Annotated in this window: 126 protein-coding genes and 2 tRNA genes (1 of these 128 running past the window's edge); 43 read left to right on the forward strand and 85 right to left on the reverse strand. The window is 59.7% G+C overall.

Going from position 1 to position 111460, the window contains the following annotated elements:
- The first annotated feature begins 108 nt into the window (after positions 1 to 108).
- Positions 109 to 738, forward strand: coding sequence for a DUF47 domain-containing protein (locus RJ40_RS03770; RefSeq protein WP_265582021.1), 630 nt, complete (start codon positions 109 to 111; stop codon positions 736 to 738).
- Between the two features lie 5 nt (positions 739 to 743).
- Positions 744 to 1919, forward strand: a complete 1176-nt coding sequence (locus RJ40_RS03775) for an inorganic phosphate transporter (protein WP_265582022.1) — start codon at positions 744 to 746, stop codon at positions 1917 to 1919.
- Here the strand turns inward: RJ40_RS03775 and nth are convergent.
- The 3 genes from nth to pyrH all read right to left on the reverse strand — a co-directional run bounded on the left by nth (position 1889) and on the right by pyrH (position 3414).
- Positions 1889 to 2560 carry an endonuclease III gene (gene nth / locus RJ40_RS03780; protein ID WP_265582024.1) on the reverse strand — a complete coding sequence of 224 codons (672 nt, stop codon included), beginning with the start codon at positions 2558 to 2560 and terminating at the stop codon, positions 1889 to 1891. The two genes, RJ40_RS03775 and nth, sit on opposite strands and share 31 nt — an antisense overlap.
- A gap of 19 nt (positions 2561 to 2579) precedes the next feature.
- Positions 2580 to 2654 (reverse strand) — tRNA-Pro (locus RJ40_RS03785).
- Between the two features lie 55 nt (positions 2655 to 2709).
- Positions 2710 to 3414 carry a UMP kinase gene (pyrH, locus tag RJ40_RS03790; protein ID WP_265582025.1) on the reverse strand — a complete coding sequence of 235 codons (705 nt, stop codon included), beginning with the start codon at positions 3412 to 3414 and terminating at the stop codon, positions 2710 to 2712.
- A gap of 102 nt (positions 3415 to 3516) precedes the next feature.
- Here pyrH and amrS point away from each other — a divergent pair, with 102 nt between their 5' ends.
- Complete coding sequence (amrS, locus tag RJ40_RS03795) at positions 3517 to 4527, forward strand: AmmeMemoRadiSam system radical SAM enzyme (protein WP_265582026.1); 1011 nt, start codon at positions 3517 to 3519, stop codon at positions 4525 to 4527.
- Entirely contained in the window at positions 4511 to 5002 is a 492-nt protein-coding gene (locus tag RJ40_RS03800) for a Mut7-C RNAse domain-containing protein (protein WP_265582027.1), read from the forward strand. The genes amrS and RJ40_RS03800 overlap by 17 nt, the downstream gene beginning before the upstream one ends.
- A gap of 8 nt (positions 5003 to 5010) precedes the next feature.
- On the opposite strand, the gene RJ40_RS03805 is transcribed toward RJ40_RS03800, so the two are convergent.
- Positions 5011 to 5685: a flavodoxin family protein gene (locus RJ40_RS03805; RefSeq protein ID WP_322743895.1), complete on the reverse strand. Its 675-nt coding sequence runs from the start codon at positions 5683 to 5685 to the stop codon at positions 5011 to 5013.
- A 586-nt stretch (positions 5686 to 6271) separates the two neighbouring features.
- Between RJ40_RS03805 and mcrB the strand changes: the two genes are divergently transcribed.
- From mcrB to RJ40_RS03835, 6 genes are all read left to right on the forward strand, one after another.
- Positions 6272 to 7588 (forward strand): coenzyme-B sulfoethylthiotransferase subunit beta, encoded by a 1317-nt coding sequence (mcrB, locus tag RJ40_RS03810; RefSeq protein WP_265582028.1) that lies wholly within the window; start codon positions 6272 to 6274, stop codon positions 7586 to 7588.
- Positions 7581 to 8120 (forward strand): methyl-coenzyme M reductase operon protein D, encoded by a 540-nt coding sequence (gene mcrD, locus RJ40_RS03815; RefSeq protein WP_265582029.1) that lies wholly within the window; start codon positions 7581 to 7583, stop codon positions 8118 to 8120. Before mcrB ends, mcrD begins: the two co-directional genes overlap by 8 nt.
- A gap of 9 nt (positions 8121 to 8129) precedes the next feature.
- Positions 8130 to 8894 carry a coenzyme-B sulfoethylthiotransferase subunit gamma gene (gene mcrG, locus RJ40_RS03820; protein WP_265582030.1) on the forward strand — a complete coding sequence of 255 codons (765 nt, stop codon included), beginning with the start codon at positions 8130 to 8132 and terminating at the stop codon, positions 8892 to 8894.
- Between the two features lie 5 nt (positions 8895 to 8899).
- Complete coding sequence (mcrA, locus tag RJ40_RS03825) at positions 8900 to 10606, forward strand: coenzyme-B sulfoethylthiotransferase subunit alpha (protein ID WP_265582032.1); 1707 nt, start codon at positions 8900 to 8902, stop codon at positions 10604 to 10606.
- Positions 10607 to 10906: 300 nt separating this feature from the next.
- Positions 10907 to 11155 carry a ferredoxin gene (locus RJ40_RS03830; protein WP_265582033.1) on the forward strand — a complete coding sequence of 83 codons (249 nt, stop codon included), beginning with the start codon at positions 10907 to 10909 and terminating at the stop codon, positions 11153 to 11155.
- Positions 11156 to 11296: 141 nt separating this feature from the next.
- Positions 11297 to 12793 carry an MFS transporter gene (locus tag RJ40_RS03835; RefSeq protein WP_265582034.1) on the forward strand — a complete coding sequence of 499 codons (1497 nt, stop codon included), beginning with the start codon at positions 11297 to 11299 and terminating at the stop codon, positions 12791 to 12793.
- A gap of 50 nt (positions 12794 to 12843) precedes the next feature.
- On the opposite strand, the gene RJ40_RS03840 is transcribed toward RJ40_RS03835, so the two are convergent.
- Together RJ40_RS03840 and RJ40_RS03845 are read right to left on the reverse strand one after the other, a co-directional pair.
- Positions 12844 to 14652 carry a ligand-gated ion channel gene (locus RJ40_RS03840; RefSeq protein ID WP_265582035.1) on the reverse strand — a complete coding sequence of 603 codons (1809 nt, stop codon included), beginning with the start codon at positions 14650 to 14652 and terminating at the stop codon, positions 12844 to 12846.
- A gap of 20 nt (positions 14653 to 14672) precedes the next feature.
- Entirely contained in the window at positions 14673 to 14948 is a 276-nt protein-coding gene (locus tag RJ40_RS03845) for a hypothetical protein (RefSeq protein ID WP_265582036.1), read from the reverse strand.
- On the opposite strand from RJ40_RS03845, the gene RJ40_RS13070 reads away from it, so the two are divergent.
- The 3 genes from RJ40_RS13070 (at position 14844) to RJ40_RS03855 (ending at position 16456) form a co-directional block, all read left to right on the forward strand.
- Positions 14844 to 15605 (forward strand): hypothetical protein, encoded by a 762-nt coding sequence (locus tag RJ40_RS13070; protein ID WP_449405521.1) that lies wholly within the window; start codon positions 14844 to 14846, stop codon positions 15603 to 15605. The genes RJ40_RS03845 and RJ40_RS13070 overlap by 105 nt on opposite strands.
- A gap of 166 nt (positions 15606 to 15771) precedes the next feature.
- Positions 15772 to 16071 (forward strand): hypothetical protein, encoded by a 300-nt coding sequence (locus RJ40_RS03850; protein ID WP_265582037.1) that lies wholly within the window; start codon positions 15772 to 15774, stop codon positions 16069 to 16071.
- A gap of 193 nt (positions 16072 to 16264) precedes the next feature.
- Positions 16265 to 16456 carry a hypothetical protein gene (locus RJ40_RS03855; protein ID WP_265582038.1) on the forward strand — a complete coding sequence of 64 codons (192 nt, stop codon included), beginning with the start codon at positions 16265 to 16267 and terminating at the stop codon, positions 16454 to 16456.
- Positions 16457 to 16513: 57 nt separating this feature from the next.
- Here the strand turns inward: RJ40_RS03855 and RJ40_RS03860 are convergent, their stop codons facing one another.
- From RJ40_RS03860 to scmD, 4 genes are all read right to left on the reverse strand, one after another.
- A complete protein-coding gene (locus RJ40_RS03860; protein ID WP_265582039.1) occupies positions 16514 to 18352 on the reverse strand; it encodes an ABC transporter ATP-binding protein in 1839 nt (612 codons plus the stop codon).
- A gap of 64 nt (positions 18353 to 18416) precedes the next feature.
- On the reverse strand, positions 18417 to 19568 hold the full coding sequence (gene scmF, locus RJ40_RS03865) for a SynChlorMet cassette radical SAM/SPASM protein ScmF (protein WP_265582040.1): 1152 nt from the start codon (positions 19566 to 19568) through the stop codon (positions 18417 to 18419).
- The gene (gene scmE / locus RJ40_RS03870) at positions 19565 to 20689 is read right to left on the reverse strand and encodes a SynChlorMet cassette radical SAM/SPASM protein ScmE (RefSeq protein WP_265582041.1); all 1125 of its coding nucleotides are present in this window, start codon (positions 20687 to 20689) and stop codon (positions 19565 to 19567) included. Before scmE ends, scmF begins: the two co-directional genes overlap by 4 nt.
- Positions 20676 to 20975 carry a SynChlorMet cassette protein ScmD gene (gene scmD / locus RJ40_RS03875; RefSeq protein WP_265582042.1) on the reverse strand — a complete coding sequence of 100 codons (300 nt, stop codon included), beginning with the start codon at positions 20973 to 20975 and terminating at the stop codon, positions 20676 to 20678. Before scmD ends, scmE begins: the two co-directional genes overlap by 14 nt.
- Positions 20976 to 22515: 1540 nt before the next feature.
- On the opposite strand from scmD, the gene RJ40_RS03880 reads away from it, so the two are divergent.
- The 5 genes from RJ40_RS03880 to RJ40_RS03900 all read left to right on the forward strand — a co-directional run bounded on the left by RJ40_RS03880 (position 22516) and on the right by RJ40_RS03900 (position 26217).
- Positions 22516 to 22641 carry a hypothetical protein gene (locus tag RJ40_RS03880; protein WP_265582043.1) on the forward strand — a complete coding sequence of 42 codons (126 nt, stop codon included), beginning with the start codon at positions 22516 to 22518 and terminating at the stop codon, positions 22639 to 22641.
- Between the two features lie 164 nt (positions 22642 to 22805).
- Positions 22806 to 23687, forward strand: coding sequence for a SynChlorMet cassette protein ScmC (gene scmC, locus RJ40_RS03885; RefSeq protein WP_265582044.1), 882 nt, complete (start codon positions 22806 to 22808; stop codon positions 23685 to 23687).
- A 22-nt stretch (positions 23688 to 23709) separates the two neighbouring features.
- On the forward strand, positions 23710 to 24333 hold the full coding sequence (locus RJ40_RS03890; protein ID WP_265582045.1) for a S24/S26 family peptidase: 624 nt from the start codon (positions 23710 to 23712) through the stop codon (positions 24331 to 24333).
- Entirely contained in the window at positions 24330 to 25478 is a 1149-nt protein-coding gene (locus tag RJ40_RS03895) for a nucleotidyltransferase domain-containing protein (protein WP_265582046.1), read from the forward strand. Before RJ40_RS03890 ends, RJ40_RS03895 begins: the two co-directional genes overlap by 4 nt.
- Before the next feature lie 109 nt (positions 25479 to 25587).
- Positions 25588 to 26217, forward strand: a complete 630-nt coding sequence (locus RJ40_RS03900) for a hypothetical protein (protein WP_265582047.1) — start codon at positions 25588 to 25590, stop codon at positions 26215 to 26217.
- Positions 26218 to 26380: 163 nt separating this feature from the next.
- On the opposite strand, the gene RJ40_RS03905 is transcribed toward RJ40_RS03900, so the two are convergent.
- Positions 26381 to 28063: an MBL fold metallo-hydrolase gene (locus tag RJ40_RS03905; RefSeq protein ID WP_265582048.1), complete on the reverse strand. Its 1683-nt coding sequence runs from the start codon at positions 28061 to 28063 to the stop codon at positions 26381 to 26383.
- 829 nt (positions 28064 to 28892) lie between these two features.
- On the opposite strand from RJ40_RS03905, the gene scmC (RJ40_RS03910) reads away from it, so the two are divergent.
- Genes scmC (RJ40_RS03910) through RJ40_RS03920 form a run of 3 tightly spaced genes read left to right on the forward strand, consistent with a single transcriptional unit; the run spans position 28893 to position 31549 of the window.
- On the forward strand, positions 28893 to 29771 hold the full coding sequence (gene scmC, locus RJ40_RS03910; RefSeq protein ID WP_265582049.1) for a SynChlorMet cassette protein ScmC: 879 nt from the start codon (positions 28893 to 28895) through the stop codon (positions 29769 to 29771).
- Positions 29716 to 30408 carry a signal peptidase I gene (locus tag RJ40_RS03915; RefSeq protein ID WP_265582050.1) on the forward strand — a complete coding sequence of 231 codons (693 nt, stop codon included), beginning with the start codon at positions 29716 to 29718 and terminating at the stop codon, positions 30406 to 30408. Before scmC (RJ40_RS03910) ends, RJ40_RS03915 begins: the two co-directional genes overlap by 56 nt.
- Positions 30401 to 31549 (forward strand): nucleotidyltransferase domain-containing protein, encoded by a 1149-nt coding sequence (locus RJ40_RS03920; protein ID WP_265582051.1) that lies wholly within the window; start codon positions 30401 to 30403, stop codon positions 31547 to 31549. The genes RJ40_RS03915 and RJ40_RS03920 overlap by 8 nt, the downstream gene beginning before the upstream one ends.
- A gap of 1325 nt (positions 31550 to 32874) precedes the next feature.
- Here the strand turns inward: RJ40_RS03920 and RJ40_RS03925 are convergent.
- Positions 32875 to 32947, reverse strand: a tRNA-Glu gene (locus RJ40_RS03925).
- Positions 32948 to 33085: 138 nt separating this feature from the next.
- Between RJ40_RS03925 and RJ40_RS03930 the strand changes: the two genes are divergently transcribed.
- Complete coding sequence (locus tag RJ40_RS03930) at positions 33086 to 33469, forward strand: PRC-barrel domain-containing protein (protein ID WP_265582052.1); 384 nt, start codon at positions 33086 to 33088, stop codon at positions 33467 to 33469.
- Positions 33470 to 33488: 19 nt separating this feature from the next.
- On the opposite strand, the gene ilvE is transcribed toward RJ40_RS03930, so the two are convergent.
- The 5 genes from ilvE to cfbA are packed head-to-tail and all read right to left on the reverse strand — an operon-like array spanning position 33489 to position 38444.
- Entirely contained in the window at positions 33489 to 34355 is an 867-nt protein-coding gene (ilvE, locus tag RJ40_RS03935; protein ID WP_265582053.1) for a branched-chain-amino-acid transaminase, read from the reverse strand.
- A 34-nt stretch (positions 34356 to 34389) separates the two neighbouring features.
- A complete protein-coding gene (gene cfbB / locus RJ40_RS03940) occupies positions 34390 to 35778 on the reverse strand; it encodes a Ni-sirohydrochlorin a,c-diamide synthase (RefSeq protein WP_265582054.1) in 1389 nt (462 codons plus the stop codon).
- Positions 35779 to 35782: 4 nt separating this feature from the next.
- Positions 35783 to 36856 carry a Ni-sirohydrochlorin a,c-diamide reductive cyclase catalytic subunit gene (gene cfbD, locus RJ40_RS03945; protein ID WP_265582055.1) on the reverse strand — a complete coding sequence of 358 codons (1074 nt, stop codon included), beginning with the start codon at positions 36854 to 36856 and terminating at the stop codon, positions 35783 to 35785.
- Between the two features lies 1 nt (position 36857).
- Positions 36858 to 38039, reverse strand: a complete 1182-nt coding sequence (gene cfbE / locus RJ40_RS03950; protein WP_265582056.1) for a coenzyme F430 synthase — start codon at positions 38037 to 38039, stop codon at positions 36858 to 36860.
- On the reverse strand, positions 38040 to 38444 hold the full coding sequence (gene cfbA / locus RJ40_RS03955) for a sirohydrochlorin nickelochelatase (RefSeq protein WP_265582057.1): 405 nt from the start codon (positions 38442 to 38444) through the stop codon (positions 38040 to 38042).
- A 77-nt stretch (positions 38445 to 38521) separates the two neighbouring features.
- On the opposite strand from cfbA, the gene RJ40_RS03960 reads away from it, so the two are divergent.
- From RJ40_RS03960 to RJ40_RS03975, 4 genes are read left to right on the forward strand one after another with little or no spacing between them, the layout of a single operon-like run.
- Positions 38522 to 38911, forward strand: coding sequence for a hypothetical protein (locus RJ40_RS03960; protein WP_265582058.1), 390 nt, complete (start codon positions 38522 to 38524; stop codon positions 38909 to 38911).
- A gap of 41 nt (positions 38912 to 38952) precedes the next feature.
- Positions 38953 to 40089: a methanogenesis marker 9 domain-containing protein gene (locus RJ40_RS03965; RefSeq protein ID WP_265582059.1), complete on the forward strand. Its 1137-nt coding sequence runs from the start codon at positions 38953 to 38955 to the stop codon at positions 40087 to 40089.
- A complete protein-coding gene (locus RJ40_RS03970; RefSeq protein ID WP_265582060.1) occupies positions 40061 to 40882 on the forward strand; it encodes a triphosphoribosyl-dephospho-CoA synthase in 822 nt (273 codons plus the stop codon). Before RJ40_RS03965 ends, RJ40_RS03970 begins: the two co-directional genes overlap by 29 nt.
- Complete coding sequence (locus RJ40_RS03975; RefSeq protein WP_265582061.1) at positions 40870 to 41439, forward strand: DUF447 domain-containing protein; 570 nt, start codon at positions 40870 to 40872, stop codon at positions 41437 to 41439. Before RJ40_RS03970 ends, RJ40_RS03975 begins: the two co-directional genes overlap by 13 nt.
- A 3-nt stretch (positions 41440 to 41442) precedes the next feature.
- On the opposite strand, the gene RJ40_RS03980 is transcribed toward RJ40_RS03975, so the two are convergent.
- From RJ40_RS03980 to RJ40_RS04025, 10 genes are all read right to left on the reverse strand, one after another.
- Positions 41443 to 41715, reverse strand: coding sequence for a type II toxin-antitoxin system RelE family toxin (locus RJ40_RS03980; protein ID WP_265582062.1), 273 nt, complete (start codon positions 41713 to 41715; stop codon positions 41443 to 41445).
- 1 nt (position 41716) lies between these two features.
- On the reverse strand, positions 41717 to 41920 hold the full coding sequence (locus tag RJ40_RS03985) for a hypothetical protein (RefSeq protein ID WP_265582063.1): 204 nt from the start codon (positions 41918 to 41920) through the stop codon (positions 41717 to 41719).
- Between the two features lie 56 nt (positions 41921 to 41976).
- On the reverse strand, positions 41977 to 42147 hold the full coding sequence (locus tag RJ40_RS03990; RefSeq protein WP_265582064.1) for a hypothetical protein: 171 nt from the start codon (positions 42145 to 42147) through the stop codon (positions 41977 to 41979).
- Positions 42148 to 42253: 106 nt separating this feature from the next.
- Entirely contained in the window at positions 42254 to 44101 is a 1848-nt protein-coding gene (locus RJ40_RS03995; RefSeq protein ID WP_265582066.1) for a glycosyltransferase family 39 protein, read from the reverse strand.
- A 499-nt stretch (positions 44102 to 44600) separates the two neighbouring features.
- Positions 44601 to 45200 carry a hypothetical protein gene (locus RJ40_RS04000; protein WP_265582067.1) on the reverse strand — a complete coding sequence of 200 codons (600 nt, stop codon included), beginning with the start codon at positions 45198 to 45200 and terminating at the stop codon, positions 44601 to 44603.
- A 104-nt stretch (positions 45201 to 45304) separates the two neighbouring features.
- On the reverse strand, positions 45305 to 45697 hold the full coding sequence (locus RJ40_RS04005; protein ID WP_265582068.1) for a type IV pilin N-terminal domain-containing protein: 393 nt from the start codon (positions 45695 to 45697) through the stop codon (positions 45305 to 45307).
- 38 nt (positions 45698 to 45735) lie between these two features.
- Positions 45736 to 46143 carry a type IV pilin N-terminal domain-containing protein gene (locus RJ40_RS04010; RefSeq protein WP_265582069.1) on the reverse strand — a complete coding sequence of 136 codons (408 nt, stop codon included), beginning with the start codon at positions 46141 to 46143 and terminating at the stop codon, positions 45736 to 45738.
- A gap of 432 nt (positions 46144 to 46575) precedes the next feature.
- Positions 46576 to 47379 (reverse strand): bifunctional hydroxymethylpyrimidine kinase/phosphomethylpyrimidine kinase, encoded by an 804-nt coding sequence (gene thiD / locus RJ40_RS04015; RefSeq protein ID WP_265582070.1) that lies wholly within the window; start codon positions 47377 to 47379, stop codon positions 46576 to 46578.
- 42 nt (positions 47380 to 47421) lie between these two features.
- The gene (locus RJ40_RS04020; RefSeq protein ID WP_265582071.1) at positions 47422 to 47682 is read right to left on the reverse strand and encodes a type II toxin-antitoxin system HicA family toxin; all 261 of its coding nucleotides are present in this window, start codon (positions 47680 to 47682) and stop codon (positions 47422 to 47424) included.
- Entirely contained in the window at positions 47679 to 47915 is a 237-nt protein-coding gene (locus RJ40_RS04025; protein ID WP_265582072.1) for a type II toxin-antitoxin system HicB family antitoxin, read from the reverse strand. Before RJ40_RS04025 ends, RJ40_RS04020 begins: the two co-directional genes overlap by 4 nt.
- 128 nt (positions 47916 to 48043) lie before the next feature.
- Between RJ40_RS04025 and RJ40_RS04030 the strand changes: the two genes are divergently transcribed.
- Positions 48044 to 49372, forward strand: coding sequence for an AIR synthase-related protein (locus RJ40_RS04030; protein ID WP_265582073.1), 1329 nt, complete (start codon positions 48044 to 48046; stop codon positions 49370 to 49372).
- Positions 49373 to 49760: 388 nt separating this feature from the next.
- Here RJ40_RS04030 and RJ40_RS04035 read toward each other — a convergent pair whose 3' ends face one another.
- The 12 genes from RJ40_RS04035 to groES form a co-directional block, all read right to left on the reverse strand.
- Positions 49761 to 50489, reverse strand: coding sequence for a class I SAM-dependent methyltransferase (locus RJ40_RS04035; RefSeq protein ID WP_265582074.1), 729 nt, complete (start codon positions 50487 to 50489; stop codon positions 49761 to 49763).
- Positions 50486 to 51484 carry a replication factor C small subunit gene (locus RJ40_RS04040; RefSeq protein WP_265582076.1) on the reverse strand — a complete coding sequence of 333 codons (999 nt, stop codon included), beginning with the start codon at positions 51482 to 51484 and terminating at the stop codon, positions 50486 to 50488. The genes RJ40_RS04035 and RJ40_RS04040 overlap by 4 nt, the downstream gene beginning before the upstream one ends.
- Positions 51471 to 52217 carry a 4-phosphopantoate--beta-alanine ligase gene (locus RJ40_RS04045; protein WP_265582077.1) on the reverse strand — a complete coding sequence of 249 codons (747 nt, stop codon included), beginning with the start codon at positions 52215 to 52217 and terminating at the stop codon, positions 51471 to 51473. The genes RJ40_RS04040 and RJ40_RS04045 overlap by 14 nt, the downstream gene beginning before the upstream one ends.
- On the reverse strand, positions 52214 to 53077 hold the full coding sequence (locus RJ40_RS04050; protein ID WP_265582078.1) for a pantoate kinase: 864 nt from the start codon (positions 53075 to 53077) through the stop codon (positions 52214 to 52216). Before RJ40_RS04050 ends, RJ40_RS04045 begins: the two co-directional genes overlap by 4 nt.
- Positions 53059 to 54201: a bifunctional phosphopantothenoylcysteine decarboxylase/phosphopantothenate--cysteine ligase CoaBC gene (coaBC, locus tag RJ40_RS04055; RefSeq protein ID WP_265582079.1), complete on the reverse strand. Its 1143-nt coding sequence runs from the start codon at positions 54199 to 54201 to the stop codon at positions 53059 to 53061. Before coaBC ends, RJ40_RS04050 begins: the two co-directional genes overlap by 19 nt.
- Positions 54198 to 55067: a class I SAM-dependent methyltransferase gene (locus RJ40_RS04060; protein ID WP_265582080.1), complete on the reverse strand. Its 870-nt coding sequence runs from the start codon at positions 55065 to 55067 to the stop codon at positions 54198 to 54200. Before RJ40_RS04060 ends, coaBC begins: the two co-directional genes overlap by 4 nt.
- A gap of 7 nt (positions 55068 to 55074) precedes the next feature.
- Entirely contained in the window at positions 55075 to 56115 is a 1041-nt protein-coding gene (locus RJ40_RS04065; RefSeq protein WP_265582081.1) for a 60S ribosomal export protein NMD3, read from the reverse strand.
- Between the two features lie 2 nt (positions 56116 to 56117).
- Positions 56118 to 56408 (reverse strand): DUF424 domain-containing protein, encoded by a 291-nt coding sequence (locus tag RJ40_RS04070; RefSeq protein WP_265582082.1) that lies wholly within the window; start codon positions 56406 to 56408, stop codon positions 56118 to 56120.
- 44 nt (positions 56409 to 56452) lie between these two features.
- A complete protein-coding gene (locus tag RJ40_RS04075) occupies positions 56453 to 57280 on the reverse strand; it encodes a TatD family hydrolase (protein ID WP_265582083.1) in 828 nt (275 codons plus the stop codon).
- Positions 57267 to 57605, reverse strand: a complete 339-nt coding sequence (locus tag RJ40_RS04080; RefSeq protein WP_265582084.1) for a dihydroneopterin aldolase family protein — start codon at positions 57603 to 57605, stop codon at positions 57267 to 57269. The genes RJ40_RS04075 and RJ40_RS04080 overlap by 14 nt, the downstream gene beginning before the upstream one ends.
- A 464-nt stretch (positions 57606 to 58069) precedes the next feature.
- A complete protein-coding gene (groL, locus tag RJ40_RS04085; protein ID WP_265582085.1) occupies positions 58070 to 59680 on the reverse strand; it encodes a chaperonin GroEL in 1611 nt (536 codons plus the stop codon).
- Between the two features lie 5 nt (positions 59681 to 59685).
- Entirely contained in the window at positions 59686 to 59967 is a 282-nt protein-coding gene (groES, locus tag RJ40_RS04090; RefSeq protein ID WP_265582086.1) for a co-chaperone GroES, read from the reverse strand.
- Positions 59968 to 60105: 138 nt separating this feature from the next.
- On the opposite strand from groES, the gene RJ40_RS04095 reads away from it, so the two are divergent.
- Complete coding sequence (locus RJ40_RS04095) at positions 60106 to 60516, forward strand: ArsR family transcriptional regulator (RefSeq protein ID WP_265582087.1); 411 nt, start codon at positions 60106 to 60108, stop codon at positions 60514 to 60516.
- 402 nt (positions 60517 to 60918) lie between these two features.
- Here the strand turns inward: RJ40_RS04095 and RJ40_RS04100 are convergent, their stop codons facing one another.
- From RJ40_RS04100 to RJ40_RS04115, 4 genes are all read right to left on the reverse strand, one after another.
- Entirely contained in the window at positions 60919 to 61305 is a 387-nt protein-coding gene (locus RJ40_RS04100) for a hypothetical protein (protein ID WP_265582088.1), read from the reverse strand.
- A gap of 24 nt (positions 61306 to 61329) precedes the next feature.
- On the reverse strand, positions 61330 to 62280 hold the full coding sequence (locus tag RJ40_RS04105) for a calcium-dependent protein kinase (protein WP_265582089.1): 951 nt from the start codon (positions 62278 to 62280) through the stop codon (positions 61330 to 61332).
- A gap of 3 nt (positions 62281 to 62283) precedes the next feature.
- Complete coding sequence (locus tag RJ40_RS04110) at positions 62284 to 62808, reverse strand: hypothetical protein (RefSeq protein ID WP_265582090.1); 525 nt, start codon at positions 62806 to 62808, stop codon at positions 62284 to 62286.
- A 208-nt stretch (positions 62809 to 63016) separates the two neighbouring features.
- Positions 63017 to 63535 carry a hypothetical protein gene (locus RJ40_RS04115; protein WP_265582091.1) on the reverse strand — a complete coding sequence of 173 codons (519 nt, stop codon included), beginning with the start codon at positions 63533 to 63535 and terminating at the stop codon, positions 63017 to 63019.
- A gap of 187 nt (positions 63536 to 63722) precedes the next feature.
- Here RJ40_RS04115 and RJ40_RS04120 point away from each other — a divergent pair, with 187 nt between their 5' ends.
- Together RJ40_RS04120 and RJ40_RS04125 are read left to right on the forward strand one after the other, a co-directional pair.
- On the forward strand, positions 63723 to 64208 hold the full coding sequence (locus RJ40_RS04120; RefSeq protein WP_265582092.1) for a hypothetical protein: 486 nt from the start codon (positions 63723 to 63725) through the stop codon (positions 64206 to 64208).
- Between the two features lie 22 nt (positions 64209 to 64230).
- Complete coding sequence (locus RJ40_RS04125) at positions 64231 to 65016, forward strand: winged helix-turn-helix transcriptional regulator (RefSeq protein WP_265582093.1); 786 nt, start codon at positions 64231 to 64233, stop codon at positions 65014 to 65016.
- Positions 65017 to 65641: 625 nt separating this feature from the next.
- On the opposite strand, the gene RJ40_RS04130 is transcribed toward RJ40_RS04125, so the two are convergent.
- From RJ40_RS04130 to RJ40_RS04235, 22 genes are all read right to left on the reverse strand, one after another.
- Complete coding sequence (locus RJ40_RS04130) at positions 65642 to 66604, reverse strand: TolB family protein (RefSeq protein WP_265582094.1); 963 nt, start codon at positions 66602 to 66604, stop codon at positions 65642 to 65644.
- Positions 66605 to 67489: 885 nt separating this feature from the next.
- The gene (gene rsmA, locus RJ40_RS04135) at positions 67490 to 68272 is read right to left on the reverse strand and encodes a 16S rRNA (adenine(1518)-N(6)/adenine(1519)-N(6))-dimethyltransferase RsmA (protein ID WP_265582095.1); all 783 of its coding nucleotides are present in this window, start codon (positions 68270 to 68272) and stop codon (positions 67490 to 67492) included.
- Positions 68269 to 68832, reverse strand: a complete 564-nt coding sequence (locus tag RJ40_RS04140) for a DUF655 domain-containing protein (RefSeq protein WP_265582096.1) — start codon at positions 68830 to 68832, stop codon at positions 68269 to 68271. The genes rsmA and RJ40_RS04140 overlap by 4 nt, the downstream gene beginning before the upstream one ends.
- A 9-nt stretch (positions 68833 to 68841) precedes the next feature.
- Entirely contained in the window at positions 68842 to 69192 is a 351-nt protein-coding gene (locus RJ40_RS04145; RefSeq protein WP_265582097.1) for an RNA polymerase Rpb4 family protein, read from the reverse strand.
- Positions 69193 to 69211: 19 nt separating this feature from the next.
- Positions 69212 to 69505: a 50S ribosomal protein L21e gene (locus RJ40_RS04150; protein ID WP_265582098.1), complete on the reverse strand. Its 294-nt coding sequence runs from the start codon at positions 69503 to 69505 to the stop codon at positions 69212 to 69214.
- 1 nt (position 69506) lies between these two features.
- Entirely contained in the window at positions 69507 to 70739 is a 1233-nt protein-coding gene (locus RJ40_RS04155; protein ID WP_265582099.1) for a tRNA pseudouridine(54/55) synthase Pus10, read from the reverse strand.
- Positions 70740 to 71306 (reverse strand): tRNA (pseudouridine(54)-N(1))-methyltransferase TrmY, encoded by a 567-nt coding sequence (gene trmY, locus RJ40_RS04160; protein WP_265582100.1) that lies wholly within the window; start codon positions 71304 to 71306, stop codon positions 70740 to 70742.
- Position 71307: 1 nt separating this feature from the next.
- Positions 71308 to 72624: a signal recognition particle protein Srp54 gene (locus tag RJ40_RS04165; protein WP_322743910.1), complete on the reverse strand. Its 1317-nt coding sequence runs from the start codon at positions 72622 to 72624 to the stop codon at positions 71308 to 71310.
- Between the two features lie 9 nt (positions 72625 to 72633).
- Entirely contained in the window at positions 72634 to 73794 is a 1161-nt protein-coding gene (ftsY, locus tag RJ40_RS04170) for a signal recognition particle-docking protein FtsY (RefSeq protein ID WP_265582102.1), read from the reverse strand.
- Positions 73795 to 73799: 5 nt separating this feature from the next.
- On the reverse strand, positions 73800 to 74249 hold the full coding sequence (gene pfdA / locus RJ40_RS04175; RefSeq protein ID WP_322743896.1) for a prefoldin subunit alpha: 450 nt from the start codon (positions 74247 to 74249) through the stop codon (positions 73800 to 73802).
- Positions 74242 to 74430 carry a 50S ribosomal protein L18Ae gene (gene rpl18a / locus RJ40_RS04180; protein ID WP_265582103.1) on the reverse strand — a complete coding sequence of 63 codons (189 nt, stop codon included), beginning with the start codon at positions 74428 to 74430 and terminating at the stop codon, positions 74242 to 74244. Before rpl18a ends, pfdA begins: the two co-directional genes overlap by 8 nt.
- 5 nt (positions 74431 to 74435) lie before the next feature.
- Entirely contained in the window at positions 74436 to 75101 is a 666-nt protein-coding gene (locus RJ40_RS04185; RefSeq protein WP_265582104.1) for a translation initiation factor IF-6, read from the reverse strand.
- A 1-nt stretch (position 75102) separates the two neighbouring features.
- Positions 75103 to 75366, reverse strand: coding sequence for a 50S ribosomal protein L31e (locus tag RJ40_RS04190; protein ID WP_265582105.1), 264 nt, complete (start codon positions 75364 to 75366; stop codon positions 75103 to 75105).
- Positions 75367 to 75370: 4 nt separating this feature from the next.
- Entirely contained in the window at positions 75371 to 75523 is a 153-nt protein-coding gene (locus RJ40_RS04195) for a 50S ribosomal protein L39e (protein ID WP_265582604.1), read from the reverse strand.
- A gap of 14 nt (positions 75524 to 75537) precedes the next feature.
- Entirely contained in the window at positions 75538 to 76128 is a 591-nt protein-coding gene (locus RJ40_RS04200) for a DUF7411 family protein (protein ID WP_265582106.1), read from the reverse strand.
- Positions 76129 to 76458 (reverse strand): DNA-binding protein, encoded by a 330-nt coding sequence (locus tag RJ40_RS04205; protein ID WP_265582107.1) that lies wholly within the window; start codon positions 76456 to 76458, stop codon positions 76129 to 76131.
- 15 nt (positions 76459 to 76473) lie between these two features.
- A complete protein-coding gene (locus RJ40_RS04210) occupies positions 76474 to 76923 on the reverse strand; it encodes a 30S ribosomal protein S19e (RefSeq protein WP_265582108.1) in 450 nt (149 codons plus the stop codon).
- A gap of 137 nt (positions 76924 to 77060) precedes the next feature.
- The gene (locus RJ40_RS04215) at positions 77061 to 77294 is read right to left on the reverse strand and encodes a YhbY family RNA-binding protein (protein WP_265582109.1); all 234 of its coding nucleotides are present in this window, start codon (positions 77292 to 77294) and stop codon (positions 77061 to 77063) included.
- A gap of 1 nt (position 77295) precedes the next feature.
- Positions 77296 to 77619, reverse strand: coding sequence for a ribonuclease P protein component 4 (locus tag RJ40_RS04220; RefSeq protein WP_265582110.1), 324 nt, complete (start codon positions 77617 to 77619; stop codon positions 77296 to 77298).
- Between the two features lie 319 nt (positions 77620 to 77938).
- Positions 77939 to 78550, reverse strand: coding sequence for a phosphoribosylglycinamide formyltransferase (purN, locus tag RJ40_RS04225; protein WP_265582111.1), 612 nt, complete (start codon positions 78548 to 78550; stop codon positions 77939 to 77941).
- 25 nt (positions 78551 to 78575) lie between these two features.
- Entirely contained in the window at positions 78576 to 79844 is a 1269-nt protein-coding gene (locus tag RJ40_RS04230; protein WP_265582112.1) for a hemolysin family protein, read from the reverse strand.
- Between the two features lie 98 nt (positions 79845 to 79942).
- A complete protein-coding gene (locus RJ40_RS04235; protein WP_265582113.1) occupies positions 79943 to 80764 on the reverse strand; it encodes a sugar phosphate isomerase/epimerase family protein in 822 nt (273 codons plus the stop codon).
- A 35-nt stretch (positions 80765 to 80799) separates the two neighbouring features.
- Here RJ40_RS04235 and xseA point away from each other — a divergent pair, with 35 nt between their 5' ends.
- Together xseA and xseB are read left to right on the forward strand one after the other, a co-directional pair.
- The gene (gene xseA, locus RJ40_RS04240) at positions 80800 to 82047 is read left to right on the forward strand and encodes an exodeoxyribonuclease VII large subunit (protein ID WP_265582114.1); all 1248 of its coding nucleotides are present in this window, start codon (positions 80800 to 80802) and stop codon (positions 82045 to 82047) included.
- Positions 82016 to 82198, forward strand: coding sequence for an exodeoxyribonuclease VII small subunit (gene xseB / locus RJ40_RS04245; RefSeq protein WP_265582115.1), 183 nt, complete (start codon positions 82016 to 82018; stop codon positions 82196 to 82198). The genes xseA and xseB overlap by 32 nt, the downstream gene beginning before the upstream one ends.
- On the opposite strand, the gene RJ40_RS04250 is transcribed toward xseB, so the two are convergent.
- On the reverse strand, positions 82185 to 82613 hold the full coding sequence (locus RJ40_RS04250; RefSeq protein WP_265582116.1) for a DUF371 domain-containing protein: 429 nt from the start codon (positions 82611 to 82613) through the stop codon (positions 82185 to 82187). The genes xseB and RJ40_RS04250 overlap by 14 nt on opposite strands.
- A gap of 32 nt (positions 82614 to 82645) precedes the next feature.
- Here RJ40_RS04250 and RJ40_RS04255 point away from each other — a divergent pair, with 32 nt between their 5' ends.
- Positions 82646 to 83221, forward strand: a complete 576-nt coding sequence (locus RJ40_RS04255; protein ID WP_265582117.1) for an HVO_0476 family zinc finger protein — start codon at positions 82646 to 82648, stop codon at positions 83219 to 83221.
- A 91-nt stretch (positions 83222 to 83312) separates the two neighbouring features.
- Here the strand turns inward: RJ40_RS04255 and RJ40_RS04260 are convergent, their stop codons facing one another.
- Entirely contained in the window at positions 83313 to 83585 is a 273-nt protein-coding gene (locus RJ40_RS04260; RefSeq protein WP_265582118.1) for a YbbN family protein, read from the reverse strand.
- Between the two features lie 41 nt (positions 83586 to 83626).
- Positions 83627 to 84328, reverse strand: coding sequence for a hypothetical protein (locus tag RJ40_RS04265; RefSeq protein ID WP_265582119.1), 702 nt, complete (start codon positions 84326 to 84328; stop codon positions 83627 to 83629).
- Between the two features lie 124 nt (positions 84329 to 84452).
- Between RJ40_RS04265 and RJ40_RS04270 the strand changes: the two genes are divergently transcribed.
- Positions 84453 to 84917, forward strand: coding sequence for an Hsp20/alpha crystallin family protein (locus RJ40_RS04270; protein ID WP_265582120.1), 465 nt, complete (start codon positions 84453 to 84455; stop codon positions 84915 to 84917).
- A 91-nt stretch (positions 84918 to 85008) separates the two neighbouring features.
- Positions 85009 to 85797, forward strand: coding sequence for a CBS domain-containing ParB/RepB/Spo0J family partition protein (locus RJ40_RS04275; RefSeq protein ID WP_265582121.1), 789 nt, complete (start codon positions 85009 to 85011; stop codon positions 85795 to 85797).
- A gap of 953 nt (positions 85798 to 86750) precedes the next feature.
- Here the strand turns inward: RJ40_RS04275 and RJ40_RS04280 are convergent.
- Complete coding sequence (locus tag RJ40_RS04280; RefSeq protein WP_265582122.1) at positions 86751 to 87914, reverse strand: nucleotidyltransferase family protein; 1164 nt, start codon at positions 87912 to 87914, stop codon at positions 86751 to 86753.
- 96 nt (positions 87915 to 88010) lie between these two features.
- Between RJ40_RS04280 and RJ40_RS04285 the strand changes: the two genes are divergently transcribed.
- Positions 88011 to 88508: a YkgJ family cysteine cluster protein gene (locus RJ40_RS04285; protein ID WP_265582123.1), complete on the forward strand. Its 498-nt coding sequence runs from the start codon at positions 88011 to 88013 to the stop codon at positions 88506 to 88508.
- A 125-nt stretch (positions 88509 to 88633) separates the two neighbouring features.
- Positions 88634 to 88768: a hypothetical protein gene (locus RJ40_RS04290; protein ID WP_265582124.1), complete on the forward strand. Its 135-nt coding sequence runs from the start codon at positions 88634 to 88636 to the stop codon at positions 88766 to 88768.
- Here the strand turns inward: RJ40_RS04290 and RJ40_RS04295 are convergent.
- Positions 88765 to 89109: a type II secretion system protein E gene (locus RJ40_RS04295; RefSeq protein WP_265582125.1), complete on the reverse strand. Its 345-nt coding sequence runs from the start codon at positions 89107 to 89109 to the stop codon at positions 88765 to 88767. The two genes, RJ40_RS04290 and RJ40_RS04295, sit on opposite strands and share 4 nt — an antisense overlap.
- A 37-nt stretch (positions 89110 to 89146) precedes the next feature.
- Positions 89147 to 90631: a cobyric acid synthase gene (locus RJ40_RS04300; RefSeq protein WP_265582605.1), complete on the reverse strand. Its 1485-nt coding sequence runs from the start codon at positions 90629 to 90631 to the stop codon at positions 89147 to 89149.
- Between the two features lie 169 nt (positions 90632 to 90800).
- Between RJ40_RS04300 and yciH the strand changes: the two genes are divergently transcribed.
- On the forward strand, positions 90801 to 91106 hold the full coding sequence (gene yciH / locus RJ40_RS04305; protein ID WP_265582126.1) for a stress response translation initiation inhibitor YciH: 306 nt from the start codon (positions 90801 to 90803) through the stop codon (positions 91104 to 91106).
- A 659-nt stretch (positions 91107 to 91765) separates the two neighbouring features.
- On the opposite strand, the gene RJ40_RS04310 is transcribed toward yciH, so the two are convergent.
- From RJ40_RS04310 to RJ40_RS04365, 12 genes are all read right to left on the reverse strand, one after another.
- Entirely contained in the window at positions 91766 to 92803 is a 1038-nt protein-coding gene (locus tag RJ40_RS04310) for a type II secretion system F family protein (RefSeq protein WP_265582127.1), read from the reverse strand.
- Between the two features lies 1 nt (position 92804).
- Entirely contained in the window at positions 92805 to 93728 is a 924-nt protein-coding gene (locus RJ40_RS04315) for a type II secretion system F family protein (protein WP_265582128.1), read from the reverse strand.
- Entirely contained in the window at positions 93725 to 96076 is a 2352-nt protein-coding gene (locus RJ40_RS04320) for a type II/IV secretion system ATPase subunit (RefSeq protein WP_265582129.1), read from the reverse strand. Before RJ40_RS04320 ends, RJ40_RS04315 begins: the two co-directional genes overlap by 4 nt.
- Positions 96069 to 96695: a hypothetical protein gene (locus RJ40_RS04325; protein WP_265582130.1), complete on the reverse strand. Its 627-nt coding sequence runs from the start codon at positions 96693 to 96695 to the stop codon at positions 96069 to 96071. The genes RJ40_RS04320 and RJ40_RS04325 overlap by 8 nt, the downstream gene beginning before the upstream one ends.
- Before the next feature lie 107 nt (positions 96696 to 96802).
- A complete protein-coding gene (minD, locus tag RJ40_RS04330) occupies positions 96803 to 97588 on the reverse strand; it encodes a cell division ATPase MinD (protein ID WP_265582131.1) in 786 nt (261 codons plus the stop codon).
- 125 nt (positions 97589 to 97713) lie between these two features.
- Entirely contained in the window at positions 97714 to 97962 is a 249-nt protein-coding gene (locus RJ40_RS04335) for a hypothetical protein (RefSeq protein WP_265582132.1), read from the reverse strand.
- A 350-nt stretch (positions 97963 to 98312) separates the two neighbouring features.
- Positions 98313 to 99062, reverse strand: coding sequence for a roadblock/LC7 domain-containing protein (locus RJ40_RS04340; RefSeq protein ID WP_265582133.1), 750 nt, complete (start codon positions 99060 to 99062; stop codon positions 98313 to 98315).
- Positions 99063 to 99064: 2 nt separating this feature from the next.
- Positions 99065 to 99412, reverse strand: coding sequence for a roadblock/LC7 domain-containing protein (locus RJ40_RS04345; RefSeq protein ID WP_322743911.1), 348 nt, complete (start codon positions 99410 to 99412; stop codon positions 99065 to 99067).
- A gap of 8 nt (positions 99413 to 99420) precedes the next feature.
- A complete protein-coding gene (locus tag RJ40_RS04350) occupies positions 99421 to 100824 on the reverse strand; it encodes a Ni/Fe hydrogenase subunit alpha (protein ID WP_265582135.1) in 1404 nt (467 codons plus the stop codon).
- A complete protein-coding gene (locus tag RJ40_RS04355; protein ID WP_265582136.1) occupies positions 100821 to 101744 on the reverse strand; it encodes an NADH-quinone oxidoreductase subunit B family protein in 924 nt (307 codons plus the stop codon). The genes RJ40_RS04350 and RJ40_RS04355 overlap by 4 nt, the downstream gene beginning before the upstream one ends.
- 4 nt (positions 101745 to 101748) lie before the next feature.
- Entirely contained in the window at positions 101749 to 102309 is a 561-nt protein-coding gene (locus tag RJ40_RS04360; protein WP_265582137.1) for a hydrocarbon binding protein (contains V4R domain), read from the reverse strand.
- Complete coding sequence (locus RJ40_RS04365; RefSeq protein ID WP_322743897.1) at positions 102309 to 102563, reverse strand: 4Fe-4S dicluster domain-containing protein; 255 nt, start codon at positions 102561 to 102563, stop codon at positions 102309 to 102311. The genes RJ40_RS04360 and RJ40_RS04365 overlap by 1 nt, the downstream gene beginning before the upstream one ends.
- A 103-nt stretch (positions 102564 to 102666) precedes the next feature.
- Between RJ40_RS04365 and RJ40_RS04370 the strand changes: the two genes are divergently transcribed.
- The 4 genes from RJ40_RS04370 to leuS are packed head-to-tail and all read left to right on the forward strand — an operon-like array spanning position 102667 to position 108604.
- Positions 102667 to 103461, forward strand: coding sequence for an A24 family peptidase C-terminal domain-containing protein (locus RJ40_RS04370; RefSeq protein ID WP_265582139.1), 795 nt, complete (start codon positions 102667 to 102669; stop codon positions 103459 to 103461).
- 5 nt (positions 103462 to 103466) lie between these two features.
- Positions 103467 to 103829: a phosphoribosyl-AMP cyclohydrolase gene (gene hisI, locus RJ40_RS04375; protein ID WP_265582140.1), complete on the forward strand. Its 363-nt coding sequence runs from the start codon at positions 103467 to 103469 to the stop codon at positions 103827 to 103829.
- A gap of 27 nt (positions 103830 to 103856) precedes the next feature.
- On the forward strand, positions 103857 to 105788 hold the full coding sequence (locus tag RJ40_RS04380; protein ID WP_265582141.1) for a PINc/VapC family ATPase: 1932 nt from the start codon (positions 103857 to 103859) through the stop codon (positions 105786 to 105788).
- Between the two features lie 23 nt (positions 105789 to 105811).
- Positions 105812 to 108604 (forward strand): leucine--tRNA ligase, encoded by a 2793-nt coding sequence (gene leuS / locus RJ40_RS04385; protein ID WP_265582142.1) that lies wholly within the window; start codon positions 105812 to 105814, stop codon positions 108602 to 108604.
- A 363-nt stretch (positions 108605 to 108967) separates the two neighbouring features.
- Here leuS and RJ40_RS04390 read toward each other — a convergent pair whose 3' ends face one another.
- On the reverse strand, positions 108968 to 109681 hold the full coding sequence (locus RJ40_RS04390; RefSeq protein WP_265582144.1) for a DNA alkylation repair protein: 714 nt from the start codon (positions 109679 to 109681) through the stop codon (positions 108968 to 108970).
- 1284 nt (positions 109682 to 110965) lie between these two features.
- Positions 110966 to 111274 (reverse strand): DUF5611 family protein, encoded by a 309-nt coding sequence (locus RJ40_RS04395; RefSeq protein ID WP_265582145.1) that lies wholly within the window; start codon positions 111272 to 111274, stop codon positions 110966 to 110968.
- A 160-nt stretch (positions 111275 to 111434) separates the two neighbouring features.
- Between RJ40_RS04395 and RJ40_RS04400 the strand changes: the two genes are divergently transcribed.
- Positions 111435 to 111460: the beginning of a proteasome assembly chaperone family protein gene (locus RJ40_RS04400; RefSeq protein ID WP_265582146.1), read on the forward strand. The gene runs 697 nt beyond the window's last position; the window shows 26 of its 723 coding nt (coding positions 1-26); the start codon lies at positions 111435 to 111437; its stop codon lies beyond the right edge, outside the window.

The raw sequence follows: 111460 nt of genomic DNA on the forward strand, positions 1-111460 counted from the left end.
CGGGATCGCCCCCCGGTACGCAGTACTCCCGACAACCCCCCTCATCCCGACACCCCCCGGGAGATGGAATGGTTTTTGTCCAGTGAGAACTGATAACACTTGGGTGCAATGGGTCTTAAAGAGTGGATCGTGCCGCAGGACAAGGTTTTTTTTGACTTGTTCGAAAAGCAGGCAGATACGGTTAACGAGGGTGCTATGCTCCTCCACGCCCTCGTCAATGACTATGTGGACGTCAAGAATCAGTGCCACAAGATCAAAGAGATCGAACACAAGGGCGACGAGATCGCTCACGAGGTCTACGAACAACTCAACCTCACCTTCATCACTCCTCTCGAACCAGAGGAGATCTCCAGGCTCGCCACCGCGCTTGACGACGTCCTCGATTTCATCGACGGCACGACACAGCAGATGTACGGGTACGGGGTCACCGAGACCGATGAACTGATGAAAGAACTTGCTCGGCTCATCTACCTCTCCACGCAAGAGATCCAGACGGCCGTCAGGCTGATCAGGACAATGGACGATCCCAGGGCCGTCGAGAGACACTGCATCGAGATCAACAGACTTGAAAACCTTGCCGATGCGGTGCTTGCGGACGCCATCAAGAACCTCTTCTCGACCAACGACGCAATCACGATCATCAAACTCAAGGACATCTATGAGAACCTTGAGGAGGCCACCGACAAGTGTGAAGACGTGGCAAATGTCCTCTCGGACATCGCGATCAGGCACTCGTGAGGAGCATGGAAGTCGTCATCATCCTCGGCATCGTCCTGGCGCTCCTCTTCAACTTTGTCAACGGCCTCAATGATGCCGCAAACTCGATCGCAACAGTCGTGGCCACCAAGGTGCTCTCGCCCTTCAAGGCCGTCCTCCTTGCATCACTTTTCAACCTGATCGGCCCCCTCCTCTTCACAACGGCGATCGCCCAGACGATCGGGCGCGGGATCGTCGACCCGATCCTGCTCAGTCCTCAGATCATCCTGATGGCCCTGGTCGGCGCCGTGATCTGGGTCTTTTTCTGTTCGTACTTCGGCATCCCGGTCTCAAGCAGCCACGCTCTGATCGGAGGACTCCTTGGGGCTGCGACCGCCTGCTGCGGGATCAGCGCCATTCTCTGGCCTTCAGATATGCTTGTCCTCAAACTGCTTGTGATGCTCGTCATCGGGGCCGCCGGCGGGATGGCGGTTGCGGTCTATCTTGCAACGCACTTCGACGAGACATGGGATCGGTACCTGGGATTCGGCGCCCTCTCGGGCGTTGCCGTGCTCATCCCGATCATGGTGGGCGCCGGTCTTCTCCCTCTCACAGGGATCCTTGCAGTGGTCGTCTTCATGGTCGTCTCCCCGATGCTCGGGTTCATGGTCGCTTATCTCTTTGGGATAATCATCATCAGACGCTTCGCAAGATCAGATTCACCTATTCTCGGCCACGCCTTCAAAAAACTTCAGATCGTGGCCGCGGCCTTTCAGGCGATCGGGCACGGGAGCAATGACGCGCAGAACGCCATGGGGATCATCACGGCGATGCTGGTGGCCGCCGGGTTCCTGACCGAGTTCGAGGTACCGATCTGGGTCATCCTCCTCTCATGCACCGCGATCTCGCTCGGCACCCTCCTCGGCGGGTGGCGGGTCGTGGACATGATGGCCAACAAGATCACCAAGATGCAGCCGTACCAGGGTTTCTGCGCCTCGGCTGCGGGGGGCACCGTCCTCTCGGTCGTAACCGCCTTTGGTGTCCCGGTCTCGACCACCCACGCGATGAGCGGGTCGATCATGGGTGTCGGTGCGACAAAGGGTTATTCCGCGGTAAAATGGGGGATCGTCCGGGACATCGTCGCTGCCTGGGTCATGACCGTCCCGGCCTCTGCAGCGGTGGCCTGGGGATGCTATCTGGTCTTCGCACCCCTGCTCCCCTGAACCTCTCCCTCTTCTCTGAAGTAGCGACACCAGGTTGCGAGTATGCATGCCTCGCACCTGGGCCGGCGGGCGATGCAGATTGCCCGCCCGTGCTGGACCAGGAGGGCGTTGATATCGCCCCAGACCTCCCGCGGGAAGGTCGTCATCAGGTCTCGCTCCACTTTTTCCGGATCGGTCTCGTCGGTGAGCCCGAGCAGTCTGCTGATCCGTCGCACATGGGTGTCGACGGCGATCCCCTCGTCGGTCCCGTAGGCATTGGAGAGGACGATGTTCGCGGTCTTGCGCCCGACACCGGGGAGGCGGGTCAGGCCATCGAGAGTGCGGGGCACCTCCCCGCCGCACTCGTCCACGATCATCCTGGCGGCCCCTATGATATGTCTCGCCTTGACCCGGTAGAACCCGGTCGGACGGATGATCTCGCCCACCTCTCCGGGGTCGGCGGCGGCCAGGGCTTCGGGCGTGGGATACCTGGAGAAGAGGACCGGGCCGACTGCGGCGACGGCGCGGTCGGTGGTCTGGGCCGAGAGGATGGTGAGCACCAACACTCCGAAGGGATCGCCATAACTGATCCCTCCTTCAATGGTGCGTGGATATCTAGCATTGAGTGTCTGATAGATAGTGCAGGCGGTTTTTCTGTCCATGATAATACGATAAGAAAAGTGGGGTAGGGCAGATTCGAACTGCCGTCAAAGCGTCCCAAACGCTCTAGGATGGACCAGGCTACCCTACTACCCCGCGCTTGAACATCTATGTTTGTGTTCCAGCCTAAAATAATTATGGGGTTGCCCTTTTACAGGGGGAACGGACTGCAGGCACCCTCGCTAACGATAGTGCCCTCGAATTTGCCCTCGCAGACCGCTGCAACAAGGTTCCGAGGGTTTCTGCCGTCGATGACCGCAAGCGGGATGCCGCTGCGCTCGATGATCTTGGCAGCCACGATGTCGATGACCGTGTTGGAACCGGCGTCGAGACGGGCGGCCGAGATGATCCCGAGAAGTTCGGCCGGGTTGAGATGGTCGTAACGGCGGGCGTCCTTCTCGACCTTCGGGTCGGCACTGTAGATGGCGTCGACCGAGGTGCCGTTGATGATGACATCGGCACCGACGGTCTCGGCGAGCACCGCCGATACGGCGTCGGTCGTCTGTCCGGGAGTGACACCTCCCATCACGATGATCTTGCCCGACTCTCCGAACTCCCGCGCCTGCCGGTACGAGGTGGCGACCGCCGGATAGGCGGCATCGCCGAGGGCGAGCATCAGCAGGGTGGCGTTGATCCTGGTGACCATGATCCCGATCTCGTCGGAGGAAGCCTCACTGATCCCGAGAGAGCGGGCGGCCCGAATATATCGGCGCGCCTCGCCACCGCCGCCGACCACGACGAAGACCTGTGCCCGGGTTGCCATCTCGGTAAGCGCTGCCACATACTCGGATACGGTATGGGATTCAAGGGAAGGCACCAGTATCGAACCTCCCAGGGAGAGTACTATCTTCGCCATAATCGATCTAAGCTTATTCGTTTCTTCGGGCCTCTGATATATCTTGTTGACGCACCCCATTCCCCACAATCTTCAATTATATCACCGTGCATTATCGGGCATATGTACGAGGCGCACCAGTATGCCAGGACTGAAGGGGACACGGTCAGGTGCTCGCTCTGCGCCCACCGCTGTATGATCGCCGAAGGGAAGCACGGGATCTGCGGAGTGCGCATCAACCGGGGCGGCACCCTCTATGCGGCGAACTTTGCCAGAGTGGCCGCAGAGGCGGTGGACCCGATCGAGAAAAAGCCGCTCTTTCACTTTCTTCCCGGTACGCTTTCCTACTCGCTCGGCGGCGTGGGGTGCAACTTCAGGTGCCAGCACTGCCAGAACTGGGAGATCTCACAGGCGTCGCTGGATGCGATGCCCCTGATGGAGATCAGCCCGGAACGGGGCGTCGAGCGGGCGCGGGCCTCGGCGGCGGCGAGCATCTCCTGGACCTACAACGAACCGACGATCTGGCACGAGTACGCCCTGGAGATGGGGGGGCTGGCGCGCGAGCAGGGGATCGGGACCGTCTATGTCACCAACGGCTACGCCACCGAGGAGGCGCTCGACGAACTCGCCCCCATGCTCAATGCATTCAGGGTGGACATCAAGGCCTTCTCCGACGATTTCTACCGGAAGATCTGCCGGGCCAGGCTCCAGCCGGTGCTCGACGCCACCCTTGCCGCGCATGAGCGCGGGATGCATATCGAGACGGTGACCCTGGTCATCCCCGGCCTGAACGATTCTGAGGATGAGATGAGAGCACTGATCACCTGGGTGCTCGACAATCTCGGGCCCGACACCCCGATGCACTTCACCCGCTTCCACCCTGATTACAAGATGACCGACCGGGACCCGACTCCCCTGCCGCTGCTGGAAAAGATCTATACCATGGCACGGGACCTCGGGGTGCACTATCCTTATCTCGGGAACGTGCCGCCCGGCCCGTACGAGAACACCTACTGCCCGTCGTGCGGCGCCCTGCTCATCGAGCGGTTCGGATTCATGAGTCGGGTGGTCGGGCTCTCCGAAGACCGGTGCGCCAGATGCGGGGAGCGGATCGCAGTTGTCAGGTCGGTCTGAAGAGCATAGGGCGCGGTTCCTCGCGGACCGGATGCTCGGCACCCTCACCAGAAGGCTGCGGCTGATGGGTTATGACACGCTCAGCGCCAACACGCTTTTTCCGGGAAGCAGACGGGAGGACACGGTGCTCCTGGAGATTGCGAGGACACAGGAGCGGGTGCTCCTTACCAGAGACGCCGAACTCGCAAGAAGGGCTGGGGAGCAGGGCGTGCTGGTCAGGTCCGAGCAGGTCGACGAGCAGGTGGCACAGTTGACGGCCCTCGGTCTGATCAGCCCTGGTCTCTCCTTTGACCGGTGCTCACTCTGCAACACCCCGCTCAGGCCCGCACGCCGCCGGGAGATCGAGAGGGCCGCGTACGCACCTGAAGACCGGGAAGGGATCTCATTCTTCTGGTGCCCGGTCTGTCACCGTCTCTACTGGATGGGCTCGCATACCAGGAGGATGCGAGAAGAGATGGAGAAGAGCAAGGGGTGAACCGCCCTTCACGCTTCTGGCCGGCCGGCCCAGCAGTCATATTCGTGCTTCCACTCATCTTTGTTTGCTTCGACAAGGAAACGCATCCTCTCCTCCATCCCCTTGTGGAAGGCCTCCTGTTCAGGGTATCGCCGCCCTTCGCTTACGGCGGCCGCAAGGTTGGTGCCGAGCCGATAGGCCCGCTCTTCGGCGGGGAAGAGGGCGTCCGGGTCAGGACCGAGGACGACCCCGACCGCACCGATGGTGGTGGCCCCGAGGACGCGGAGGGTCTGATTCAGGTAGGCGGCCACCTCGTCGGCTCCCGAGCCGCCGGCGGTCGAGACCGCACACCCATACTTCCCGGCAAACTGCTGGCAGTGGATCGCATCGGCCATCCGGTCGAGGAGGAGTTTGAGCTGGGCCGAGACATTGTCGATGTAGTTGGGTGAGCCAAGGACGATCGCGTCGGCGGCGAGCATCTTCTCATAGACCGCGGCGAAGTCGTCCACCTTCGGGCACTCCCCGGTCCGGTAGCAGAGGGTGCACCCGGTGCACGGCCTGATCTTGCGGTCTGCGATATCGAGGTACTCGGTCTCTGCCCCTGCAGCGGCGGCCCCCTGCAGGACGGCCTCGACAAGACGGCGGGTCCTGCTCGCCGCACCCCTTGGGCTCCCGTTGATGCCAAGAATTCTCATGGAGATCATTCTGATCTCTGCAGGGGATGTCTTGATACTTTTCTTCGGCCATGCCCTGCGTGAATAGGCCTTTTGTCTCCTACAATCCACCATAAAACCTCTCATCAGGCAATCTCTCTGCGAAAAGTCATTATATCTCCATCTCAAATCATTATGGAGAATTCCACACAGTGCCGGTGCAGATCCATGCTCCGGAGAAAACCTGAACCGATTTTTCTTCCTCTCTCTCCCTCCAAGGAGGGGAAATATATTATTACAAATTATTATTATTTTACACCATATTCTTATATTTTATTCCTGAAAACTGTAAGAAATAGACATATTAACCGATAAATCCAACATATTGGGGGGCCGGTATACTCGGTACAAAATTCGTATAGAAATAATACAACGAAGTTATAATATTCCATTTTAATGTAAAAAATCATGTTAAACTATTAAAAAAGATTAGGAAATTTTATATGAGCCTCGCCGGATAGATATATAGTCCCAGATTGGGGCTTGCAGTAGTGACTCTCAGAATTTCATACCATTTACCGGATGGAATTCCTAGTGAAGATACCTTCCTACACAAAGGGCAAAAGGATGAACTGATATGGCAGCATATTCAGAAACCATCGATCTCTATTCAGATGATGGGAAACTGCTGAAAAGCGGTGTAACCCTCGACAAGGTCAGCCCGTTGGTGAACCCTGCAACCAGCAAGATCATCGACCTGACCAAGCGTACGATCAATGTCAACCTCGCTGGCATTGAGAACACCCTCAAGGCCGGAAAGCTCGGCGGAGGGAAGATCAGGGGGCGTGAGCTCAACCTCCCGATCATGGAGAACAAGGAAGCTATCGTTGCCAGGATCAAGGAAATGGTCCAGGTCGAGGAGGGTGATGACACCGAGATCCTCGAGTTCAACAACGGCCAGCTCCTTCTCGTCCAGGTGCCGAGAAAGCGTCTCGACAACGCCGCCACCTACGACGCTGCGATCACCGCCGTCTCTGCAGCGACCACCTACGCGGTCGTCGAGCAGTTCGACGTCGACATGTTCAACGCGTCCACCGTCAAGGCGGCCTGCTGGGGCGGGTACCCGCACACCATGGACACGAAGGGCAGCAACGTCACCTCCATCCTGAACATCCCACAGAACAACGAAGGCCTCGGTTTCGCCCTGAGGAACATCCCGGTCAACCACTTCGTCATGATGACCGGCAGGAACTCCCTCCAGGGCGCCGCTCTTGCAGCGACCCTCGAGACCGCCGGTGAGTTCGAGATGGGCCAGGCTATCGGCGCCTTCGAACGCAACCAGCTCCTCTGCTACGCCTACCAGGGCCTCAACGCCAACAACATGGTCTACGACCTGGTCAAGGCCAACGGCGAGAACGGCACCGTCGGTACGGTCGTCCAGTCGCTCGTCGAGCGTGCGATCGAGGACAAGGTTCTCACTCAGGGCAAGAAGGGCGGGTACTTCCAGTTCTACAACACCAACGACCCGATGCTCTGGAACGCCTATGTCGCAGCCGGTTCCCTCGCCGCCACGATTGTTAACTGTGGTGCCGGCCGGTTCGCTCAGGCTGTCTCCTCGACCCTCCTGTATTTCAACGACCTCATCGAGCACGAGACCGGCCTGCCGTCCTGCGACTTCGGCCGCATGATGGGTACCGCCGTCGGTTTCTCCTTCTTCAGCCACTCCATCTACGGTGGCGGCGGTCCGGGTATCTTCAACGGGAACCACGTCGTGACCAGGCACGCAAACGGCGTCGCTATTCCGTGTGTCGTTGCCGCCTGTGCACTTGATGCGGGCACCCAGATGTTCTCGCCAGAAGGCTCCTCCAAGGTCATGGGCGAGACCTACGGCCAGATCGATGTCTTCAAGAAGCCGATCGACCAGATTGCCGAGGGCGTTGATCTTATTGCCTGATTCAGCCTTCCCCCAGTGCAGGATTGTCCCTCTGCGGCTCCTCTCCCCTGAGACGACGGAGCTTCTCCTCAACCAGGTCGCGGGGGTACCGGGCGTGCGTCGGGCCGTTATCAACGGCCCCGCCCTTCCGGCCACCGTCCCGTACGGCCCGGCACGGGGTGCAGAGAACCCCAACACCAACAGACGGGCGATCCAGATCCGCGGCATTGAGTTTGAAATGCGTGTCCAGACCGGCATGGTCACCCTCGAAGTCGAAGACGACTCCGTAGTCGAGAACATACGATCAGTCTGTGACAAGGTCTTCACGGCATTCCCGTACACCCTCCAGACCGGCCGTCAGTTCATGAAAAGCCAGGCATCCCTGGTAGACTACGCGAAGTACGGCCCCAACGCCGACGAGTTCATCATCGGACTCACCGACCCGAGGAGAAAGGACAGCCCTGTTATCATACCAACCGCAGCGTGCAACAACGATGGGGGAAGACTGTCTGATCAGATGCAGATAGAATATACTTCAAATCATTCCAATTGAGGTGACAAAATGGCATACACACCACAGTATGGTCCAGGGACTTCGATTGTGGCCCAGAACCGGCGCAACCAGATGAACCCCGAATACGACCTCCAGAAACTCCGTTCAGTTACTGATGAGGACGTCGTCCTTGTCCTTGGCCACCGCGCCCCTGGTGCGGCCTACCCGACGGCCCACCCGCCCCTGGCCGAGCAGCAGGAACCCGCAGACCCGATGCGCAAACTTGTCAAGCCGACCGATGGTGCCAAGGCTGGCGACCGCGTCAGGTACGTCCAGTTTGCAGACTCGATGTTCAACGCGCCCTCGCAGCCGTACCAGAGGACCTACGCCGAGATGTACCGCTTCCGTGCCATCGACCCCGGTACGCTCTCCGGCCGTCAGATCGTCGAGTGCCGCGAGCGCGACCTCGACCAGTACGCCAAGTTCCTCATCGAGACCGAGATGTTCGACCCGGCCACTGTGGGCATCCGCGGTGCGACCGTGCACGGCCACTCCCTCCGTCTCGCAGAGGACGGCATGATGTTCGACGCTCTCCAGCGCTGTGTTCTCGGCGAAGACGGCATCGTCCGCTACGTCAAGGACCAGGTCGGCGTCCTCCTCGACCGCCCGGTCGAAGTCGGCAAGCCGATGGACGAAGCCTGGCTCAAGGCGCACACCACCATGTTCCACTCACTCGTCGGGACCGGGTTCCGCGAGGACGAGGAATACATCGAATACATCCAGCGCATCCACACGCTGAGGACCAAGTACGGCTTCATGCCCAAAGAGGAGTGATTGCAATGGCAAAGATCGAGAGAGCACAGAAGCTTTTCCTCAAATCACTGAAAGAGAAGTTCCAGGGACAGGACGTCCAGTCCGAGAAGACCGAGTTCTACAAGTTTGACGGTGTTCGCCAGTCCCCGAGAAAGCGCGAGTTCATGGAAGCCACCAAGGCAATCGAAGCCAAGCGTGGCATCTCCATGTACGACCCCGAGCGCTGCCACCTTGGCGGTATCCCGATGGGTCAGCGCCAGTTGATGACCTACGAGGTCTCAGGCACCGGCACCTTCGTCGAGGGCGACGACCTGCACTTCGTCAACAACTCTGCGATGCAGCAGATGTGGGACGACATCCGCAGGACCGTTATCGTCGGCATGGACATGGCCCACGCCACCCTCCAGAAGAGGCTCGGCAAGGAAGTCACTCCTGAGACGATCAACGAGTACCTCCACACCCTCAACCACGCCATGCCGGGCGCAGCCGTGGTTCAGGAACACATGGTCGAGACCCACCCGGGCCTTGTCGACGACTGCTACGTCAAGGTCTTCACCGGTGACGACGACCTTGCCGACGACATCGAGCCCCAGTTCCTCATCAACATCGAGAAGCTCTTCCCGGCCGATCAGGCCGAGGAGTTGAAGGCCGAGGTCGGCAAGTCGATGTACCAGGCAATCCACATCCCGTCAATCGTCTCAAGGACGTGCGACGGTGGTACCACCTCCAGGTGGTCTGCGATGCAGATCGGTATGTCCTTCATCGCCGCGTACCGCATGTGCGCCGGTGAGGCAGCCGTCGCCGACCTTTCCTTCGCCGCAAAGCACGCCGGTGTCGTTCAGATGGGATCCATCCTTCCGGCCCGCCGTGCACGCGGTCCGAACGAGCCGGGCGGTATCAAGTTCGGTCTCTTCTCCGATATCGTTCAGGCGAACCGGAAGTACCCCAACGACCCCGCCAGGGCATCCCTCGAAGTCGTCGGCGCCGGTACCATGCTCTTCGACCAGATCTGGCTTGGTTCCTACATGTCCGGCGGTGTCGGGTTCACCCAGTACGCCACCGCGGCGTACACCGACAACATCCTCGACGAGTTCACCTACTACGGTATGGACTACCTCAAGGACAAGTACGGCTTCGACTACACCCAGCCTGGCCAGAACATGCTCACCCCGACCCAGGACATTGTCAACGACCTCGCCACCGAGGTTTCGCTCAATGCCATGGAGCAGTATGAGCAGTTCCCGACCATGATGGAGGACCACTTCGGCGGTTCCCAGCGTGCCGGTGTCATGGCCGCAGCCTGTGGTCTGACCTGTTCGATCAGTACCGGGAACTCCAACGCCGGTCTCAACGGCTGGTACCTCTCCATGCTCCTGCACAAGGACGCCTGGTCGAGGCTCGGGTTCTTCGGCTACGATCTTCAGGACCAGTGTGGTTCAGCCAACTCGCTCTCCATCGAGCCCGACCGTGGTCTGATGGGCGAACTCCGTGGCCCGAACTACCCGAACTACGCAATGAATGTCGGTCACCAGGGCGAGTACGCCGCTATCGTCGGCGGTGCCCACTACGGCCGCGGCGACGCCTTCTGCTACGCCCCGCTGGTCAAGATCACCTTCGCCGATCCCTCCCTCAAGTTCGACTTCGCCGAGCCGAGGAAGGAGTTCGCAAAGGGTGCAATCCGTGAGTTCGAGCCTGCAGGCGAGCGCTCACTCATCATCTCAGCCAGGAACTGAGACCCCACGACTTCTTTTTTTTCTGCACGTCCTTCAAATATTTGAAAGAGATGTCGTGATCTTCGAGCCACTCTTCCAGATTCTCTGCGTGTATGCGCCACATCACGCGGTTGTGTCCGGGGTGTGACATATCCATAGACAATAAACACCTTGGGGGCGCATTGGTGCGCCCCCTCTTCTGTCATGGGAGATGCAGGTGTGTTCGATCTCTTCTTCAAGTTCTTTCATCATAATCGGGGTCATATCCGTACTTCTCACCCCCCTGACGACCCGGCCCACAGTCCGGTGCGATAGGTCTATATGAGAGAGCGACAACTCGCCCTCGCTATGGTACGGGTCACGATTGAGAGGGAGGAGTGCACGAGTTGTGCACTCTGCTGGGAGACCTGCCCCGAGGTGTTTGAGGAGGGCCCTGACGGATTCGCGCAGATCATGGAGGAGTATCAGACCGACGGCCCGGAGGCCGGCAAGGTTCCAGGTGAGATGAAGGAGTGTGCGGTGGACGCCGCCGATGGGTGTCCGGTGGAGATCATCAAGGTCGGGGAGTGAGGAGGAGCCAAGTAGGGCCAAATATTCTGAGATATGGCATTTTATAACCTACAAATTTCCATTTTTTCAGAAAAGATCTCTGGATTCAGAACCCAAAAGTAGATATAAACAAATTTATTTTCCAAAATAACATGGTACTCTGTGAAATCGAGTCAGCCTTCGACACACGGACAGCGTACGCTTCTCATCATCTCTGCCATTGCCATCGCGGCCTTCATGTCCGCACTCGACGGCAGCATCGTGAACATCGCCCTCCCGACGATCTCGGAGGCCTTCGATATCTCGACCGGACTCGTCTCCTGGGTCTCGACGGCCTATCTGCTGGTGGTGACGAGCAGTCTCCTGATCTGCGGGAAGATCGCCGACATCCGGGGCCTCAAGAAGATCTTTCTCGTCGGGTTCATCGTCTTCACCCTGGGGTCGTTTCTCTGCGGCTTTCTGCCGGTCGCCCTCAACTCCTTCGGGGCGCTCATCGGCGCGAGGGTACTCCAGGCGATCGGCGGAGCGATGCTCGCCGCCATCGCTCCGGCAATGGTCAGCACCTTCATCCCCATCGAAGAGCGAGGACGGAGCATGGGCCTGGTGGTCACCTTCGCCTCCCTCGGTGCCGCGGCCGGGCCGTTCCTCGGCGGGCTCCTGACCGAGTTTCTCAGTTGGCACTGGATCTTCTTCATCAATGTCCCGGTCGGGATCGGTGCCGTCATCCTGGGCGCGCGGGTCCTCCCCGACCACCAGCCCGAGCCCGGACGGACGGTCGGGTTCGACGCACCCGGTGCGGCCTTCCTCTTCGCCGGGATGATGACCGGAGTCTTCGCCCTCAATATGGGAACCTCGATGGGCTTCACCTCGCCGCTGATCCTGCTGGCCGCAGCCGTTGCCCTGGTCTGTGCCGCCCTCTTCGTATACCACGAACGGCGCGTCGAAGACCCGCTCCTCGACCTCGACCTCTTCAGAGAGCGAAACTTCCTCTATGCAAACCTGGCGGTCACCCTGATCATGATCGCCTTTGCCGGGTCCGCCTTCCTCCTCCCCTTCTTCCTCGAATATGTCAAGGGGCTCCCGACCTTCTCGGCCGGGATGGTGATGACCGCCTTCTCCTTCGCCATGATGATCGGCGGGCCGGTGGCGGGGGCGCTCTTCAACCGCGTCGGAGGGCGGCGGCTCACCCTGGGAGGGGCGGCCCTGGCGGCCCTCGCGTTTGTCGTCCTCGCAGGCCTCCACCCCGACAGTTCAGTATTCATGGTCGCCGGGGCGCTCGGCCTCCTGGGCTTTGCGATCGGGCTCTATGTCGCCCCGAACAACACCATGGTGATGAACAAGGTTGGGGCTGAGAAGCGGGGGATGGTCTCAAGTCTCCTCAACACCGAGCGTTACGGCGGCCAGTCGCTGGGGATCGTCCTCTTCGAACTGGTGCTTATCCAGACCGTACTCTCGACCGTCTCCCATGCAGGCGTGACCTCATCCTCGCTCGCCTCCGTCACCATCGACCAGAAACTCGCGGTCCTCACGGCCGGGTTTGATATGGCCTTCTGGGTCGGGGCGGCGCTCGCCGTGCTGGCGCTGGGGTTCTCGTTCCTGGTGAAAGAAGACGAGGTGCCGGCCGAGGTGGCGGAAGAGACTCCTGCGGCGATTGGATAAAGCCATACAGGCACCGAAAATTCTTTTTTTAATCCGCTTGATACTGCCCCTCACGAGAAGGCCGTGGTGATCAGCACGATCGAGACGATGTACGCGATCGGGTAAAACCAGACCAGCACGCGGTCGAGGCGTTCGGCCACTTCTTTCTGCTCTTTGGTCGCGAGCCATTTGAGGTACAGATTGTAGACGACGGTGAGTCCGCTGACCACGAAGGTGGTGATCAGGACGGCGTCAAGGAAGGTGAGGTAGCCGAGACGCGGCAGGTCGCCGGCGATGGTGAAGTTAAAGGCGATGAAGAGAAGGAGGTTGGCGCTTGCCACGTCGGCGCGTTTGCTGTAGTCCTTGAGGAGGAAGGTGACCCACCCGAGCATGATCAGGATGAAGATGGGGACGAAGATCCTGAGGATATAATATTCAAGGTGCCGTTTCGCATCAAAGCCAAAGGAGAATCTGGAGTGGATCCGGTCCTGTTCAACGGTGTCAACCGCGGTCCAATGTTTGATGATGTACCACTCCTCCTCGCCGAGTTGCGTGCCGACGACGGTCTTGCCCTCCCAGTCGGCATACCTGAAGAACTCTTCGGGGTACAGGGCCTGAATCCTGATGTAGAAGGTCTGGACGTCAAAGGGATAGTCCTTGAAGTAAAAGTCGGGGGCCTGAAAGATCGTCCAGAAGCGCTCGAAGTAGGTCGCCGTCCCGTTGGGGGTGATGGTGATGAGCTGGTTCTGGGTCCACCGGTTCCCCTGCTGGTTGAAGAGAGTGAACTCAGGCCATCTCGTCCCTTCGGCCTTGACAAAGTCGTCGATGTCGCGGTAGATCTTGAAAGCAGAGCCTTCCTCTTCCGGGTCGAAGGCAAGCGCCGGGTCAGTCCACTGCATCCTGATGTTGGCGACGGCGGCGTAGTTCTCGGCCTTCTGGTCCACGTCGGTGATCTGGTCAAGTTCCACCGCAGCCCTTACCGTGATCGGATCCCTGATCACCTGCCTTCCCCCGGGAACGGCGGTGCCGTCCAGCACTTCGGGATCGTTGACCCCGACGAGGATCCTGAACTCACCTTCGCCCTCCCCCGCCTCCACACGGAGGTACAGATCCTCGGTCTCGTCGGCGGTGACCTGGTATGAGAGCGCTCCCCTGGTCCCATGGTCCAGGAAGTTCGCCGCCATCATAGGCTTCCCATCGACGCTCTCAAGGATGAGGACCGGTTTTAGATCCCCGGAGACGGTTTCCACGACGGCATGGATGGTGTCCTCAGCTTCAAGATCGTGGAGCGGGAAGAAGGTCCAGGTCCTGTTGGCGGTGAGATTGCCGGTCCGTTCCTCGACACCTTTCCCTGCCGGCGGCATCGCAGGGTCGGGGACGGCGACGACCGCGCCGGGTGTCGGTTCCGCCGTGCCGTTGAGCACGCCGGGGGCGTCGATCCCGACGAGAAGACTATACTCGCCGAAGGTCTCGGTCAAGGGAGAGGAGGTGATGATGAGGGGATAATCCCCGCCTTCCGGAACCATCCAGGTAAGGGCGGCGGCATGCCCTTCTCCGTTGTCATCGTCCCAGGCGAGGAAGAAGCGATCGGCGACCCTGGTGATCTCCGCGACCGGTTCTCCACCGCCCCTGACCCCGGTCTCGACCGCGGTCCAGAACTCCTCTCCAAGAGTGATGCGGTCGGTCTCAGGTGGGGCGATGGCGACGAAAGGGTCGAGGTTTCCTGAACTCCGGTTCACCCGCACCGAGACGGTCTCGCCGGGTTGCAGGTCGGGAAGGAGATAAACCACGCCCCCCTCTTCATAGATCTTGCCTTCGAGTGCCTGGACCTCTCCTGCAGATCCCGAGACCGGCACGAGCAGCAACAGGCATAAGGCCACGAGCAATACCCGGCAATCGATCAGAGAAACTTCCCCCTCTTTATCCCGGCAGCACCGGCGAGGCGATCCCCCGTCTCACCGGAGCGACTCTGCCCTGTACTGCAGAGGACGACATATAAGTCTTTCCCGGCCGTCTGGCATGGCGGCCAAAGAATCATCTTCTCTGTGGCACACCCCTTTCCGGTACCCTCATGCGCCTCAGAGCATGTTTTGCGGGGTCTGTACCCGCACCGTACCTCGATCTCCTCACCGGCCGCTATGATGTCGTCGGGGACGTCGCCGTCCTTTCGTTTCATCGCTTGCTTCAGGCATATGAGGCAGAGTTTGCTCGGGCGGCCATCGCACACAGAAAAAACATCAGGAAAGTTCTGAACCGGGTCTCGTATCATGGCTCTGTAGAATCTGGCATGGGCCGAAAGTACGCCTCAGACATACCGCATGAAATTCATTTCATAGGAAAACCTTGGTCACACTCCTCACTACATGGCGGCGGGCAGGAACATCGCTCCATCGCCGCCGCCCGACACGAGACTGTGGTGAAAAAAAATTCTCTGGTAGGGGCGGCACGTCGGATCGATCTGCCTTCCCGCTTCCTCACGCCGGGGGCGCTGCCCCCGGAACCCCGGGATGAAGATAGGGCCGGGAAGGCAGAGAGTGGATCATTCAGAAGATGTATCCGCAATCATTTTATCAGTCCAGAAGGTGTTTGGTGGATTCAATCCATCATGCAAACCAGGAGAGATTATTGTCCGGATCATTTTCATGGTAAACCCGAGGTCTGCCGATGGCTTGAGGAGAACACGGCACCGAACCATACGGGCGATCGTCCCCACTTCCATGGAGGGACGACGCCCCGTTGCGGCCCCACAGGACCGTCCATTTTTATACCTTCAAGAAGGCCGAAGAGATCTCCGGGTTCTCCAGAAGATATCAGGATATGGAATTTGAAATAGGCCCATACTGGAAGTGCGGAAACGTAGCGCCGGGCGTCTCCAGTTAAGTCTTCGATCTGGTGCGAAGACGAGAGCAACAGGGTATGAAGGTCCGGTCACCTGTCAGGGTGACAACAACTTTTTTTACCTCCTGATGGATAGAGGCCGCTGTAGCGGGGGGTATGAAATGAAGGCAAAACAGACTGTGAAAGTGAAACGTCTCGGCGTGGTCTCGTTGGGGCTCTTCTTTGCCGTTCTGATGGCACTCTATGCACTGATCATCGGGATCATGGTGTTCGTATTCGGCGACTTCGGCCAGGGTGCCGGGATGCTCCAGACTGTCGGGACCGGGATCGCCGGGATCCTCATCAGTGTGATCGTCTTTGCGATCGGCGGGTTCTTGGGCGGTGCGATCGCCGCGTTTGTCTACAACCTGGTCTTCGCCGCCACCGGGGGGATCGAGGTCGACCTCGAGATGGTGGACTGAAGAGCGATCACTTCATCGATTTTTTTTGAGAGAATATTTTTTTTAGATCTCCGGAGATGTGGATGGAGATGAGAGAGCGTGAACTCTCAGATGAATCGGAACGATCAGATGTACTTTCATATCATGCCCCTCCCTCCCTGAAATCGACTCATGCCTCAAAACTGGTAATAGACGTGATGAATAAATAGAACCTATGAAAGAAAAAATCAATTCTCTCCCCATAACGCTCTCCCTCCTCGGTATCGCGTGTGTCCTGCATTTCATCGGGAGCGAGTATTATTTCTTCGGTTCGGCGCCCACCGGATTCAGCATAGGTACGCTGGGTGTGATCATCGCTACGATGGGTGTGCTGCTCAGCGGATACCTGGCGTCGACCGAAGAGTGAACCGCTCGCTCCCGGTCTCAGCGTGATCGCTCCGTGGCACAGGGAGTCCGATCAGCATCATGCCTCTACTTCAACCCGGCGAGAGGACGGGTTCTGTTCCACAAGATGTCCGTCCTCTAGTGCATACACCCGGTCGGCGAGAGAGAGAAGGCCGGTCCGGTGCGTGATCAGGATCACCGTCCTGCCTGCCGCCAGTTCGGCAAGCGACTTCTGCAGTCTCTCTTCGGTCCCGGCGTCAAGAGACGACGTAGGTTCGTCCAGGATCAAGATCTGACTGTCTCTCAGAAACGCCCGCGCCACCGCGATCCGTTGCCGCTGCCCGGCCGAGAGTTGCGTCCCCCGCTCCCCGGCGACCGTCTCGTATCCCTCCGGAAATCCCAGGATCTCGGCGTGGATCTGTGCCTTCCGGGCGGCCTCGATCACTTCGTCTCTTCCTGCCTCAGGCCTTCCATACCTGACATTCTCTTCGATGGAGGTGTGGAAGAGGAAGGGATCCTGGGAGACGACAGAGACCTGACGGCGCACCCATCCGGGATCGAGTTCAATGAGATCATGCCCGTCAAGGACGATCATGCCGGACTGTGGAGTGAAGAATTTCAGGAGCAGGTTGATCAGCGTCGTCTTCCCGGCACCGGTCCTTCCGGTGAGGGCGACGACCTCGCCGGGCCCGACAGTGAAATTGACTCCATGCAGGACCGGCGCGCCGTCCACATATGAGAACGAGACATCCCTGAACTCGATCGTTCCTTTGATGGTCTCAGGAACGAACCCGCCGCTCCCCTGATCGGTCTCGGTTGCGGTCCCGAAAAGTTCCTGGAGCCGTTCGACCGAAGTGAGGACAGGTTGAAGGATGACCGGGAGAGAGAAAAATGTCTTTGACGCCGTTGAGAACGTCGCAATATACGCGATATATGCAACAAAGTCCCCGACCGTCATCGTCCCTGCAATGACGTCCTGCCCCCCGATCCAGAAGACGGCGAGAAGCATCATAAACTGGGTACCAAGGAGAAATTGGCTGGAAAACGAGTTGAGCATCGAATTTTTGATCCTCATCCTGATCACCCCTCTGAGAGTGTTCACGATACGTCCGACCTCTCGCTCTTCGGCAGTGTGGGTCTTGACCGTCTCGATGCCGGCGAGGATCTCCTGGAGATCCCTGGAGACATAGGCCCCTCTCTCCCGCTCCTGATAGGTGACGGCGCGTATCCTGCTGACAAAAATAAGATTGACCAGGAGGAAGAGAGGCGTAAAGATGATCATGATGAGGGTCAACCTGGCGCTGAGAGCATAGAGTATGAACACAGAAAAGGCGACATAAAAGAAACTGGAGAGGATCTGTGGGAGAAACTGGGAGAAGAGGAACTGCATGATCCCGACGTCCCCCGAGATCCGCGACATCAGGTATCCGGTCTGACCGGACTTGAAGTATGGGAGGGGAAACCTGAGCACATGGTCGAAGAGGTCGGTCTGGAGATGAAAGGTGTACTCCTCCCTGAACTTTACCAGGAGATAAGACTGAAGCAGCCCGAGGATTCCAATGGCAGCACCGAGGACAAGCATCGCCGCGACGAGGGCCGGGAGAGAGGAGCAGACCGCACTGAGCGATGTGTCCAGGAGTGAAGGGGCCTGTGCAGGTGAACTTTCACCGGAGACTCCCCCGGGCACCACGTAGTCGAGAAAGATCTTGCCCGAGAGGGGTACGAGTGTCCTCAATCCGACAAGGATAATTGTTAGGACAAGGCTGATCGCACCGATCTTCCAGACCGGTCTGAGGTAGCGGAAAAAGTAGAGGATATCCTGATATCTGAACTCGTTGCTGGTCTCTCGTGCAGGGGTAAAGATCTCCCTCACAAATGCGATGCCGTCCCGGATCTTCGCGGCGCCTTTCTGTCCCATACCCTCTACTTCTCTCATTGCCGGGACGGCAGTCGTCTCCGCCCGTAAACATCCACTGAGGCGATCAGGATCCGGTAGTCTCAGACGGTCTATCGCAGCCGCATTCCTCGAGTCCCTCCACCTTCCTGGTTTCAGGGAACACCCCGGCCCGCTCCGCTTCCTCGCAGAACCAGTATGGCGTCCAGAGGTCGCCATTCGTATAATAATTCTGTGCAAGGCAGCGTCCGAGGCACCGCCCCTTCATCAGGCAGCGCCCGCACACTCCGGTAAGGCCCTGCGGAAGTTTTTCCCTGATCTCGTTTAAGACCGGCGTCTGTTCCCAGACATCTGCGAGCCGGTCTCTTCCGGCACGCCCGAAGACCAGATCTGGCACGGTCTCACCGATCCCGCAGAGGGCATACGAACCGTTGGCGATCACGCCGAGGATCCAGCAGATCCCGCAGACACCACAGCCGTCACCATCACTCCCGAAGATCTGCCCGAGCGGTTTGAAGGCCGGGGGGTGGCCGTAGATGAGACGAATGTCGGTGCGGGACGCCAGTTCGTCCTCCACCCACCGCCCGAGAGTTACCAATTCTTTGATCCCCAGGGCCTCCCCCCGGGCATGCATTGTCTCCCCACGGGCCGTCGGTTGGAGGAGATTGAATTTCACCGATCCTGCGCCGAGAGATTCGGCAAGTCGCACCACCGCCTCAATCTGGTATTGGTTCCGTTGCATGACTGTCATGATCACCTGGGGCCTGAGACCGGCATCCGCAAGGTGCCTGACCCCCGCACATGCAGCCTCAAAACTCCCGGGAACGCCACGGACCCATTCATGCGTCGCCGCATCGGCACCGTCGATGCTCACCGAGACAAAGGCGCCCTTGCATGCCGCGATATCCTCTGCAATCTCAGAAGTCATCAGCGTCCCGTTAGTCTCGATGACAAGCCTGAGTTTTTCGTCCCTGACAACTCTCACGATGTCCGCAAACTGAGGATGGAGGAGGGGTTCGCCCCCGGTAAGTTTCACCGCAGTGAGGCCAAGCGGTTGTGCCTCCCTGATGATGGAGACAAAGAGATCGAAGGGGAGGAACGATGTAGCCGTGGTCGCGTTCAGGTACTCGGGCGCGATCCAGCAGTGGCGGCAGGCGAGGTTGCACTCGTCGGTGAGGTAGAAATAGAGTTGACTGAGACGATGCCCGGAGGATGGTTCTTCCCGCAGAGGTTCATTCATACTTCTTCCTCCGGTAGTCTCCCCCCGGCCGCCAGGAATCGCCGGAGGCAGGCGTCCGGGCTCGGATGATAGACGTCGCCCAGCAGGGTGGCGGCAAGGGCCGGGCAGTTGCCGGTGCAGTAGGGGATGTACGGACAGCCCTGGCAGAAGGAAAACTGATCCAGCGGGATCTCTCGCCGGCTCCGCATCCGCTGCATCTCGGGGTGAGTGCGCCAGATCTCCCCGAGATCGTCCCGATTGATCCGCCCGAGTTCGAGATGGCTGAGCAGAATGCAGGGGACGATCGCCCCATCGGCCCTGACGGCGATGGAACTCATGGTGCAGCCGCACCCCGTGAGGTGGCCGCCGCCGGACAGGGACGCACGCCCCTCTTTCCTCGCCTCCTCCATCATGGTCCAGTGTTTTGCCTCGGCGAGGGGGCCTGCGGTGGCCGAGATCCGTCCGTCATACTGCTGGTTCAGGCTGAGGAGTGTCGCCATGGCTGTGGTGCGGTCTTCAGGGGTGAGCTGGACAGCGTCGGTATGCTCCCGACATAGGCCAAAAAATGAGGCTGCATTGGTCGAGAAGGAAGGAAGACCGAGATCTTCAAGAAGAAACTTCGCGATTTCGTCGAGGTGGTCGACATTCTGACGATGTAATGTCACCCGCACCGAGACCGGGATCCCGTGTTCACGCAGATAGGAGATGCCCTCGAGTGCGCGGGCAAACGACCCTCTTCCCCTGCACGTGTCATGGACTTCCGGGGTCGAGCCGTCGATGGAAACCTGTATGCTGTTGCACCGTCCGGTACCGGCAAGAGAGGCCGCGAGGTCGTCGGTGATCAGCGTCCCGTTGGAGAGGATCGAGAAACGCATCCGGTTCTCCACGATCCCGTCCACCAGTGCGAAAAAGTCTGCCCGGCAGAAGGGTTCGCCGCCCTGGAGGGTGACGTCCATCACGGCGCACCGGTTCAGTTCCTCGAAAAATTGCAGCCACTCGCCGGTTGAGAGATCTCTGCCGGCGTCCCCGGCACTCGAAAAATGGCTGCAGTAGGTACACCTGAGGTTGCAGTGGTGGGTGATCGCAAGGTCGACCTTCCTGGGTGTGTGCATCACCCGCACCGTCGATTCATCCGGTTCCATGGGGTGTCACATCCTGCCCTGCAAATCCTTTTTCCACGAGTTCATCGATGAATGTCGTGATTTCAGCCGGCGACCCGGCAGGGACATCGGAAAAGGCTCCCCTGATCGATTCACAGATCTCTTCGATCGAGTTCTTCCCGTCCAGCAGTTTCCAGACCCATGCGCCGGTCGGGTTGAGGCCGTACGCCTCGCCGGTGTCGGGGTCGAAGAGGATCGCCCAGTCGTCGAATTCCTCCCTGAAGATGATCTGTGGGTTCTGAACCGGTTTTATATCAGCGTTGGTCATCGTGAATGAAATGTCCGGTATAATATATAACTGTTCATAATATCTGTATTAACCATCCGAAGGAGACGGAGCAGAGGGTATAATATCCTATATCCTATCCTGAAGGCCGCGATGATATGAGAATTCCCGGCACGCCGGGACAAAAGTTCTTTAGAATATCCATGAACCGGAGGCTCAAGCATATCGGATGAATAGACTCCCCATCCACTCACAGTGAAGATTGACGATGAGCATATCCCAGAAGTGTGTGGGAGATGAATCCTCGCCAGGATCAAACCCTTTCATTCCAGGAATTCTGAACGCATGGCTCTGTTGAATCGGGCATGAACCGGGAGTACGCTTCAAGCATACGCGTTTGAATAGTGTTCAGAACAGATCCCCGAGACCGGCGGGGGAAACACACCATCTCGCTGCCCCCCGGCGCGAGATGGCGGTGAAGACTCTACGATCGGGGCGGCCCATCTGATCGACGTGCCTTCCCACACACTCGCGCCGGGGGCGCTGCCCCCGGACCCCCAGTATGAAGATAGGGCTGAGAAGGCAAAATCAGCGAACATGAAGAGGGAGTTCCCGTTCGCCGTCTTATCTTGACGCGGGGGGACCGGGGGGCGGCTAGCCCCCCGCAGAGATAACCACCTAGAGGATTTCCACACAGCCAATCTTCGAGATCATTTTCATGGTAAACCCTCGATTCCTCTCCTCATGAGAGGGGGGTGATGGGAACAGAGCACCTCGACGCTCCCCGGCGCGAGAGGGCAGACGAGAATTCCTCGTCCTCCAGGGGGGGCGGGGCCCGTCTGATCATCACGCTACGAAGAGGGGAGAGTCTTACACCATCATCTTCCTTTATCTCCGGCAGAGGGGGAGGACGGGAGAGTTCCGGGATGAACTCGTTGTTATATCTCATTCATATCCATGAACTCATCCTGATCAGGAGGGGCTGCCGATGCAAGCGTCAGTGAAGTTAAGATACACAGGGTGTTTCAAGGGGTGCCGACAGGCCCACAAGAGCAAACTATATATGTAGAGTCAGCCCAGGGAAGGGCCGATGACGGGGGAATATGAAGCACCGCAGTTGATCGATCTGAGCACCCAGGCACAGGTCGGGTACGGACAACCGGACTGCTCTGATGGCACTTCAGCCCTAGGATACTGCGCCGATGGAGGCCAAGCAAATGGGTATTGCCAAACCGGATCCGCGGCAAATGGAGAGTGCACCGTCGGACAACAAGTACAACCATAGACTCGATCCGGTTTCCAGGGTGGAACAATAGATACATCCTGATACTCAGGGGGGGACGGCGAGAGAGTTCGGGGATGACCTCGTTGTTATATCTCACTCATATCCATGACCTCATCCTGATCAGGAGGGGCGGCCGATGCAAGCGTCAGTGAAGTTGAGATACACAGGGCGTTTCAAGGAGTGCCGGCAGGCCTTAAGGGCAAACTATATATATGGAGTCACCTCAGGAAGGGCCGATGACGGGGGAATATGAAGCACCGCAGTTGATCGATCTGAGCACCCTGACGCCGATCGGATATGGGCAATGTCAAGACGGCAGTGGTGATGGAACAAACTGTCAGGATGGCACTCAAGCCGGAGGAGGCGACTGTCAGGATGGCACTGGCGTTGGACCATGACTGGATTGCCGGCAACACCTTCTGATAAAACTGAACAGGCGGCCGTTCTCGATAAACCGTGAACGGGACACTATTATAACGCCACGGGCCAGGGCGTGGGGGGACGTTTCAGGATCCGACCTCTCACTCCCCGGCCAGTTCAGGAACAGTAGATGAGATCGTACATTACGAGAGCAGGTGTGGTGCCTATTGCCCGGAGATGAGTCGTACCTGTTCACCCTCGCCGACGGGCGGGAGTGGATCTTTTCCGCAGAAGCGGGATGTGCAGACTGGCTTGATACCTTTGCCACGATCCTCGGACTTGAGGCCGGCACGCCCGGCGGCACCGCTTCGGAACTGCGGTTCATCGATAGATCTCCCACGCCGTACGAGAGGGGAGACGGGTGGGAATGCCAGCACCTGAATCCTCTCAGGATCTGGTCTCACCCCGAACGCCCTTTCCGGTACCTGGAGTGCCCCGGCACCGGGGAAAACAGCGTGAATGACGCCATCATGATGTCTGAAGCGATCTCATGCTTCAACGCAATCCATTTTTCCAGTGGTGCGCTCCCCCTGCATGCCACCCTCCTCGCAAAGGAGGGGAAGGCGGTTGCCATCGCCGCTCCGGGCGGGACCGGAAAGTCCACCTGCGCCGCACGGGTGCCGCCACCCTGGACAGCCCTCGCCGACGACATGGCCCTGGTGATCAGGGACGGTGCCATGAAGTTCCACGCCCATCCCCTTCCCACCTGGAGCGAGATCTTCATGCACGGAAACACTGGTCTCAGGTGGGAAGCGGGACGGCATGTCCCGCTGGAGGCGATCTATTTTCTCGAACAGGCCGACCATGACGGAGCAACCCCGCTCGGAGAAGGGGAAGCGGCGATCTCAACCTATGCCTCTTCCATACAGATCTCTCATATTCATCTCTCTCGCCTTGATCCTGCGGCCGCGCGGGACGCACGACGGCACCTCTTCGAGAACGCGTGCACCTTCGCAGAGAATGTTCCGGCTTTCCGTCTCCGTGCAACGCGTCACGGCCGGTTCTGGGAGGAGATCGAGCGCTCAATGGAATCTCCCGGAGGGAGGTGAGCGGACGGAGAGGACCTCAAGCATGCTCCCCGACCGGCCCGGCTTCATCACCTATGTCGGGCCGAGCATGTACCCGACGCTCAGGGCCCTCGACCTCCTCAACTATCGTCCCTATGATGCCAGGCGCGGGATCAGGAGAGGTGACGTGGTCCTCTTCAGGCCCCCCGGAGAGGATCGGATCGTCATCCACCGCGTCGTTGCGGTCACTCCCCGCGGGATATGCACTCATGGCGACAACAATCTCTCGGGCGACCCCTATCTTCTCACCGGTGATGCCGTTCTCGGACGAGTTTACTCTGCACAACGGGGAAGAAGAAAGGTGACGGTCCACGGCGGCGCTGTCGGAGAGTGCCAGGGCAGTGTCTTCAGGTTTCGCCGCCGTGCGGTGCATCTCCTCGGTGTTGTCCTGCGATGGCCCCGTGGCCTCCTTACCGGGAGATCTCCGGTGCAGATCCCTTTCCTCAGGGTCGTCGCCTTCAGACGAACCGGGGGTACCGAGTTGCATCTTTTCCTTGCCGGGCGGCCGATCGGACACCTGCCTGCCGGGGAGAAGCGCTGGCGGATCAGGTGGCCGTTCGGGCTCTTCGTCAATGAAGAGGCGCTCCCGCGGTTGATCTCAGATAAAGATCAGGGGATACGGCCATGAACCGCCGTGCCGGAACCGTGCCGTCGGCCGAGGCGATCCGGGAACTCCACAGCATATACTCTCTCTGTGGCGTGCCGAGGAACGATCTCCTCTCTGTCTCTGACGATCTCCTCCTCTATCTCTCTTCGATCCTGCGGAATGAAGAGGCTTCTCCACCGGAATGCAGCCCGGAGGCATGGCGACTTCTCCTCCGCCGTCTGTCTCCGCACTGGGTGACTCCGGTCCTGTACGGTTACCTCAGGTCGTGGGACCAGGCATGCCTCCCACCTGCAAAGGTCATGGAGACCGTACGCCGCGACTATCTCATCGGTAAGGTCCGTTCGGTCCAGATGGACCGGCAACTCGGTGAGATCCTCACCACAGCAGAGGACCATGGGATCCGGATACTGATATTGAAGGGACCCGCTCTTGCCAGGTCGGTCTACCCTGACCCCGCAATGCGGGGCGGGGGTGATCTCGACGTGCTGGTCTACCCCGACCAGGTGGAAGAGACCGAGAACCTTCTCGGGGCTCTCGGGTACCGGTGCGATGATAGATTCTTTGCGGTCTCCAAAAATTATTATCATGAAGAGACATTTCTCCCGGACAAAAAAGATCTCGGGAATTTAGCAGTCGAGATCCACTGGCGGTGTGCCCCGTCGCTGGGTTTTGTCCCTGCAGTCCCACCGGAGGAACTCTTCTCACGGGCCGTAACCGTCCATACCGATCAGTTCACCTTTGAGACTCTGGCACCGGTTGACGCTCTCCTCCATACGGCGCTGCATATGATCTTTGGCCATACCTCGAGCATCCGTCTCACCTGGATCCATGACATCGCCCTGCTTGCTCGCCAACTCAGGGTACCGGAAGAGTGGTCGGTTCTCAGGTCAGCAAGTCGGGTATGGGGAGCACGGAATACCGTCGAGGTCGCCCTCACCATGGCACAGGCCTGGACCGGCCTCACCCTCCCGCAAGGATTTGACGACTTCGATCTATGGCCGGCGCCGTCTGAGGAGGAGGTGGCGATCTGGCCCGACCTCCTGAAAAAAGATGCGTCACTCCGCACCTCTCTCAAACTCAAACTCTCGGTGCTGCCCGACAGAAGGGAGAGGGTCTCTATGTTGGGTTATTTTGCTGGCCGGAAGTTGAAACATCGATTCAGGTGATCCAGATCGGTCCGGCCCGGTCGGCACCCCCTCATCTCACCGCCACCCGACCCGTCACACTCATGCTGATATACCAGAACCACCATAGGCCCCCGCCGGGGTGAGATAGTTGAGAAGACCAACGGCATGTTTGATAGTATGGTGCCTGGCAGGGCTGACGATATGTGGCGTCTCCGCCATGGCCCCGCCGGCATGGATCGGGCCGGGAACGACCGTAACCTACGAGGCCGCACTGACGCCGTACTATGCGATCGACTCCGACGATCCCCTGGAGAGGTGGGTGCATTATGAAGGGACCGGAGTGTACGCCTTCTGGATCGACAGGGTCATGGAACGTGACGAGACCGGGTATTCAGGAGACTCGACGGTGATCAGCGCCTTCGATGGCAGCACCATGGTGGAGGGCGAGTGGTCGTATCAGGCGGGAGATCCGGGCATGGGCCTGTTCTGGGTTGATCTCGACGGCGTCGCCTTCAGTGCGGAGAACCTTGTCGCGGAAGGGCCGATGGAGGTCGCCGGAGAGATATGGGACGCTCAGGCCTATTATTATGCATCGATCGGAAACACCTTCGACGTACGGTTCATCGTCGATAAAGAGAGCGGCCTCCTCCTCAGCAAGACCGAAGGGCTGACCGGTGCGGATGGCCGGATGCAACGGGCGATCTATGTCCTGCAGTCAATCGAAAACCCGCAGCCAGGGATGGGTAGGCCTGAGAACACCACCTCATGTCAGGAATGAGAAGAGACTGACTGATCCGCAGACCCTGTGGTCATCCATCCGTAAAACTTTTTATGACACAGAACGTGATTTCGGAGACAACTGAAGGGCGTGTTCATGCCCTTTTTCTCGATCTACCTACCATAAAGCCCCCCAATATGCGATCCTTTTTTGTGAAACCTCTTCAAAGGCTTACGGGTTCTCTCGTGAAGTCCAGCACAAGGGCCGGCATCCCGTGAACAGTCCTGAGATCGCACCGGCCGCCACAGCGGGCGAACCGTCGCTGGCAGGCCCGGAGATGCGGCCAGTCGCCATGGAGAACACTGGACTGAACAGCAAGGGAAACCATTTCGCCGGTCCCGGTGGCGGAAACAGCGATCTTTTCCGCTCCCGCGGCAGTGAGACCCTCTATCACCGCGGTGAGCCCGTCACAGAGTCTTTCCGGGCGAGTCCGCACCACAAGGGAGTCGGCGTCGTGGACAAAAGAGATGCGGACCTCTTCAAAGAGGGGGAGGTGGGCGATTCTCTGTGCAAGCGCGGACCTGAACGCGTCCTCGTCCTCAGCCGCGGCGAGAAGCGCCTCATCGAGATGTGAGGAATCGGAGAGGCGCCCGACAAACTCCGCCATCAGCGGGACGACGTCGACCGGCACCGCGGCGTCGGGAGGGTCGAAGGCGCAAACCGTATGCAGGCAATCGGTGAGCAGGCGAGAGGCCCGGCGCACCAGCGAGGTATCCGCGGCCGGGTCGTCGAGCCCCCGCCCGAAGGCTCCTTCGATCTTTGCCGCGACCTGCACCGCTTTGAGGACGAACTGAATGTCAATCTTACCACCCTCCCTGAACTCTGTGGCAAAAGCGTCGAAGTCCGTGAGAAATGCATCGATCATATCGGACTCGATGAGATGCTGGTACCGCTCCGCCTCCTCCACCTCGCCGAGGGCCTCAAGATAATAGGAGAGGTAATAGATCCTGCCCGAGATGATCGGAAACAACCGGTTTGCCTCGGCAAGCATGTCCTGCGCGTATTCGACCGACTCGCGCAGTCGATCGTTGTCGAAGTTCCCGATCGCCTTCATGCACTCCAGGTCGTCCTCAAGTTTCCCGAGGGCACGGAGGGTGTCGGGCACCGTGATCTCTCTCCCGTGCCCGTTCCAGCAGAGAGTGATCCCGCCGGCGGTCAGGATCCGGCGGACCTCTCCAGCCGAGGTGAGCAGGGCATCGGGGTTCCAGCCGTGGAGCCCTGCGACTCCAGGGTTTGCCGAGAAGAGGAGGTCGCCGAGGAAGAGGTGTTCGCCGACCCTTATGCAGACCGAGTCGGGGCTATGCCCGGGGGTGGCGTAGACTGAGATCAGGTTTCCCGACGGGAAGGTGAGGCGGTCTGCCGGGACGGCGGCATGCTCCTCATGTTCAAGGACGATCGTCTCGCCGTTTCCGAGAGACACCTCGCGTCCATCCCCATTATGGAGGCGTACATCAACCCGGAGGGGCTCGATCTCCCACTTGAAGATATCGGCGACGGTCTGCGATTCGTCTCCCGACTCAAGCGCTTCCGCCCCCTCGGCATGGGCAAAGACGACGACGCCTTTCTCCTCGATCCACGACCGGCGCCTGATCGCCTGAAGACAGTGATCGAGATGACAATGGGTGATGAAGAGACAGACCGGACGGGGGCGTGCTGCAGTGAGGGCCTCGACCGTCGAGATAATCGTCTCCATCTGTGTTTCATCCGCGCCGGTGTCGATGATGACGATCTCGCGCTCTGTTGCGATCAGATAGGCGTTCGAACAGCAGACATCCGGTTTCCTTGTCAGGGGAAGGATGCGTGCCCCATCTGTCCCCGGGATCTCCCGCCAGTCATTTTCTGCCATCAACGCATGCAACTCCTCTGATCTTTTGTTGCTCCAGATAAACAGCGCGGTGCGGGCATATATGCCTGCCTTTCTTGTTCCGGCGCCGTCAAAAGATGCGCTATTTTAATCTGATAACTACCAGAAGCGGGGCGGCGAAACAGGGGAAAACCAAAGGGTGGCGATTGAACCGTATCTTCCGGATGCCCTGTCGCAAGGAGAGAGATCCCTCCACACTCTGAAGCACTGCTCAGAACAATGTTCATCACGTATGCTTGAACCCAAGGTTCATGCCCATTCTACAGAACCAGACCCCCTAGACTTTTGGGATAGACGCTCTTTCAAAACATCACATAGACAATTCATAATTCTTATAATTCAGAAAAGTGCCCTGAACCAAGAGACAATGGCTGAAAAATATTATAATAAAATATATATCCTACCACATCTGTGTTTGATACATCCTATTGCAACCATTTCCCCCTCCCTCAGGACACTGAAATGGTAGATATATAGGAGAGGTGTCTTTGATGAAAAAACAAACATACGAATCACCACGATTGATCGATCTCAGGGCACATGAGAAGACGATGGGATACGGTTCCCACTGCACCGGGGGGAGTGCACCCGCTGCTGTAAGATGTGACGACGGCTCATATGCCGTCGCATGTCAAAACGGCGGAGATGTAGGTCAAAATTAATTTCAGGATATACCCGTATAGATCTGATTGAACAAGGAACGACAAGCAACAGATCCTATCCATTCCTCATGTACCGGAATCCGGGATTGAGACGGGCATACCCCCGGGAAATAGCAGAAAGATCGTGAAAGGGATCAATAGCGGTGAGCATGTCCTGGAGTGAACATATCACATGGTATCCTTTCACTCTCGCGGACGAGAGTGAGTGGGCATTCGGGGCAGAGGACGAACTTTCAGACTGGATGGCCCGATTCGCAGCGGTCCTGAAACTCGAAGAAGGCCCTACAACCAACACAAGAAAGATTTTCTTCAGGCAAGACCCTCCCTACTCGCCGGGCTGGATCACTCAGGAACTCAGACATCTCAGAGTCTGGTCCCATGCCGACTGGCCCGGACATATCATCCAGATCCCCCCCGGGCAGGAGGAGAATCCTTCAGTCGATTTCTTCAGGATGAGAGAGGCGATCGGTTTTCTCTGCACCGAACTTCTCTCTTCAGGTGCACTCCCCCTGCATGCCGCACTCCTCTCCCGCGAGAACCACGGCATCGTGATCGCCGCCCCTGGCGGGACAGGGAAATCCACCTGTGCCGCACGAGCTCCTCCGCCCTGGCGTGCACTCGGTGACGATATGACACTCGTCGTCAGGGACATGAACGGTGCATATCACGCACATCCTCTTCCCACCTGGAGTGACATTACAGTGCGAGGGTACACCGAGTGGAGTTGGGATCTGAGGAAGAGCCAACCCCTCAGAGGGGTGTATTTCCTGGAGCAAGCCGATCAAGACGGAATGGTCCCGGTCGGGCAGGGAGAAGCAACCGCAGGAATCACAGCCTCGGCCATCCAGATTATCCAACTCTACCTGTGGCATATCGATACGCCCATCGCCCGGAGATTCAGAGCGGATATCTTTGCAAATGCATCAAATCTCGTCTGTAAAGTCCCTGCGTTCCGTCTCAGTGCCACGCGTCATGGCCGGTTCTGGGAGGAGATCGAGCGCTCGATGGCATCTTCCGGTGGGAGGTGAGCGGACGGAGCGACCCTCACACATCTTTCCGAACAGACCCGGCCTCATCACCTATGTCGGGCCGAGCATGTACCCGACGCTCAGGACCCTTGACATCATCCGCTACCGCCCCTATGATGCAGGCTGCAGGATGCGGAGAGGTGACGTGATCCTCTTCCGGCCTCCAGGACGCAATCGGATCGTCATCCACCGCGTCGTTGCAGTCACTCATGAAGGAATACGCACCCAGGGCGACAACAATCTCTCATGCGACCCCTATCTCCTCACCTGCGATGCCGTTCTCGGACGCGTCCTCTCCGCACATAGGGAAGGGAGAGAAATAGCGGTCCGCGGCGGCGCGGCAGGGTGGTGCCGCGGCAGCGCCCTCCGTCTGCGACGCCGTGCGGTACACACCCTCGCCGTTGCCCTGCGACACCCTTGCGACGCTCTTGCCGGGAGATGCCCGATACAGATTCCTTTCCTCCGGGTCGCCGCCTTCAAGCGAACTCGCGGCACCGAACTGCACCTTCTCCTTGCCGGGCGATCGATCGGACGTCTCCCGACCGGGGAGAGGCGCTGGCTGATCAGGCGACCGTTCGGGCTCATCGTGAATGAAGAGGCGCTCCCGAGACCAAAACCAGAGGGGAACCATGAGTAACCATGCCGGTGTCCCGGACTCGACAACGGCTATCAGAGAAACTCACAACACATACTGGCTCTGTGGGAAGCCGAGAAACGATCTCCTCTCGGCGCCGGACGCACTCCTCCTCTACCTCTCTTCGGTCCTGCGGAATGAAGAGATCCCTCCACCGGAATGCAGCCTCGAAGCATGGCGGCTTCTTCTCCGAAGCCTGTACCCGCACTGGGTAACACCGATCCTGTATGGGTATCTCAGGTCATGGGACCGGGCACATCTCCCACCTGCGGAGGTCATGGAGATCATACGCCGCGAATATCTCATCGGCAAGGTCCGTTCGGTCCAGATGGACCAGCAACTTGGTGAGATCCTGACCGCAGCAGAGGACCACGGGATCAGGATGTTGATACTGAAAGGCCCCGCCCTCGCCAGATCGATCTACTCTGACCCCGCGATGCGGGGCGGGTGTGATCTCGATCTGCTGGTCTGCCCCGATCAGGTGGAAGAGACAGAGGATCTTCTCGTGGCTCTCGGGTACCGGTGCAATAATAGAACATTTGCAGTCTCAAAGAATTTTTATCATGAAGAGATGTTTCTCCCGGACAAAAATGATTCTGGATGTTTAGCGGTCGAGATCCACTGGCGGTGCGCTCCCTCGGCGGGGTTCGTCACTGCTGTTCCACCTGAGGAACTCTTCTCACGGGCTGTAACCATCAGCACCGATAAACTCACCTTTGAAACCATGGCGCCGGTTGACGCTCTCCTCCATACAGCACTGCACATGGTCTTTGGCCACACCAGGAACATCCGCCTCACCTGGATACATGACATCGCCCTCCTCGCAGGCCAGCTCAGGATCCCGGAGGACTGGGCGGCGGTGAGGGACGCGAGTGCTACGTGGGGTGCACGGAATGCCGTCGAAGTCGGTCTCACGATGGCGGAGGTCTGGACCGGCCTCACTCTCCCGCAAGGATTCGATGACTTCGATCTCTGGCCTTCGCCATCCGAGAGGGAGGCGACGATCTGGCCCGATCTCCTGAGAAGAGACGAATCGATTCCTTCCTCTCTGAAACTCAGTCTCTCGGCGCTGCCTGACAGAAGAGAGAAGATCCATATGCTGAGGTATCTTGCCGGCCGTACGTTGAAGAATCTCTTCTGGTGATCCGGGCACGGGCCTGTTCTGGATTAAACTCGACGGTGTTGCCTTCAGTGCGGAGACCTCTGTTGCGGAAGGGTCGATGGAGCACGCCGGGGAGCGGGATCGTTCCCAACCTGCTTTCACTTTTACCCTGGTTTTCACTGACATACACTCAGGAAGTGTCACCATACGGGCGGACATTAGGGGCGCGATTGCCGATCCCGGCCTTTTCACCCCAATCTTCTCCGTCATGTTCACCAGGATCCCGATCGCGCACACACCCACCCCGAGACCCCGACGGATCAGATCTGCTCTGTGCCCCCCCATTTTGGTGTAACATAGTACTCTGAGAGAGAGAGATCTCTCTTCTCTCTCTAGAATATGCATTCTGAGCCTCTTCATCCGTTCCCTTTGTGTTCACTTTTCCAGTGTAACTCCGGTGAAAACAGGGTGAAAAGGTGTCATTGTTCGGGGGGTCGGGGTCGAACCAGACATGCACGCCTCCACTCCACTGGGGATACGCCGCCAGGTCGGGGTGACCGGCGGCACCGCTGAAGAGAAGGAGGGAGAGAGAGTATAAAAAGGAAAGGGGATTTGTCCGAAAGTGGGAACGTCGGTGTCTCGCGAGATGGTGGCGGTCAGGCGAGATTGTCGTAATAATCCGACTCTGTTGAATCGGGCATGAACCCTGGGTTCCCCATACGTGATGGACCGGCAGAGGACGGGAACCCCCTCTGAACGATTCCCCGCTCGCCTTCCCACCCTATCGCAATCCCGGGGGTTCCGGGGGCAGCGCCCCCGGCGCGTATGATGAGGGAAGGCACGGCGATCAGAAGGGCCGCCCCGCCAGAAGAACGAGAAACTTTATCCTGCTCTCTCGCGCCGGGGGGAGACCCCCCGGACCCCCCACGACGAAGATAGGGGTCGGGCGGCAGAGCACCCGGTGAAAGGATAGAAGAAGGCGAGGAATGGATGTTCACGCCACGAGGAGAGGAGAGTTTTACACCATCATCTTTCTTTATCTCTGGCAGAGGGGGAAGCCAGGAGAGTTTTGGGATGACCTCATGAAATGAATTTCATGCGGTATGCCTGAGGAGTGCTTTCGCCTCATGAGCGATTCTACAGAGCTGATATTTTATTTCAGCCTCACGGATCCTTCACCCCTGCTGTTCAAGGTTGGCGGCGCAAGAGGTGAGAGTGCCGTTCGCAAGTCCACGGGCGATGGAGCGGTCTGCATACTCGTTCTTAACGATATGAAAAGAGCGACCTGATCGCGTTGGCGCGGATTTCATACACATGCCTTCAGTCAGGGCAGGAAAAGCGTTCGGGATTTGGACCCAAAATCAGAGTGCTGCCATGGGGATTCGAACCCCAGTCGTCGGCGTGAAAGGCCGACATGATTGGCCACTACACTATGGCAGCAGAAGTGCTATACTATGTATTCCGATCCTGGTACTTAAATTTTCGGGCCATCGCCGACCGTCGCCGCCTCTCCCTCCCACAATATTCAAATAATCGCATGGCCACAGACGCATGCGCGAGAGAGGGGGAGTGAAAGAAATGAGTTTTGCAAGTCCGGTCTCTGTGGTCCACCCAAAGATTGTGGCCATCGAGAAGATCGTCGGCAAGAGGGTGAAAAACGCCCTGGGCGAAGACCTCGGCGAGGTCCATCACCTGATGGTGGACGTGCCCTCAGGTTCGATCATCTTTGCCGTCCTCTCCTCAGGGGGGATCATGGGCCTGGGAGAGAAACTGTACCCCGTGCCCTGGCAGGCACTCACCGAAAAAGAGGACGACTATCTCCTGAAGATCAGGAAAGAAACCATGGAGACCGCACCAAGTTTTGATCACAACCACTGGCCAAAGGCCGACGACCTCTCATGGTTCGAGCGGGTCTTCAGGTTCTACGACTACAGCCCGCCCTGGGAGATCGAGATCAAATAAAAAAGAAGAAGGGATCCGATCAGTAGATCGGGGTCCCTTCGTTCCCGGTGATGGTGGAGAAACCGGCCATCAACTGTTTGGTGATCGGGCCGGGGGTACCGGTTCCGATGGTCCGGCCGTCGATGGTGACGATCGGACCGAGTTCTGCCGCCGTGCCGGTGACAAAAACCTCGTCGGCGGTGTAGAGATCGAAGTACCCGACATCGCGTTCCATGACCGTGAGCCCGAGCGATGCCGCGGCTTCGAGGACGACATGCCTGGTGACGCCCCGCAGGTTATTGAGGGTGTGCGGGGTGATGAGGACACCGTTCTTGACCAGGAAGAGGTTGTCTCCCGACCCCTCGGTGATGTTGCCGTGGGTGTCAAGGAAGATCGCCTCGTCGCCGCCCTTGTAGTTGGCCTCGATCTTGGCAAGGATATTGTTGAGATAGTTGAGGCTCTTGACATTCGGCGGGAGAGCGTCGGCGGCGTTCCTGCGAACCGAAACGGTGATCGCGGTCAGGCCCTTCTCGTAGAGATCGCCGTACATCGCGCCCCACCCGGTGGCGATGATGATCACCGTCGGGGTGGCGCACTTGCGCGGGTCGAGGCCCAGGTCGCCCTTGCCGCGGGTGACGATCGGTCTGATGTAGGCGTCCTTGAGGTTGTTCCTGCGCAGGGTCTCAAGGAGCGCCTCCTTGAACTCGTCCCTGGTGATGGGAACCTCAAGGTCGATCGTCTTGGCCGAGTCATAGAGCCGGTCGATGTGCTCGTCCAGTCTGAAGACCCGTCCGTCATAGGCCCGGATCCCCTCGAAGACACCGTCGCCGTACAGCAGGCCGTGGTCGAAGACCGAGACCTTTGCCTCTTCCTCGGGGACAAACTCACCGTTGAGGTAAATGATCATGAATGATCTGTTAGAGCGACGAGGGTATAGAAGTTTATGGTCCGTTCAGCCGTTCCCTGCACCGGGAGACGAATCCCCGGTACAGGGCGGCGCTCGCCACCGGGTGGAGGTGGGTGTAGCTCGCGAGCACGTTGCCGCGGACCGCCCCGTCCATGCCGCCCGAGATCCCGGTACCCCTGGAGAGACGGTAGGCATAGGTCGTGCCCTCGTCGAGAATAACCTCGGAGTAGTGGAACTCGTGCCCCCGAAACGCCCAGTCGCCGAAAGGACAGGCAGGACCGGACCGCCCCTCGACATAGCCCAGAGACCGGCGGGCCGGAATGGCCGCCTCGCCGGGCAGGACGCCGCACATCTCGTAGACCTCCTCGTGCTCCCGTCCCTGCCAGCCTGAGCGCAGGACCAGGCGGTCGGTGAGGTAGATGAGCCCGCCACACTCGGCATAGATGGGAACGTCGTTCTCAGCGGCGGCACGGAGTCCTTCCCGCATCCTGACATTTTTCTCCAGTCCTCCGGCGTAGAGTTCGGGATACCCGCCGCCGAGGATATAGCCGTCCGCCTCGGGGAAGGGGTCGTGGATGGGACTGAAGGTCACGACCTCCGCACCCAGCGCACCGAGGAGGTCGAAGAGATCGTTGTAGTAGAAGTTGAAGGCCTCGTCGTAGGCGACCGCGACCCTGAGGTCGGGTGCCGCCTGCACCGGCGCAAAGATCTCCTCGGCCGGACCTTTCGGGGTGCACTCGACCATCAGCGCCTTCAGGGCGTCGAGGTCGATGCACGATGCCACGACGTCTTGAATAGCCTCGACCCGCGCCAGAAAGTCGTCGCCCTCCTGCCCCTCGCGGTACGGGACCAACCCGAGGTGGCGCATCGCCAGCTGCATCCCCTCGTCTCTGGGGACCGCACCGATCACCGGGAGCCCGCAGTAGTGTTCGATGGCTCTCGTGGTCTTTTCACGGTGACCTGCGGTCCTGATGTTGTTGAGGATGACGCCGGCGACCTTCACCTCGGGGTCGAACCCGGCATAGCCGTTGACGATGGCGGCGGCGCTCCTGGTGATGCTCCGGGCGTCCACGACCAGGACCACCGGGAGGTCGAGGGCCTTGGCGACCGAGGCGGTGCTGCCGGCATCGCCCAGGGCCTCGGCACCCTCGAAAAGACCCCGTACCCCTTCGACCAGGGCGAGGTCGGCGCCCTTCGCGCCGTGCTCGAAGACTCCCTGCATCTGGGCCGGGGACATCACATAGGAGTCCAGGTTCCGGCAGGGTCGTCCGGTGACCGCCGTCAGATACGAGGGGTCGATGTAGTCCATCGCCACCTTGTAGGTCTGCACCGTGGCCTCCCGCGAGAGGAGGGCGGCGAGGGCGAGGGTGATGCTCGTCTTCCCGCTGCCCGACCGGTCGCCTGAGATGAGGAGTCCTTTCATCCGCTCACTCTCCCCGTGCCATGCTCCGGAGCACCGCCCCGAACTCGCTCTCCACGATCTCCCTGACCCCGAGGGTCTTGGGATGGAGGTCGACCTCGACGACGACCATGGCATGGCCGATCCCCTTGAGGGGCGCGACCTGTCTGGGGCCGTTGGTGACCGAGATCGTCTCGATCCCGTCGGTGTACTCCGGCGGGACAGCGTGGGGCACGCCGACCAGGAAGGCGAAGTCGGGTTTGATCTCCTGGATCCGTTCGCCGACGGCCTCGCCGTTCTCCCCGTACTCGTCGAGGGCGCCGAGGAGTTCGGGTTCAAGCCCCCGCTCCTTCATCCCGGTGAGGATGCGGGCGCCGTCGGCCCGCACCTTCGGGAGGCCCCGGTCTTCGAGGTTGGCAAGATAGGTGATCTCGGCCTCAGGGCAGGCCTCGCGGAGGGCGCAGAGTTCATCGGCAAACATGTATGCCGTTTCTTTCTTCGCGTTGAGCACCGCGACTCCCCGCTTCCCGCTCCTCGCAAGGTCGAGGATACGGCGAGCGGCGAGGTGCTTGAGGTCGCCACGGGACGGTTCGATGTACGGCTGCGATGCCGCACCCCTGAGCCGTTCCACCTGGTTTGCCGCAGCGAGGAGGCGGCGTTGACGTTCGAGTTCCTCCCCGTCGATCCACCCGGCCCGTGCGGCGGGTTCGAGGACCGCAAGGACGCCCTCGATGTTCTCCCTGAAGCCGGCATGGATATCGACTGCGATTGTCGGGGTCTCGACACCCGACGCCTCGATGGCCGCCTCGATATCCTCGCCGATGATCATCGAGACGCAGGTGCCGATCACCGCCATCCGCGCCGGGGAGAATTCTGTCTCTGCGTACCTGAGCACCCGTTCCAGAACGCCCTGGCCACCGAAGATGAACTCGTTCTCACCGAGCGAGGTGGTCAGGACTCGCATTCCGTCTTCTTCGAGGAGACGGGCATGCTTGAACGAGCAGCCCGAGGGGCCGTGGAGGATGGCCACCTCCACCCCGAGGTCGCGGGCGGTATACAGGGAGGCGACGATCGAACTTGGCCGTGGTTGTACGTATTCCATTCTATCTCCATGTCTTGACGGCAAGGACAATAGTCCCACCGTTGCTCATCTGCTCTGCTCTGCTGATCCCGTCCTCCAGGTCGGCAGCCGTGACGGCGCCGGCCGGGAGGTCGTCTGCGTCGTAGTCGCCGACGATGACCGTTTTGTCTGGCCCGATCTCCTGCACCGCCGCCACCACTTCGTCGGCCGGGAAGCCCTCGCAGATGGTCTGGCCCTCGGTCCCGATCACCAGGACAAAGGGTGCGCCGCCTCCGAGGGCCCGTGCGTACGCGGCGGCATCGGCGGCGATCTCGCGGCATGCGCCGCTGTTCGCACAGTCAACGGTGAGCCGACCGTGCTCGCGGGAGACCGCCATCCGCCCGGTAAGGGGAGCGAAGTCCGCCAACCCCGTCGGGTCACGGCCCAGCAGACAGGCCGCGACGGCCGCCATCTGCAGCGGCGTCCGGTATCCCCGTAGGGCAAGGAGTGGGTTCTCAAACGAGCCCTGCACCTCCCCGTACCGGTAGATACAGTGCGTCCCCTCGACGACGGCGACCTCATCGGCGCCGACGGCGCCCGGCACCGTCACCCCGGCAGGGACGAGCACCCGTGCCGCGGCAGCGAGAGAACGGACCTTCTCGGTGATGGCCCGTCTCTTCCCGGCGGCGCAGGGGTAGTCGTCGCCCGAGGTGAGGACGGCAAGGTCGCCGGCCCCCGAGACGCCGAGAGACTCTTCGGCGATCAACCACCCGCCGCACTTGACCGCCTCTCTCGCGGCCGGGAGAACCGAAGCCGGCGTGATGGAGCGTCTCCACAGACGCCGACGCTCGGGAAAAACGAAGGTGCCCATCGAGGTGTGAAGCACACCACGGCCGCCAAGCACATGCGCCAGGGCCGTCGCCGTGGTGGTCTTCCCCCTCGCACCGGTGACCTCGACCATCAATCCGGGTCGGGATGAGAGAAGGAGGAGGCGGACCGCCTCATGATGGGTGATGACCTCGGGCCCCCGCCTGAGCAGGGGATGATCGGGATCGAGGTGGACCGGGGCGACGATCAGATCGTAGGATCGTCTCGCCGCCTCGGCAACAGAGATCCCGACCTCGCCGCGGTAGACGTCCACCGCATCGACGGTGTGCCCGGCCCCCTCCAGTGCCTCCGCAATCTCAGTGCCGCCATGGATAGTATCGAGGACGAGGACTCTCATTCAGACGTTTGCGTTGATCGCATCCTCGGCGTTCTTGACCATCAGGTCGGCCAGGAGGGGGTCGGGCCCGATGGGACCGGCATAGACCAGCGGGATCTCGCCGTTGTTGTGGGCGAAGGTGCCCTTATTCTCGCCCTCGGGGAGGCCGAGAAGGGCCGGGATGTCCTTGACGATGTGGATGCCCTTCGCAAGGAAGAGTGGGACGACGACAAGCATCTCGATCTCGTCCTCCTTGAAGAGATTCAGGGCGTCTTCCACGGTCGGGGTGTTCATGGACATGAAGCCCGGCCTGACCAGGTATTCAGGGTGCTGGTCTGCGATGTGGGCGGCGGTCTTTTCGATGAGTTCCTGGTTATAGGACAGCTTGCTGCCGTGTCCGACGAGTAGTAATCCCTTTTGTGACATACATTCATGAGTACAACTTTCGTAGCATAAATGTGTTACCGATTGGTTCTCTGGCCCGCCCGGCCCACGCTATCTGAATGAACGATTTCGAGCAGGATGTCGTCCACTGCCACAACGATTTCTTCACCCGAAAACGCCTCCAGGGCTCTGCCTGCTGGCTCAAGCAGCACAAATATTCCACACAGTACGTTGATGTCCTCGTCGATTCACTCGACTCCCACCAATTATGCGCGATCGAGTGCACGTCACTCAAGAGCAAAAAAGATCTTTCCGGAGAAGACCGGACGGTGCGGCTATCCGACCGTCGAATTTCAGGGCGATTCCGGTCGAAAGAACCAGGCCCACCTGATGCCATGGGAGGCCCGGCTCACCTCTGGAGGAGGGACCCGGGCATCAGGATCGAAGACTTCGAGAACTGCACCCCGCTTGAACGCACCGACGAGGCGTACATCCTCAACAGCCTGTAACAAAAGGGCTTTGTGATGGCAGGGACAACATTGGAGGAAGCATGATCGAGTGGTATGAGCGCTGCGGATTGGTCCTCAACGGCCAGGTGGTAAAGACTCCGGTTGTCATTGCTTCGATGGCAGGGATAACCGACGCCGCCTATGTGCTGACCAGAAAAGAGCATATCGGCGCCGCGTTCATCGGCGGATACTCCATCGACGCAGAGACGATGGAGGCGAGCCGTGCGATGGCGGCGGCGGGCCGAGAAGAGTTCGTGTACGACGACCCCATCACCGAGTTGAAGGAGCAGATCAAGGCCCTGGAGGGGAGGGGAGTCCTGATCGGGCTGAACCTGCGGGGAAGCACGCCTGCTTCATACGCGGCGGTCGCTGAGGAGATCGGGGACGGCGTGGTCTATGAGATCGACGCCCATTGCCGCCAGCCCCAGATGACGGCGCTCGGGTGCGGCGAAGCCCTGCTGCACGAACCGCACCGGCTTGCAGAGACGGTCAGGGTGCTCAAGGCCCTGGACGTGACCGTCTCGGTGAAGATCCGTGCCGGGGTCGCGGACGACGACCGCCAACTTGCCCGTCTCCTCTGGAAGGCCGGGGCCGACATCCTCCATGTGGATCTGATGGACTTCGGCTATGCGAGGCTGCGCCAGATCAGGAATGCCTGCCCGCTGCCGCTCATCGCAAACAACTCGATCACCTCCTTCGACCGGGCGATGGACCTGTTCGCCCATGGGGCCGATATGGTCTCTCTCGCAAGACGCTCGGACGAGCGGACCCTGGCCGGGATCGATGCCGCCATCTGCCGGCGGGCCGATGAGACCGGGTGGTACAACGCACCCAAGCAACTCTGCCGGGGCGGCGACATCAGGTCGCTCGCCTTCTGCTGTCTGCCGGTGAAGCACTGTCCGCTCCTCCCGTTCCTCGAAAAAGTCGGGCTCACCAGGGAGGAGTATATGGAGATAAAAACCAGAGCGGTCGCGGATACGCCCCTCGCCCAGGGGAAGATGACCTGCTTTGGAAGTATGGCCTGGTGCTGCAAGTCGAGTTCGCCGTGCATGCTGCGCGGGATCGCGGCGAAGGAGGGCGGGCTCAGCGATCAGGAGTACATGCGCCTGAAGCGTCAACTTGCCGACAAGATCATGGAGCGGATCTTTGATGGAATGCCGGAAGAAGACGCGAGTTGAGAACGCCCAACTCGCGATGGCCCTGGAGGTCTCAGCCTCCCCGAAGCCGGGGAACGTGGACCGCGGGCACGACTATCCCGATACCCGCCTGGAGCACTTCCTGGCCTCGGCGGTCTTTGCCGGCCGGGCTCTCGATCTTGCCGAGGAGGGGAAGACCGGGATCGGCGAGGTGATCCTGGAGGCGGTGAAGGACACCAACTGCCATGCCGGCGGGAACACGCACTTCGGGGCATTCATCCTCCTCGTTCCGCTGGTGCATGGCGGCGGGGTCGACGGGGCCATGCGGGCGGTCCAGGAGACGACGGTCGAGGACGCGGTGGCCTTCTACCGGGCCTTCGGGGCGACGCAGGTGCGGGTGCTCGAGACGGACGACCTGGACGTGAACGACCCCGCGGCCCTCGATACCCTGCGCAAGCAGGGGATGACGCTCTACGATGTGATGGCCTACTCGGCGCCGCGGGACATGGTGGCGCGGGAGTGGACGAACGGGTTCGCCCTCTCACAGGAGACAAAGGATCTCCTCTTCGCCCACGGCAGCGGGAAGGAGGCGATCGTGCAGGCCTTCCTCGACCTCCTCGCCGCCCACCCGGACACCTTTGTCGCGAAGAAACTGGGTGCCGACGCGGCCCGCCGGACGATGGAGCGGGCCGGCGAGGTGAAGGCCGGGGAGATCTCGCTGGAGGTCTTCGACGAGGAGTGTCTGGCCGCCGGGGTGAACCCGGGTTCGCTGGCAGACATCATGATCGCGGGGATCTATCTCGCGCTCAGCGAGGGGTGGAGATGGGATTCCTGAGAGAGGGGATCAACGAGGTGGTCGCGACGACCCGCGGCAATGCCGCACCGATGGGGATCATCTGCCGCAACGGTGCTCTTTCGATGGTCCTCTTCAGGGGTTCCCACACCGAGGCAAATATCAGGCGGGACGGATGGGTGGTGGCAAACTTCACCGCCGACCCGGTGGTCTGGGTGCGGACGGCCTTCGAGGATCTGCCGCAAGAAGATCTGGTCGCCGAGGAGGTGGCGAGCCGGCGGGTCGAGCGTCTCTGCACCTGCGAGGCCTGGGCGGCGTTTGCCGCGGAGGTGAAGCACGAGACCGCCGAGAAGAGCCTGATCGCCCTCACTCCGCTGGCCGAGCCCGCCGTTCTGAAAGAAGGAGTCTGCCCGGTGAACCGCGGGTTTGCCGGGATCATCGAGGCGACGGTGCATGCCACCCGGTACGTCCGGAGCCGCGATCCTCATCTCAGGGCCCTCATCGACCATCACCTCGCGCTGGTGCAGCGGTGCGGTGGGCCGCGGGAGTGGGAGGCGGCACGGGTGCTGGAAGGGTTCATCTCTGAGGATAAGGAGTGAGGATCACGGGAATACGAAATAGATCTCTTCTCTGAATTTTACGCGGTAGAAGATCAGAGTACCTGAACTGGTGAGTCTGCATCCAATCCTATATCGTCCCACCCGTATCCGGTAGAAATCCGAATGCCCTTTCATCTTTTTAAAATCAAAATCAGTGTAGAGATCGTTGGAGTCCGGTATAGCAGAAAATACCAGTTCTTCGATATTTTCTCTGAGGGGAATCGGCACCTTTGTGAGATCTTTTAAAAATGTCTTTTTATAGAGGCATTCAACCATTTCAAACCGATTCCTTCATTTTTTTATAATATTCCCGCGCCTCTGCACGGCCGAGGGGTTCTTCATCATCTGCCTCCTCGATGTAGTGTGAGAGGCCGTAGTCCTCGATGATGGACTCGATCCGTTCAAAGGTAGAGATGTCGATGATGACGCCGACCGGGGTATTGTCTTCGGACATCACATACTGACGTTTAATATCAAGCATAGATTCTCCCCGATACACTCTTTCGCGTCTGTTGATATAAATGATGATCAACCGGATCACAAGTCAGTCGTCAATGACATCGGCCAAGTTTTTCGGCACTCTTCCAGTGTCACACCGGTGGCCCTACCACCCGGCAGATCCAAGATCTTCCTATAGTAGGGTTTGTCACCCTTGATGATCTCATAGTGGGCTTGCTGCAATGCCACCTCGATGTATTCGATGATCATCTCCACTCAAGAAGGACAATGGATCCCAAAGGAGGAGAAGACTTTGCCATGCCCGAGTGTATTCCATGCTACGGGTATGGCAGGATACTGTGGGGGACGTTCCCCTCTACAACGGGAAGACCGCGTACTGCATGTACCAGATATACTGCACCACCGGGATCCAGAAATGGTAGCCTTCCCAGCAGAGGGTGGCAAAGCGGAAGTCCGCCACCAACCACCATGCAAGGGAGAAGAGCATCAGGACGGGGAGCAGGGTGGCAAGCGCCATGGGCCGCACCCTCCCTGCGGCCGTCAGGAGATAGAGGGCCGCGGCTGCGGCGAGGAAGAGGTAGGTGAGGGGCATGAGAAATACCAGTTCTCCGCTCATCTGCGTCCCTGAGTGGATCTGGAGGACGACATAGATGAGCGGAAGGTCGATGACGATCAGCCAGAAGAGGGTCTGCAGGGAGCGTGTGATCTCGTTCTCGCCAAACCCGATGTACCGGAGGGCATAGGTACCGAGCACGATCATCGGGAGATAGATGGGACTGAGATAGCGCATGTCGGGGACGATCCCCGGACTCCCCGACATCCCGGAGACAGACCTGAGATAAGCAGCCAGGACGATGAGGGCGGTGAGGGCAAAGAAGGTGATGAACCGGGCGTCACGGGCCGTCGCCGTCAGGGAGAGGCGCCCTGATGTACGGAGGCGGCGGGCGAGCGGGACGACGAGGAGGAGGGCGAAGAAGGAGAACGAGGAGACCTGAAAGATCCCGGCCGAACCGGGGAAGGAGGGATCGAAGAAGGTTCCATAGCACCCTGAGATGAGGTCGCCGCTCGGGAGGGCGTACTGTCTGGTCACCGTCGCCTGGAGGGTGCCGGCCGCGGATGAGAGTCCTCTCGGGACGGCGGCGCCAGAACACCCCGCCTGCCAGGGGAGGAGGAGGGGGTGACCGGTGAGGGCGAGATTGTTCACAAAGAGCGGGAGTGCTCCGAGTGCGACGCCGGATACGGTCAGGACGATCGTCCCGCACTCGCGCCACCCTTTCCGGGCCGCGAGGACGAGGAGGAGAGCGAAGAGCAGAAAACCTGCAAGGAGCGATGGGCCGAGTTCCGGCCTGGCCCATGCCGTCCACCCGACGGCGATGAAGGAGGCGAAGAGCCAGAGGGGGCGGTCGCGGGAGAGATAGAGGGTGAAGAGGTAGACTGCAAGCGTAAAGAAGAGCATCACCAGCATGTGGTCCTTGGCATTCCCCGACCAGAAGAGATAGAACGACGAGGTGAGCGTCGCGACAAGGCCAAAGATTCCCCAGCGGACCGGGCCAAAGACCTCCCGGAAGAGATGATAGACAAGGAGGGCAAAGAGGGCCAGGGCGACGGTGTTGGTGAAGACGATGGCTGCGACCTCAGGATAGACGCTGACGTCTCCGGGATGCACCCCGCGTACAAACCAGAAGGGGCGGTAGAGGGCCATGTTGAGGACAAAGAGAATGCCCCAGGAGATGATGGCGGCATAGGTCCAGGAGATGATGGCGGCATAGGTCCAGGGGACGCCGCGCCAGCGTGCGTATTTGGGGAACCACCACTCGATCATGAGGATGACGGCAAGGAGGAGTGCCGACCAGAGGATGAGGACGAAGAGGCGGAAGGAGTCATCGAAGAGAGAGAAGAGATAATATGCCGGGAGGGAGAGGGTCGGGAGCGCCAGGGTGTAGCAGAGGCAGTCGTGGTGAGAGGCGGCATAGGCCGAGGAGCCATAGGGGTGGTAGCCGTACAGAAGATCCTCGCCTTCGACCAGGTGGTTCACCTGGTCCGCGGAAATCCATTCGTCGGTGATGAAGATGGCGGGATATGAGATGGTGAGGGCGATGAGAAAGGAGAGAAGGACGATCATGAGGTTTGATTGTATGGCGGACGGGTGGGAGGGTTCATCCGCCTGATCTCTTCTCATCGGGGCAGGTGTCCTCTCCGTCATCTTATCTTCCCTTTTTTCAAAGGGAGCGCAGGAGAGAACATGATAGTATATGCCCTCAGAATTTCATTTTCCACCATAGACACGCGATCACACCTGTTCTGATTATATTTTCATCATCAATATGATATATACTCGTTTTGATATTCGTCTGCCCTCGGTTTGTGAGACCGACCCCGTGAAGAGACGGGTAAGTGTGTCCACTCCTTCACTCTCTTCACAACAGGGCAGCGAGCAGGAACACAACACCCCGCCGCCTCCCGGTTCTCTTCATCGTGGGGGGTTCCCCCCGGCTGAGAGAGCAGATGAGAATACCTTCTCCTTCTAACAGGGCGGCACGTCTGGTTCCACGGCGTTCTTTTCACGAGAGGATACTGGATCGTTTTCCACAACCAGAGATCTCTAGCGACCTTTTGTTCTTGACGCGCCACTACGAAGCGATCAAAAAACGGAACCCGACTTCACCAATCGGGTTGCGGAAAAGAAATGTCCGGGGTCCGGTTCACACAGTCCGGTCCGGTTCAACAGACTGATCAATCGGGGAGAGAGCATCTTCACCGGATTCGGATGGATCGGAGGTGCCCTCCTGATCATCGTCCTCATCCGGATATTCTTCTTCACAGAATTCCTCCTCTTCCACCTCGGCATGATATGTCAGCCATGCAACCCCGAGGATCAGGGGCACTCCAACCGGAACCGAAAAGCCCGCGGGGCCGTGGAAGAGCAGGCCGTACTGGGCGATGACCGAGGCGAGGTATGCAACCCCCGCACCCGCGATGAGGAGGGAGACGAGTTTTCTGATCGATGCATAGTCCTCGTACCACATGCAAACGAAGTACCCGATCGCGGCGATCAGGAGGAGCGTGCCGCAGAGCCATAAAAGGACTGAGAGGGCACTCCTCCCACCGAGGATGCCGGATGAGACATACTCGATGTCGCGCACGAGGGTGATGATGTTCGTCCCGAGATAGGTCTGCTGATACCGCAGGAGTGGGAACTGGAGGCCTGCACCCAGACCACCTCCGATGAGGTAGATGTTTGCAGGCAGGACAAGGGTAAGGGCGAGAAGGGCGGAGAGGATGGATCTTTTGATCCTGTACATCACGGCATCTCCGCCCGGCATGATAATGGGTTCCATAGATCGTTCACTGAGCAATCACCAGATATTTTCTGTCATGAGGGGAGGAAAAATATCCCTTTCTCCGGTCAGGTCACAGCATCAAGAATGACCTGCGACGATCCGTCTTTGTAGGTCGCCATGACCATCACCCGATGCCCTCCCCGGGGATCGGCGACCGGAGTGGCATTGAATGCGGATGCTCCGACCTCATGATCGAGCCGGTTGGTCTGCTCGATCCCGTCGATCGTCCAGTTCAGGTGATCGACATCCCGCTCCCCCATGCCGCCGACATAGGTAACGGTGATCGTGCCGTCTTCAAACTGCGTTGCCGTCGCCCCGACGATCCCGTTTCCCTGAAGATCTCCGGTGGTGCCAAAACCGAAGGAGGCAACGATGGCGGCAAGGATCACCGTGACGGCGACCATGAGGATAGCGGCGATGGTCGAGGAGACCGCGTCGTCATGTGCGGACTGAACCATAGGTCTCCACCCCCATAAAGAAAAAAAAGGGAAGGGGTTCAGACGAAGGTGTCCAGGACAACCTGCGTTGTACCGTCGTTAAACAGTGCTGCAGCAACCACATGTTCCTTTGCGGAGGTGCCAAGACCAGTGAATGTGGTTGAATTCCCAACTTTAGGTGTTTGCCAGTTCTCGGTGTGCTTTGTGTTTGAAGAATCAGTGACAGTTATGTTGAGCCACAGCATGTCGCCTGCGTCCGGACCGCCCTGATAGGTGACCATAATATCCTGACCCTGCTGGGTCGCAGTGGCGGCGACACTCTTAGTGCCAGACATGTTGCCGGCCATACCGAAAACAAACGCGGCGATGACGGCCGCGAGGATCACCGTGATGGCGACCATGAGGATGACGCCGATAACCGGCGACACAGCCTCGTCATTCTTCTCAAACTTCTCAAACAGTTTCATCGGTTTCACCACCCTACCCGTACAGGTAGGATAGTATATGCTCTCATGGCACAGTATATCAAGATTTTGATCCAATCGACCTTAGATCCGGAGATTGTTATATATATATTTTGATTTGAGTTTTTTAAAACGCAACTCCGGGCCAGAAAATCCCGAATTTATGCACGGATGACGCACCACCTCCCGCACCCGCCCCTGCGCCCCCATTCTGAAGGAGTAATTCCCTGAAAAAGCGATGAAATATTCCTCTCTTCATATGGATTCATATACATTACACCAGACTCTCAGGTCCAGGATTATCCCGATGTCCGGGCCATAAAATAGCGCCAGATAATAATATATCTAAGTTCCGCAAGATCATGAGTGCCACTTATCCGGTAAACTCCAAAAAATAAATATTATGGAGAGCACCCTACAAATCAGTCCGATATCTCATCCCGACCATTCTTCCCCCATACCGCACCGCCACAGGGGGTTCACCGACCGCCTCCCTGCAAGGTCGGGGACGGCATGGACGATGGCACCGTCGATGAAGCCCTTCGTCTCGACGAAGGCCTCCCGCACCGACATCCCGCGGGCAAGGCTGGCGGCAAGTGCCGCGGAGAAGCAGCACCCCGTGCCATGGACGGCGTACGGATGGCGCTGACCGGTGAGGAGCACCTCGCCGTCCCGGTCCATCAGGAGGTCGGCCGGTTCGCCGGGGAGGTGGCCACCCTTCACCACCACCGCACCGGCCCCCATCGCAAGGAGCGACCGGCCCGCCTCCCGCATCGTTTCGGGGCCGTCGATCTCCACACCGGTGAGCACCGCCGCCTCGGGGAGGTTCGGGGTCACCACCGCAGCCCCGGGGATGAGTTCACCAAGAAGCACCTCGACCGCGTCCTCAGAGAGAAGACGGGTGCCCGAGGTCGCCACCATCACCGGGTCGACGACCACGGGCACGCCGGCAGGCAGGGAGGCGGCCACCGCCCTGATCCCCGATGCATCCGCGAGCATCCCGGTCTTGAAGGCTCCCACCCTGAAGCCCGCCGTGACCGCCTCTATCTGGACGGCCACCGCCTCGGGTGGGAGGGGCCATGAGCCCCGCACCCCGCCGGGGTTCTGGGCAGTCACCGCCGTGATCGTCGACGTCCCCCAGACGCCGAAGGCTGCGAAGGTCGCCAGGTCGGCCTGGATTCCGGCCCCACCGCCAGAGTCGGAGCCTGCGATCGTGCATGCGCAGAAAGGAGTATCCATCAGAGATCATGGGAGCCGCATCCCTCGAATACCTTCCCACCCTCAGGAGGAGACCGGCACCGCCTCACGGACAAGGAGAAGAAACCGATCCTTCGGAAGGTTCGCCTGCTGGAGCACCGAGAGGAGTGTCCCCACCGGCAGGTCGCCGCGGCGCGGCACGATCACCAGGAGGCGGCGACCGGTCTCGTCGACGCGACTGAGGGCGACCTGGCTTCCTCTGCTCCGTTTCGGTGCGAAATCGAACCCAGCCCTCTTCAGACCCCTGATGACCTGGTCGGAAGAGAGCACATGAAGCCGCGTCATTCCGACACCTCGAAGGTCGTCGTGAACTTTCGCGGCGAACGGAGGGCCGGGACAATGTCATCGGTCAGGCCGAGCACCTTTGCGTTCTCCAGATAGAGTTCCGCCGCTTCCCTGAGATGGGCAAGGGCGCGGTCGGGCGTCTCGCCGCAGCTCGCAACCCCGATCTCAGGGCACTTCGAGACATAGATCCCGCCCTCCTCCCAGAGGGCCGCGGTCAGGGTGTATCTCCTCATGGCTCATCTCCCCCCACATGCCGGACAGGCCGGCACCCTCTCACTGGGACGCCCCCAATATCAACCCTTGCCCCCTCCCGACGGCCACCCATCACTGCCTTTAACATGGCTCCGGTCGACCTCTTTTCATGGACATCGAGGGATTCGCCCGCCGCGAACGTGCGGCAGGCAGGAGCAGGGAGGACGTGGTCGAAGCCCTCACCAACAGGATCCTTGAGATCAAGAGCGGCGCCTCCAGAGCGTATGCCCGACAGTTCGCCGCGGCGGTCGTCGAGGAAGTGGAAAACACCTCCGGGCTTACCGGCGACCTCTTCGAATACGAGCACGCGGGAGTCACGATGGGCGAGTTCGGCGTCGGGTCAAGGGGCCGGGGCGACTTCTTCGCCCACCGCCAGTTCCCCAGGATCATCGGGAAGGCCGCGGCCGCCGTCGGCGTCGACGAGATGGACGACGCCGGGGCCGTCAGGGCCGGCGGCGAGTTCATCATCACCACCGTCGACGGGATGCACTCGCGCCTCTCCGACTTCCCCTTCCTTGCCGGGTTCCATGTGACGCGGGCGACACTCCGCGACGCCTACGTGATGGGAGCACACCCCATCGCCCTCCTCTCAGATATCCACGTCGCCGACGACGGCGACGTCGCCAAGATCTTCGACTACACCGCCGGGATCGCCGCCGTCGCCGAGGCGATGAATGTCCCGCTGGTGACGGGATCGACCCTCCGCATCGGTGGGGACATGGTCATCGGCGATCGGATGACCGGGTGCGTCGGAGCCGTCGGGGTTGCCGACCACCTCACCGCCCGCAAAGAGACGAGACCAGGCGACGTGTTGCTCATGACCGCCGGCGCGGGCGGCGGGACCATCGCCACCACCGCCCTCTACTTCGGCCGCCCGGAGGTCGTCGAGGAGACGATCAACCTTCACTTCCTCAAGGCCTGCGAGGCGCTGCTCAAGAGCCCGGCCCTCGAACATATCCACACCATGACCGACGTCACCAACGGCGGACTGCGGGGCGATGTCTACGAGATGGCCGAGACCGCCGACTGTAAGATCGTCGTCGACGACGGGAACCTCAGAGAACTTGTCCAGCCACAGGTGCTGGAGATGCTCGACGCCCTCCAGATCGATTACCTCGGCGTCTCCCTCGACGCCCTCCTCATCGTCGTGCCCCCTGAGCACGCCGAGGAGGTCATGGCCGTCGTCCGCTCAGCTGGCGTCCCGATCGCGGAGATCGGATATGTCGAAGAGGGACCGGCAACGTCGGTCCTCCTCTCTGAGGGTGAGGAGCGGGACTTCCAGCCGCGGTTCAGGGAGTCGGCCTACACCCCGGTGAAGAAAGTCGTAGACACCGAACCTCGCGACTTCGATGAGATGAAGGAACATGTCCGCAGGGCCGCAGACGCCGCAATTGCGAAGAAAGAGCGGATCCTCACGCGGCTCGGAAAGAACGAATAAAGGGGGACGGCCCCGGCCTCCTCACTCCCGGGCGAGAGACACCCTGGGGACGGGGAAGATATGCCTATATCAGGCCCGGTCCGGGAGTTGAACATTCCTAACCGGGCCCAGATCAGGGAGATCGGGAGATAACACCAGAATAAGCCCAGTTTCCTGAACTCAGCCGGGAAAACGGGCCCATAATCGTCCCCTGTTAGCCGATATGATCCTGAGTGATATTTCATGGTCGGAGAGCCCCGTGGCGCCTGGCAGGAGGCGGGGATATCAGCCGGATACCCCCGCGATTTTGAGGGCGAAAGACGGCGTCTTGAAACACTGCTCTGAGCAACGTTCAATCGCACATGCTTGAGCCCGGAGCTCATGCCTGATTCAACAAACCAAAAAAAAATTATTCCTCTTTTTTCCCGCTTGCACAGAGGTTGAAGGCGAGGTACGGCACCCGACGCTCCACAAAGGGCTCGAACCGCCTTGCAGCGTTGAAGAGCGGTTTTGATAAGTTTACATGGGCGAAGGAACAGTGATGAGTCTCGACCTTTGAAAACCCTGCCGCCGTGAAGAGCGCACAGATCTCCTCATCTGAATAATAGTGCTCGTCGAAGTCACCTACTCCCACCCGGCCCCAGTGTACCTTCTCTCCGATCTTATAGACCGCAGGCAATGCGGCGGTAAAGAGGTTGTGGCCGAGGGTGCAGATGGCGACCCGACCTCCTGGCCGCAACACCCGGTAGACCTCGTCGAGCACCTTCGCCGGATCCTGGACATAACTGAAGGCCAGAATGCTGGAGACCGCATCAAAGGAGTTGTCCCTGAAGGGAAGATAGTCGGCCGTGCCGGTGATGAGGTGTTCAAGCCTGTTCCTGGAACGACCCTCCTGCACCATCGCCGGAGATAGATCGAGCCCGACCGCCCGGCCGCCGCCGTTGGCGAGATAATATTTCATGAACAGCCCGGTGCCGCAACCGATGTCAAGGAGGTCGCCGCCCTTCGGGAGGCAGCACATCACCTGCTCCCTGATATGCCCATGATACCGTTCCCCGACATCGCCACCATACCGCGAGTCATAGACCTCAGCGACGTGGTCGTAGTGTTCCTGAACCTTCTCTAAGTTCTCTTTCAAAAAAACACCTCCCTGCTGATCCTTGCCAGCAGGGCATTGATCTGGACATATTCGTTCCCGCCCCTCAGGATCGAGAGTTCTGCATCGGCCAGGGCGACCGCGATCCGCGGGTCGGCATAGACCCGGTCGGCCGCCCGCGCCAGTTCCCTGATCACCTCATGGCCGGTCAGGCCATAGTCGATGAGCAGGGCCTCGGCCCACTGCCTGGCGCCCTGGAGATCGCTCTTTGCCAGGGCCTCGAAGATCGATGCCGCCAGGCTCTCGGTCTCAGACGTGGCCGTGGCTGCAAGGTCGACCTCACCCTCTGAACCGGCGAAGAGTTGGAGGAGAATGATCGCCCGACGGAGGTCGCCGCCTGCCGACGGGACGATGAGGTCGAGGTCGGCCGGCGCGACCTGGTCGTCACCGACGCCCTCGGCCGCCATCACCTCTTCGAGCCGCCGCCTCACCACCCCGTCGGGGAGGGGGACGAAGGTGAGAGGGAGACACCGGGAGGCGACCGCCGGGATGACCGCACTCTGGTTGGAGGTGAGGAAGACAAAACGGCATGTCCGCGAGTAACGCTCCATCGTCCGGCGGAGGGCCTGCTGCGCCTCGCGGGTGAGGGCGCTGGCACCCTCGAAGATCAGGAGCCTGAACTCGGCGTCAAGTGGACGGATCGAGGCATACCATCTCACCACGTTCTTGAAGTTCGAGATGAGACTCTCGTCTTTCCGGTAGATATGCGCAAACCGTTCCTCAGCCTCGAAGTACTTCTTCCCCCCCTCGAAGAGGTCAGCCGTCGGGAGGACGGTGGTGTTCTCCTGCCAGTGAGCGCCGTACAGCCCCCGCGCCAGCGCCTCGACGGCCACGCTCTTTCCGGTGCCGGGAGCACCGACGACGAGGAGGTGCGGGACATTCTTGCTCTCCGCAAAAGAAGAGAGAACCCGCACAACCTCGTCCTGCCCCAGGATAGCCGAAAAATCGGTCGGCCGATACTTCTCACTCCAGAGCATCGGCCACCTCCCCGAGCCGCCCGGCCATTGCCCTGAGCGCCTCCTCCAGAAAGATCCGGTTGTCCACCCCGACCGCCAGCGTCCGCGCCTCCTCTTCGGAGAGCGTACGGCATGCGGCGGTGATCGCCGGGACCGCCCGCGTCACCTCGTCGATGACCGCCAGCGTCGCGGTCCGGGCCGTCCTGGAGAGGGGATTGAGGTCGATGGTGATCACGCTCTTCCCCATCCGGCGCAGGGCCTCGCACCGGTCGCCGTCCTCCAGCGGGACCAGGACCAGATCGGCCCTGCCGATCCCATCAGGAAGACAGAGCGCCCGGTCATGGGAGAGCGGGATCAACCGCTCGGAGGTGCCGGTGAGCACCGTGACGCCGTGCTCCTCCAGAAGGGCGGTGATCTTTTCCATCCGCTCCTCGGTCCGGTGGAAGAGGTTCACCTCCACCGCCGCCCCACTCGCCTCCTGGAGGGCGGCGAGTTGATGAGCGCAGAGTGCCGCCGTGTTCCCGTTCACCGAGATCACAGGGCGCTCGGCCGAGAGGAGCATCGCCGCCGCGGTCCGCTCGGCCCGCGCCGCGCTCGCGGTCGTCTGCTCGCCGAGGAGATAGTCGAAGGCCTCGCCCCGGCCCTGGGCGATCAAACCCTCGGGGGCGACGAGTTTCGCCCACATCGCTTTTGTCAGGCGGTCGCGGACCATCAGCGCCGCATAGCGCGGGTGGTCTTTCGGGATCTCGGTCATGATTCACGCACCTCCACCAGTCTGAACCCCTCGTGTGCCACCTTGAGGGGGAACAGTTCGCCGAAACCGGCGAGCACCTCGCCGGCACCTTCACCGGCGGCAAAGACTCCGAGCCCCAGCATCGTCATGCTTGCCGGCACCCCCGTCTCGTCGCAGGCGTCGAGGGCCGCACGCACCTCAGGCCTCACCAACCCGCTCTTCTCGGCGAAGGCGCGCGAGAAGGCGAAGAGTTCGGCAAGATCGCGGGGACATTCGGGTGGAAAGGCCGCGGCCACCCTGGCAAGTTGCTCGGGAGAACCGATCACCTCGGGGGTGGGGAGCGGCCCGAAGGAGAGAGCATAGATCGTCTCGTCGGTCATCACCCTCGTGATCCGGGCGGCGGTCCCCGGCCCTTCCCGACAGACCACGCCGCCACCCTGGCAGGCCGCCACATCGCCAAGCCCGGTGTTGTGCACCACCTCGGCCCGGTGGGCGAGGGCCGCGATCCCCTCCCCCCCGAGGCCGAGGTCGAAGAGAGCGTCGAGGGCCGTGGCCGAGGCAAGGAGCGCCGCCGCCGAGAGCCCGAAACCCGAGCCGATCGGGAGACGGCAGGTCGTCTCCACCCTGGCAGCGACCCCGAGTTCGGTCATCAGATACTCGACCGGCGGCGCACCCACCGACTCGGCAAGTGTCCGACCGTTCCGGTCGACCCGCCTGATCACTACGTCGAGACGATCGGCCGCGGACGCCACCGCCCTGACCCCTTCGTCGACGACGATCCCGGCACCAAGGCTCCCGGTCGTCTCCGGCGTCTCGCCGGCCACCTTCTTGAAATATCCGGAGATGTGCCCCGGACAGAAGGCTACAGCAGTGCGGACCATATCGCCTCTGCAACCTCCTCTTTGGTCCCTGAGACCGGGGTCTTCCCCGCGGCCGTCAGGATCTCAAATGTTCCACCCGTCGCTCCCATCGCGGGCGGCGTATTCATCACCACCATGCTCACTCCAGTCTCCTCGATCATTGCCCGTGCCCGTGCTTCCTCGGCCCACCCGAGTTTGAAGGCGACCGCCATCCCCTCGAAACTTTCGAGCACGGCGTCGAGCACCTTCGGGAGGGGACGGAGGGCGAGGTCCACCGGCGCCCCGCTCGGGATCTTTCCCGACGCCCGCACCGGGGCGAAGTCGGAGATCGCCGCCGCCGAGATATAATAGTCGGCGCCCGCCCGCACCGCCGAGAGGGCGGCCTCCATCATCTCGGCCGCCGTATCCACATGAATATTTTCCACGCACGGCACCGACGGCCCCGCGTGGACTATCGTCACATCCGCCCCGAGCCTGAAGGCCTCCAGGGCCAGTGCCCGGCCCATCCGCCCGGTCGACCTGGTGGTGAGCACCCTGACATCATCGACCGGTTCGGCACAGGCGCCGCTGGTGACGACCACCCGCCTGCCCGCAAGCGGTCGGCCGGAGAGGGCGCGCTCGACATGGAGAACAATCTCCTCGATGCCCGCGATCTTTGCCTTCTCCTCCTCGATCCTGGGCGGGACCACATCGATCCCCCACCCGCGGAGCTTCTCAAGGTTCTCCACCACGCCGGGGTGGCGGTACATGCTCTCATGCATCGCCGGCACGACCACCACCGGCATCCCGCGGCCCAGGGCCGTCGTGGCGAAGGTGGTCACCGGGGTATCGTCGATCCCGACGGCGATCTTGCCGATCGTATTTGCCGTGCAGGGGGCGACGAGGAGGAGGTCGGCACACCCGCCTTCTCCGCAGTAGACGACATGCTCCACCATTCCGGTGCATCTCGTGATCGCCTCCCGCCCGGTGGCATAGGTGAGGGCGTCCGGGTGGATGATCCCGCACGCCGCCCCGCTCATCACCACCTGCACTCCCGCACCGCGGCGCCGGAGTTCGTGGGCGAGTTTCACCGTCTCGACGGCGGCGATGCTCCCGGTGACCGCCAGCACAACCGTCTTTCCGCTCAGCCTTCCGCCATCACTCATGAGAGCACCACATCATGTACGACATGCCATATATGCGGCCCATATTTCTTTACTTTGCGGGTTGTGACCGCCGCGGTAAACCCGGCGTCCTTTGCCATCGCCTCGGCCGCCGCCGCGGCGTCCCCGAGGGCATGGAGATGGATGACCGTCCCGACCTCTGCATGGGCAAGGGCCGCGGCGAAGAAACCCGGCGCATCGAAGTGGCCCATCACCACCCGGTCGTAGACCCCATCGAGAAGGTCGCGACAATCGCCGTTCTCAGGCCGCACCCGCCCTTCGAGTTTGTTCTCATGAATATTTCTCTGAAGGTATCCAAAAGAGACAGGATTGATCTCCATGGCATGCACCTTTGCGCCTGCCGACGCCATCGGGACCGTGAAGTACCCGATCCCGGCGAACATATCTGCCACCCGCTCGCCTGGTGCGATGACCCGACCCATCAGCCGCCGCTCCTCCAGGTTGCCCTGGGCGAACATCACCTCTGCCGGGTTGAGCCAGTAACAGAACCCATTCTCATGGTGGCAGACCGGGTGGGGATCGCCATAGAGCACCTCGGTCGCAGGGAGGCGGCGGACCCCGTCGATCCCGGCGAGGTACAACACACAGGCCGGAGAGCGCCATGCCACGATCGCCGCCACCTCCTCGTCGGTGGGGCGCGCACCGTGGATGACAGCGGTGTCCCCGATCATCTGGAAGGAGCGGCCCCGGTACGGCCGGCGCTCGGGCAGATCAAACTCCACCCCATAGCCCTCCCGCACCGGGACATAGGCCCATTCCCCTTCGACATAGGGGCGGCGGGACCGGTCGAGCCACTCCTCCCGCATCGCTGCGGCGAGGGCGTCCCTGGAGACCTTCCGTACCCGCATGCCTGTCTCACCCTACAAGGACCAAGCGCTCGGCCTCATCGTCCCTGAGAACTCTGATCGTTCCCCCGTCCTCGACCTCAAGCCAGGGGACTGCCCGGCACTCGACCGGCACCTGGGTTCTGGGGTCAAGGAGCCCGATCACGTCGCCGTCATGGTAGGTGACCAGGGCGTTCTCGGCGTCGCCCACATTGCCGACAAGCCGATCGATCTCATCCTCGGAGACAAAACGCGACGTGCCTTCCCTGAGGTCATATACCTGGATTCTGCCGTGTCCCGCCCCCCGCACTTCCAGATAGTGATTGTGGACAACAACGACGTCGCCGGTCTGGAACCTGGGGAGACGGACAAGATAGGTGACGCGGTAGAGACGCTTGCCGTCCTTCTCACCGACAAGTTTGGGGTGGGTGGTCATCTTCCCGCCGAGGGCAGAACAGAACTGGGAGGAGATCACCTGCCCGATGTGCTGAGAACCGACGATGATGTCGATACCATCCCTGATCTCATCGATACTCGAGATAAAGGAGAGACGCTCGCCGCCCTCCTGGAGCCCGTCTTCGATCTCCTCTGCGATCCGAATCGCCCGGTCCATCTCGCGGCCAGAAGGTCTCCGGCCGGTGGCCCGGAGCTGGATGATCCCCTCGTAGTAGCCGCCGCTGATCCGGTTGCACCGGTCACACTGCTCCTTTCTCCAGATGATCTTGACCTCGCAGGTTCCGGTGACCTCAACGCCGTAGAGTTTCCCCGAGACCGTCAGGTCGACGAAGGTCCGATTCGGGTTGGGATCACGGTATGTCAGCGAGGTCTCGGCACCCCGCAGGTCGGGGTGGAGGGTCAGGGCCGAGAGGGCGATCTCATGGATCATGGTCTCGTGGTCGACCGTGGTGTCGGTCCAGGTCTTGCCGTGCTTCTGGGAATCGCAGACCGGGCAGTAGATGCTCTCCACCCTGGGCTCGCACTTCAGCCACTCGGTCTCCGCCGCCCGGCACACGTTGCAGAGCCCGGCCGAGGGTTTGCCGCAGCGCGGGCAGACGCTCCTGAGAATCTCCATGATTATACCGAGATGATGAGGGCGTGCGGGACACCGCCGATCTTCACGCAGCACTCTTCGGAGATCAGTCCCATTGCGACCGCAACCCCGACCGCCTGCTCGCCGATGAGGTTGGCGTTGCAGGCACCCCGCAGGGCGGCCCGCACTTCCTCTTCGGTCGCGGGTGTCGAGCCGTAAAAGGCTTCGGTGACGGCGACTTCGACATCACCGTGGCAGAGGGTGGTGTTGAGCAGGTCTTCGTCGCAGACCGCCACCACGGCACCCTCCCTGGTATGGTGGACCTTGAGGTACATTCGTACGTACGTTGTACGGCGAGAGTAAAAAAGAGGTGGATCGTTCAGAGTGATATTTCGACGCCATAAACCGCAGACGGCGTCCCGGCGTGGATCTGCCAGGCCTCGTCTGCGGTGATCGCACCAGACTCGATCATCTTGCGGGTGACTCTCGGGACTGATTTGGGGCCGAGCACCGCGCCGGGCCGGGTGTTGTCGTCCATGTAGTCGGTCTCCATGGTGAACCGCCGCCCGGACCGGGCCATTTCGGCAAGCCCTTCCTGTTTGGCGAGGAAGGAGGGCATCAGAGGGGTGTCGGGGGTGGCATAGTGTTTGACGACGCGGCCGGGGTCCATCCCGGCCTGTCTCGCGAGATCGACGATGTCGGCGCACGGCCCGCTCTCGGCATGGAGTTGCACCGCACACCCGAGGTCGGCGCCGAGTTCGAGGGCGTGGACAAGCACCTGTTCGGAGGCGGCGGCGACGTCGGGTTCCACCGGGAAGTGGGGGCGACCGCTCTTGAGGGCGACGGCCTTCCCTTCCTCGACGTACTCCGCCGCCACGTCGAGTCCGGCGCAGGCGAGGTCGACGGCGGCGGCAAGCCCGATCCGGTCGCCGTATTTCAGGACTTCGATGGGGTGGACGCCGAGGATGGGGAAGACCGTGACTCCCACCTCGCGGACCATCCCGGCGACCCGCAGGGTTTCGTCGAAGGCCGTCCGGTAATCGTCCCCTTTCCGGGGGCAGACGCCGACGGTGTAGGCCGGAAGGGCGACCATGAAGACGTGCGTCCCGCCGGCGCGCTTGAAATCTTTCGCCGCCTCCACGCCGCGGCCGTGGACCGGATCGAAGTGGATGTGGTCGTCGGTGATCGGGGTCTCAGGCAGTTTCATCGATTGACCTGATGCTCATGAGGGGATACTCGCCGGTGAAGTGGAGTTCGGCGACGCACCTGGCCGTCCCGACCTGGGTGGTGATCTCCACCGAGAACATCGCCCCTGCCAGTTCGGAGTAGCCGAAGGGGTTGGCGGTCATCATCTCGCGGTCCAGAGTGACATGGATCTCCTCGACGTACGGCTGGAGGCCGACGGCCTGCTCGATCGCGGTCTCCACGCTTGCGGCCGTCGCACGGGAGATCGGCGTCCCGACCCACTGATGGTACAGGGCGCCGAGTTTGATCCCGGCCTCGAAGGCCGCCTGTTCACGGTCACTGCTCATGGAGGATCATGGGTGTTGATGGGATTTATAGAGTGGCGAGGGGAACAGGGGGCGGCACCGTGCTCTGGTCGGGATCTTCGATGTGGCCTTTCCGGTTCTATCTTCGGGGTCGCGTCGGGATGATTGGATCAGGAACAGATGGGCCACCCTCCATCACCAAAATTTTTCTGTCGTCTCGCGCCGGGGGTTTCCCCCCGGACCCCCACGACGAAGATAGAGCGGGGGTGGCATTCTTTTTCACCGTGATGAAAGCGATCGAGATCCAACAGGGGCATGAAGATCAGGCGTGCCGTCTTCATGGTGCAAAATAGACCGGGCGTTTACCCGGTTTGCGAATATTTTCCCATGACCGGGGGCGTCAGGGGCTGGAAAATCCTCCGGCACCCCGTCATCGGATTGAAAACCCAGGTATTCTGAGAGGAAAACTGGTTTTCTATTTTCAAATGGATGAAAGAGAGAGGAGATCAGATGATGATCGCCTGGGTCTTCTCATCCTTCTCCACATCGAAGTCGGTAACCGCCGCTTCGGTGGTGAGGAGCATCCCGGCGATGGAAGCGGCGTTCTGGAGCCCGCTCCTGACCACCTTGGTCGGATCGAGGACACCCGCCACAGCGAGGTCTTCGAAGACACCGGTCTTGGCGTTGTACCCAATCTGCTCGTCGGCTCCGGCCCTCACCCGTGCGACGACCTCAGCACCTTCCATCCCGGCGTTCTCCGCGATCTGGCGCATCGGTTCTTCGAGAGCGCGCCTGACAATTGAGAGCCCGACCTGCTCGTCGCCCTCGAACTCGACACCCTCGAGTGCGGCCTGTGCTCTGAAGAGCGTGACACCGCCGCCGGCGACCACGCCCTCCTCGACCGCCGCCTTGGTGGCATTGAGGGCGTCGTCGATCCGCATCTTCTTCTCCTTCTGTTCGGTCTCGGTCGCCGCACCGACACGGATCACCGCCACGCCGCCGCCGAGTTTTGCGAGACGTTTCCTGAGATTCTTCTTCTTGTATTCGGAGTCGGCGATCTTGATCTGCGACTCGATGAGTGCGACCCGCTCGTCGATGGCAGACTTCTGGCCCTTGCCGCCGACGATGACGGTCTTGTCATGGTCGACCTTCACATTCCTGGCATGGCCAAGCATCGCCTCGGTGACCTCTTCGAGCTTGTAGCCGCGCTCCTCGGAGACGACCGTCGCCCCGGTGAGCACCGCGATATCGTCGAGCATCGCCTTCTTCTCATCGCCGAAGCCCGGCGCCTTGACCGCACAGACCTTCAGCGCACCCCGGATCACGTTGAGGACCAGCGCCGCCTGGGCGTCGCCGTCCACGTCCTCCGCGATGATGAGGAGCGGCTTGCCTTCGGCGGCCGCCATCTCGAGGGCCGGAACGATCTGCTTCACCGTCGAGATCTTCCGGTCGGTGACGAGAATCGACGGCTCCTCGTACTCACAGACCTGCTGTTCGGGATCGGTGACCATGTACGGGGAGAGGTAGCCGCGCTCGAACTGCATCCCCTCCTCGACCTTGAGGGTGGTCTCCATCGTCTTCGAGTTCTCGACCGAGATGACACCGTTGTACCCGACCTTCTCCATGGCATCGGCGATGAGCCGCCCGGTCTCTTCATCGTTGTTGGCCGAGACGGTAGCGACCTGGACGATCTTCTCCTTCTCCTGGACCGGGATGCTCTGTTCTTTGATCCGATCCACGACCAGGCCGACGGCGCGGTCGATGCCGTGCTTTACCTCGATTGGGTTGGCGCCGGCGGCGATGTTCTTCATCCCTTCGTTGAGCATCGCCTGGGCGAGGAGGGTCGCAGTGGTGGTGCCGTCGCCGGTGTTGTCCTGAGTCTTTGAGGCCACTTCTCTGACAAGTTTCGCTCCCATATTCTCGAACTTGTCTGAGAGTGAGATCTCCTTGGCGATGGTTACGCCATCGTTGGTGACAAGCGGCCTGGAACCGCGGTCCAGGACGACGTACCTCCCCCTGGGGCCGAGGGTGATCTTGACGGTGTTGGCGACCTTGTCCACCCCGGCAAGCAGGGCCTGACGGGCCGCCTCATTGAACATAATCTGTTTGGTGGTCATTGCGCTCACGCCTCCTCCACTTTTGCAAGGATGTCCTTCCAGTCGACAAAGAGGCACTTCTCACCGTCGACCTCGATCTCCTCTGACGAGTAGCCGCCATAGATGACGTGGTCGCCCGCCTTCACCGGGAGTGCCCGACCGTCCTCGTACGTTCCGGCGGCGATGATGATTCCTTCGTTGCGCTTCTCGCGCGCCGCGTCGGGGAGGTAGATCCCGGACGAGGTCTTTTCCTCTGATTTCTTCTGCCTGATCAGTACTCTCTCTCCGATAGGCTGGATTTTTGCCATATTATTCCTCGTGCGGTCCACATTGAGTGGATCATCCCATATGATGGGTTTGATTTCTATTTAGTCTTTTCCAGTTAAATCGATATGATCTCAACATTATTGAAATAGAATCGATGCAAACCCTCATAGAGTCACACTATGATCGAACAGCGCATCTCCCTCAACACCATTGAGCGGCCGCCGGGGAGCGGGGTCGATGAACACCTCGCCTGGTTCTGTCAGAGCCTTGGACTGACAAATGGCCGTGACCTGGAAAATGTCGCCCAGCAGGTCGTCCTCCAGGTTATCGGAGAAATTGCAGCAGAGCGAGGCGTCGCCTCCGAGACCCTTGCCGGACACCTGGAGATCACCCCCGGACGGGTGAACCACCATGTCAGGAACCTCACGCTCGCCGGCCTTCTGTATCGAAAAAAGAAACTCATCTACCTGCGCGGTGGGAGCATGACCGCCGCCGTCGAGGAGATGAGAAAGGATGCCAACCGGATCTTCGACGACCTCCTGGAAGTGGCCGGGGAACTGGACGAAGCGATGGGGATCAGGCAGTCGTGATACCAGAAGGAGATCTTGCTCGGCGTGGCAAGAGCGACCATGACCGTGAAGACCGTCAGAATAAGAGATCCGCCCTGCGGTTCACTTTCCGGGATGCCGGCCCTCAAGAAATGGGGGGGTGCCCCCTCCAGGATGGGGCGGAATGCCCCCCTGAAGGGTCAGATGCAGGCACAGGAAGGGAAGGCCGGTGTCATCAGCCCTCGGCCGGAGACAGGCACCCGGTTCCGACATCCACGACTAAAGATATAATTCTTTTTTTATATATTCGTTATGTGCTGATTCTATGCAGATCAGAAGAGAGGAATTGGATGGGCAGAGGGAGAGTCATTCATGGAAGAGAGGAGTCGCCGTCTCCAGGGCGGTTTCTCCCATGGAGGCGACCAAAAAGATCATTCAAGAATTTCATTTTACCCACGATACAGGTTCACCCCGTTCTTTTCTCTCTTCGACGGCATGCTGAACATTCCTCAGTCGCCAGAGCGCACGGATGCCATAGACAGTCACCGCCCCGGAGATCACGACCCAGGGCGTGCAGATGAATAGAACAAATCCAATATCGAGTGCCATGGGATTGCTGTACCACTGGCCCAGAAATAGAATCGCGATATAAAGACCCAAACCAGAGATCGGGATACACACAAAGGAGAGAATAAACCAGGCGTATTCATTGGGCAATATTTTTGCCTCTCTTTTGCCGGTGAAGGAGGGATAGAAGAACCAGACGACATAAACGACTGTCACAATCGGGATCAGATAGATCGATTCAATGAACATGGCCTGCTCCGCCACCGGGCATAGACAGAAAAATCGGGATCATTCCACCCCTCCCTCGACCGCGGCCACGTACTCCTGATACGGTTCTTCGACACCGCCATAATAGGCCGTCCCCGAGAAGACCCAGACCGGCGCGACGGTTTCCTGGTCGGAGATTCTTGGCTCCATCCAGTAACCGATCGAGATCTCCTCGATCAATACCCGGCCGTACCTGCTCGCATCGCCGGGGCGAACAGTCTTACCGACCTTCAGATCCTCATATGCTTCCTCTGCGGAGATGACCTTCGTCTTTTCTGTAGCCTCGACCTCACGCCAGCACCTCACCATCCCGACGACATCGCCGCCGTCGCCGATGGTCACCGCCATCTCGTCGCCGTAGACCGGAAACCCGTCGAGTGTCCTCGCATACCTGACAGCGAGCGTCACGTCGTAGGTCTCTTCGGGTTCGTTGCTCCCCGCCGTCCAGACCTCGTGCCGCTGGTCCACTTCGACGGCACTCACCTCCGCACCGGACGGCAGCAGTTCCCGCTCCTCCAGGAAGGCGTCGGCGATCGCTATCACTTCCTCCCTGGAAGGAAGGGCGGGCGGTTCGGTGACGGCATTGGGGAACATTCTGTCAGGGACTTCATAGAGAACCGCCCCCGAGGCGGGATACATCGAGAGACGCACGAGATCGTCCTTCGAGTCGTCGACCACCCGCATCTCCCCGGTTCTCTGGTTGCACACCTCCGCCTTCCCCGTCATCCCGAACCGTGCCGCGACCTCCTCCACCGACTGCGCCGTCACCGCCGGCACATCGGTGCGGTAGATGGAGTACGATGCATCGGTCAGTTCAGGAAATTCTGTCGACATCTCGAACGCAGTTGCGGCACTCTCCCGGTTTGCCGGCAATGGCCCGCTCTCTTCGCCATCCACCGGCAAGAGAGCGCATAATGCCAGTACAACGATGAGTGCGAGAACGCCGGCGAGGATGATGATGATCTTTTTCATGGTTCACTCTCCTTCTCCAATTTCTTCTCTCTCTTTCCCGAGATCGATCAGGAAGAGAGGGATGCAGAGGGCCGTCGAGATGAGGAGCATCCTGAGAAACGACTTCAACATCTCCATCGTGAAATAGAGCGGCCCGATCATCCCGATGGTACGCTCTATGGCATCGTAATCAGGGAAGACCTCGCCGCTCGCAAAGCCGATGAGATTCGCAGTTATCAGGGAGAAGAGGGGGATGCAACAGACATAGACCCACTTCCATGCCCCCCCGGTCCTGAGAGGGATGAGCACAAACGGGGTCATCGTCGCCAGCACCTGCACGGTCAGGATGACAAAGATCGCTCCGGGCGGTTGTGGACCAATGGCCTCGAACGGGATGAGAAACGGCATGACAAGGGCGATGAGCCCGGCCAGAGCAGGCGGTGCGATGGAGCGGAGGGGTGGATCCGGGATCCTCTCGATGACGGCATAGAGGAGGGCGGGGTAGAGGAGAAGGGAAAGGATGATGAGAGGGACGTCGAACAGCATCATGTAACTCCAGATATTCAGAATATCTGATTTCCAGTATACTCTGAAGGAGTATATATGATTTCTATGCCGTTTCTCTACAGATCAGAACGGCGGGCCGCCACCGAAGGCCAGGGACGGTCGGGAGGGTGTGAGTTTTCATCACGCCATCATCACTTGTCGCATGTGTTGGGCCGCATCCCCAGACAAGACCGCACCGATCTCCAGATTCTCATGCCTCTCTGGTCCCGGTCACGGTCGTGGTCACCCGCCCTTCCCTTTCGTCGACCAGGAAGTCGACGATCGCGGTCTCGTTCACGATCCTGAGAGCCGGGGCACATCCGTCCCCTGCAGAAGGTAGAGGTGTAGGATGACAGGAGAGGAGCACTCCCTCGACCTCCCCTCCACCGAGATACATCTCCCTCGCCGCCTCGTCCCTGAGTGCGACACGAGCGATATATGAGGCGTTCGTCGCCATCCAGTCGGGCTCTTCTGGAGATATGACCGGGACATTCGCATAATCGAAGTCAGGAAGATCAGTAGATACCGCGGGGCGGGGCGTGAGCGATACCAGCGTCTCAGTCGGGGCAGGTGTCGTTGCAAGCGTTGCATTGTCAACTGGAGACGTGCACCCGGAGACACATACCATCATGCCGATGATCACAAGATAATACCATAGTTCTCTCATGTGAGCACCTTTTTTCCTAGCTTCTCCCGGCATGATCGCCTGGTTTGCCGTGAGAAGTTCCACGCTACCATCACCTGCAGACCTGGATGTTCTGCCCCTCTGGGACACCAGGTCAGGCGTCCACAACGTACAAAATATTTTTAACAATATATAATCACTATGGTCACACCCTCTATCTATCAAGGAGGAATTAGACGATCAGCTCACAAAGTTTAAGGTTACAGATCCCGATTCAGGATATGGCGATACCATGCAGCCTGAAAAAACTATCCTGATTCTCATCATCGCCGTAGCACTGCTTGTACCTGCTGCGGCCGCCCTCGACCTGAGGGCGGAGACCGCCAACCAGATCACCGTCTCCCCCATCCCCGACGGGCTGGTCGACCTGGACGAATTCAAAAATGCCGTCCGTTCGGTCGGAGGCACCATCTATCCAAATGAGTTAGACACCATCAATAAGTACATCCCCTCCAATGTTAAGACCATAGAAGTGTACCTCGATTGGAGCGGGCACAGCGGTGGCCCATACTCTGTCCGTCTGAATATCCTATTACCAGGAACCAACGGCCAACTCGGCCCGTATTATGACGGTGTCGACGGAAGAAGCGATGAAAAGATCACACTGTCCTTCTCGGACTCATCCGGCCTCCCGAGCGGCACCTGGAGTTTCTGTGTCTATGGCGATGACGTGCCGAGAGACGGGATCCCGTACACCCTGAACGCCGTATACTTCTAAAATCACACCTCCGGAGCAGGACATGCAACCAAAATTCGTTCTTTTTTTGATATTCGCACTTCTCCTCTTCAGTCCGGGTTATCAGGCAACGGCAAAGATTATCGTCGAACCCATTCCTGCAGAGATGCCCCCAGACAGGATCAGTCTTGATGACGAAGAGATCGTGCCGATCTGGCACCTCACCCCTGTAAAGATTGTCATGTGCTTCGCTCTCATCTACTGTCCCCTCCTCTCCTGCCCGGTAGAACTCTTCTACTCCCTCAGCATCTGGGCCTATCTCGGCTACCGTCGCGCCTCGCGGCACCGCCCATTCGACAACCCGAACCGGTGGCAGATCTTTACCTGCATCAGGGAAAATCCCGGCATCTCAGTAACCGAGATCGCCGCTGCAACCGGGGTCAGCCGCGGCACGGTGCATTACCATCTCGCCTATCTGCAAAAAAGAAACCTCATCCACAAAAATACCGAAGGGAATACCATCGGCTACTTCGCATACACCGACGACTTCGACCCCACCGAAGAGCACATCCTCATGCACCTTAAAAACAAGACCAAAAAAAGTCTCCTCTCTCTCCTGATAGAGAAACCGGGAGTCACCCAGACAGAGGCCGCGGAGGCGATCGAGGTATCAAGGCCGACGGTCGCCTGGCATATGGAGCGACTCATCAAAGACGGGGTCGTCGAATCAAAGAAAATTAAAGGGAGGGTGCGGTACCAACTCACCCATGATGCCTGGGAGATGCTTGAAAAAGAGAGAGAGGGAGGGCGAAAAGAAGATACCATCGATTCCGGGTCGGCAACGGCCTGAAGAAAAACTCACGGAACATACCCGAAATTTTCCCGGACCTGAACATTCACCTGAGATTGAATGCGCTTTTTTGGTTTTATTGACTCTTTAGAATCACCCATGAAGCGAAAGCACACCTCAGGCATACGGGATGAAAATTTATCGTCGCTTGCTCTCTCATTTCAAGACTGAAGAACCGATGGGGATCTTGTTCCATCGCCGCCCCCACCTATCCTCGTCGTGGGGGGAACAAGCGTGAGCGAGTTCGAGAAGACGAAGTCTTCAAGTCCGGGGGGACGACCGAAGGGAGTCGAGAAAATCTCTGATTTTCGAGTCAGCCCCCCGGAACCCCCACGACGAAGATAGGGGTGGGGCGGCAATGAAGTGGTGGCCCCCCCTGGTGCCCCGTTCCGAAGGATAAGTGAGGATCTATGCCCAATCCAGAGACCCATGTAATTTTCATCGCGTATGCTTGAAGTGCAGGTTCATGATGAATTCTACAGAGCCGAACCCAGAAAAACTATCATAAAAGTCCCAGAATGTCGACTGTTATCATCTAGAATAAAGACGATCAATTACCATCTTAAGATGTTACAGCGAGGAGGTTGTACCTCCTCACCGATGCATCATTCAAAAATAGTGGTCTTCAGGGGGCATAGAAATAGATGCCGCGATTCTTTTCACAGACCACCAGATCTCCATCAATCGAGGGATCATAGCCATCGTTCACAATCAGTGTGGTTGTCCCGGTCGAGAGATCATGCTGATAGGTACCGCCACTGGCCTGCCAGACAATCTTGTCACCCGAGATATCGGGATATTTCTGGTCTCCTGGATCAGTGCATATCGCCGTTTCGGTCCCGCTGGAGAGATCGTACAGGTAAATATCATAGTCTCCGTTCCTGGTATCCTCCCAGACAATCCGATCCCCATCGATGGCAGGACGGTTCTGCAGACCCGCTGCGTTGCTGATGCAGGTCTCTACGTCGGTCGAGATGGTGTACATATAGATATCTCCTTCCCCGTTGCGATCGTCACGCCAAACGATACGGTCTCCCGATACGCTTGCAAGCCCCTGGTAGTCGGGCGCCGTGCAGACCAAACGCTCGGCTCCGGTTGCAATATCATACATGTAGATATCATTGCTTCTTCCATTGCGTTCTTCCTCCCAGACGACGATATCGCCGTCGATCGCCGGTTCAATCGGAAAACCTGCAGTATTGGTGCAGATCGGCACCCTGTACTTGTACTGCAGGTCATAGAGATAGATGCCATAAACACCATTCGGATTATCCCGGTAAACCACCCGGTTGCCGTCGATCGCCGGGTCCCATGCCTTAGAGGGGCCTGAACAGATCGGGGTGGTGACCCCGGTCGAGAGATCATACGAGAGGACATCATCCGACCCATCAATCACGTCGTACCAGACAATTATATTCCCTGAAATGTCGGGAGAATATCCATCCAGACTTATCGGAAACTGTGCCATGATACCAGGCTCTGCAAGGGACGAAGCCTCCGCAGATGCCGCCGGGACGATCAGCACCATCCCGGCCACCAACAGCCCGAGCACCGCAATGGGCAGGGCATTTCTGTGCGTTTTTTTCACGACTATTCCTCCATTTTCCTGTTACCCAATCAATACACAGACCCTCCGGTCCGGGTAAAAATATGATCGGGAGGCTTGAAGGTTTCAGGAAAACCATATGACTCCTGAAACCTCACAAGGGCACCATTCCAGTGCCCACACACAATAATTATAATATCAGATATATGTAGTTTCTGTGATGATAGCCTACACCTTGGGAAACATGGGATTACCAGACCTCCAGATCGATCACCCCGTCCGCCACTCATAGACATCTGCATCAACCTCATTATAATGAAAAAAAGCTGATCACATCACTATCTGCTATTTTTTCCACCGCTGGTGTTTATCCTAGAACCTCAAGCGCGCAGAAAAAAGATATCAGACAGCAGCCCTGTAGAAGCAGAGATGAAGCAAATGCACGCTTCAGGCATACCGCATGAAAGGTATTCATTGGGTTCTGTAGAATCAGGCATGAACCTTGGGCTCAAGCATACGGGATGAAAACAGTTCAGAGAACCTCTCTTATCGCGGCAGCGCACTCGGAGGACATTGATCAAGTGCCGCCCCCGCCTATCCTCTCTCCGTGGGGGTCCGGGGGTGAAACCCCCGGCGCGAGATTGCGGTGAAGAGTCTGCGATTGAGGGCGGCACATCAGATCATCATACCTTCCTCATCTTCACGCCGGGGGCTCTGCCCCCGGACCCCCGGGATGAAGATAGGGCGGGGAAGGCACAATCAATGACCCTGAAGAAGGTATTGCTGTCCTCCGCCTACCTTCGTGCGGGGGGACCGGAGGGCGGCCAACTCCCCGTCGAAGAGAACCATCAAGATGAATTCTACAAAGCCAAAAAAAAAAGAAAAAATCACCTTTCCTCAGAAAAAGGAGATCCCGCCGATGGCCCCTCACTCCTCCTGCGGCGCCAGGAGGTTTGCGACCATCGCAAAGGTCATCATCGAGAGTGCTTCAGGACGCAGGGTGAGCACCTCGTCAGGGAGTTCTGCAAACACCCGGTCAAGTTCTTCCTTCCCGAAGATCCCCTTCGCCCCCCGCAACCCGTTCCTCACCGTCTTTCTCCGGTGAGAGAAGAGCTCGCGCACCACATCGGCATACACCTCCCGATCCGCGATGAAGTACGGCGGTTCGTGGGGGGTGAGGCGCACCACCATCGAGGCGACCTGCGGCGGCGGGGAGAACGAGCCCGGACCAAGGTTGAAGCAGAGTTCCACATCGGCATAGGTCTGGACCATCACCGAAAGACGACCGCAGTCCGGCGTCCCGACCGTCGCCGCCATCCTCTCCGCAAACTCACGTTGGTACATCAGCACCGCCCGCTCGAACCCCGCCTCAAGGAGGCGGAAGGTGATCGGCGAGGACGCAGAATACGGGAGATTTGCGACGACGATCTCAAACGGCGGGAAAGGAACCCTTGTTGCGTCGCCATGGACGATCTCAAGACGTCCTGACTCGATCTCGTCGGCAAAGGTGAAAGAGAGTTCCTCCACCAGGGAACCGTCGAGTTCGACGGCGACCACCCTGGCGCCGGCCTCAAGGAGGGCGGCAGTCAGCACACCCCTCCCCGGACCGATCTCCAGAACCCGCCGACCCACAAGGTCGCCGGCCAGGTCCACGATCCGACCGACCGCCCGTCGGTCAAGAAGAAAATGTTGATCGTGCCTTGCTTTCATCGTGCCGTGAAGAGACGATACTTGATCTCCGGATCTTCGAGTTCTTCCATGACCCTCCCGACAATGAGTTTGGTCGGGTTCGGAATGGACTTGATCCGCTGGGCGATATCCTCGAAACTCTCATACGGCTTCTTGTTCCGCCCCTCGACCAGTTCCCACATGAGCTTCTTCCCGATGCCGGGAAGAAGATGGAACATATGGAGCTTCGGCGTGATCGGAACCGCCTTGTTGAAGAAATCAACAAAACGCGCCTCATCCTCCTTCACAATCGCCTCGATCGCAAAGGGGAGTTCGACCCTGGCGGTGTTGGTCAGGTCAGTATAACTGATCCGGCGCTTCACCCGCTCGACCTTGTCCCGCTCGTTCTCGCCGATATAGACCGAATCATGGATCTGAATATCGGCGCCTCTCTTCGGGATCAATTCGAGGATCTTGAACTGACCTGTTCCCACCGCCTGCACGACAGGTTCGCGCTTGAAGCCGCGTCTCTGGTCTTCAACACGACCCTGGAGAAGTACATCCACAACTACTGCGTAGATCTCCTTTTTCTCAGCCTTCATAGCAACCCCTCAGAGATGAGTGATTACCATCTCCAGAATAGCATCGAGTTCCTCGCCAGTGAGCGTGTACCGCTCCTTGGCATAGATCGCTCTGAGCTCATCCCTCGATCTGGGCATGATATTTGCGATCCTGAACGCGATGTCAGGTTTCATCTTTTCAAGAGCGAGGAGTTTGTCGACGAGGGCGCGTGACTGCTCGGCTGAGGTCTTGGAAAGGTGATTGGCATGCTCAATGCTCTGACGGAGCTCATAGGACATCTCCTGCCCGGCATCAAGACGCCGCGCTTCGACCTGTGCGAGCTGGTCCTTCATCTCCGGAAGGGCGATCCGCTCCTCGCTAATTACTCCTTTAACCTTCATGCCAATCACTCGGTGGACATTATACTTTCTGAGGCTTTAGATGTTGTGGTCTGGAAATTACAATCTTCACACTGTTCCCATCGGGAACCTCGACGACCCAGGCGCGGCCACGCTGACCAACGACTGTCCCGGTTCTCCCGTGGAACCTCCGGTGGGGCATACCCTTCTGGATACTCGGTTCACAGACGATGTGGACCTTCTGCCCCATCTCGAACTTCTGGATCACTGCAGTCGGCGGGACAATGCCCCGGCGCCTGAGATCCTTCTTCAGCTTATACCGCGTCTTTTTCCTCGGACCGTTATGATGAGCCATCTCATTCACCACTCTCTGGTTCTTCTACCAGCACTACATCGAGGCTGGTGACACGAGCTTCTTTGCCCAGGAGCCCAGCAAGACTTGGGGTTGTCCGTCCGTCATCCCCGGAGACCAGTTCCTTGATATAGAGACCGGCCTCACCGACGACCTCGATGACGAACTTCCCATCCTGCATCCCCGGAGATTGAATATTTATAACCCCGCGTTCCCTGATCTTGTCGGCCCGGCGGTGCGCCACCCGTTTCGGAGTGCGCTGGTGAATCGTAACACCGTTCAACCGGTCCAGTACGGATCTGAGTTCGTCCAGGGAAATATCTTCATCGATCTCTACGAGAATCCTGTATTTTTTATGCGCTTTGTTCGATTTAAGGGTTTCCACCTCAGCGTGAGAACTCCATGCAGTCAGTTTGACTGCAACGCGCCCGTCCGCACGCTCGTTGATCAACGCCTCCAGCGTGGCAAGGTCGACCTCCCGGCGCTTCGGGTTGAGCATCTCCATCACGAAAGGCCGGCCGGTCCCGAGCATCCTGGCATCGATGTCTTCTCTGCCTGAACCATGGAGGACCGCCGTTTCGGCCTCGAAGACTTCGGTCGCCGGACGGCCGATGAGTTCTTCCACCGAATCGGCGTACATCTTGCCGGTGTAGTTGCACCGCTCGCACCCCTTGCCGCGGCAGACCCTGCAGTCCCAGTGGGTCTGCGGGATCCCGCGCTCGTACTTGCAGTACCGCCCCCGGAAATAGACCGGGTTGACCTCGATCTCCACCTGCTCCTCTGCCAGGTTGAGGATGGCAACGACATCAGGCCGCTTGAACTCCACAGTCTTCCCGGTCAGGGCCGAGACCGCCTTGCCGACCTCACGGTTCAGTTCCGACTTGATCGGCTCGGGGTCGGTGAGGGAGAGGTCCGACCAGACCATCTCCTCACTCTCGGCGATGAGCGGGGGCACCCGCGTCCCGACCAGGAAGGTCGCATACTCGGTTCCCTCCAGGGCGTCGACGACGCGGGCCGCCCACCTGTCCACCAGGTCGAAGGCGCGGTCACAGACCCAGCACTCCTCCGGCTCTTTGGTGAAGGGTTCGTTCTTCGCCAGGGCATGGGCGGTTCGCAGGGCCAGACCGCGTTCTTTGTTCGACAGCCCGAACGAGCGCTTCCCGAAGAAGCGCCCGAGACAGTGGTCGCAGATCGGACCATATTCCAGGACCGCCCCGACCGTCTCGATCAGATCCATTCAGCTCTCTCTCCTGTCAAGTTCGTTGTGCAGCACCACGATCGCCTGATCGGCATGGAGGACTCTCGGCCCCAGGGAGTAGGACGGAAGCCCGCCGGTCTGTTCCTCTTCCTCCCCGGTGAAGTTGAGGTGGTCGGAGAGGAGGACGGTCTCAGGCAGAGACGACGCCTCGCGCACGTCCTCGCCCCCCTCGTCCAGGACCGCACACGAGCACTCTGCGAGCACCGCGGCAAGCCCTCCTTTCCGCACCAGCACGCCCGGACTCGCCTCACGGAAGGTCGTTCCGCATGGGAGAGCCAGAGCCTTCTTGATCAGGCCTGCGATGTTGCGCTCGTCGGGGCTGAGGTTTCTCACCTTCGCCCCGGAAAAACAGATCGTCTTCGGACCCTTCGGCTCGCCCAGCAGGACAAGCCAGCACTCGGCGTTCCGTCTCATCCCATGGGAGAGACAGAGAGAGGCCGCCACGCACCGGCAGAGTTCATCCATCCGGCCGGCACCAGGGAGATCGTTCAGCGAAAAACCGGGGTCAGTGCTCCCCCGGTGCCCGACCACGACAAAACGTCTCATCCTACTGCATCTTCCCGAACCGTTTCATCATGCGCTGCATGGAGAACTTGCTCCCCCGCATTCCCTTCAGCGCACGCTGCATGATCCGATAATATTTGAGGAGTTCTCGCACGTCCTCGGGGGGCACGCCCGACCCCTGCGAGATCCGCTGGACCCTGGGGCCCGAGATGATCTGGGGGTCGTCGAGTTCGGCGGGGGTCATCGAGTCCATGATCACCTTGTAGCGGTCCATCTTCGTCGAGGTGACATCATAGGCATCGTCCGGGATCTGCATCCCGCCCATCGGGAGCATGGACATCACCTGCTTGAGCGGCCCCATCTTGTTCACCGCCTCAAGCTGTTTGTACATGTCTCGCAGGGTGAACTTCCCCCTGAGGATAGCGTTGACGTCCATCTCGTCCTCGGAGATGACCTCCTCGGCCCGCTCGACCAGGGCCTTCAGGTCGCCCATCCCGAGCAGCCTGGAGATGAACCCGTCGGCGTCGAAACGCTCCAGGTCGTCGGTCGTCTCCCCGGCACCGATGAAGACGATCCCGCTCTTCGTCTCCGAGACCGCGGAGAGGGCGCCGCCGCCCTTGGCCGTGCCGTCCATCTTGGTGAGCAGCACGCCGTCGATCCCGATGGCGTCGTTGAACCGCCGCGCCTGATCCCTGGCCTGCTGGCCCAGGGCGGCGTCGATGACGAGCCACCGGTGGTCGGGGCGGGCGATCTCGTTGATATTGACGATCTCCTCGATCAGTTCGTCCTCAAGGGCATGACGCCCCTGGGTATCGATGATGATGACCTCGGTCTCCTCGAAGTGTTTCATCCCCTCGCGAACGATCTTGAGAGCGTCATGCTCGTCAGGACTGCCGACGATCGGGACGTCCACCTTCGCGCAGAGGGTGGCGAGTTGCTGGTAGGCGCCCGGCCTGAAGGTGTCGGCGCAGATCACCCCGACCTTCAGCCCCTTGCGCTTGAAATAGCGCGCGAGCTTCCCGGTCGTGGTGGTCTTGCCGCTCCCCTGCAGCCCGGCCATCAGGATCGTCTGCGGGGCAAGGTCGACCTTGCCGGCCCCGCCCATCAGCCCGACCAGTTCCTGGTAGACGATCCGCAGCACATGCTCGCGGACACTCATCCCCCGCGGCGGTTCCTCCTCCAGGGCCCGCTGTTTGATCGACTGGGAGAGTTGCATGACGAGCTTGACATTCACATCGGCCTGGAGGAGGGCGCGCTGGAGGCTGCGCACCAGTTCATCCACTGCCGCCCGGTCGACGACTGTCTTGCCTGCGAGTTTCTTGACCGCGTCTTTCAAAGACGAACTGAGCGAGTCGAGCACCATTTGAATCTATTCCTCCGCACCGAGAAGTTCGCCGACCACGGCTTCGGGCCTGAAGGGGACGATGTCGCTGTAGGCCTGCCCGGTCCCCAGGAAGAGGATCGGTTTGCCGATCGTCTGGGCGATCGAGATCGCCGCACCGCCCCTGGAGTCCATGTCGGCCTTGGTAAGCATTACGGCGTCGGTTCCGACCAGGTCGTTGAAATCCTTGGCCCGCACCACGGCGTCGTTGCCCGCCACCGCCTCGTCGACATAGACCACCAGGTCAGGTTTCATCACCCGGCGGATCTTTTCGAGCTGGTTCATCAGGTTCTTGCGGTTGTGGAACCGACCGGCCGTATCGGCGAGGACCACGTCGATCCCGTGCCCTCTGGCGTACTCGACAGAGTCATAGAGGACCGCCGCCGGGTCCGAACCCTCCTGATGCTTGATCACCTTGATGTCAAGCCTTCGGCCATGCTCGGCGATCTGGTCGATCGCCCCGGCCCTGAAGGTGTCCCCGGCCCCGATCACGACCGAGTGGCCGTTCGCTTTGAGGTAGTGGGCTATCTTCGCGATGGACGTTGTCTTCCCGGTCCCGTTCACCCCGGTGATCAGGATCTTCACCGGCCGGTCGTGCGCCTTGATGTACTCAAGGAGATCAAGCCCTTCGCCGAGAACCTTCAGGAGGGCGCCACGCAGCGCCGACATCACGATCTCGTCGACCGACGTGCCGATCTTGCGGTGGCTCCCGACGAGATCCTCGCGCATATACCCGATGATCGCGTCGGTCACCTCAAGGGCGACATCGTTCTCCAGAAGGACCATCTCGAGTTCGAAAAGGGGCTCTTCGATATCTTTCTCCGAGATCACCAGTTCGCGCTCGAGCACGAGGGTCTTGACCCTGGAGACGAGACCGCCAAACCTCTTGCGCTCCTCTGCCGGTCGTACCTCGGGTGCCGCCGGCGCAGGTGCGCGGGGCGCAGGTTCGGGCGCGGGGGCCAGGGGTTCGGGTAAAGGTTCAACCGCCGGTTTTTCCGGCTCAAAAACAGGTTCACCGACCTCTGCAGGAGCAGGGGCCGGGATCTCGGGCCTGACCTCCTCACGAACCGCCTCACCGGCGGCGTCCTGAATGGAGTGGCCAAACTTCTCCTTGATATTCTGCAGTTTGTTCTTCAGGCCCTCAAACATGGGGATTACCTGCCCGGAGCTGTCTGCTGCTGTTGACGGTAGGCAGCATCAAGACGGGCCGCGATCTCGTTCATCTGCCTCTTAAGATTCTCGATCGCCTCGGCGATCTTCTTCTCCGAGGCCTCAAGCTCGCGTGCCCGTCCCTCAAGGAACGAGATTGCGTCCTCATTGCTGCGTTCGACGGTGACATCCGCCCCAATGGCGACCAGCACTTTTTCAGCGTCAGGGACCGTTGCCCTGACACTCACGCCGCCGCCGAGCGGGAGAAGAACCGTACCGTCCTGAGCCTCACCAAGGGACCGGAGGGTCTCGATCGCCGCGAAGGCCTCGACCCTCTGCTGATCCATCATCTCCAGTTGCCTGGCAAAGACTTCTGCCTGCTGTCCGTACTCGTTGAGATAATACTGGAGTGACTGCAACTCCCTCGGGTCGGCTTGTTCCATGGACTTAGTCACCTACTACGGTAACGCCATCGATTGAGATATACCTTCTCTTCAGGTTGTGTTTACTACCGATATCGGCGTAAATGTGTTCCTTTGCAACCTTCTCATTCGGGGCCTCGACGACCTTCGTGAAGGACTGCCTGGTCTCACCCATCTGACAGGCGCCCGTAATTTCAAACTTCTGCATCTCCATTCTGCTCACTCCAGAAAGCCAAACACTTCCTCAATCCGTCCGAGTTCAAAACCGGTGGTCTCGAACCCGGCGATATATCCCTTGCTGTTCGCAAGAACCCCGGTCCCGACGAGGCCACTGCCCATATTCACCGTGCCCGTTCCGATCACGAGCCCTTCCGCACACCCGGCGAGATCGGCGATCTCGGCTTCGGTGCTCCGTGCATGGACAAGGACACCCTTGTTGGTGGCGACCGCGGCCATCCCGACGGTCCTCACACCGGCGAAGGTCAGTCTACGCACCGGCACTCCGAGGAACGTCCCGATCTCCTCTGCCACCTCTTTCGACATCTCAGGGTGTACCGCAGCGAACGAGTCGTTGGCAAGGATCACGTTCCCGGCTGCGTTCATCGAAGTTCCGAGAGTCATTATCTCTCCATATTCCCCGAGCACGGCAAGTTCCTCCTCGGTTGCAAGCCCGCTCACCACCATCCCGTTCGAGTTCCCGGCGAGGAGCGAACCGATGATCGATGATCCCTGGACCGTCGTTCTGACGACCTCGACATCAAGCGCCCCGGCTACTCTCTCCACAAACTCCTCGGTCGCTGTGGGGGGAACGACTGCGAACTCCTCGAAGGCCCGCGCGAAGACACCGATATGAGGATCGGCGGCAAAGTCGATCGTTCTCTCCATTTCACTCCTCAGCGAGTTCGGCCTGGACCTGCCCGTCCTCGAACTTCATGGCACGGACCCTGATCGATGCCGGCGGCTTCCCGGCCCCGCGCTCCCAGACCTTCTCGTTGATGCTGCTGTCGAGCTTGATGCTCTCGCTCTTCATGTGCCTGACAAGATATGCCCTGATATCTTTAATCGCAACATTGCAGCGCCGCCGTCTCGGGGCGCGCCTGGTGTCGCGGAGAGGAACAATATAGATCTGCTCTTTGAGTGCCTCTACCATATCTCTACACCTTCAGCGTGCTTCTTCTCCACATGCGCCTCTTGGGGTGGGATACCACCTGGCGCTTTGTCCGAACCATCACCCACGCAGGAACACGGCGGTTCTGCATGCATGCCTTTGCCAACCGGACCTTGCGGCCCTTGGAAATTTTGCTCATAGTTATCACCGTCATCAGGTGCCGGTCGCACCTGTGACCAGGGACTGCTCGTGGCGTGCAGGAAAGAGCTCCGCGCACTGTTGGCCCATCCGCCCGACCGCAGCCCTGATCTCGTACTCATAATCACCGTTTTCGATGGTACCGGTCTCGCCATAGGCGACACAGAGGTGCCGTGCGGCGAGACGCTGCACTTCGGCCTTCCCGAAGCCGAGGAGCGGACGGACATAGGAGCAACCGTACCGGTCGGCGAGGCTCATTGCATCGCCCCGCGTCAGCATCGGCACGCGGTCGTTCAACCGTGTCCCATCCGCGACCACTTCATACTCCTTTGCGAGCAGACGAACCGCCCGGCGATGAACCGCCGTGATGGCGGTGCATGGGTGGCCGTCTCTGACCACCTGCTCGGCCGCCGCCACCAGACACTCCGGACCCAGCGACCATTTTCGCCATGGGAATCCAAGTGCCCTGGCCGCAGCCTCGACAGACGGTACCTCCCGCAGGGGGTCGAAGACAAAGGTATTGAGTTCGACCTCATAGTCGCGGGAGAGGAGCACCGCAGCAAGGGCGCTGTCTTTTCCTCCACTGAAGAGCAGACCGGCTTTCATCTACTTCCGCGTGATCCGAAACTCTTTCTTCTTCGGGGCGATCTGCACCAGCAGTGCCTTCAACTGCTCGTCAGAGATCTTCTGCCGAATACGGCCGCTCTGCGCGAGCATCACCAACTGCTGTTCGATCGCCTGTGCAAACTCGGGTTTCGCGAGTTTGATCGTATTCAGCCGTTCGCGCGCTTCGGGTTCAAGGATCTGCATGAGCGCGAGCTGCATCTCTGACTCAGCACGTTTCTGCCGTTCCGCTTCGCCTTGCTGATCCACGGCCTGCTGCTGGAGTTGCTCCAGTCTCTTGCGTCGGATCTCAGAGAGTTCGTCGTCACCCATCAGCATCCCTCACATTCAGTAGTGCGCGAGTTCAGGCACGGACTCTGTTGCCGACGCCTTCTGGCTGTTCGCAGCGCTGTCCAGGAATGCGCGGCCCTTCGCAGAGACCTGCCGGCCATCGCGCACCTTCTCGACGAGACCTTCGGCCTCGAGCTGCTGGAGCGCCTTTCTCAGGATCGAGCCGCTCCCCTTCTTGAACCGGTTCGGGTTGGAGCCGCGGTTCCGGGCCCCACCGTATGCGGTCCTCAGTCTCTCCACGCCGACCGGGCCGTCAATGTAGATCCGACGGAGGACGGCTGCCGTCCTGACATACCACCAGTCGGGATCCTCAGGAGGCATTTCCTTGTGGATCCCGGTCTTGGCAAAAGCCGCCCATTCTGGAGGCTCAATGGCAGGGAGCTCCTTTAACTCACGGGCCACCTGCGGGATGAGCATCTCAGCCGGGATGTCATATACAGTTGTCATTGGTTAACCTCACTGTAACTATCGATGTTACCAGTCTTTATCTATTTGCCATGGATGTTTTTATATATTTCGAGCGGCAAAACCCGGGCTTTTTCTGGCAATCTGACCTCGAATGCCCGGAGAAGAGAGGGATCGGATCAGGCTCGCCCGCTTCCCTTCCGCTTCTCAGCAAGGACCATCGTTCGGCCCCGAACCCCAACGAGTGCAGCGCCTGCACGGCGTGCGATCTCATCGGCGTCCACCTCGGTGTTGCGGAGCCACTTGATCTTAATGGCCTTGCGCTGCTTGAGCTGGAGTCGGATCTCCTCGATGAGGGTATCCGAACACCCCTGCTTGCCGATCCACACGGTCGGCTTCAATTCCTGGAACATTTCATTCTTTTCGATGTTTTTTCACCACCGGGTAGCGTTTCTGGTGACCGCAGACACGACAGGTGACGATCACCTTCCCGTGCTGCACCCGCACGCGGACATTGGAGCCCGGGACAAGGTACGCCGAGCACCGCCTGCAAAATCGCAGCCCCAGATTCTTCGGGATCCTGACCCGCTGGCGCATCGCGATCCGTCGGGCAAGAGCAACACACCGGTCGCTCAACTCCGGATCCACAGAGTAGAACTCGGCCGCTCGTTCGAAGAGGAGGGCGATCCGTTCGTGCGCGATCTTCTTCGCGTTCTGGTCCTTGGGTCTCCGCCGCATGGGTGCCTCAGTACTCCAGATACGTTATGCAGGAAGATAATTATAGCAGTGCATAGGGGTTGGCTGCATTCTCTCCTGCCAGAGACGACAACCTCCCTCTACGGCCCCTGAACCCCATGATCAGAGGTCGTGAACACCCTCTGAACGATTCCCTCCCTGCCTTCCTGCCCACTGCCACTGCCCGTGAGGAGAGGGATCAAGGGGCCCCACACACCATGATTTTGGAATTCTTGACCGGGAGAGAGTTACCCCACCCCGCCAGAATGTCCGGGATGATCTCCAATCGATCAACCTGTAGAACAGAGAAGAAGAGAGAGGATCAGGCCGGGGGGAGAACCCGGACGCGCCGGCCTTCGACCTGGATCCGGTCCTCGCAGAAGAGGGCCACCGCCTCAGGGAGGGCGCGGTGCTCTTCCTCGATGATTCGGTCGGCAAGACTGTCTTCGTCGTCGTCCTCGAGCACCGGCACGCAACGCTGGCTGATGATCGGACCGCTGTCCATCCCGGTGTCGACAAAGTGGACGGTGCACCCGGCCACCTTCACCCCGTACTCGACCGCCTGCCGCTGCGCGTGGAGGCCGGCGAAACTCGGGAGGAGGGCCGGGTGGATGTTGATCATCCGACCGGCAAAGGCTTCCACAATCACCTCACCCACGATTCGCATGTAGCCTGCCAGCACAAAGAGGTCGGCCTGGCACGCCTGCATCGCCGCCAGAAGGTCAGCCTCGTAGGCCTCCTTCGAGGAGTACGCGCGATAGTCGAGGACTGCCACCTCGACCCCGGCCTCCCGAGCGCGGGTGATCGCATAGGCGCGGGGATTGTCGGTGATCAGCCTGACACACTCGGCCTGGATCGTGCCCGCGGCCAGGGCGTCGAGGACGGCCTGGAAGTTCGAGCCCCTTCCGGATGCCAGCACTGCGATGCGCTTCATGCTCACACATCGGCGGGAGAGAGTATTAACGATTCTCTCCCCCCTCGGCCGGTGGCGGCGGGAAGATGAGTTTGACCTTGGTGATCCGCCGGCCCCGCATCTGCATCACCGCCAGGGAGGTTCCGTCCTTGAGTTTGACCACCTCGCCCCTCAACGGAAGATGACCGAGCATATTGAAGATCAGACCGCCGATCGTCTCATATGACTCGCCGACCGGGAGCGCCACCTCCAGATCCTCGTTGAGGTGCTCGACCCAGACCTGGGCGTCGACCATATAGACTCCGCCGCCGAGTTTCTGGATCGCCGGTTCCTCCTCGTCGAACTCGTCCAGGATCTCGCCGACCAGTTCCTCCAGGATGTCTTCCACCGTCACCACGCCGGCAAACCCGCCGTATTCGTCGAGGACGATGGCCATGTGGACCTTGCGGATCTGCATCTCCTTGAGGAGGTCGTCGATCATCTTCGACTCGGGGACGAAGAAGGCGTCGTACATCATCTCGCTGATCGAGGCCTCTTCTTTCGAGAACTCAGCCGAAAAGACGTCCTTGACATTGAGGACACCGACCACGTTGTCGATCTGGTCGTGGTAGACCGGCAGGCGGGAGAGCCCGGTCTCGTTGAAGAGGTTGATGGAACCCTCCATGGAATTGGTGTCCTCGATCACCACCACATCCACCCTCGGCGTCATGATCTCACGGGCGGTCGTCTCCCCGAACTTGAAAACCGAGTAGAGCATCTCGCGCTCTTCCTCCTCGATCGTTCCTTCTTCCTCGCCGACGTCGATCCATTCCTTGATCTCCTCCTCGGTGATCGAGGGTTCCGCACCCTGCATGAGGGAGAAATGGGAACTGAACCGGTCGTAGCCCCAGAGGAGGGGGTACAGAACCTTCGCCATAAGGAGGATCCAGGGGGCGGCAAAGAGGGCGAGCCTATCGGTGTACCTGGCCGCATAGGTCTTGGGCCCGATCTCACCGAAGACCAGCATCAGGATGACGACGACCCCGGTGGCGATCCCGACACCTGCATCACCGAAGCGCGCGATGGCGACGGCCGTCGCCAGCGAGGCAGCCCCCACGTTCACGACATTGTTCCCGATGAGGATGGTGATGAGGATGTGGTCGGGATATTCTTTCAACTGTGCGAGGGCTTCGGCACCGTCCCTCTCTTCGTTGACAAGGGTCCGAACCTTCGCTCTCGTGATCGAGATCAGCGCCACTTCAGCACTGGAAAAAAAACCAGACATAACGAGACAGACGACAAAAAGCCCGATTAAAACAATCTCATCGGGTGTCATTGCTGCCTCGCCGTTCTACGGCATAATGCAATCCAACTATCGTTCATAAACTGTGATTCGAATTCTGGTATGTACTGAGAGGTTTTAAATCCAGCGTTTCAGGAGAGGCACCGGGCCACATATCGTCGTTCTTCTCTGAGGACCATGACCTTCTCCTCCAGAGAGAGGGGACGCGCAAAGCTCTGGTCCTCTATTTCCAGAGTAAGCGGGCCGCAGTAGCCCGCATTCTCAAGAGCGCGGACAAAAGCACACGCCTCACGATTTCCAGCGACCGAGAGATGCCGTCGCCCGTTTGAGGCTACACTCAGGTGGACATTGGCGATCCGGTCCCCACAAGCCTCGATGTACCGGAAGACTTCCCCTTCAGAGACGGCCATGGCGTGGGCGACGTCGAGGGTGAGCCAGAGCCAGGGGTTGACGTCAAGCACCTCGCGCATCTCCTCAGGGGTGCAGAGGAGGGAGTTTACCTTTGGCTCCATATTCTCGACTGCTACCTTCACCCCGATGCCCTCGGCCGCCTGACGGAGGCGCGCGAGATAGGTCTCGAAGTGCTCATAGTCATACCGACTCGGCGGGCGTCTGGCCGTCCTCCGACCGGGGTGGACGGTGACCACCGCGGCCCCCACCGCACCGGCCAGTTCGACCGCCTCGACAGCGTACTGCTGGGAGGCGGCGGCGACCCTGGGGTTGATGGAGCAGGGGTTGAGGTCGAGGACCGGGGCATGGAGAGTGATGGGGGCAAGGAGGGGGTGGGCTCGCACGGCCGCCTTGAGTTCATGCAGGGGGTGGCCTCGAAGCCAGTAGTGCGGGGTCTCGACCCAGAACTCCACCCCCGAGAGCCCGGCCTCCTCGACCGAGGAAAAGATCTCGTCGACCGGGTATTCGTGGAAGAACATGCTGGAGACGGCAAGACGGAGCATTGGTTGATATACACCTCCGGCCCAAGATAAACGTAATGGGTCCGGGAGAGGGGCCCGACGGTCCGGCGGTCCTCGGGGTCGCCGAGGTCACCGGGATCATCAGGAACGCCCTGGACCTCCCCGAGCTCGCGGGGCTCTGGGTGCGGGGCGAGGTCACCAACTACACGCACGCGCGTTCCGGTCACCGTTACTTTTCCCTCGGCGAGACACCGGGAGGAGAGCGTGCGCTCATCAATGCGGTGATGTTCAGGGGGAGCGCACGCGCCCTCTCCTTCGAACCGGCCGAGGGGATGGACGTCCTCGCCTATGGGCGCGTGGACGTGTACGGGCCGCAGGGGAAATACCAGTTCTATGTCGAGGACATGCGCCTGGCCGGGGAGGGCGAGAAGCACCTTCTGGTCGAGCGGTGGAAACGTGACCTTGCGGCCGAGGGGTGTTTCGAGGTTTCACGGAAAAAAGGGATCCCCGCGTTCCCGCGGCGGGTGGCGGTCGTCACCTCGCCGACCGGCGCGGTTCTCCACGACATCACCAATGTCCTCTCGCGCCGTTACCCTCTCGAAGTCCTCCTCTCGCCGACGGCAGTCCAGGGGGAGACGGCCGATATCGAGATCGCCGGGGCGATCAGGCGGGCAGACGGTCTGGCCGACGTGCTGATTGTCGGGCGAGGGGGCGGGAGTTTTGAAGATCTCTTCCCCTTCAACCGCCCCGAAGTGGTGCGGGCGATCGCCGCATGCGAGACGCCGGTGATCAGCGCGGTCGGGCATGAGGTGGACGTCACCCTCGCAGACCTGGCGGCAGACCTGCGGGCGCCGACGCCTTCGGCCGCGGCCGAACTTGCGGTGCCCGACCGGAAAAGGCTCCTCGAAGACCTGGGGGTCGACCGCCGCCGGATGAGGGAGGGGATGGTCGCGGCGCTCGATCGGCGGCGGGCCGGGCTTGAAGATATGCGGCTCAGACTCAGACGAGGGCGACCGCTGCGCCGGGTGGCCGAGGTCAGGCAGCAGACCGCCGACCTCGAAGAGCGGCTCTTCCGGGCCGCTGCGGCGAAGGTGAAGAACGAGCGGCTGGTTCTGCAGGGGCTGAAGGCCGGGCTCGAGGGGAAGAACCCGTACGCTCCCCTCAGGAGAGGGTATGCCCTCGCCCTCAGGGACGGCGAGGTGGTGAGGTCGGCCGGCGACCTCGGTCCCGGCGACCGGCTCGACCTTCTCCTCGCCGACGGGCGGGCCGGGGTTGTGGTGGAGTGTGTACACGATGAAAAAGACGTACGAAGACCTGATACATGAACTGAAAGAGACGATCAAAAAGATCGAGGACGATTCGACCGGGCTTGAGGAGAGCATCGCCCTCTACGAGAAGGGGGAGGAGTTGGTCAGGGAGTGCGAGCGCCTCCTCGACGAAGCCGAGGTGCGAGTCACCACTCTTACTCAGGGATAGAGGCCTCGATCTCGACGACGAGGTCGGCTCCTTCCTGGAGGAGTGCGACCAGACGTCGGTCGATGGTTTTAGCGACGGTGTCCGAGCCGACAGCGGCGGTCCGTCCGCAGACAAAGGAACTTCTCCGCCAGACCAGGTCGGCGGGGTGGTCGAGGGCGAGCCCGGCGCTCCCCCTGGCATGGACGATCACCTCGACCTCGCCGGCCCGCAGCCTGACGGTCACCTCGGCCCGGTCGTCGGCAAGGATGCTTTTGAGTGTGGGGTCCAGGTCGGCGGCCCCTTTGTCGGCCGCGACTCCGACGATGCAGTCGCCTGCCAGGCTGAGGTCAGGCGCTGTGGTCACCTCAAAGGTGGTGGGGTGGAGCGCCTGGACATTCGGGTGACCGCGGCAGTGGATGATGTCCCGTGCCTTCATTATTAATAATCATGGAACTCCCATGCTATTGAATGTACATCACCGTTGTCTGTCCGCAGTGCGAGGACGAGACCGACCATGAGGTCCTCAAGGAGGCACCGGGCGACCTCCTGGTGCGTTGTACCGTCTGCGGATCCATCTACCATATCCCGGTCCCGAAGGAACGGCTCATCAACGTGAAGGCGATCGTAAGCATGGAGAAGGAGTCGCTGGTGGGCAGCGTCGAACTTCTGGAGGACGATGTCGTCTCGCTCTGGGACAACCTCGTCGCGGAGTGCGGGGATGAGGCGATCTCGGTCGAGGTCTCCTCCATCGAGGTCGGCGACCGCCGGGTGAAGCAGGCAAAAGCTTCAGAGATCTCGGCCCTCTGGACGCGGGTGATCGAGGAGGTCATCGTCAAGGCCTCGATCCACCATGGGGCGAAGACGATACCCCTATACCAGCAGTGCGACGGGGAAGAGGTCTTCGCTGTGGATGAGGTCTACACCTTTGGCGATGTCAGGTTCAGGATCTCGCACATCAAGATGCGCACCGGACAACTCCTCAGAAAAGAGGGCTGGAAGACAGTTGCAAAAAAGATCAAGCGGATCTACGGCAACAAGATGTGAACCGCCCCGGCAGGGGGGGCATCCTTTTTTTTGTTCTGTTGAGTTTTTTTCTTCTCCGGCGCGGCCTTCCTTCGCCCGCCAGACGCCGTCCTCACGCTTCGCGAACAAGATATTTTTTGATCGCCGCTTCCAGCGCCTCGGCGTGCACCACCCCTTCGAACCGCTCTTTCACCTCGCTGTCCACCAGGACCAGAAGGGTGGGCGTCACCTTCAGTCCGAAGGTTCTGATCTCTTCAGGATGCTCGACTGCATTGCGGGCCTCGATCTCGACCCCGAGCAGAGCCGTCACCTCCCGGTTGATCGGTTCCTGCTCCATGCATCCCATGCACCCGTCCTGAAAATAGTAGAGCACCTGCACCGGCATGAAGGAAAAGAAGGGTGGCGGGTATAAATACCCACCGGATTTTATATCTTGGTGATCTGCATGACCGTCACGTCGGCATAGGCATAGTCGAAGTTGACAGTCATGTTGTCGTTGTTCTTCTCAGTGACCGTCCCGAGACGGAGATATGAGATCGAACTGTTCGGATCGGTGAAGATCGTCGGTTCGTCGGCGATCGTCATCTGAATGGGGAAGCGGTCACCGACCTGGATTCTGGAGAAGTTCATCCCCAACTTCCCTGTGCTCTCGGCATCGAATGTCTGGATAATGGGGAGATCACTGATCGAGACCCGCTTGGTCTTGCGCTCATGCATTCCCACGACACCGTCGTTCATGGCCTCCATCTCAGGACTGAGGAGGGCAAACTTACCCTGCCCTTCACCAAGGGCCACGGGCACTCCTTCGACATAGGAGGAGGCGTTCGCCCCGCCTGTTAGAGAGAGCGGATTCGTCAGGAAGGCAAGATCACCCTGCTTCAGGGTATTCTCCATGACCTTCTGGCTGGTGGTGATGACCGGCTTGCCGTCGTTGTCCAGGATGGTGTATTCAACCAGAACAGAATCGCCGGGGTCGACGCTCCTGAATGCGCTCATTGCCGGAATACCATAGGAGGCCACCATAAGGAAGGCAAAGAGGACGCCGAAGATGACCATGCCGATCTGCGTCCAGTTTCTCTCTTTAGAGTCCTTCTTTTTGGGGCTGCGCTTCGCAGATTTGGCAACCATTAAATATTCAATGGCGTGCTGTCCTCATAAAGCACTATGGTACGCGGCATGAGATAGATTATAAATATAGCCATCACTACCGAAAAGTTAGCACCCCTTCAGGGATGCAAGGAGAAGAGAGCAGATGGCACGAAGAAGAGGTTTTTACTCGTTCTGGAGAGATTTCGATGAGATGATGAACGAGATGCGGGGAGATATGGAGAGCCGCGTCCAGTCCCTCATCACCGAGACCGGCGCAGGGAAGTACCTCCCGGTTGTCAGGGGGGAAGAGTTGCGAGTGGACGTCTGCGCCCATGAGGGCGAGGTGATGGTCGTCGCCGATCTTCCTGGTGTCGAGAAGGAAAACATCTCCCTGCGGCTCATCAACCCGGGGCTCCTTGAGATCTCGGCGATCCAGACACAGGAACAGGAGGCCGAAGAGGCGGGGTACTTCATGCGTGAACGGTACTATGGGACCGTACGGCGAGCCGTCGAACTCCCGGTGGAGGTGAAGGAAGAAGACGCGAGCGCCACCTTCAAGAATGGCGTCCTCGAAGTCCACCTCAAGAAGGTGGAGGAAGAAAAGGGAGCCGCCATCCCGATCGAATAAGAGGAGAATCTCCCTCCTCCCCTGTGTCCGGGGCCGAAAACATTTATGAATCACCGAACCCTTGATGTAGCCTTGGTAACAAGAAATGGTAATGGACAAAAAGCGGGTCAAGGACTACATGACCTATGACGTCGTCACTGTCAACGTCAACGAGACCGCCCGTGATGTCATCGACTATATCCAGAAGACACGGCATGACGGATTCCCTGTTATCAACGATCAGAAAAAAGTTCTCGGATATATCTCGGCCAGGGACTTGCTGGCCGTCCACCCGGAGACTCCGGTCGAGCGGATCATGAGCCGCCACCTCATCGTCGCCGACCCGGAGATGAGCGTCAATGATGCCGCCAGGGTGATCTTCCGGTCAGGGATCCAGAAACTTCCGGTCGTGGACGAGGAGGACCGGCTCATCGGGATCATCTCCAACGCCGACGTGATCAGGTCACAGATCGAGCATGTCTCTCCTGAAAAGGTCTTCAACTTTATGGACACCCTCCGAAGGCTCCACAATATCGAGCCGAGCCTGGAGCGGGGATATGTCCCGATCAACGACCTTCTCCCGACCCAGCCAAAGATCTATGAGGACGAACTGGAGGGGCGGATGTACGAGATCAAGAAAGGGCTTGCAGAACCCTTGATCGTGGTCAGGCGTCCGGGACGCTTCATCCTCGTCGACGGCCACCACCGGGCGATCGCCGCAAAGCGCCTGGGTTACAAGACGCTTGACGCCTATATCATCAATATCGCAGAGAAGATCGAACTCGGCATGGAACGGACGGCACAGGCACAGAACCTCAAGACCCTCGACGACATCAAGGTCATGGACTATGCCCGCCATCCCCTCGTCGCCGTCACTCACCGCCTGGTGCGGCAGAGTTAGGGGTCAAGACATCCCTCACACCCTTTTTCGGTTCTGTTGAATTTGGCATGAGTCGAGAGCACGCCTCAAGCATACGGGGAGCATATCCCAAAAGTATCCCGAACATGAATCTTCGTCCGTATCAAAACCCTTCATTCCAGAAATTCTGATCGCAGATCTTCCGCTGGGCGGCTGGTTGCCCGCCGTTCCCCCCGCAGAAGAGAGGGAGTAGGACGGTAATCCCCTCTTCAGCATCATCACATGCGCCTTCCCGCTCCTATCGCAATCCCGGGGGTCCGGGGGCAGCGCCCCCGGCACGAGCATAGGGGAAGGCAGACCGATCGACGTGCCGCCCCGCCTATAAAGTGAAGAATGTTCTCCTGCTTTCTCTCGCCGGGGGGAGACCCCCCGGACCCCCCACGACGAAGATAGGGACGGGGCGGCAGAGCACCCGGTGAAAAGATAGAAGAAGGCGAGGAATGGATGTTCACGCTACGAAGAGAGGAGAGTTTTACACCATCATCTTTCTTTATCTCTGGTAGAGGGGGAAGTCAGGAGAGTTTTGGGATGACCTCGGGATGAAAATTTCCCGTTGCTTGATCACTTATTCATATGTCGGGAGAATCGGTGTGGATCCTGTTCCATCACCGCCCCCATCGATCTTCTGTCCGTGGAGGGATCCGGGGGGCACTCGCCCCCCGGCGCGAGACGGCGGGGAAGATGCCGCTATTGAGGGCGGCACGTCGATCAGACGGGTCGCCCCCGCAGAAGAACGAGAAACTTTACCCTGCTCTCTCGCGGCTGGGGGAGACCCCCCTGACCCCCCCCCCACGGCAAAGATAGCCGGGGGGTGGCGAGGTGCTGTGGTTCCCTCACGGTTTTGTCGCAAGGCAAGGCGCGATTATGTGGCAGGGCGCACGATTAGAAGCCCACCCAAAAAAGTATTCAGGGTTCACCAGAACCCAAAAAAAGCCCTACGACCCCTCGCACCTGAGGTCGTACTTCTCGTTGAGCACATGCTCCTTGACCACCGAACCGTCGGGGACGATCACCTCAGGCCAGAGCCTGGTCCCCGAATGGATGGTGACGCCGTTCTGGAGCACGACCCTGGGGCCGATGACCGTATCGTTCTCGACCGAACCGTCGTCGCCGATGATAGTGTCGTTGTCGATGATCGCCCCGGAGATAGTGGTCCTGTTGCCGATGACGACCTGATTGTAGATAGAGGATGAGAAGATCTTCACGTTGCTCTTGATGACGCAGTCCTCACCTATACTCGTATACGGCCCGATGAGAACATTGCTCTCGATGGTGGTCCCGCGGCCGATGGAGACCGGGCCGATTATCTGCGAGTTGGTGCCAAGCGAGATCGAACTCCCCAGCGAGACCGGGCCGACGATCTTCGCCCCCTTCACATGAAGGTCGCCGGAGATGTTGGTCGTCGCGATCTCCTGGAGCTTCCAGCGCTCGGCCTGGCGGAGCGAACGCGGGCTGCCCACGTCGGTCCAGTTCCCGCGTGCAAGCCAGGCCTTGACCTTCCGTCCTTCCTGCAGGAGGGCGGGGAAGACATTGCGGGCAAAGTCGACCTTCTCACCCTCGGGGATATAGTCGAAGATCTCGGGGTCGCAGACGTACATCCCGGTCGATGCCAGATTCGAGAAGGTCTCGCCAGGACCTGGCTTCTCCTTGAACCGCTTGATGTCATAGTTCACATCGATCTCCGCGATCCCGTACTCCGAGGGTTCGTCGATGGAGATGAGTCCGATGGTGGCGATGGCATCGGTCTTGAGGTGCTCACGGTAGAACTCAAGGAGGTTGAGGTCCGCCACATGGTCACCTCCGACGACGAGGAAGGGCGAGCCGTCCAAGAACTGCTGGGCGTTCTTGACACTCCCTGCCGTCCCGAGTTTGATCTCCTCGTGGACATAGGTGATCTCCGCACCGAAGAGCGACCCGTCACCGAGGGCCTCCTCGATGTCGTTGCCCTTGTATCCAAGGGTGACGACCATCTCGGTGAAGCCGAGGTCGGCAAGGTGGGTGACCAGATGGGTGATCGAGGGCCTATTCACGATCGGAATGCACGGTTTGGGACGCCCAAAGGTGAGCGGCCGCAGGCGGGTGCCCTCACCGCCACACATGATGCAGACCTTCATAAAGATAGTGTGGCGCGAAAAAGCATTTGAACCTTGGCCCGTAAGACAAAGTCTATGCTCCGTGGGGGACAGTATCAACACATGAGAGAAGAGCCCTTCACCTGCACCCTCTGTGGCAAGTGCTGCATGGGCTTCGGGCGCTATATCACCATCATCAAACGGACCGGACCACAGGAGTATCGGTGCCAGGAGACGATCACCAGACAGGAGTTTGCAGCCAGGGTCGAGGGCGAGTATCTCCCGGTCTTCAGGCGGCCGTCGGTACAGTGGTCACGGCCTGCGGCATGCCCATTTCTCAGAGAGGACAGCGGGAGATATATCTGCACGATCTATGCCTATCGTCCTGAATTCTGCAGAGAGTATGTCTGCTCCAGGATGCGGGTGCTCAGAGACGGTGAGATCGCAGGCGAACTGAAGGGCAGGCGGAACCTCAAGACCGGTGACAGGAAGTTGCAGCGGATCTGGGACGAAGAGATCGAGCCGCTCTCCCTGCCTGAGTTCGAATGGGAAAATGAGACCGACCGGATCCTCACCGGCGCAGGCTATGAGGCAGTCTGGTACCGACAGCAGGAGGACTGAACACGGGCGTCCGGGTTCTGGAAGTAAAAGAGGGACTGGTTCCCTGCCAGGAGGGTAGGAGACGCCCCCTGGACAACTGTCGGTTCTGTGTTCATTCCAGGCGTTTCCGCCTGTGTGACCGGTGGGTGCCCTCGCCGGCCCGCGCCTACTGCACGCTCCAGCGGGTGACCAATAGAGTCGACTTCACGGGGGTGAGCGCCGTCGAGTGCGACGACGATGGGAACGAGGGGTTTCGGAGCATCATGACGGTGATCAGTTAATCCCGTCTCTTCATATAGTCCCAGAGGCTCCGCCGCTGGTAGGGTACGCCGCGCGCCTCCTTGCAGTAGTCCGATTCGATGGTATGGTGGACGAGCCTCAACTCGTCGCGCATATTCTGGACGAGGCCCTTCATCTCCTCGACATCTTTTCTGATCGTGGCGTACTCCTCAAATGAACGCTGTTTCTTAATCTCAAACTCTTCTCCGGCCTCAAGGCTGGCAAAACCTGCCTCGATCAACTCAAGGATAGCCTCGTTCCGCCCGATCGAGCCTTTCCTGGCGAAGGCGTCAAGGGCTTCGAGGAGTTCCGGATCGAGGGTGAAAGAACACCGCATCACCATAGGTCATCACTCCGAGACAGTTGTCTGGACGCAGTAATCACGGTTGGTCACGCCCCTCGTAAAGGTAACCCTCGCGCCCGCCCCCAAGAGCGAGGGCGGCGACCCGGCTCATGTCGAGGTGCGCCTCAAAGAGCGACGCAAGTCGGTCGTACGGGTCGCCGTCGTCCTCTGCCGAACGGTACTCGATCCCCTTCCGCCCGGCCAGGTAACCGAGGAGAGCGTCGACTGCGCTGGCGTCTGAGAAGAGTCCATGGAGATAAGTTCCGATGACCAGGCCGTCAGCGCTCACCGCGCCGTCCTCGCCGAAGGCCGGACCGTCGGCGCCCCGTTCGGTCGTGCCCATATGGATCTCGTAGCCGCTCACCTCCCCCATCAGAGAGAGGATAGGAGGGGTGTCGGCCGCACGGTGACGCACCTGCCTGGTGGTCTTGGTGTAGGCCGAGAAGGCGGTCGTCACGTCGAGGAGGCCAAGACCCTCGGCCTCGGCCGGGCCATCGCCCTCGTACCCGAGGTCGACGAGCCGCCGGCCCAGCATCTGGAAACCCCCACAGATCCCGATGACCGGCACGCCAGAGGCCCGGACCCGGCAGATCTCGTCGGCGGCCCCGGTAGACCGGAGGAGGCGCAGGTCTTCGATGGTGTTTTTGGTGCCGGGGATGATGACGCAGTCGTAGCCCGCGAGCGGTTCGCCGGGCCTGACATAGGTGACCGCGGCCCGCCGTTCCAGGAGTTCGAAGTCGGTGAAGTTGGCGATGTGCGGGAGCCTGACGACGGCGATCCCGACACCCTCGCTCCGGGTTTGTTTGTCCCCGATGGAGAGAGAATCTTCCGATGGCAGCCCGGTCTCGGTGTAGGGGAGGACTCCGAGGACCGGGACGCCGCAGATTTCTTCGAGGGCGTCGACGCCTGAGTCAAAGAGGGTGGGATCGCCCCTGAACTTGTTGACGATGATCCCGGCGACCAGGGGGCGGATGTCCTCGGGGAGGAGAGTAATCGTCCCATAGGCCTGGGCGAAGACCCCGCCCCGTTCGATGTCGGCGACCAGAAGGATGGGCAGGCCGAGAGCGCGGGCGAGCCTGATGTTGGCGATGTCGCGGTCATAGAGGTTGAGTTCGGCGGCGCCGCCGGCGCCCTCCACGACGACCGTCCCGTGCTCCTCTTCAAGATGGGTGAAGGCCCTGACCGCGGTATCGAGGAGGGCGTCGGTCTCGCGATAGTATTCGCCGATCCTGACATCCCGATACGGCCGACCAAGGAGAACAACCTGCGAGACCATCTCGCCCTTCGGTTTGAGGAGGACGGGGTTCATCTCGGCCGTGGGTTCGACGCCGGCGGCACGGGCCTGGACCGCCTGGGCGATCCCGATCTCGGCCCCGTCGGCGGTCACCCAGGAGTTGAGGCTCATGTTCTGTGACTTGAAGGGGGCGTTTCCGATGCCCCGGTTCTTCAGGGCCCGGCAGATCCCGGCGACGACCGTGCTCTTGCCGACATGGGAGGCGGTCCCGAGGACCATCAGTGACATCGTCATGGTGGTTGATCGCCTGAGGGGATATGTGGTGCGGTAGGTGGGCCGGGCCACCCCGCTCTTCAAGGAACCGGCGGCCTATATGCGACCTAAAGGGTCATATCTAGAAAGTTGGAAGTCATATTCATGCCAAGAAATATATAACGAGAACTTGAAGGTATAACCAATGAACGGTGGTATATGTCCAAAATGTGGACTACCCAAAGAACTGTGTATCTGTGAGGAGGTAGCAAAGGAGCAACAGAGGATCCAGGTAAAGGTCAATCGGCGCCGTTACGGGAAAGAAGTCACCGTCATCGAAGGGCTCGACCCGTACGACATTGACCTCAACGACCTCACAAAATTCCTGAAGGCAAAACTTGCCTGCGGTGGAACGGTCAAGGACACGTCCATCGAGCTCCAGGGCAACCATAAAGAACGGGTCAAAGACCTGCTCGCACAAAAGGGGTATAAATTGGAGCAGATCAGTTAATTCCAGGACCCCTATTTTCAATCATATTTTTCCAATAATACCGCCGTCGAGGGCGGCACGGATCGACCGCGCCGGGATCCATAACCCCCCGGAAAACCTCGTCTCCGATTTTCGTGAATACAAGACCCTGCGGAGGCCGAAGGCATCGTTCTGTAGGCTCTGTTGAATTGGGCATGAGTCGAGAGCACGCCTCAGACATTCCACATGAAAATCTTTCATAGCAGATCTTCTGGTGTCCGGTCATCACTCAAATATCTGATACTTTTTTCATAACCCTGCGGTCCCGCACCATCTCCCCTTCTCGCGCGGGGAAGGCACGGTCATAGTGATTGCCAGAAAGAGATTGTGATGCGCGTGGTGCCGCCCCCTGCCTATCTTCCCCACGTGGATCTCCTCGGGCGCAAGAGAGTGACAAACATTTCTTCGTTTTTCTGTGGGGCGGCCCTTCCGATCGCCCGCCTTCCCCCACCCCTCGGTCGGGGACCAGGTGGCGATCAGTCCCCCGCACAAAGACCAGTACAGACGATTTCTTCACGGCCAAAAAAAAGTCTGTCGTTCAAGTGCATCTCTCCTGACGACCTTGTGTTCTTGACTCGCCACCAGGTGGTTGCCTATCTTCGCCGTGGGGGGATCAGGGGGGTCTCCCCCCGGCACCAACTTTAGATCGCGAACCTGAAGAGCAACCAGGCGATGAGAAGCATCAATGCCGAGAACTTGAGTCCGGCGGCCGCCCGGCCTTCACCCATCTGCCCTGCGACCAACCCTGAGAAGAACCCCATGATCATCGCAGAGTGAGAGAAGATACGTTTGTACAGATCCATGTCGACGTTACCGATGAACTGACTCCCGGCCCCTGACGCCGCCGCCTGCGCCCCGGCATCGGCCATCGTGGTGAGGAAGGTGGACTCAAGGATCGCAATGACAAAGAGGAAGACAAAGAAGGCGGCGACGATGATCACCTCATAGATGAGCATGTTGCTTGCCCGCTCGGTCTTGAGGTTAATGAACTCGTAACTGTCCCTCGCCGCAGCCCGCAGCACCTCGGAAACGTCGCCACCGGCAGTGCTCGCCTTTGCAATGAGGTCGACCGACCGCTCGGCAAGCGGGGTGCCGATCCGCTTCCCGAAGGTCGTGATCGCCTCGACGAAGGGTACATTCCAGGACATGTCGATATCGAGTTTCCTGATGTACGGCGTGAGCATGCCGTACTCGCCCTCGGAAACGATATGGATAGCACTGGGGAGGGTCATCCCCGAGTCGTTCATCCCTGCAACGTCCCTGAAGAAGTTCGGGAGGGCGGCTTCAAGGTTTTTCTCCCTTCTCCCCTCCTTGAAATCAAGAAGGGCAAGCGGAACCACCGGGATGAGAACCGAAAAGACGATGACATCGTCGACAAGCGTGGAGTTCATGACGGCCTGCCATCCGTAGTTCACAACGATCAGGGAGATGCCCACGATAAAGAAAAGGAACGAGAACGGCACCGTGGCAATGAGACTATTGGTCGGAGTCTCGGTGAGCACCTCGATAGGGTGCTTGAGGAATCGGCCAACGCCGACCTGCATCTTGCGCTGGTGTTCGATCTTGTTGACGATCTCGTGATCCTGCCGCTCATACTGGTCGAGTTCTCCTGCATCCACCTGAACCGTGCGGGCCTCGTCGCGGTTGAGGAAATCGTCGAAGAGTGTTTTGAATCCCATTTCACACCTCCGGGGTCATCGCACTGATCAGAATGAGAAACATCACGCTTCCTAAGGGAATGAGGAAGTAGATGATGATGATCAAAAACATCGGGCTCGATTCCCCACTCATAATAGACATAATCGACTGGAGGATGATCAAAAAGAGCGTGCCGGCCACCATCGCCGTCACATAGGACTCGGCGATCAAACCCAGGGTCTCGAGGAAGGTCTTCTGCTGCTGCTGGTTCTCGTTGCTGTACTGGACCGCCTTGTTCCTGAAGTATTCGGTGAGGTTGGCACCCGAGGAGATGGTTGCCATGGCGCCCTGGAGAAATTCTTTCATCCTGGAACTCGGGGTGAAGGTCGAGGCGATCCGCATCGCCTCGATGAGATCCTTGCCGAACATGTCGATCTCGCGTGAGATGTACCGCGCCTCGACTGCAGTCTCGCCGTAGATCGGACTCTGCCCGAGGAGCCGGAAGACCTCGGCCGGGGTGATCCCGGCCGTCGACATTGAAGTTACATAATTGATGGCGTACGGGAGGGTGGCGTCGATGTTCCGCCGCCTGTTCCCGGCGACCACCTTGGGATACATGAGGAACGAGAAGTAGGTCACCCCACCGAAGATAAGCAGGGAGAGAACGATCGCCAGGGTTGTTCCGATGAGAAGACGGTAGTCGGAGAGACCGAGGAAGAAACCGGGCAGCGCCCCTTTGTAGGTGATCATCGAGGGAATGTTGAGGAGATAGGTGAAGCCCCCGATGAGAAAGGCCATGACCAGACCGGCAAGGACCGAAGAGACGTATGCGGTCGCAAGGTAGGCCTCGAAGGGGGTCTTCATCCGCGCCTGCACCAGGTCGCTCCTCAACTCGACGAAATCGTCTCTTTTTGCCTTTGCCTGCCGTCCTAACAAGTTGAAACTGAACCGTTCAAAACCATTCATTGTTGATCAGCCTCCCTGTAGAGTTCTTCCCGCACAAGCCCGATTACTGCATCGGCGTCCCGGAAGTAGGAGATAAGCATCTTGGAAACATCCTTGTAGTGTCTGATGTTCTTGACCCGCATCCACTCAAGCATCTCCTGGCGTCTCTTCAGTTCTTCACGCATCCTGGCCTCGCTCCAACCCTTCGTCTCCATGATCGTCTCAAGGATGTACGACTTGCCCGAGTACCGGATCTCGTCGGTGGCCTGGTGCCAGGAGAAGACCTCGTTGGTGATCAGTTCGTTGGTCCTTGGGTCAATGTCCAGGATCTCGATGATCTGTTTGTTCCGCCTGATCCGCTGCCCGCCGATCCTGGCCTGAGCCTGGATACAAACGAGGTTGAGAGCGTTGAGCATGTTACGCGGCACATCCAGCGGTGGGTTTTCGAGACGGTGGACGACACTTGCGACCGAGTCGGCGTGCATGGTGGCATAGGTGACGTGGCCGGTGGACATGGCCTGGAAGAGGGTCTGGGCCTCCGCACCTCTGACCTCGCCCACACACATGTACTCGGGCCGCTGTCGGAGGGCCGCACGGAGGAGTTCGTACATGTCGATCGTACCTTTGCCTTCGGTGTCGAAGGACTCCCTGGTCACCGAGGGGATCCAGTTGGCGTGCGGGAGTTTCAGTTCCCTGGTGTCCTCGAGGGAGACGATCTTGGCCTGCGGCGGGATGAAGAGTGAGATGGCATTGAGGGCGGTGGTCTTGCCCGAAGCCGTCCCACCCGCAAAGATCGCCGAGTTTCCGGCCTCGACCGCAAGCCAGAGGAAGGCGACCGAGAGGGGGGAGAAGGTGCCCCAGCCGATGAGGTCGGTCGGGGTGATCGGTTCGTCCTTGAATTTCCTGATGGTGAAGGTCGAGCCGTGAGCGGTCACTTCCTTGCCTAACGTCATCTGGATACGAGAACCGTCCGACATCGTGGCGTCCAGGATCGGATCAGCGATGGAGATATATTTTCCAGCCCGCTGGGCAAGTTTGGTCACGAAAGAATCGAGTTCAACGGCGTTGGTGTACATCAGGTTCGTCTTGATCGACTCATAGCCAGAGTGGAAGACAAAGACCGGGTTGTCCAGTCCGTCGCAGGAGATATCCTCGATGTACTTGTCGTGCATGATCGCATCGATCAGACCGTTGCCGAGGAAGTCACGTTCAATGGTATAGTAGATCTTCTCCCTGGAGAGGGAGGAGAGATGGATCCCGTAGTCGGCGACGATCTCGTCGGAGAGGTCGCGCAGGATCTGCCGTGCCCCTTCCCGCGAGAGATCCTTGGTGCTGACGTCGAGTCTCTCGAAGAGCCGGTCCTTGATCTCGCCGAAAAGTTCGTTCTCGGCTGCGGTCAGGGCGGGTTCGAGCACCTCGTAACTGTACTCGTGAGAGGTGCTGTCATAGGATATCCGCACATAGGCGAAGGGCTCGTTGACCGGGTAGAGTTCGACCTCTTCGACACCGGCGGGGGGGGTGAAGGTGAGGTCAACGAGCGGACCGTGAACCGCAGGGTCATACTCCTCGACACTGGATTTGTGTTGGGTCCGGTCGAAGGCTCCTATCTTGCCGATCCCCCCGATCTTGCCGAGGAAGCCTGATTTTTCCCCCTTTTCCCTGCCGATCACAACATTCCTGGCTTCTTCCGCAATCGTCGGGACCGTGTCGGCCCAGAGGACGTCAATCTCAGGGGGGAGGTTGTTGACGCCGAGGGTCTCGCGGTGGTTGGGTCGCTGGAGGGTGAACTCCTCGATATCGAAGGTCGCAGCCTTCGGGAGGATGAGGTCGGAGTACACACTGAGGTCGTCGACGTCGGTGATGTCAGCGCCCGGTTCCTCTTCAGGGTTCCCAACTTCGGAGGACCATCTGCTCTTTCTGGAGACGGGCACAGCCTCCGGAGCGGGAGAGACGGCCTCCTCCTCCAGGGGGGTCTCTTCTTCCATGGAGAGAGTCGGAGCAGGGGCTTCGTCTTCCCGAGCACTGAGTATGGCGTCGACTGCTGATTTCAGTTCCCTGATGGCTTGATCGTCGAATTCTTCGTCCTGCGGCTCGTGATGGGGTGTCTCAGCGATCGGTGTGTCGGCCGGTTCCTCTGTGCCCGGAGGTGCTGCGGGTTTCTCCTCACCCAGGCCATAATTACGGGGGTCACGGACGAGGGCGCTGAGGTCGAGCCCATCCTTCTTCCCGATCAGGGACCTGAGGCCGCTGGTTTCATCCTTTTTTTCTGTTTTCGGTGGGTCACGCTGTTTTTCTTTTTTATTTTCAGAACCCTTCATCCGCTCAAGGATATCATGAAGACCTCTGTAGGGTCTCTGTTTCTCAGACATCTGTCACACCACCCATTTCAATGAAAAGTTCACTCCGTTCCCCTTTGAAGTCCACCATGAATGTGGCGACCTCGCCGGTGCTGTCGGCGACCAGGATGTCGTATGTGCCGTTGAACAACTTGAACGAGACCTGACCGTCGCCTGTCGTCGTATCATTCGCAAGGACATGCCTGCCCTTTCTGACCGACACTCTGGCACCCTCCTGTGCGGTGTCGTCTCTGAGAATGTGGAGGGCGAGCACTCCCGGCATCCTTCGCACGCCCCCGATCTCAGGGAGCGCTGAGGAGAGATGCCTCGAAAAATAGTTCTTATGAAATACCCGGCACCGCGCCACAACGAGTTCTACCACGCGGTTGTCAACGGCATAGAGGTCATACTCATCAGAGTCCCGGATCTTCAGGACGGCCGGATCGCCGTACAGTCCTCCCATTTCGTCAAGATAGATCGCACCCAGTGGCTCTCCGCCGGAATATAATATGGTTGAATTTCTTTTTCCATCTACGAATACGCCAATCGCACCCTCTTCGTTCTGTGCCTGCTCGGCCATCTCAAAATAGGCACATGATCCGAGATAGCGTGACTGACCAAGGATTTCATTGATAACATCCATTATATCCATTGCCCATCTCCCTGGCCCTCTCACGAAGGTTTCAGACTGGCGACATGCTGTTGAAACGAGGCATATCAGAAATTAAGGAGAGAAAAAATCCTCTTCGATCAGATCAATCAGCGACTTCCTCCAAAGAGAGTGTGCGCAAGTCTGTCGATAAAGTCCTGTTTTCTCTCCTCGGTCTCCTCTTCATACTCCACACCGGCGATATCGGCGGCAATTCGCCTGAAGGCTCTGGATGCCTCCGAGGTGGGGTACTTGATGACGATGGGGGTTTTGTAGGCCGCAGACCTCCTGACATTGGGGTCTTCGGGGATCATGTCGACAACACGCACGCCCAGGACGTCTTCGACGGAATGTCTCCTGATCTCAGTGTTTTCCATCCCCGAACGGTTGATGATGGCGCCATAGACTGTGCCCCCAACCATCTCGGTGAGGATCTTCGTCTTCAACGCGTCGGCCATCGAGGAGAGTTCAGGGTTGACGACGAGGATAACTTCGTCGGATATGGCGAGGGCGACAACGCCGTCCTTGCTGATCCCGGCGGCGGCGTCGACGAGGAGGTAGTCACACCGGTCCACCAGAGACCGCATGACATCTCGCAGGCGATCGGGATCGGCGTTCTGAAATCCCTGAAGAGAGATCCCGCTCGGCACCACTTTGACACCGTTCGGTCCTTCATAGATTGCGTCGTCGATCTTTGCCTGGCCGGCCAGAACTTCATGGAGGGTAACCGGAGCCTCCTCTAACCCAAGCACAAGTCCCAGATTCGCCATCCCTATGTCAGCGTCAAGGATGTAGGTTTCTTTGCCAAGTTGGGCGAGGGAGGCACCGAGGTTTACGGTGACCGTCGTTTTACCGGTTCCCCCTTTCCCGGATGCGATCGTGAATGCCCTGATCAATACGACACCTTCTACTCCAATGATTGTGGAAGATGGTATTTAAAGATACTGAAATGATGTTGGACCCATAGAAGCGTTTAAACACTCATTTAAGCACATACATATGAAAAAAGAGATAGATCCAATTAATGGGGTTTCTTTTCATCCCCAACAAGGAGGTGATCCATATTCATCTCTTTGAGGAGCAGAGAGGCATCTTTCTGGAAATCATCCTGAAGGTGTCTGAGTGCCCTGACCGCCGCAGGGTTCAGAACCTCTTTTCTCTGATGGGCCGACGTATCGGCGGTCCCTCTCTCGGGCCGCCGGGATGCCTCCTCGCCAGCGTCGAGCGTACGGACCATCCGCACCCTGGCCGCGGTCGCTTTCCCTCCCACCCGGACGGCTCTGACTGTGGTGTTCGCCTCGTGGGTTGCTGCATCGGTATCGGTATACCATGCGGCGTTCGATGGGAGGGCTACATCCAGGTCCGATAGAGAGCAGGGAAAGAATTCACCCTTTGTGACCTCTTCTCCCGCTTCGATCCTTCCCAGAGCCGCCGCACCGGCAAGTCCACCGTACTCGGCACAGGCCGGCCTCCCACACCTGAAGAGTACGGTGCCTCTCGATGCTCCACCGGAGAGTTTCAGCGCTCCTGTGAACGATCTCTTCCTGCACTCGACGACAAACTCACCGAGAGGGAGGACAAGGTGGCCCCCCGTCCCCGCAGAACGCGGCAGATGCGTGCCTACCCCCTCCAGGTGAGACTTCGGAGAGCAAGCCTGACCAGGCCAAGGTTCGCGTTTGCACTGGCGAGAACACAGATTGAAAGGTCGCCGAAGGGTGCGATGATCAGTTTCCCGCCCGGAGTCTCAAGGATGATCTGGTCGAGCCCCCCCATCTCCATATCCCCGGCGATCCTTGAACTCGCCCGGAGGAGATCCTCTGAGATCGCTGCGATCCGTTCAAAGTCGGCGGCACCGGCCGAGTGAACGGCGAAACCTTCATAAAATGCGGAGACCGCCACAACGCCGGGCTGAGAAAGTACAAGGTTGAGGGACTCCTCGTCCAGTTCAGGAACCGTGGCCCGGGGGGGCGGGGCTTCGGTTTCAGGTTCTGAGATCTCTTCCGGTTGATGGAATTCAACCAGAGACGGGGGCTCTTCAATCTCAGGTTCCATGATCTCCTTCCCGCCGATCAGACAATCTGTCTCGTTGCACCAGGACAGGGCCAGGGCGTACTCCTCAGGGCTATACCGATTGAGTTCAGAGGAGAGAAACGGCCTCGCAGAAAGGTACTCCAGAGCGGCATTTCCCTTCAGTTCATGGGAAGCGTCCTGGTACCCCGCTGCCACCGGGTTCCCCTCGTCAGAGAGGACAAAGCCCTCTCCGTCCTCGGAGTGAATGCGCACGATCGCCTGGAATGCGCTGGTGAAGGGGAGCACCTCCTCCAGCGGGGCCGTCATGCTGCCAAAACTCCGTCCATCAGGCAGTGTCATACTCACAGTGCTGCGGTTATTCGGTCTCTGTTCTTCTTCAGTTCATACCTGATCCTGCCGATATTGACGCCGTCGTTTGCAACGATCGCGATCAGTTCGTCTTCAGAGAGGGGCGAGAGGAGGATCGGGCCGTTCTGTAATTCCACGAGCATCTGGTTCAATTCGCCCTTGCCAAGTTCGGAGCCCATCGCCTCGGAGGTACCCATACCTGTCGAGGCCATGGCACCGAGGGCGTCGGTGTCGATCTCACCGGAGACGGCGTCCTCGATTACGAACCCGTCCCTGCCAATGACAACCGCTGCAGTCACACCATCCAGTCGTAGAAATTCCATAAGAATCTGTTTCAAGATTTCCATATTCAGTTCACCTCAGTGACGTCGAGCACCTCACAGCCGTTGCCCGTACGCCTGACCACCTCGATCCGCATCGGCATCCTGCCGATGGCGTGTGTCGCACATGAGATGCATGGATCATAGGCACGGATGACCATTTCGATCTTGTTCGATCCTTCTTCAGTCAGTTCTCCACCTTTTATGACCTTCCGGGCAACATCTTCGACACCGCGGTCCATGGCATAGTTGTTCTGGCAGGTGGCGACGATCAGGTTGCATTTCTCGATCATCCCGTCGCCGTCGACGGTATAGTCGTGGATGAGAGTACCGCGCGGGGCTTCGATGATCCCGACACCACGGTTGGCGGCGACGCCTTCGACTGGCGTCCGGATATCGGCCCCGGTGATGCCGGGGTCTTCGAGGAGGGCGACGGCCCGTTCGCAGGCCGAGAGGAACTCGATGTATCTCGCGATATTGTAGGCGAGCGGGGCCTGGACCACCCGGCCGAAAGCGCCCCTGTACTCGGCGAGGGCGGCATCGGCCTCAGGCGTGCCCATCGACTCCGCAATGTTCAGCCTGGCCAGCGGGCCGACGCGGTAGGCATTGCCGCCAGCAAGGCGGCAGAACTTGAGGTATGACCAGTCCTGAGAGTACTCCTCGATGTGGTTCAGGTACCCGGCGCCGGTAAAGGAGGCAGTCTCCCGGCCGTCGGGACCGAGGATCTTCACTTCACCACCGCTGAGGGCATGGACGCCGTTCTGCGCCATTCCCATAAACGATGTTTCCACCGCACCGAAGGAGGTGTCGAGCCCGTCCATCAGGCTGCGGGCAGTTTCCCAGCCCTCTCTTGCAATAGCAAGTCCGTCCTGCGCCGAGGTAAGGAGGGTCTGGCGGCGCTCCTCCGAGAGAGGCATGGACATTCCGCCAGGAATAGCGTTGCTCGGGTGGATCGGTTTGCCGCCGACGGCCTCGGTGATCCGCTGTCCCAGTTTTCTCACTTCGATCGCCTTCTTCGCGATCTCGGGCGAGTGTCTGGCCAGTCCGAGGACATTGCGTTCGGCCGCGGGGGCGTCGCCGAGGAGGAAGTCGGGCGCGGCGAGCATGAAGAAGTGGAGGGCGTGCGAATGGATGAACTGCCCGGCTAGCAGGAGGTCGCGGAGTTGTTTGCCGGTCTGCGGGGGCGCGGCCCCGAAGATCTGGTCGCAGGCCGCGGCCGCGGCCAGGTGGTGGGAGGTCGGGCAGATCCCACAGATCCTGGGGGTGATCCTGGGGGCCTCCTCGACGGCAGCGCCGAGGAGAAACTTCTCGAAGCCGCGGAGCTCGACCACATTAAAGTGGGCGCCCGCGACTTCGCCGGCATCGTCGAGTTCGATCCGCACCTGGGCGTGCCCCTCGATCCTGGTCACGGGGGAGATGGTCAGTTGCGTCACTGCGCTCCCCCCTTGACCAGGTCACGGATCTTGGAGATGTCCTTGTCCTCCATCACCAGGCTCCCGACGGTGAAGGGATACATCGTATGGGCAACATCGTAGAGTTGCTTCTCGACCTCCTTCTCGGGGAGGTCGGTGAGGTCGGCGATCCGGCGGACCATCATGTTGTAGATGTCGCGGCAGGGTTCGCGGAGAATGTCCAGGGACGGGCCATTGCACCCGTGACAGGGGACGTTGTTACGCGGGCAGGAGGCCCCGCACCGCCCGAAGGTGACCGGGCCGAGGCAAAGGTAGCCCTGGCCGAGAAGACAGGTGTCGGGCTCAGGGACTCCTTCATACCGGCGCTTGAGGTGCCAGTCCTTAATCTCCCCCATCTTCCGGTCGCACTCGGAGCAGACCGACTTCTTCGAGAGTACGGTCTTGTCCCCGGCGACGAGGGCGGGAAGGATGGTCTTGAGGAACTGCTCTTTGGGCGGGCACCCGGTGATGTAGTAGTCTACTTTCACCAGGTCGCCAACGGCAAAGGCCCGGTACAGGAAGGACGGGACGTCGGTGGGGACGATATTGTCTTTGGCCGCGCTCTCCACGCCCTGGTAGACATAGTTGAAGAGGTCTTCCTGTTTGCCGATCATGGAGAGGCCCGAGACCCCGCCGTAGCAGGCACAGGTGCCGAAGGCGATGAGAATCTTCGATCGTTTTCTGAGGAGGTTCAGTCGTTCCTGGTTCTCCTCGTTCCTGACCGCACCGGTGACGAAGGCGATGTCGATCCCTTCGGGGGGTTCTTTGGCGTCCATGATCACCGGGGAGTAGACGATCTCGGCCTCGGAGACGAGGTCGAGGAGGGCCTCGTGGAGGTCGAGAACCGAGATGGTACAGCCGGAACAACCGGCAAGTTCTTCGATTGCAATCTTCACGCTCATGTCATCACTTCAGGATCAATTTCTTCAGACAGGCGTTCGGGCCGGTGTGTACGATCTCGAGTTTCGCACGCCGACCGGTGATCTCCTCGATCGCACCGACGACATAGCCGTACAGTGTCTGGCAGAGGGGGCCGCCCTGTTCCATGCCGTTGCATCTGAGGGTCTGGCGGACGATGCAATCGTGGAAGACCAGGAAGATGAAGGTCTCTCCGTTCTCGGTGACCACGTAGTCCTCTTTGTCTGCAGGTTTCCAGAGTTCGAAGGTGTACTGGCCGTGGAGGATGTACGAGAGTTCGCGCAGCGCCTCCTCGACGTCTTCGATCTTTCTGAAGTACTTCGCTGTCTCGTGGCCGAACTTCTTGCCGGCCCTGAAGGTGACCGCGTTCGCTCCCCTCCCCGAGATCTCCTGGAGCGACTTGATGATCAAGCCGTTCATTCTCATGACGCCGTGGAGGGTCGGTTCAAACTCTTTTGCCGAAGGGGCACAGGAGATGGGGACATCTTCGGCTCTGAAGACCGAACCGGTCTTGAATTGTTTGTTTATCTCTTCGATACTTTCTGTCATCAGATCACCCGGTTGAGCATCTCGCAGACGCGAAGGTCGACATAATGCCGTTTCGATGGGTAGACCCCTCGATGCTCCAGCGCCTGGGCAGGACATATCTCATGACACGAGAGGCACCCCATGCAGTTCTCCGGGCGGACCGGGACACTGGTGCCGCCCTGGAGTTCAAAGACTCGCATGGGACAGTCTTTCACGCAGAGGCCGCAGCCATTGCATGCCGATGAGTCAACGGATATTTCTATCACACACACCACCAAACATAATTGCAGGACGATACAATTTACCGACTCAACAATATTAAAATCTATTGAAAATAGTTAGGCTTAAAAACAGTGCCAATAATAAGAATAAAGCACCATGATCCTTTCCCTCCTCTTTGCCTCGGCCGCAGTCGGGATCACCCTGCTCTATGCATCGGTCCTCGACCACCGCGAACGGCGGGTACCCTTCAGGACCTGGTATCCCATGCTCGCCGTCGCGTTCCCCTCGGCACTCTTTTTTTATGCCGGTTTGCTCATCGGTGGGAATATGGGAACGGCCATCTACTTCGCCGCGCTCTCCCTGATCTTTTCAGCGGTCTTCTACGCCTTCGGGAGTCTCCACCTCTTCGGTGGCGCCGACGCGTGGGCCCTGATCTTTCTCTCGGCCTGTATCCCCGCGTTTCCACTCGAACCCCTCTACGGGATGCCGCCGCTTGGATTCTTCCCCTTCACCGTCCTGACCAACGCCCTCATCCTCAACCTCGCAGCGCCGGCCCTCCTCTTCGCGAGGAACGTGGTCAACCGGGACTTCGCCCCCTTCCCGTACATGTTTCTCGGCTACCCGGTAGACGGGGAGCGGATCAGGGATCATTACGGGTTCGTAATGGAAGAGATCGAAGAGGGCGACGACGGCACGCTCTCCCGTCGGTTCATGCGGATCAGAGACTCGCTGCGCCGGACCGTGAAGGGGGGCGAGCGCAGGATGTACACAAAGGATCTGCGCGAACATCCTGAGCGCTACAGAAAAGAACTCTCTCTTTACAAACAGGCCCGGACAGTCTGGATCAGTTACGCCGTCCCCTTCATCATCCCGATCACTGCAGGTTTCCTCACCGCGCTGTTTATTGGCGATCTGCTCTATATGATCATGAGGATGCTTATAGGGGCCTGAAGGAGATGGAACTGAATTATACCGGCGGCCTGGTCCCGGTCATCGTCCAGGACGCGAAAAGTCGCGAGGTGCTGATGCTCGCCTACGCAAACGACGAGGCGGTGCAACTCACCCTGGAAACGGGGTTTGCTCACTACTGGTCCCGCAGCAGGGGCAAAATATGGAAGAAAGGCGAGGAGAGCGGGAATGTCCAGCGAGTCCGGGAAGTACGGGCCGACTGCGATGCGGACACTCTCCTCTACCTCGTTGAGCAGAAAGGAGCGGCCTGCCATACCGGGCATTATTCCTGTTTTTATCGCTGTATCAACGGAGAAGAGATCGCCCCCCCCCTCTTCGATCCGTCAGAAGTATATCCTAATAAGGGATAAACACACGTAAACTATGGTGAATTTTTTATGAAAATAGTGCCTGATACCAGTGTCGTTATAGACGGACGCATCACCTCCATGATAAAGGCCGGCGAATATACAGGTGCGACAATAATCATCCCCGAAGCAGTCGTCGCAGAACTCGAGGCCCAGGCCAACCAGGGGCGCGAGATCGGGTTTTCCGGGCTTACCGAACTGCAAGAACTCTCCAGGATGGCGAACGAAGGGACAATCGAACTGCGGTACGTGGGCGAACGCCCCAACCTCAACCAGGTCAAACTCGCCAGCGGCGGCGAGATCGACGCCCTGATCAGGAATGTCGCCATCGAGTACGACGCAAAGTTCATCACCAGCGATGTGGTCCAGTCCGAAGTGGCGAAGGCCAAGGGAATCGATGTCCTCTATCTCAGACCCCAGACCGGGGAAGCGACCCCTCTTCTTATCGATCAATACTTCGACGAGGACACGATCGCGGTGTACCTTAAGGAACGGGTACCCCCGATGGCAAAGAAGGGGACGCCCGAGGCGATGCACCTGGTGCAACTGCGCGATAACCCGATGAACGAGTACGAACTCCGCACGATGGCGCAGGAGATCCTCGAACGGGCCAAGCGCGATCCCGACGGTTTCATCGAGATCGAACGCCGGGGGATCACAGTCGTCCAGATCGGCTCGATCAGGATGGCCATCGCCCGTCGGCCCTTCTCCGACGGGATGGAGATCACGGCGGTCAGGCCGATCCGGGACGTAGCCCTGGAGCAGTACGCCATGGCCGGGCTGATCAAGGAGCGGGTCAGGGACACGCGTCGCGGGGTGCTGATCGCAGGGCCGCCCGGCGCCGGAAAGAGCACCCTCGCCCAGAGCATCGCAACCTATCTCTCAGACGAGGACTTCATTGTCAAGACGATGGAGGCGCCGCGCGATCTCCAGGTGCCGGACAATATCACGCAGTACACCGCCCTCGAAGGGAGTATGGAGAACACCGCCGAGGTGCTCCTCCTGGTCAGGCCCGATTACGTGGTCTTCGACGAACTCCGCAAGAACGAGGACTTCAGGGTCTTTGCCGACATGCGGCTTGCCGGTGTCGGGATGGTCGGGGTGATCCACGCCATGCAGGTGCAGGACGCTCTGCAGCGGTTCTTCGAGCGGATCGACTCGAGTGTCCTCTCCCAGATCGTGAACACCATCATCTTCGTGGACAACGGGAAGATCACCCAGGTCTTTGATGTCGACTTTGCGATCAAGGTGCCCGAGGGTATGAACCCCGACCTGCATATCCGTCCGGTGACGACCGTGCGCGATTCCCTATCCGGCGAGATCGTCTTTGAGGTCTTCAAGTATGAGGGCGAGACGGTTGTGGTGCCGTTCCATGGCACACCCCGCCCCCGCCCCCACCCTCGCCCTGTGGAACCGCAGCGGCCCAGGCCGGCAGTTGTCGAGAGGGCACCCCCACAGCCGGAGGTCGAGAGAGAGACCGAGGAACCGACAAAGGAGGCAGCCGAGGAGAAGATCAGACACGAACTCGGACGCTACACGGTCGGACAGGTGGATGTCTTCATGAAGAGCGACTCCAAGGCGGTTGCCTATATCGAAGATAAGGATGTCCCCGCAGCAATCGGGCGCGGCGGGAAGAATATCGCTGCGATCGTCAACAAACTCGGGGTCGGGATCGATATCAGGCCCAGGTCCGAACTCCCGAAGACGAACGAGGTCGAGGCTGAGGCCGAAGAACTTGAGGCGAGCGAGGGGCTTCGTCTCCGTGTCGAAAAGAGACACCTGACGCTCGTCGCCCCCGAACACAAAGAGGCGATCGTGGACGTCTTCGCCGGGAAAGAATATCTCTTCACGGCGACGGTGAACGAGAAGGGTGAGATCGATCTTGCAAAGAGCAGCAGCATCGCGCAGGAGTTGATTCGCAGATACAACGACCATGAGATCATCAGACTGAGAGCAGTATAAGTGAAGTTCAGGAGTGACAATTCGTGGCAGAATGGGACATACAGAAACTGGAAGAGAAGTATCGTGATGTCTGGCCGGCGACCTTCGAAGCCGACCCTGACGAGAAGGATAAGTTCTACCTGAACGTCGCCTTTCCCTATCCGAGCGGGGCGATGCATGTCGGGCACGGCCGGACCTATATCGTCCCCGATGTGGTCGCACGGTTCTGGAGGATGCAGGACAAGAACGTCCTCTTCCCGATGGCGTTCCATGTCACGGGAACGCCGGTGATCGGGATCTCCAAGCGGATCGCAAAGGGCGATCCCGACACGGTGCGGCTGTACCGCGATCTCTACCAGGTGCCTGAGGATGTGCTGGCAAAGTTCGACGACCCCATGACGATTGTCCGGTACTTTGCCGGGGACTACGAGCGGATCATGCGCCGGTGCGGGTTGTCCATCGACTGGCGGCGCCGGTTCATCACGGTGGACCCGCAGTACTCGAAGTACATCGAGTGGCAGTATGCCCACCTCAAGGAGGGCGAGCATGTGGTCAAGGGCGTCCACCCGGTGAAGTACTGTCCGTCGTGCGACAACCCGGTCGGCGACCACGATCTCCTGGAGGGCGAGAAGGCCGAGATCATGAAGTTCACCCTCATCCTCTTCGAGTGGCAGGGTGCGAAGATCCCGTGCGCCACGCTCAGGCCCGAGACGATCTACGGCGTCACGAACCTCTGGGCCAACCCCGAGGTCATGTACCTGCGGGCAAAGGTCGACGGCGAGGCGTGGGTGCTCTCCCGCGAGGCGGCGTACAAACTGGAGATGCAGGACCACACGATCGAAGTGACCGGCGAGGTGTCGGGCGCGGAGATCGTGGGATCGACGGCGTCCCACCCACTCTGCGGCGAGGTGCCGGTCCTGCCGGCGGCCTTCGTCGATCCCGATATGGGGTCGGGGCTGGTGATGTCGGTGCCGGCCCATGCGCCCTTCGACTATATCGCACTGCGCGACCTCCAGGAGCAGGGCGAGTTCACCGGGATCACGCCGGTGGCGATCATCACCTCGAAGGGTTACGGGGATCTCCCGGCAAAGGACGCCATCGAGCGGGCCGGGATCACGCACCAACTCGATCCCAGGATGGACGAGGTGACCCGTGAGGTCTACGGTGCGGAGTTGCTCCGCGGCACGCTCCTCCCGAACTGCGGCGAGCAGGCCGGCAAGCCGGTGAAGCAGGCCCGCGACGATGTGGCCGCACTCATGCTCGAGGAGTACGGCTCGAAGGTGATGTTCGAGTTCGATACCAGTGACGTGGTCTGCCGGTGCGGCGGCCGGGTGTACGTGAAGATCCTCCATGACCAGTGGTTTCTCCAGTATTCCGACCCGGCATGGAAGGCCCAGGTGCACCAGCAGATCGACGAGATGAAGATCGTGCCCCAGGAGGTCCGCGCCGAGTTCGATCGGACGGTGGACTGGCTCAAGGACTGGGCCTGCACCCGCCGGGTGGGCCTGGGGACGAAGCTCCCGTGGGACACGAACTGGATCATCGAGCCGCTCTCAGACTCGACGCTGTACATGGCGTTCTACACGATCGCCCACCACATCAAGAAGATCGAGCCCGAGAAGCTCACACCCGAGGTCTTTGACTATATCATCTACGGGACCGGGAACCCGACGACGGTGCCGAGGGCGACGCTCGACGCGATCAGGGCCGAGTTCCTGTACTGGTACCCGTACAATTACCGCTTCTCGGCGAAAGACCTCATCTCCAACCACCTCACCTTCCAACTCTTCCACCACCGTGCGGTGATGGAGGAGGACAAGCAGCCGCAGGGCATGGTCATCTTCGGGATGGGGCTCCTGAACGGGGCGAAGATGTCCTCATCCAAGGGGAATGTGGTGCTCCTGGACGACGCCCTCAACGAGTTCGGGCCCGATACGGTGCGGATGTTCCTGGTGGGTTCGGCCGAGCCCTGGCAGGACTTCGACTGGCGCAACGAACTCGTGATCGGCGCGAAGAAGCAGATCGAGCGGTTCTGGAACACGGTCTCCGAGGGGATCGCCGTCGAGGAGAATGACGGGCGCGAGATCGACGGATGGCTGATCTCCAGGCTCCAGCACAGGATCGAGAACACCACCCTGGCGCTGCAGAACTTCCAGACGCGGCAGGCGCTGCAGGAGGCGTTCTTCGGGATCGAGGCCGACTTGAAGTGGTACCGCCGGCGGCTGCCGACGATCGCGCCGGGTTCGGCGGCGGTGCAGGAACTCTGCTCGGCATGGGTGCGGTTGCTCGCCCCGGTGGTCCCGTACACCTCCGAGGAACTCTGGCACCAGATGGGTCACGACGAACCGGTGGCCTTCGCCCCGTGGCCGGTGGCCGACGCCGCGAAGATCGACGAGAAGACCGAACTGGCCGAGGAGTTCCTGGCGAGGACCGTGGAGGATATCGAGTCGATCATGCGGATCATCCAGATGGAGCCGCGTGCGGTGAACCTGTATGTGGCTCCGGCATGGAAGAGACAGGTCTTCTCGATCATCGCGGGCGCTGCGGACCCCAAGCAGGCGGTCAAGTTGGTGATGGCCGACGAGGGGCTGCGCGGCAAGGGCAAGGAGGCGGCCGACGCGGCCAAGCAGGTGACGAAGTTCATCCACCGTCTGCCCCCCGAGCTGGTGGAGAGCGTCGCCGCTCACGGGCTCGACGAGATGGCGGTCCTCTCTGCGGCGCAGGAGTTCCTGCAGCGGGAGTTCAATGTCCCGGTCAGGATCCTGCAGGCAGAGGGGAGCGGCGAGATGAAGGCCGACGCCGCCCTGCCGTTCAAGCCGGCGATTGTGATCGAATAATTTTCTTTTTTTGCTCTGAAAAATCGGGCATGAACCCCTGGCTCAAGCGTACGGGATGAAAATTCTTGTTGGTCTCCGGTGAGTGGATCCTTGTTCCTCTTCGGAGCAGGTGTGAGAAGGCGTGGTGATCAGACGTGCCGCTCTCATCGCAGAATCTTCACCACAGCCTCGCGCCGGGGGTTTCACCCCCGGACCCCCACGACGAAGATAGGTGCGGAGCGGCAGCTGACGGGTGTTCCCCGCCGTAAGGAATGTGATCAGAGATCCTCGCACGCCCCAATGATCTTCATGCGGTATGCCTGAGGGGTGCTCTCGAATCATGCCCGATCCTCCGCACCACACACCTTCCCCGGATTCCTCCCGCTACCAATCCTTCTTCATCGCCTCAGCCTTCATCTCCTTCGGCATCAGTTCGATGGCGTACCGCAGTGCCGTCCGCGGCATCGCTTTCTTGTGCTCCATCACATACGCGAAGATTTCGTCCCGGTGCTGCCTGCTCGCCTCCTTGAGGAGCCAGCCGTACCCTTTCTGCACCAGGTCGTCTTCGTCGGTGAGAAGGAGGTCGGCGATCTCGATCGCGTCGTCCAGAAATTTCCCGTGTTTTGCCGGAACGATCAACGAGACCGCGGCGGCCCGCCGCATCCACCGGTTCTCTGACTGTGTCCAGCATTTGAGTTCCTCGAGATACTCGGGGTATTCCTGGATGAAGTCGCCCACCGCATGGTTGCAGAGCACGTCGCACTCGGCCCAGTTGGAGATGAAGGTCTCGATCCAGCGCCTGAAGACGGCGAGGTCTCCGGGTTCGTAGCGGTCATTGAGAAGATGCGCCCATTTCGAGACGATGGACGCCTCTTCCATATACCCCGAGGAGTAGAGTTCCTCGCAGAGGGCGAAGATCTCCGCCTTGTCCCGCGTTTTCACATCCTTCCAGTACTTCTTCGCGATCGCGTGGACGGCCGAGGATTTGAGGCCGTAGCAGACGACCTCCTCCTTGAAGAACCGGCCGGAGTTCTTCCGGATCTCGGGGTCTGCCTGCTCCTGCAACTCTTCGCGGATCTGCGCAACAACCGGGTCCATGATGAATGCTGGGGGGCCGAAACAATAAGGGTTGCGAAAAGACCGCCGGGCCGTTGCCGGGTTCGACAGGCTACGGTAGTGCTCGCCCTCCACATCATCAATCTGAAGAAGTGATCGATCACGCCCCATTTTGAATAAACTGAAAAAAAGGCTCTGTTGAAAACTTCTTCTGGAGTGTGAATGGTGCTGATGCTGACCACACTCCCCCCGCGTGACTTGATTGACGGAGGATGTCACCAGTCTCAGAAATGTTCCCCCTCTGCCTTCCCGCCCCAATCGCCATCCCAGGGGTCTGGGGGCAACACCCTCGGCGCGAAGATGGGTGAAGCATGTCGATCAGAAGGGCCACCCCACCAGAAGAATGAAGACGTTTCAACGGTTCTCTCGCGCCGGGGGAGACCCCCGGACCCTCCAGGATGAAGATAGGGAAGGGGCGGCGATTGAGAGGGGTCACGGATCCTTCTACACTCAGAAAAATCTGCGAGGGGCCCTGTAGAAACCATCCTCTTTTCATCACCTCAACCCCCCGGTGGACTGAATCCATCGCCTTCCCTCATGCTCACGCCGGGGGCGCCGCCCCCGGACCCCGTGATGAAGAGAGAGGCGAGGAAGGCGAGAAGAGAAGACCATGATGTGGGGTTGCAGTCCGCCGCCCATCTTCGTGCGGGGGGACCGGGGGGCGGCCAGCCCCCCGCAGAGATAGCCATTCTGGGCATTTACCATGAAAATGATCCAGACGTTCAATTCTGGAGTTATGGATGAGAATTTGAACACACAGATTTCTCTCATACCTGATATACGGAGAAAAAAACCGCCCTCAGAACGATCGGGCTCTCTGCCTTCCCGCCCCTATCTTCGTCCCGGGGGTCCGGGGGCAGCGCCCCCGGCGTGTATGATGGAGGAAGGCACGTAGTTCAGAGATGCCGCCCCCAATCGTCGAATCTTCACCGCCGTCTCGCACCGGGGGGGCGGTGCCCCCCGGATCCCCCCACGGATGAAGATAGCCGAGGAGCGGCAGTTGAACAGTATCCTTCAGGTGCCCTGTTGCGAGGAGAGGAATCAAGTATCCCTTCGCACTCAGGAGAACTGCAACGAGAAATTTTCATCACGTATGCTTGAGCCAGGGGTTCATGCCTGATTCTACAAAGTCCTGCGAGGGAAGATTTTCATTCGGTATGCCTGAGGCGTGTTCTCGACTCAGGAGCGACTCAACAGAGCCGAAAAAAGAATAAAATACCCACGTATTCGTCGCCCCCCCGAAGAGGGGGAAAAGAGTGGACCGGTTCAGTCCTTCTGCAACTTCTTCGCCCGTTCCTTGGAATTGTACCCGGTGACAGCATCGAGGTACTTCCTGAAGCGGCGGTTGGTGTCCAGGATCGTCTCGTCTTCGGCCGCCAGGTCGGACTCGGTGTCCACCACCACGGTCTTCCCCTTCTCGCCAAGACAGACCTCAAGCCGCTTGAGTGCACCGTACGAGATAACATAGTGTCCGTCCTTCTCCTCAGGCTCAATCCCGAAGCACTCGGAGAAGGAAGCGACCATCCGCTCCTCCAGTTCTTTCGTGAACCCCCGCTTGATCTTGTACTCCTGCATACGATCAGGTGTGCAGGCCGACCGGATAAACCCTTAGACACCGTGGGCATCCGCCGAAATACATGCCCCGGCCCCCATAAAAACCATGCCCACAGGACCGGTCGGCCGCGCGACAGAATGCCTGAGAATGTTTTTATGTTCCTCTGCCCATGGTAGGTTGATGTCGTCCGAACCGGATGTCAAAAT

The sequence above is a fragment of the Methanofollis aquaemaris genome (assembly GCF_017357525.1).
Lineage (GTDB): Archaea > Halobacteriota > Methanomicrobia > Methanomicrobiales > Methanofollaceae > Methanofollis > Methanofollis aquaemaris.

Coding starts and splice junctions, on each gene's coding strand:
- RJ40_RS03770 (WP_265582021.1), top strand. CDS start 109: ATGGGTCTTAAAGAGTGGATCGTGCCGCAGGACAAGGTTTTTTTTGAC.
- RJ40_RS03775 (WP_265582022.1), top strand. CDS start 744: ATGGAAGTCGTCATCATCCTCGGCATCGTCCTGGCGCTCCTCTTCAAC.
- nth (WP_265582024.1), bottom strand. CDS start 2,560: ATGGACAGAAAAACCGCCTGCACTATCTATCAGACACTCAATGCTAGA.
- pyrH (WP_265582025.1), bottom strand. CDS start 3,414: ATGGCGAAGATAGTACTCTCCCTGGGAGGTTCGATACTGGTGCCTTCC.
- amrS (WP_265582026.1), top strand. CDS start 3,517: ATGTACGAGGCGCACCAGTATGCCAGGACTGAAGGGGACACGGTCAGG.
- RJ40_RS03805 (WP_322743895.1), bottom strand. CDS start 5,685: ATGATCTCCATGAGAATTCTTGGCATCAACGGGAGCCCAAGGGGTGCG.
- mcrB (WP_265582028.1), top strand. CDS start 6,272: ATGGCAGCATATTCAGAAACCATCGATCTCTATTCAGATGATGGGAAA.
- mcrG (WP_265582030.1), top strand. CDS start 8,130: ATGGCATACACACCACAGTATGGTCCAGGGACTTCGATTGTGGCCCAG.
- mcrA (WP_265582032.1), top strand. CDS start 8,900: ATGGCAAAGATCGAGAGAGCACAGAAGCTTTTCCTCAAATCACTGAAA.
- RJ40_RS03830 (WP_265582033.1), top strand. CDS start 10,907: ATGAGAGAGCGACAACTCGCCCTCGCTATGGTACGGGTCACGATTGAG.
- RJ40_RS13070 (WP_449405521.1), top strand. CDS start 14,844: ATGCGCCTCAGAGCATGTTTTGCGGGGTCTGTACCCGCACCGTACCTC.
- RJ40_RS03845 (WP_265582036.1), bottom strand. CDS start 14,948: ATGAAACGAAAGGACGGCGACGTCCCCGACGACATCATAGCGGCCGGT.
- RJ40_RS03850 (WP_265582037.1), top strand. CDS start 15,772: ATGAAGGCAAAACAGACTGTGAAAGTGAAACGTCTCGGCGTGGTCTCG.
- RJ40_RS03855 (WP_265582038.1), top strand. CDS start 16,265: ATGAAAGAAAAAATCAATTCTCTCCCCATAACGCTCTCCCTCCTCGGT.
- RJ40_RS03860 (WP_265582039.1), bottom strand. CDS start 18,352: ATGGGACAGAAAGGCGCCGCGAAGATCCGGGACGGCATCGCATTTGTG.
- scmF (WP_265582040.1), bottom strand. CDS start 19,568: ATGAATGAACCTCTGCGGGAAGAACCATCCTCCGGGCATCGTCTCAGT.
- scmE (WP_265582041.1), bottom strand. CDS start 20,689: ATGGAACCGGATGAATCGACGGTGCGGGTGATGCACACACCCAGGAAG.
- scmD (WP_265582042.1), bottom strand. CDS start 20,975: ATGACCAACGCTGATATAAAACCGGTTCAGAACCCACAGATCATCTTC.
- RJ40_RS03880 (WP_265582043.1), top strand. CDS start 22,516: ATGGGCAATGTCAAGACGGCAGTGGTGATGGAACAAACTGTCAGGATG.
- RJ40_RS03890 (WP_265582045.1), top strand. CDS start 23,710: ATGCTCCCCGACCGGCCCGGCTTCATCACCTATGTCGGGCCGAGCATG.
- RJ40_RS03895 (WP_265582046.1), top strand. CDS start 24,330: ATGAACCGCCGTGCCGGAACCGTGCCGTCGGCCGAGGCGATCCGGGAA.
- RJ40_RS03905 (WP_265582048.1), bottom strand. CDS start 28,063: ATGGCAGAAAATGACTGGCGGGAGATCCCGGGGACAGATGGGGCACGC.
- scmC (WP_265582049.1), top strand. CDS start 28,893: ATGTCCTGGAGTGAACATATCACATGGTATCCTTTCACTCTCGCGGAC.
- RJ40_RS03915 (WP_265582050.1), top strand. CDS start 29,716: ATGGCCGGTTCTGGGAGGAGATCGAGCGCTCGATGGCATCTTCCGGTG.
- RJ40_RS03920 (WP_265582051.1), top strand. CDS start 30,401: ATGAGTAACCATGCCGGTGTCCCGGACTCGACAACGGCTATCAGAGAA.
- RJ40_RS03930 (WP_265582052.1), top strand. CDS start 33,086: ATGAGTTTTGCAAGTCCGGTCTCTGTGGTCCACCCAAAGATTGTGGCC.
- ilvE (WP_265582053.1), bottom strand. CDS start 34,355: ATGATCATTTACCTCAACGGTGAGTTTGTCCCCGAGGAAGAGGCAAAG.
- cfbB (WP_265582054.1), bottom strand. CDS start 35,778: ATGAAAGGACTCCTCATCTCAGGCGACCGGTCGGGCAGCGGGAAGACG.
- cfbD (WP_265582055.1), bottom strand. CDS start 36,856: ATGGAATACGTACAACCACGGCCAAGTTCGATCGTCGCCTCCCTGTAT.
- cfbE (WP_265582056.1), bottom strand. CDS start 38,039: ATGAGAGTCCTCGTCCTCGATACTATCCATGGCGGCACTGAGATTGCG.
- cfbA (WP_265582057.1), bottom strand. CDS start 38,444: ATGTCACAAAAGGGATTACTACTCGTCGGACACGGCAGCAAGCTGTCC.
- RJ40_RS03960 (WP_265582058.1), top strand. CDS start 38,522: ATGAACGATTTCGAGCAGGATGTCGTCCACTGCCACAACGATTTCTTC.
- RJ40_RS03965 (WP_265582059.1), top strand. CDS start 38,953: ATGATCGAGTGGTATGAGCGCTGCGGATTGGTCCTCAACGGCCAGGTG.
- RJ40_RS03970 (WP_265582060.1), top strand. CDS start 40,061: ATGGAATGCCGGAAGAAGACGCGAGTTGAGAACGCCCAACTCGCGATG.
- RJ40_RS03975 (WP_265582061.1), top strand. CDS start 40,870: ATGGGATTCCTGAGAGAGGGGATCAACGAGGTGGTCGCGACGACCCGC.
- RJ40_RS03980 (WP_265582062.1), bottom strand. CDS start 41,715: ATGGTTGAATGCCTCTATAAAAAGACATTTTTAAAAGATCTCACAAAG.
- RJ40_RS03985 (WP_265582063.1), bottom strand. CDS start 41,920: ATGCTTGATATTAAACGTCAGTATGTGATGTCCGAAGACAATACCCCG.
- RJ40_RS03990 (WP_265582064.1), bottom strand. CDS start 42,147: ATGATCATCGAATACATCGAGGTGGCATTGCAGCAAGCCCACTATGAG.
- RJ40_RS03995 (WP_265582066.1), bottom strand. CDS start 44,101: ATGACGGAGAGGACACCTGCCCCGATGAGAAGAGATCAGGCGGATGAA.
- RJ40_RS04000 (WP_265582067.1), bottom strand. CDS start 45,200: ATGTACAGGATCAAAAGATCCATCCTCTCCGCCCTTCTCGCCCTTACC.
- RJ40_RS04005 (WP_265582068.1), bottom strand. CDS start 45,697: ATGGTTCAGTCCGCACATGACGACGCGGTCTCCTCGACCATCGCCGCT.
- RJ40_RS04010 (WP_265582069.1), bottom strand. CDS start 46,143: ATGAAACTGTTTGAGAAGTTTGAGAAGAATGACGAGGCTGTGTCGCCG.
- thiD (WP_265582070.1), bottom strand. CDS start 47,379: ATGGATACTCCTTTCTGCGCATGCACGATCGCAGGCTCCGACTCTGGC.
- RJ40_RS04020 (WP_265582071.1), bottom strand. CDS start 47,682: ATGACGCGGCTTCATGTGCTCTCTTCCGACCAGGTCATCAGGGGTCTG.
- RJ40_RS04025 (WP_265582072.1), bottom strand. CDS start 47,915: ATGAGGAGATACACCCTGACCGCGGCCCTCTGGGAGGAGGGCGGGATC.
- RJ40_RS04030 (WP_265582073.1), top strand. CDS start 48,044: ATGGACATCGAGGGATTCGCCCGCCGCGAACGTGCGGCAGGCAGGAGC.
- RJ40_RS04040 (WP_265582076.1), bottom strand. CDS start 51,484: ATGCTCTGGAGTGAGAAGTATCGGCCGACCGATTTTTCGGCTATCCTG.
- RJ40_RS04045 (WP_265582077.1), bottom strand. CDS start 52,217: ATGACCGAGATCCCGAAAGACCACCCGCGCTATGCGGCGCTGATGGTC.
- RJ40_RS04050 (WP_265582078.1), bottom strand. CDS start 53,077: ATGGTCCGCACTGCTGTAGCCTTCTGTCCGGGGCACATCTCCGGATAT.
- coaBC (WP_265582079.1), bottom strand. CDS start 54,201: ATGAGTGATGGCGGAAGGCTGAGCGGAAAGACGGTTGTGCTGGCGGTC.
- RJ40_RS04060 (WP_265582080.1), bottom strand. CDS start 55,067: ATGCGGGTACGGAAGGTCTCCAGGGACGCCCTCGCCGCAGCGATGCGG.
- RJ40_RS04065 (WP_265582081.1), bottom strand. CDS start 56,115: ATGGAGATTCTCAGGAGCGTCTGCCCGCGCTGCGGCAAACCCTCGGCC.
- RJ40_RS04070 (WP_265582082.1), bottom strand. CDS start 56,408: ATGTACCTCAAGGTCCACCATACCAGGGAGGGTGCCGTGGTGGCGGTC.
- RJ40_RS04075 (WP_265582083.1), bottom strand. CDS start 57,280: ATGAAACTGCCTGAGACCCCGATCACCGACGACCACATCCACTTCGAT.
- RJ40_RS04080 (WP_265582084.1), bottom strand. CDS start 57,605: ATGAGCAGTGACCGTGAACAGGCGGCCTTCGAGGCCGGGATCAAACTC.
- groL (WP_265582085.1), bottom strand. CDS start 59,680: ATGACCACCAAACAGATTATGTTCAATGAGGCGGCCCGTCAGGCCCTG.
- groES (WP_265582086.1), bottom strand. CDS start 59,967: ATGGCAAAAATCCAGCCTATCGGAGAGAGAGTACTGATCAGGCAGAAG.
- RJ40_RS04095 (WP_265582087.1), top strand. CDS start 60,106: ATGATCGAACAGCGCATCTCCCTCAACACCATTGAGCGGCCGCCGGGG.
- RJ40_RS04105 (WP_265582089.1), bottom strand. CDS start 62,280: ATGAAAAAGATCATCATCATCCTCGCCGGCGTTCTCGCACTCATCGTT.
- RJ40_RS04110 (WP_265582090.1), bottom strand. CDS start 62,808: ATGATGCTGTTCGACGTCCCTCTCATCATCCTTTCCCTTCTCCTCTAC.
- RJ40_RS04120 (WP_265582092.1), top strand. CDS start 63,723: ATGCAGCCTGAAAAAACTATCCTGATTCTCATCATCGCCGTAGCACTG.
- RJ40_RS04125 (WP_265582093.1), top strand. CDS start 64,231: ATGCAACCAAAATTCGTTCTTTTTTTGATATTCGCACTTCTCCTCTTC.
- rsmA (WP_265582095.1), bottom strand. CDS start 68,272: ATGAAAGCAAGGCACGATCAACATTTTCTTCTTGACCGACGGGCGGTC.
- RJ40_RS04140 (WP_265582096.1), bottom strand. CDS start 68,832: ATGAAGGCTGAGAAAAAGGAGATCTACGCAGTAGTTGTGGATGTACTT.
- RJ40_RS04145 (WP_265582097.1), bottom strand. CDS start 69,192: ATGAAGGTTAAAGGAGTAATTAGCGAGGAGCGGATCGCCCTTCCGGAG.
- RJ40_RS04150 (WP_265582098.1), bottom strand. CDS start 69,505: ATGGCTCATCATAACGGTCCGAGGAAAAAGACGCGGTATAAGCTGAAG.
- RJ40_RS04155 (WP_265582099.1), bottom strand. CDS start 70,739: ATGGATCTGATCGAGACGGTCGGGGCGGTCCTGGAATATGGTCCGATC.
- trmY (WP_265582100.1), bottom strand. CDS start 71,306: ATGAGACGTTTTGTCGTGGTCGGGCACCGGGGGAGCACTGACCCCGGT.
- ftsY (WP_265582102.1), bottom strand. CDS start 73,794: ATGTTTGAGGGCCTGAAGAACAAACTGCAGAATATCAAGGAGAAGTTT.
- rpl18a (WP_265582103.1), bottom strand. CDS start 74,430: ATGGAGATGCAGAAGTTTGAAATTACGGGCGCCTGTCAGATGGGTGAG.
- RJ40_RS04185 (WP_265582104.1), bottom strand. CDS start 75,101: ATGGAGAGAACGATCGACTTTGCCGCCGATCCTCATATCGGTGTCTTC.
- RJ40_RS04190 (WP_265582105.1), bottom strand. CDS start 75,366: ATGGTAGAGGCACTCAAAGAGCAGATCTATATTGTTCCTCTCCGCGAC.
- RJ40_RS04195 (WP_265582604.1), bottom strand. CDS start 75,523: ATGAGCAAAATTTCCAAGGGCCGCAAGGTCCGGTTGGCAAAGGCATGC.
- RJ40_RS04200 (WP_265582106.1), bottom strand. CDS start 76,128: ATGAAAGCCGGTCTGCTCTTCAGTGGAGGAAAAGACAGCGCCCTTGCT.
- RJ40_RS04205 (WP_265582107.1), bottom strand. CDS start 76,458: ATGGGTGACGACGAACTCTCTGAGATCCGACGCAAGAGACTGGAGCAA.
- RJ40_RS04210 (WP_265582108.1), bottom strand. CDS start 76,923: ATGACAACTGTATATGACATCCCGGCTGAGATGCTCATCCCGCAGGTG.
- RJ40_RS04215 (WP_265582109.1), bottom strand. CDS start 77,294: ATGTTCCAGGAATTGAAGCCGACCGTGTGGATCGGCAAGCAGGGGTGT.
- RJ40_RS04220 (WP_265582110.1), bottom strand. CDS start 77,619: ATGCGGCGGAGACCCAAGGACCAGAACGCGAAGAAGATCGCGCACGAA.
- purN (WP_265582111.1), bottom strand. CDS start 78,550: ATGAAGCGCATCGCAGTGCTGGCATCCGGAAGGGGCTCGAACTTCCAG.
- RJ40_RS04230 (WP_265582112.1), bottom strand. CDS start 79,844: ATGACACCCGATGAGATTGTTTTAATCGGGCTTTTTGTCGTCTGTCTC.
- RJ40_RS04235 (WP_265582113.1), bottom strand. CDS start 80,764: ATGCTCCGTCTTGCCGTCTCCAGCATGTTCTTCCACGAATACCCGGTC.
- xseA (WP_265582114.1), top strand. CDS start 80,800: ATGGGTCCGGGAGAGGGGCCCGACGGTCCGGCGGTCCTCGGGGTCGCC.
- xseB (WP_265582115.1), top strand. CDS start 82,016: ATGAAAAAGACGTACGAAGACCTGATACATGAACTGAAAGAGACGATC.
- RJ40_RS04250 (WP_265582116.1), bottom strand. CDS start 82,613: ATGAAGGCACGGGACATCATCCACTGCCGCGGTCACCCGAATGTCCAG.
- RJ40_RS04255 (WP_265582117.1), top strand. CDS start 82,646: ATGTACATCACCGTTGTCTGTCCGCAGTGCGAGGACGAGACCGACCAT.
- RJ40_RS04260 (WP_265582118.1), bottom strand. CDS start 83,585: ATGCCGGTGCAGGTGCTCTACTATTTTCAGGACGGGTGCATGGGATGC.
- RJ40_RS04265 (WP_265582119.1), bottom strand. CDS start 84,328: ATGGTTGCCAAATCTGCGAAGCGCAGCCCCAAAAAGAAGGACTCTAAA.
- RJ40_RS04270 (WP_265582120.1), top strand. CDS start 84,453: ATGGCACGAAGAAGAGGTTTTTACTCGTTCTGGAGAGATTTCGATGAG.
- RJ40_RS04275 (WP_265582121.1), top strand. CDS start 85,009: ATGGACAAAAAGCGGGTCAAGGACTACATGACCTATGACGTCGTCACT.
- RJ40_RS04280 (WP_265582122.1), bottom strand. CDS start 87,914: ATGTGTGGCGGTGAGGGCACCCGCCTGCGGCCGCTCACCTTTGGGCGT.
- RJ40_RS04285 (WP_265582123.1), top strand. CDS start 88,011: ATGAGAGAAGAGCCCTTCACCTGCACCCTCTGTGGCAAGTGCTGCATG.
- RJ40_RS04295 (WP_265582125.1), bottom strand. CDS start 89,109: ATGGTGATGCGGTGTTCTTTCACCCTCGATCCGGAACTCCTCGAAGCC.
- RJ40_RS04300 (WP_265582605.1), bottom strand. CDS start 90,631: ATGTCACTGATGGTCCTCGGGACCGCCTCCCATGTCGGCAAGAGCACG.
- yciH (WP_265582126.1), top strand. CDS start 90,801: ATGAACGGTGGTATATGTCCAAAATGTGGACTACCCAAAGAACTGTGT.
- RJ40_RS04310 (WP_265582127.1), bottom strand. CDS start 92,803: ATGGGATTCAAAACACTCTTCGACGATTTCCTCAACCGCGACGAGGCC.
- RJ40_RS04315 (WP_265582128.1), bottom strand. CDS start 93,728: ATGAATGGTTTTGAACGGTTCAGTTTCAACTTGTTAGGACGGCAGGCA.
- RJ40_RS04320 (WP_265582129.1), bottom strand. CDS start 96,076: ATGTCTGAGAAACAGAGACCCTACAGAGGTCTTCATGATATCCTTGAG.
- RJ40_RS04325 (WP_265582130.1), bottom strand. CDS start 96,695: ATGGATATAATGGATGTTATCAATGAAATCCTTGGTCAGTCACGCTAT.
- RJ40_RS04340 (WP_265582133.1), bottom strand. CDS start 99,062: ATGACACTGCCTGATGGACGGAGTTTTGGCAGCATGACGGCCCCGCTG.
- RJ40_RS04355 (WP_265582136.1), bottom strand. CDS start 101,744: ATGAGCGTGAAGATTGCAATCGAAGAACTTGCCGGTTGTTCCGGCTGT.
- RJ40_RS04360 (WP_265582137.1), bottom strand. CDS start 102,309: ATGACAGAAAGTATCGAAGAGATAAACAAACAATTCAAGACCGGTTCG.
- RJ40_RS04370 (WP_265582139.1), top strand. CDS start 102,667: ATGATCCTTTCCCTCCTCTTTGCCTCGGCCGCAGTCGGGATCACCCTG.
- hisI (WP_265582140.1), top strand. CDS start 103,467: ATGGAACTGAATTATACCGGCGGCCTGGTCCCGGTCATCGTCCAGGAC.
- RJ40_RS04380 (WP_265582141.1), top strand. CDS start 103,857: ATGAAAATAGTGCCTGATACCAGTGTCGTTATAGACGGACGCATCACC.
- RJ40_RS04390 (WP_265582144.1), bottom strand. CDS start 109,681: ATGGACCCGGTTGTTGCGCAGATCCGCGAAGAGTTGCAGGAGCAGGCA.
- RJ40_RS04395 (WP_265582145.1), bottom strand. CDS start 111,274: ATGCAGGAGTACAAGATCAAGCGGGGGTTCACGAAAGAACTGGAGGAG.